Source organism: Olleya namhaensis, from assembly GCF_900114005.1.
In the GTDB taxonomy this organism is placed as follows: Bacteria; Bacteroidota; Bacteroidia; order Flavobacteriales; family Flavobacteriaceae; genus Olleya; species Olleya namhaensis.
In genome coordinates this window covers 57,672-173,014 of the sequence record NZ_FORM01000002.1, presented here as the reverse complement: position 1 = coordinate 173,014, position 115,343 = coordinate 57,672, and the positions used below count along the sequence as shown (strand labels likewise).

Sequence of the window (115,343 nt, the reverse complement as noted above, 5' to 3'; positions counted from 1 at the left end):
AATATAAATGAATTTTAATTTTCTATCTCCAGTTTCAGATACTGTTTTAGCGCATAATCAATTATTATCACCTTTATGTTTAGGTCAAAAAATTAAAATTCATTCTGAGCAACAGGGGATTCCAGATTTAAATAACGTTAAGATTGTTATTCTAGGAGTTTTAGAAAACAGAAATGATATTAATTACATCGGTGAGGATTTTAATTTAAACGAAATTAGAAAATCGCTGTACACATTGTATCCTGGTAATTGGGGTACAAATGTTGTAGATTTAGGTGATATTGAAAAGGGAGAGACAGCAGAAGATACTTATTTTGCATTAAAAGAGACATTGACGTTATTGGTTGAGAATAAAATTATTCCAATTATTATCGGAGGTAGTCAAGATCTTACATACTCTGCCTATCGTGCTTATGATAGTTTGATACCAATGGTAAACATTGTTAATGTCGATAAATCCTTTGATTTAGGCGATACGTCTAAGCCGATAAATAATACTAGTTTTGTAGGAAAAATTGTATTAGACGAGCCGTACAACCTATTTAATTATTCGATAGTCGGATATCAGACTTATTTTAATAGCCAAGAGGAAATAGATTTAATGGAACGCCTATATTTCGAATCTTATAGATTGGGAGAGGTGTCTAATGACATTACATTGGTAGAGCCAGTAATGCGAGATGCTAATATTGTTACCGTTGATTTGGGCGCTTTAAAGGCGTCCGAAGTTAGTTTAAGACAAAAGGTGTCTCCAAATGGATTGGATGGCAAAGAGATATGTGCAGTAGCGCGTTACGCAGGGATAAGTAATAAGGTTAGTTCATTCGGTATCTATGAATACAAACCATCTCAAGATGATGAGATAACAGCAATGTTAGTATCACAAATGATTTGGTATTTTATAGAAGGTGTTAATTGTAGAGTTAATGACGATGATTTTTCTAAGTCAGAAAATCATCAAAAATTTATTACATTAGCGGAGTCGCATGAATTAATATTTTATAAGAGTACAAAAACAGGACGTTGGTGGATAGAAATACCATTTTTAGCAAATGTTAATAATAAATTAAAAAAACATACGTTATTACCATGCACCCATCAAGATTATTTGGATGCTTGTAATGATATTATCCCAGAAAGATGGTATAAGGCGTATCAAAAAAACAGTGTATAATCGTTATAGACGAATAGATAAAGTACATTTTAAATCGTTAAAATGTTAAATTTTTACGATTAAATGGGTTTATTTTTGATTAAAAAGTTGTTTTTTAAAAAATATATAAATATGTTTACGCTCTTAAATAATTTAAGAGTTCAAATTAACCTCGAGTTTTCAATGAATATGAAGAAGTTTGTATTATTAACAGCGGTTTTCGCACTATTAGTAAGTTGTGGATCAAAAGACAAAGGTCAGCTAGTAGGTGCTAAAGGAAAAAAATGGCACCCAGAAAAACCTTACGGGATGACATTAGTCCCTGGTGGTGCATTTATCATGGGTAAAGCAGATGATGATTTAGCAGGAATCCAAGACGCTCCAGCAAAAACAGTTACTGTCGCATCTTTTTACATGGATGAAACGGAAATCACGAATAGTGAGTACCGTCAGTTTGTAGAATGGGTAAGAGATTCAACAATTCGTACTAAGTTAGCAATTTTAGCTGATGAGGTAGGGATGACACCTGCTGATGGTGGTGTTGGAGAGTTTGCATTTAAAGATGCAGATACTACCAATATGTCTGCTTACGAAAAGTATATGATTGATAACTATAGTGGTTTAGGTGAAACAGGTTACGAAGGTAGAAAGCTTAATTACGAAGCTGAGTTACTTTTTGATACCTCAGAATACCCAGATGAATACTATGTTGAGGTTATGGATACGATGTATTTACCTTTAGAAGAATCTTATAATGGACAACGTACTTGGGATGTAACTAAATTCAAGTTCCAGTATACTTACATGGATATTTCTAAAGCAGCAAAAAACAAAAACTTAAGACGTAAAGATGTTATAGTTAGAGAAGAAGTAGAGATTTATCCAGATACTACAGCTTGGATTAGAGATTTTGCTTATTCTTATAACGAGCCAATGCATAACGATTATTTCTGGCATGATGCTTACAGTGACTATCCAGTAGTTGGTGTGTCTTGGCAACAAGCTAAAGCGTTTTGTGAGTGGAGAACAAAATATCATAATGATTACAGAAGATCTAGAAAAATCCATAACGTAGGTCGTTATAGATTACCATCTGAAGCACAGTGGGAGTATGCTGCTAGAGGAGGTTTGCAAGCTGCAACTTTCCCTTGGGGTGGACCATATGCTAAAAACGACAGAGGATGTTTTATGGCTAACTTCAAACCTTTACGTGGAGATTATGCAGCAGATCAGTCTTTATATACTGTAGAAGCTGATGCTTACGAGCCAAACGATTTTAACTTATATAACATGGCAGGAAACGTATCAGAATGGGTAGACTCTTCTTACGATCCGGCATCTTATGAGTATGCATCAACAATTAACCCAAGTGTAAACGACCCTAGTAACAAACGTAAAGTTGTTCGTGGTGGTTCTTGGAAAGATGTTGCTTATTACTTACAAGTAAGTTCAAGAGATTACGAATATTCAGATTCTGCAAGAAGCTATATTGGTTTCAGAACAGTACAAGATTATATGGGAACAGATGTTACTGCTAACGCAAGACAATAATCCTAACAATACTATTAACCTAACTAACAAAAAAAACTTAACAACTAAAACTTAGAAATTATGGCACAAAAGAAATTTTCAACAATGAACATGGTGTATGGAATTGGAGCAGCAATTGTAATTATTGGAGCTTTATTTAAAATTCAACACTGGCCTTATGGTTCTGAAATTTTAACTCTTGGTATGATCGTAGAAGCAATTGTATTTATGATTTCAGCTTTCGAAAAGCAAGGCGGCGATTTAGATTGGTCATTAGTGTATCCTGAATTAGCAGGAGGTGCTTCTTTAGGAGCTAAAAAATCTAAAGAAGAGCCAAAAGATGCTGAAGGTTTATTATCTAAAAAATTAGACAACTTATTAAAAGACGCAAAAATAGATGGTGAATTAATGGCTAGCTTAGGCGAAAGCATTAAAAACTTCGAAGGAGCTGCAAAAGGAATTTCTCCAACTGTAGATTCTATGGCTGCAACTAAAAAATATGGTGAAGAAATGACATTAGCTGCTGCTCAAATGGAGTCTTTAAATAGTCTTTATAAAGTACAGATGGAAAGCGCTAGTCGTCAAGCATCAATTAACGAAGAAGCTGTTGAAAATGCAGGTAAATTAAAAGAGCAAATGCAATCTTTAGCGTCTAACTTATCTTCTTTAAATGGAGTATATGGTGGAATGTTATCTGCAATGAACAAAAACTAATTAGTGATTAATATCAACTAATATTAACAACTAAAACTAATTAGAAATGGCAGGAGGAAAACAGTCCGCAAGACAAAAAATGATTAACTTGATGTACTTAGTATTTATTGCAATGATTGCAATGAATATGTCAAAAGAAGTATTATCAGCATTCGGTTTAATGAATGCAAAGTTAATAGACAACAACCAATCAGCAGATGTGCGTAATGCACAATTTATGCAAGGTTTAGCAGATAAAGTGTCTGAACAACCAGCAAAGTATAAACCTTTAAAAGATCAAGCAGATCAAATTACTACTTTGGGATCTAATCTAAGTACTTACTTAGAAGGTTTAAAAGGTGAAATGATGTCTACTGTAAAAGATCCAAGTAACTATCAAACTATGGATGGTACAGCTTGGTTAGATCAAAAATTCTTTAATGGAGATAAAATTACTCCAGCAGGAAATGAGTTTGTAGCAAAAATTGCAGATTATAGAAATGGTGTTAAAGCGGTATTAGCAAATAATCCAGATCTTAAAGATATTGCAGCAGATGTTGAAAAGAAATTTGCTACAGATAAAGTAACTAACAATGATGGTAAAAATCTAGAATGGATAGATTACCACTATAAAGGTTATCCTTTAGTAGCTTCTATGACTAAAATGACGCAATTACAGTCTGATATTAAAACAACAGAAGCAGAGATGTTATCTTCTATGTTAGCTGGAAAGCTTAAAGTAGAAGCATCTTTAACAAACTTTGAAGCAATTGTAGTCGCTGATAAAACAGCTTTCTTTAACGGAGAGCAGTTTACGGGTAAGATTGTTTTAGGGAAAAAAGATGAAACATTACGTGCTGATAAAGTAATTGTAAATGGTAAGGAATTAGGTGCTGACGCAATGAAAGCTGGAGAAACACTTTTAAAGTTTCCTGCAGGTAGAGTTGGTGAGCAAAAAATTTCTGGAGAGTTTCAATTTAAAGAAGGAGATTCTATCATTACATTACCATTCTCAAGTTCTTATGCAGTAATTCCTAAGCCTAATGCAGCAACTATCTCTGCAGACAAAATGAATGTAGTATACAGAGGGGTTTCTAACCCAATGACTATTTCTTTTGCAGGTGTACCGGATAATAAAGTAAATGCATCAGGTTCTGGATTAACATCTAGAGGTGGTGGTAAGTATACAATGACACCTGGAACAGGTAAAGAAGTAACTATTAACGTTACAGGAACATTACCTGATGGTTCTAAAGTGTCAGACAATGCTAAGTTTAGAATTAAAGATATTCCAAAGCCTTCTGGTACTATTGCTGGAAAGTCTGAAGGATCTTTACCTAGAAATAACATTGAAATTGGAACAATTAAAGCAGAATTAGAAGATTTTGATTTTGATTTACCATTAACAGTAACATCATTTAAAATCAAGATACCTGGACAGGCAACTGTTAACGTATCTGGAAACAAATTAAATGGTCAAGCTAAAGCTGCTTTAAGAAAAGCAAGACGTGGAGATGCTGTTCAAATATTTGATATTAAATCGAAGTCTTCAGGAGGACCAAGAATTAAGCCAGCAAGTCCAATAGCTATTGAAGTAGCTAACTAATCAAATTATTTGATTAATAAAATATTAAAAAACAATTTTCAGATGAATTATAAATCTTTATTAGCAGTTGTATTCGGAGTGTGTTTTGCTTCTCAATCAGTTGCGCAATCTAATATTCTTAATGCTAAATCTCCATCAGAGATAGGTGTTAGAACAGCAGAACAAAAAGCGTTGGATAATGACAAACCTTTAGAATATGGTTATGTTGATGATAGAGATATTATGTTTGCTAAAATGACTTGGGAAAAAGTTATTTTGGACGAGCGTGTAAACTTTCCTTTATACTATCCTGTGGATACAAATAATATTGGAAGCGAAAGACGTTCTTTATTTGATGTATTGACTAAGGCTATTGATGAAGGTAAGATTGAAAACGTTTATAACGATTCTTATTTTACTGGAAGACGTACTAAAAGTGAATTAGCTCAAATTAGAACAGCTGTAGATACTATGGATATTGGATATGATCAGTTAAATGCTGATGGATATGTAGATCCAGAATATATTACAACTACAACTATTTCGTCTTACGATGTTTCTGCTTATTTAATTAAAGGTCTTTGGTATTTTGATAAGCGCCAAGGGGAATTAAAGTACAGGTTATTAGGTTTAGCTCCTGCTGCACCAGATGTTAACTATGTTAACTCTAATGATGAAGCAAATAAAGAGCCTATTCCTTTATTCTGGATTTTCTTTCCAGACGCAAGAGATGTATTGCATGAAGCAAAAGCGTTTAACGCTAAGAATAGTGCTATGCCATTCTCATTTGATCACATTTTAAACTCTAGACGTTTTAATAGTGTTATCTATAAAGAGGAAAATGTATTTGGAGATCGTAAGGTTGAAGAGTATGTGGCAGAAAATGCATTAATGCAGTTAATGGAATCTGAAAGAATTAAAGAAAAAATTAGAAACTTTGAGTTGGACATGTGGTCTTACTAAAAGAATCAAGTTTAAAATATTTAAAAAACGCTCACTATTATAGTGAGCGTTTTTTTTGTTTTATTACAGTAATGAAATATCCGTTTAGATAGTATATTTTTGTAATATGAATGTAGATTATATAATTGTAGGTTGTGGTTTAGCGGGTATTTCTTTTTGTGAAAAACTTAAAGAACAAGATAAAACATTTGTTGTTTTTGATGATAGTTCGCAGCAGTCGTCAATTGTTGCAGGTGGATTATATAACCCTGTAACGCTAAAACGTTTTACGCCAGTTTGGAAAAGTGAAGCACAATTAGAAGTTGCTTTACCAGTTTATAAAAAAATGGAAGATAAGTTAGGTGTTAGTCTTGATTATAAAATACCTGTCAAACGAAGATTTACCTCTTTAGAAGAACAGAATAATTGGTTTGCAGCTTCAGATAAAGTGGGGTTAAAACCATTTTTAAACACGTCTTTATTTGACAATGCTAATCCTAAAATTAATGCAGATTTTAAATTAGGTGAAGTTTTACAAACAGGAAGATTAGATACAAAACAATTAAGCGATAGCTATAAAGGTTACCTTTTAGAACATAATTTATTAGTAACAGATAGCTTTAATCATGCAGACTTAGTTATCGAAGATAGCGGTGTTATTTACAAAACTATTACTGCTAAACATATTGTTTTTGCAGAAGGATTTGGTATAAAACAAAACCCCTTTTTTAAAGATTTACCTTTAGGTGGTACTAAAGGGCAACTCTTAACTATCCATGCGCCAGATTTAAAACTAGACTACGTATTAAAATCAAGTGTATTTGTTATTCCTTTAGGTGATGATATGTATCGTGTAGGTTCTACTTACGAGCAAAAAGACAAAACAAATACAATTACTCAGGAGGCTAGGGATATGCTGTTAGACAAGCTAAAAACATTTGTAGATTGCGATTTCCAAGTGGTTAGTCAAGTAGCGGGTGTCAGACCAACAGTAAAAGATAGAAAACCTTTAGTAGGAAGACATCAAACCAATCAAAATGTGTATTTGTTTAATGGTTTAGGATCAAGAGGCGTTATGATTGCTCCGTTTGTGGCCAATCAGTTATTTGATTTTATAGAAAAAAATGTACCACTTGATCAAGAAATTGACTGTAGCCGTTTTTTCTAATTAGTAGTTTTCTTCTTCGCTTTTGCAGCCAATACTTTGTCATAGCTCATAAAAATATTAATCCAAATATTTCTAGAAAGTCTTACTATTATCGGATAGAATACAATTAATGTGACAACAATGGCAATAAATGCAATATTAGGTGTACTTCCCAAAAAGAAATAACTAATAATAAAAGCAGCAACTGCAAACGCAATACCTACGCCATAACTAACATACATAGAGCCGTAAAAGAAAGAGGGCTCAATCTTATATTTAGTATTACAATGGCTACAACGCTCGTGCATACTAAAAAGTTGACTAACGTGATATGGGTTGGTATCGGTATACATAGATTCCTCATGACACTTCGGACAAACGCCTGTAAAAATTGAGTATAATCTAGAGCCTTTTTTAAACATAATAAATGTGTACTTTTGCAATTCAAAAAAAATCAGTGTTGAAGTAAGTCACTTCAATAACAAAATTAAGTTTTATTCTTTCAATTTTAAGTAACATAAGTCACAATTCATGCTAAATATTCATAATTTATCAATTTCATTTCAAGGAGAATACCTTTTTGAAGATATCACATTTAAATTAGGAAATGGAGATAGAGTAGGGCTTATCGGTAAAAATGGTGCAGGTAAATCTACTATGCTTAAAATTTTATCTAAAGAGCTTGAGCCAGATTCGGGTCAAATTGCTGCAGATAAAACACTTAAAATAGGATTTTTAAAGCAGGATATTGATTTTGTATTAGGTAGAACTGTACTTGAGGAGTCATATCAAGCATTTACGGAGATAAAGGAGATTGAAGCTAAAATTGAATATATCAATACGCAGTTAACAGAACGTACGGATTACGAAAGTGAAGCCTATCATGATTTAATGGTGGAGGTTAGTGATATCCAACATCAATATGAGATCCTTGGTGGTTATAATTATCAAGGTGAAACTGAAAAAATACTACAAGGTTTAGGTTTTAAACGTGAAGATTTTGAGAAATTGACTGATACTTTTTCTGGTGGATGGCGTATGCGTATTGAATTAGCAAAATTGTTATTACAGAATAATGATGTATTGCTTCTGGATGAGCCGACCAATCACTTGGATATAGAATCTATTATTTGGTTAGAAGGTTTTTTAAGAAATTATGCTGGAGCGGTAGCAATTGTATCGCATGATAAGATGTTTTTGGATAACGTTACAAATCGTACTATCGAGATTAGTTTGGGTCGTATTTATGACTATCCAAAACCTTATACCCAATATTTAGTGTTAAGAGAAGAAATTAGAACACAACAATTAGCGTCTCAAAAAAATCAGCAAAAACAAATTGAGCAGACCGAAAAGTTAATCGAAAAGTTTAGAGCTAAAGCCAGTAAAGCAACAATGGCGCAGTCTTTAATGAAAAAATTAGACAAAATTGATCGTATTGAGGTTGATGAAGATGATAATAGCGTGATGACTTTAAATTTTCCGGTTTCAATTACGCCAGGAAAAATAGTAGTAGAGGCTAAAGATGTTTCTAAAAACTATGGAGAGAATCAAGTATTATCTGGTGTTGATTTATTAATTGAGCGTGATGTTAAAACAGCATTTGTTGGACAAAACGGACAAGGTAAGTCGACTTTAGCTAAAATATTGGTGGGAGACTTAAAGCATGATGGCCAATTAAAGCTAGGGCATAATGTACAGATTGGTTATTTCGCGCAGAATCAAGCCGAATATCTAGACGGTAGTAAAACCGTGTTAGATACAATGATTGATGCTGCAAATGAAACTAACAGAAGTAAAGTTAGAGACATATTAGGGTCGTTTTTATTTAGAGGTGAAGAAGCAGAGAAGTACGTTAGAGTATTATCTGGAGGAGAACGTAACCGTTTAGCGCTTGCTAAATTAATGTTACAACCTTTTAATGTTCTAATAATGGATGAGCCGACAAATCACTTAGATATTAAATCTAAAAACGTATTAAAAGATGCTTTAGAGCGTTTTGAAGGGACGTTAATATTGGTGTCGCATGATAGAGACTTTTTAAAAGGGTTAACTAATACTGTTTTTGAATTCAAAGATGGAAACATTAAAAAGTATTTAGGAGATGTGGATTATTACCTAGAGCAACGTAATGTTGAGAATTTACGTGAGGTAGAAAAACGTACTATAATAAAAAGCCAACCTAAAGAATCTCCTAAGCAATCATACGAAGACCAGAAAAAGCAAAAATCTTTAAATAACAGATTAAGTAATTGCGAATCTAAGATTGGTCAAATTGAAAAAGAGATTAAAACTATAGATGCAGAAATGGCAGCCAACTATGATGAAGTTGTAGCCAAACCCAACTTTTTTGAAAACTATCAAGCTAAAAAGGATCAATTAGTTAAGTTAATGGAAGATTGGGAAGACATAACGACACAGTTAGAGGCGTTTTAATCGGTTCTTTTAGGTTTTTTTTAACGTTTACCCTCTAAACTAAAGTCTAATTTTGCGGTCATACTATCAAAACCAAGTTCATGCGCAAAATTATACTATCTATTTTAGGTGTTTTATTTATTATTGCTTCCTTTTATATTGCTCAAAATTTAATAGCAAATAAAAAGAAACCTAAACCAGTAGCTTCTAAAGTTATAAAAACAGTGTTTACAGATACTGTTCAAAATACAACAGTTCCTATTGTTATAGCATCAAATGGTAATCTTACCGCAAAGCAACGTGTAGAGTTATATTCTGAAGTACAAGGGATATTTAGAAGTGGTAGTTACCTATTTAAACCTGGTCAAAATTATCGTCAAGGACAGACTTTAATTCGTGTGGATGCATCAGAGTATTATGCCAGTGTACAATCTTCAAAAAGTAATTTATATAATTCTATAGCAGCTATAATGCCTGATTTACGTTTGGATTTTCCAGATGTGTTTCAAAAATGGCAATCTTACTTAAGTGGTTTCGACTTAAATAAAACCACACCAAAGTTACCAGAAATGACTTCTGATAAAGAAAACTATTTTATTACTGGTCGTGGTATTGTTACCAATTATTACAATGTAAAAAATCTAGAACAACGTTTATCTAAGTACACTATTTCTGCTCCTTTTTCAGGGATCTTAACAGAAGCTTTGGTAACGGAAGGCTCTTTAATTAGAAGTGGACAAAAATTAGGAGAGTTTATTAATCCTTCTGTCTATGAGATGGAGGTTGCTATTAGTAAAAGTTTTGCTAATATTTTAAAAGCAGGCGAAAGTGTTAGTTTAACTAATTTAGATAAAACAGAAACTTATACGGGTAAAGTCTCACGTGTAAACGGAAGTATTGATGCAACTACGCAAACCATTACTGCTTTTATTGAAGTAAAGGATGCTAACCTAAAAGAAGGTATGTATTTAGAAGCTAGTTTAAATGCTAAAAGTATTGAAAATGCAATTGAGATTGACAGAAACCTATTAACGGATAATCAAGAAATATTTGTAGTTAGAGACAGCTTGTTAGATATGATTCCGGCAAAGGCGATTCATTTCTCAGATACTAAAGTAGTTTTAAAAGATATTCCAAACGGAACTGTTATTTTAAAAAGACCAGTGCCAGGTGCTTATTCAGGTATGTTAGTTCAGCCATTTGTAGAGCAATCTAAATCTAACAATAGCGCGGAATAATGAGAAAAGTAATAACTTATTTTATCAAGTACCATGTAGCAGTTAATGTATTTATTTTTGCATTTGCTGTGTTTGGTATTCTTGGATATTTGTCTTTAAAATCTTCGTATTTTCCATTAACAGAATCTAAGATAATCAATGTTAGTATTGCTTATCCTGGAGCTTCTCCTCAAGAAATTGAAGAAGGTATTGTACTTCAAATAGAAGAAAATTTAAAAGGATTAAAAGGTGTAGACCGTGTGACTTCAGTATCACGAGAAAATAGTGGAACCATTACAGTAGAGATTGAGAAAGATGAAAATCTAGATTTCATGCTATTGGAAGTAAAGAATGCAGTAGACAGAGTCCCAACGTTTCCGTCAGGAATGGAGCCTCTGGTTGTGTCCAAGCAGGAAGCGGTTAGGGAAACTATTTCTTTCGCTTTAAGCGGAAAAGACATCCCGTTAGCAACATTAAAACAATTAGGGCGTCAAGTTGAAAACGATTTACGTGCTATTGATGGTGTCTCTCAGATAGACGTTTCTGGTTATCCTCAAGAAGAAATTGAAATTGCAGTTAACGAAGGTAATTTACTAGCTTATAATTTGACTTTTGCAGATGTTGCAAATGCGGTTAGTGCTTCAAATATATTAGTGACTGGAGGAACTATTAAAACAGATGCTGAAGAGTATTTAATTAGAGCCAATAATAAGGAGTACTACGGAGACGAGATGTCTAATATTATTGTAAAAGCTTCGGCAGACGGAAAAGTGATTCGTTTGAAGGATGTTACTATTATTAGAGACCGTTTTTCTGAAACACCAAATGCGACCTACTTTAATCAGCAATTGGCAGTTAACATTTCTGTTACTAGTACAAATAATGAAGATTTAATTTCTTCAGCAGAAAAAGTAAAAGCCTACATAGAAACGTATAATCAAAAACATAATAATGCGCAGTTAAATGTTGTACGTGATTTATCAATAACCTTAAACCAACGTACCGATTTATTAACGGAGAATGCTATTGTTGGGATGATTTTAGTGTTGGTGTTTTTATCCCTTTTCCTTAACATGCGTTTAGCATTTTGGGTAGCTTTTGGATTGCCAATATCATTTTTAGGGATGTTTATTTTTGCAGGACAATTTGATGTTACCATTAATGTGTTGTCTTTATTCGGGATGATTATTGTTATTGGTATTTTGGTTGATGATGGTATTGTTATTGCCGAGAATATTTACCAACATTACGAAAAAGGAAAGTCGCCAAAGCAAGCAGCAATTGATGGAACAATGGAAGTTATTCCTCCTGTGGTTTCGGCTATTATAACAACCTTATTAGCCTTTTCTTTATTTTTATTTTTAGATAGTCGTATTGGAGAGTTTTTTAGTGAGGTCTCCGTCATTGTTATATTAACATTGGTAGTGTCTCTTGTAGAAGCATTAATTATATTACCTGCTCACTTAGCACATTCTAAAGCATTAAGACCTCCTGTAGAAGAAGAAAATCCTTCTAAAATAAAGCAGTTTTTTGCTAAGATGAGATTTATAAATAGAGCGGGAGATAGGTTAATGTCTTTTTTAAGAGACCGTATCTATTCTCCAACATTAGATTTTGTTCTACAATTTAAGATATTGTCTGTTGGGATTTTTGTTGCGCTTTTGGTTTTAACCTTTGGAGCAATGGGTGGTGGTGTTATTGGTGTTACTTTGTTCCCAAGTGTAGCTAGTGACCGTGTGTCTATTACATTAGAAATGCCTAATGGAACTAATGTAAAAGTAACGGATTCTATTATTTCTTTAATTGAAGAAAAATCATTTATTGTTAATGAAGAATTGAGTGATAAATATTTAAAAGGAACAGGAAAAAAATTATTCGAAAATACAATCCTAACAATTAATAGTAGTTCTAGTGCATCACTTAGATTAAATATGTTGCCAGGAGAAGAACGTCCTGATGCGATAAAGTCTTCTATGGTTGCCAATAGATTAAGAGAGTTGGTTGGTCCTGTGATTGGAACGGAGCGTTTAATTTTTGGTTCAGGAGGAAACTTTGGTGGTAGTCCTGTATCAGTGTCATTATTAGGAAATAATATTGACGAACTTAAAGCGTCCAAATTAGAATTAAAGCAATACTTAGAATCTAATCCGTTGCTAAAAGATATCGAGGATAATGATCCTGCAGGTATAAAAGAAATCCGATTACAGCTTAAAGAAAGCGCTTACCTTTTAGGGCTAGACTTACGTACTGTTATGGCTCAGGTGCGTTCTGGGTTTTTTGGTTCGCAAGCACAACGTTTTCAACGTGGACAAGATGAGATTAGAGTTTGGGTACGATATGATAGACCAAACCGTAACTCAATCAACGATTTAGATGATATGAGAATTTTAACACCCATCGGAGAGCGTGTTAATTTAAAGGATATTGCTAATTACTCTATTGTTAGAGGAGATGTTGCCATTAATCACTTAGAAGGACTAAGAGAAATTAGAGTGTCTGCAGATTTAAAAGATCCTAGTACAAGTAATACAGATATTTTAGATGATATTAAAACAACATTTCTGCCTAATTTACAAGCAAAATACCCGACTATCACGGCATCATTTGAAGGTCAAAACCGTGAAAAAGAGAAGTTAGTAAATTCTTTAAGCAAAGCAGGAATACCAATATTATTATTAATATACATCACGATAGCTTTTACTTTTAGAAGTTATAGTCAACCTATCTTATTATTATTGTTAGTACCTTTTAGTTTAACCGCAGTTGCATGGGGACATTGGTTATTAGGATTTCCTGTAAACATTTTATCATTATTAGGTATAATAGCATTAATTGGTATTATGGTTAATGACGGGTTGGTATTAATAGGTAAGTTTAATACTAATTTAAAGGAAGGTATGACCTTTGATTTGGCTTTGTCTGAAGCTGGTAAATCTAGATTTAGAGCTATATTTTTAACTTCTTTAACTACTATTGCCGGTTTAGCACCTTTATTATTAGAAAAGAGTAGACAAGCACAATTTTTAAAACCAATGGCTATTTCTATCTCTTTTGGTATTGCTTATGCCACTATTTTGACGCTATTAGTGTTGCCTTTATTTTTGTCTTTTAGTAATACTATAAAGCAGAAAGTAAAGTGGTTATTTACAGGTAAGGAAGTAACTAAAGAAGAAGTTGAACGTGCTATTAAAGAACAAAATGAAGAAAATGAACATTAAATATAGTGTAGTTATAGCAATATTTTGTTGTGCTTCAATTGTTAAGGCACAAACTGTTTTAACACAGGCAGAAGCTGTTAAATTAGCTTTAGAGAATAACTACGGTATTAAGATCGCTGCAAATGCAGTAGAAGTTGCCGATAATAATACTAGTATTTTAAATTCGGGATATTTACCAACACTTACAGGAAGTGCGGGTGCAACTTATAATTTAGATAATACGGAAGCTGAGTTTTCTAACGGAACATCAACTGTTTTAAATGGTGCAGAAAGTGATCGTTATAATGCATCTTTGAGTTTAAATTATACACTTTTTGATGGATTGGGTAGACGTTATAATTATAAAAGTCTTAAAGAACAATACCAATTGTCAGAATTGCAGGCTAGAGAAACTATCGAAAACACAGTAATTCAGCTGTTTTCTGTATATTATTCAGTAGCACAGTTATCGGAGAATTTAGAGGCGTTAAGAGAAACTTTAGAAGTGTCTAAAGATAGATTGGTACGCGCACAGTATCAATTTGATTACGGTCAAAACACAAAACTTGGAGTGTTGAATGCAGAAGTAGATATTAATAATGATAGTATAAATATTATTTCATCTTATCAGAGTTTAAAAAATGCTAAACGTGATTTAAATGTGGTATTAGGTAATGCGTTAAGTTATGACTTTTCAGTAAGCACAGCTGTTGATTTTACACTTCAATTTAAAAAGGATAGCTTGTTTGATAAAGCTAAAACACGAAATGTGGCATTGCTACAATCAGAGAAAAATATTGCTATAAGTCAATTAAGTATCAAATCTAGTAAGTCTGGTTATTTGCCAACAGTAGGATTAAATGGGACTTATGGTTGGAATAAAAACAATAACAATGCAGCGTCTTTTGTCGCAGTAAGTACAAACACAGGATTGTCTGGAGGTTTGAGTTTAAGTTGGAATTTGTTTGATGGTGGTAGTACAATAACTAGCGTTAAAAATGCTAAGGTTAATTTAGAGACTCAAAAACTTGAGAAAGAAAATATTTTAATTGGCATTACACGTGATTTTGAGAATGCATGGGAAGACTTTGAAAACAAGTTAAATATCTTTAATATTCAAGAACAGAATATAATAACGTCTCAAAGTAATTTTGAACGTACACAAGAAAAATTTAAAATTGGTCAAGTCAATTCAATCGAATTTAGACAGGCACAACTTAATTTACTAAATGCAGAATTAAGTAGAAATCAAGCCAAGTATCAAGCCAAGTTAGCAGAGCTTAGTTTATTACAATTAAGTGGAGAATTACTTAATGTAGAGTTCTAAATTGCTGTATATTAGCATAGTATTTTATCGACAACACTAGAATGATTTTATATTGTTTTAGTGTTTTTCGTTTAAATACATCATTAATTAAGTTAAATGTTAATTTTTATTGCACTTAATCGAATTATTTTGTTTTTAGTCTCCTTTCGTCCTATATTTGTTGCAGTTAATCTTAAAAACGTAACTATGAAAACGATAAAACTAACTTTACTGATGTTTCTTTTTGCTTGTGTATCTTTCGCAGGTGTATCTAATTCAGAAAAAGAAGCTTTGATCGCTTTATATAATAACACAAATGGAGCAGAGTGGAATACTACTTGGGATCTTGACGCGTCAATAGATACTTGGCATGGTGTAACGGTTTTAGATTCTAAAGTAATAGGATTAAATTTATCATTTAATAACTTACAAGGGGTAGTGCCAACAGAGATCGGTCAATTAAGTAACCTTGAAGTTTTAAACCTTAGCTTTAATAAGCTTAAAGGAGATTTACCAGAATCTATTTCTGCAATGCAAAACTTATTGTCTTTACAATTGTTTTTAAACCAATTTGAAGGTGAAATTCCAGCTTGGATAGGTAACTTATCTAACTTAGAGTTTTTAGCATTATATAGTAACAAGTTTACAGGAACAATTCCTGAGTCAATAACTAACTTAATTAAATTACAAAGCCTAGAATTAGGTAGTAATTATTTAACAGGAAATATCCCTTTTAATATTAACAGTTTAAAATCCCTTAAAAAATTAAGTCTTTTAGATAACCAGTTAGAAGGTCAGATTCCAGAAAGTATCGCAGATCTAGTAAATCTTGAAGAGTTAGTTTTATCTAGTAATAACTTATCTGGGACATTGCCATTTGAATTATCTCAATTAGCAAACCTTAAATTAGTTATGGTTAGTGATAACGAATTAAATAACGATTACGTTACCGTTGTAGGTGACGCTCCAAATAAAATGTCCTTATACTTAGAAGATACAGAAGTATTAGCTAGCAGTCAGCGTATCGAGGAATAATATATGTTAAAGATATATTTAAAATAGTCAGCCTTTGGTTGACTATTTTTATTTTTGGTAAAAAGTAAATTATGTACGAACATTATTTTCAATGCCCTTATTGCTGGGAAGAGGTTTCTATGCTACTTGATCCAAGCGTTACAAAACAGACTTATGTGGAAGATTGCGAGGTTTGTTGCAATCCAATACAGGTCACTCCAAATTTTTTAGAGTTAGAACTTGTTGGTTTTGAAGCTATTAATATAGAACAGTAAAAAAAGAAAAAAAAAGACTTGTTATATCTAAAATAGATTGTATATTTGCAGTCCGAAACAATTAGGTCGCCATTATGAAGCGAAAGTTTAAAGCTAAGTTAGTTGTTCCGAATTTAAAATCGCGGGATAGAGCAGTAGGTAGCTCGTCGGGCTCATAACCCGAAGGTCACTGGTTCGAGTCCAGTTCCCGCTACTAAGAAAAGCTTCACAGAAATGTGAAGCTTTTTTGTTTTATATAGTTTTGTGTTAACTTAGATTATTCTGACAGTGTAATTAAATAATCTCAGGCGCATCAGGATTGATTATCTGTCTCTGTATAACACACAATAGCTTAAAAATAAAAAACCGAAGCAAATGCTTCGGTTCTTGAATCCTCAATAGTCTATGATGATTAATTCTTAACTCTTTATTTAATGGCTTTAAAAAAGGAATCTATAAGGACTTTGGGTGATTTATCATGTTTTGTAATTTTAGGTATTTCCAGATCAATATTTAATAATTGATAGACCGCTGTTTGAGCAGCTCTTACAGAATATTCTACAGTAAATACAACATCATCAGCAAGTTCTACAAACTGGCTCACGAAGGCTAAGTTTTTGGAGCTTTCAGGCACAGGTTTTGGTCTGTCGTTGTAAGCACGTGGCATAAACATAGAGGTTATATAAGGCATTCTGCAGGGTACGCAAATAGCGTCTTCAAAAACATTGTCATCAAAATTAAAATGACCAGCCAACTCTTTAAGGATGTCTTGTCCGTTACTTTCTACCATTGTTTTTGGTATAAAATCACCAACACGGTTACCGTGTAACGCATATCCCCAAAGAATATAGATGTCTTCCGGTTGATCTATAAAATGCGGTTGGTTGTAAAGCACAACAGACATTAGCCAATTTGAATCTTTAAAGGTTACTAAGCCTCCGGTTCCTGCTTCGTTTCCTGTCATTTTTTCTATTTTATCAAAAAACTCAGATGATTTGAATGTTACTGTAAACGATTCCCAAAAAGATTCAGGAATACTACTATTAAAAGGAGCTGGATTTCCAAAATCAGGTCTTCCTTTTGCTAATTTTTCCCAAAGTGTCCATCCTTTACTTTCTAGTTTTGTTTTTTTAACTGGGGCTTGTGTCATAGAGCCTATACTTGAAGCATCAACCATAGATCCATTTTGAAAAATAACAATGTCATCAGGGTTAACACTAACTTGTTTGGGACCTTCTTTGTTAATAACTGTAAGTGAAGTAACGGTAACTTTTCCATTTATGTCTTCCACAATTATATCATCTACGGTAGTTGCTAGTTCAAAATTAACACCTTTGTCTTTAAGCCAAGCGATTAACGGAAGCACTAAAGAGTCATACTGATTATAAATGGTTCTTTTAACCCCACCAAGTGTATTAATTCTCGGAAACTCATTCATAAAACGATGTAGATAACGTTTAAATTCTACTGCACTATGCCAAGGTTCAAAAGCAAAGGTGGTCTGCCACATGTACCAAAAGTTAGTGTTAAAAAAGCCGGGAGATAACCAATCGGTGATTTTTGAGGTGCCTAATTTTTCTTCTGATGCTTCAAGAAGTTTTAAAAATTCTAATCTATCATGCATATCAAAACCCATAGTAGAGGTATCTACAATATGACAGTTTTTGTCTACTAAACGACCTTGTGAGTGTGCGATATGTTTTTTATTAAAAGCAATCGTTTCGTCTTTTACAGACATGCCTTTATTATTAATGGACGGGATGTCTTTAAATAAGCCCCAAAAGCATTCATAAGCATCTGTGGTTAGCATTCTACCACCACGAAGGGAATAACTCCCGTCATCAAGTCGTGCACCATCTAGGCAACCTCCTAATGTTGGTAGTTTTTCAAAAACAGTAATTTGATGTCCAGGAATACCGCCATCACGAATCATGAATACAGCTGCAGATAATGAGCCAAGTCCACCACCTAAACAGTACGCTTTAAAATTATTAGTTTTCATATTTTTAGTTTTTAAATTAAATCTTGTTGTGTCTTACAAAATTAAGGGGCGCTCTGGGGTTTGTAAATGATGTAGGTCAGTCCGCATTTTAATTTAAAAATTTAACAAGCTTTATTTATAAATAGTTGTTTTTCAGATATTAAAAGGGGTTAAACTGACCAAGGTCATTTTATAAGCATCTATTCTTGGTTACATTTACTTTTAAAACTTTATTGACATGAGCGATTTTAGAAACAGACCAAAAGATAACTTTATTCACGAAGCAACGTGGGAGCAGTTGTATGTGCTTACAGAGCATTGGAAATCTGATATTGAATTTTATAAACAAGATTTAAAATTTTTACATCATTTGATCGATAAATATTTCTTATACCTCACAAAAAAGGAAAATATTGATGTCATACTTGAAGTTGAAGTAAGCTTATTAGAGGTGGAAAAGCAATGCAGCATATTATTGCAAAGAATAGATAAACACTTACATCATTTAAGTGCGTTGGTAGAAGATCCTTTTACATACGTTTCAGATAAGTTTAGAGAAGAGCACGAGCAATTAGAAGACGATTTATCTCAGTTTTTAAAAGATTTTAGAAAAAACCGAAAAGAAGTTTTTTCAATAACAGAACATATGATGGGAGGAGAAGAATTAATAAAACAGCTTAATGTTTTACATAAATAAAGTATTTAATTTTTAACCATAAATAAAATTTTATGAAAGACCTACAAAAAGTATTAACAGACATAACACAGCTTACTATTGATATTGAAACCAATTACCCTGAGCTTTATCGTTCTTTAGATGAAAACCCTTTGACATTGCCAATAAGCAAACATCCACATATGGATAAAAAAGTATTGACGGACTATTTAGCAAGTTTAAAACAACTTTTAGACCGTTATGTGCAAGAAGAAAAAATTAATAAACAATAGGTTTTAATAATCAAATTATGGGAGAGATTGCGACATCAAATAGACAAATAACACTATACTATAATTCTAAATCAGCAAGAGCAAAACAAACGTTAGCTTATGCTTTAGCGGATGGGTTTAAGGTTGAAGAAATTGATATCTTAAAAACAAAATTGACGGGCACACAAATTGTAGAACTAGCCAAGCGGTTACATATTACAGTAGCAGATCTTATTAATCAAGATAGTCCAGCATATCAAGCTAGTTTTGAGCCCCATAACTTATCAACGGATGATTGGATAAAAATGATACAACACAATCCACAAATAATGAAACAGCCAATAGCGTTACGTGGTAATAAAACAATTTTGGTAGAGACACCAACAGATATTATTAAAATATAAGTTATGTATTAGTCTTACTGACCTAGGTCATTTCAAGCACGTAAGTAAAACACAATCTTTGTGATATAATTTAAATAATTAATTATCATGGAAAAAGAAATTATATACAACTCAAACATGCACTTTGAGCACGAGCAATGGAAAGGTGAATTAGCATTTTGGAAGCAAGAGTTATTGTTTTTTAATAATAAATTAAGCGAACTAGTAACGCGATGGACTAATAAAGATGTGTTGGCACAATTAGAGCATTATCAAAACCAATTTATACTTCATGGTGGTGTTATTGAAGACCTACAAGAAACTATAGAAAAACACGAAACACGTATCGCAGCACAAAGCATAGAAGGCGAAGATGCAATAGATGTTCGTCTAGCAGAACAGCATGTTGCATTTAGAGATAAAATGGAAACACAACGTGAGATTTATGCAGATCTTAAAAAAGAATTTTTCAGGTTTCTAGAAAAGTACATGTAATATTAAATGCAAATACAGGAAGAGATAAATCAGCTCGTAGGATCTTATATTCTAGGAGTATTGATAAGTTTAGGGATTGGTCTTATACTTGGTCTAGAACGGGAGTATGATAAACTCAAAGAAGACAATGGTATAGCAGGTATAAGAACATTTCCTATAGTGACTATTCTTGGATTTACACTAGGTAATCTTACTACAATTTATACCGTATGGCTCTTAATTATAAGTTTAGGAGCCTTTATTTTGTTTTTAGCATTCAATCAATATGCTCAAAATAAAGAACTCCGTAGTCAAGATTTAACAACTAATTTAGCCTTAATAACAACCTTTGTATTAGGGATAATGGTTTCGGCGGAATATTATAGAGATGCAGTCGCAACAGCAGTTATCATAGTTACATTACTATCATTAAAAACAAGGTTTCGCACAGTCATTCAAAACATTACTTCAATAGAGCTTTTTGCATTTATAAAATTCGCAATAATAGCTTTGTTAATACTTCCTTTTCTACCAAACAAAACGTACGGACCAGATAATTTATTAAACCCTTACGAGATTGGTTCGATAATAGTCATTGTGTCTTTCTTAAATTTTATCGGTTATTTTCTGGTTAAGTTTATTGGCTCAAAAAGAGGAATCATACTAACAGCCATACTTGGTGGACTTATTTCTAGCACAGCGGTAGCTTGGAATTACGCATCCAGTAGTAAGGCCTCTCCAGAACTCTCCAAAAAATATAGTGCAGGAATCATTGTAGCTTCAGCGATTATGTTTCCCAGATTAGCCTTTTTGGCCTATATTTTTAATAGCGCCATACTGGTTAATTTAATACTCCCATTTGGACTATTAACACTGGTTTGTATTGTAGCAACCTTATTATTAATGCGCAAGGACGACCCTAAACCAGATACCAATATAAAATTAGGTAATCCATTAAACATGTTAAATGCAATTGGATTTGGTGCCGTGTATGTCATTATCCTTTTTGCTGTTTATTATAGCAATCAATTTTTTGGAGAAAGTGGTCTATATTATTCGGCCTTAATTGCGGGACTAGCAGATACAGATGCCATTACAATAAGTATGTCCAAATTTGCTTTAGATCAAGACAAACTAACGCTAGCATCTTCCGTAATCATTGCTGCAACCATCAGTAATATGTTAGTCAAATTAGGTATAACCCTATTTAAAGGCTCCAAAACTACAGGTAAACTTGTTGGTTATGCGTTTGGAACCGTCATTTTAGTTGGTATTATTTACATTCTTATTATTAGAAGTTAATTATATTTTAATAATTAAAAGTTGGGCGTGACCATAAAGGTCAGGCTTTTCGCTGCAATTCCTCGCACCTCCTGCGTCGGGCTGTGGGATTTCCACTGCAATCCTTCACGCAAATTCACCCTTTTTAATAGCTTTTTTTTTGCATCAAGTTGACCTAGGTCAGTGCAAGTGGTCTTTTAGAAAAGTAATTTTATGCTATAAGTTTTGATAGCCATTTTATTGGGATTCTGTCAAATAAAGCACAATACAATGAAAAAAGTAAACACACAACAAGCAAAAGAGATTGGAGATAGTCTAGGTATCCAATGGAAGGATATTCAATTAGATGAATTTACAAAAGGAATAAATGTCGAGTTTGAACATGGAACAAGATATCCAGAAACCAATGTTACTAATAACGATAAAGCCTTAACAGGAAAAATAGCTTGGGCGCATTTAAAAGAGTTTCCTGATTACTATACCCGTTTAGAAAAAATGGAAAATGAAGCAGAAGCATATTGGAGTAAAAAGGAATAAACTGATTTAAGTCAGTTTACTCAGACTGACTCAGGTCAGTGCGTTAATCAACATAACATTCTAATTTTGAAGTATTAATAAATAGGATGAGTAAGAGGTTCTATTTGACACTTAACCAAATAAGCTTCTTAATTTAACAAGACAATATAGACTTATTATGAACACAAATAACAAAGACAAAAAAGCATATTTTATAGGGGGCGGAATTGGATCTTTATCTGGAGCAGCATTTTTAATTCGTGATGGTGGCTTCGCAGGTAACAATATCACGGTCTACGAAAGTTTACCAGTATTAGGAGGTAGTTTAGATGCCGGAGGTAATCCCGAAGACGGCTACACCTTGCGTGGCTCTCGTATGTTTACATTAAATATTTACGAGTGCACGTGGGAGTTGTTTAAATCCATTCCATCACTTTCAGATCCTAACACATCTGTAACCGAAGAGACCATAGCCTTTAATAACAAAGTAAAATCACATTCTAAAGCGCGTCTAATAGATAAAAACCGCGCAATTGTAGACTCATCTAAATTGGGGTTTTCAATGTCGGACCGCACAGAGCTTCTTAAATTAAGTGAAGCAAGCGAAGAAAAATTAGGTAATAGTGCGATTTACGATTGGTTTTCGCCTTCGTTTTTCGAAACTAATTTCTGGTTTATGTGGCGCACAAGTTTTGCGTTTTCACCTTGGCATAGTGCGGTAGAGTTTAAGCGATATTTACACCGTTTTATGCAAGAGTTTCCTAATGTAGAAACAATGACAGGTGTTAAACGTACCGTTTATAATCAGTACGACTCTATGATTTTACCATTAAAAGTTTGGTTAAAATCTCATGGTGTTAATTTCAAAACAGGAAGTACAGTTACAGATATAGACACAACGTATGCTTTGGATCCAAAAACAGAAACCGAAAAAGTAGTTGTAAAAAAACTAATGTATGATACGGCAGGTCATTCTGAAACTGTAATAATTAATGAGGACGATTTAGTTTTCTATCAAAATGGATCAATGACAGATGCTTCTAGTTATGGGTCGATGACAAGAGCTCCAAAACATTTCACAAAAAAAGACAGTCAAGGTTGGGTGTTATGGGAGAAATTAGCAAGTAGATATCCTGGATTTGGTAGACCAGAAGTGTTTAATACCAATATCGCAGAATCATTTTGGGAATCGTTTACTGTCACTTTAAAAGACACGGCGTTTTTTGATCAAATGGAACAATTTTCTGGTAACAAAGCTGGAACAGGAAGTCAAGTAACTCTTAAGGATTCTAATTGGTTTATGAGTTTTTCATTAAATGAACAGCCTCATTATAAAGACCAACCAGATCATGTGCAAGTCTTTTTTACCTATGGATTACATCCAGACCGCGTGGGTAACTTTGTAGGTAAGCCCATGACAGAATGTTCTGGAGAAGACATTCTGAGAGAGCTTTGTGGACACTTAAAATTTGATTACGATATTGTATTTGCAAATGCAATCTGTATTCCATGCAGGATGCCATACATCACTAGTATGTTTATGCCACGCTTAAAAACAGATAGACCACTTCCTGTACCTAAAAACTCTAAAAATTTAGCTTTTATCAGCCAGTTTGTAGAGATTCCTGATGATGTTGTTTTTACGGTAGAGTATTCGGTTAGAGCAGCACAAATGGCAGTATATCAATTGCTAGATATCGATCTTGAAATTCCGCCAATCACAAAATTTGATAAAACACTTAAAGTGGAACTTCAAACAGTTGCTAAAGCATTCCACTAAACAAATATTAATTTTAAAACCTATAAAAATGGCAAATATTATTGTTGTTCCGTTTAAGGAAGAAAGTAAAGCTATTGAAGCTTTACATAGAATTAAAGAATTGGATGCCTATGGAGATATCACGCTGTATGAGCATATGATGATTCGTAAAAAAGATAACAAGCAATTCGAGATCTTAAAAAATCAAACCGATGGAGAAGGTTGGAGGTTGTTTACCGGTATGGCTCTAGGTGGGCTTGCAGGTGCTTTAGTAGGGCCTTTAGGATTTGTCGTTGGATTATATACCGGAACTGCAGTAGGTGCAGTTTGGGATGCTAGTCGGTATGACTTTGAAGCGGAGTTTCTTAAAAAGGTAAGTAAAAAAATGGCTGTCGGTACTATTGCAATTGTTGCAGAAGTAGCAGAAGATAGCTCAGTGTTTATAGACCAAGCACTCAATGGACTATCCTCAGAAATTATTAGAAGCGAAGCTGGTATAGAGTTCGATGATTATGTAGATGAGCAAGTTGAAAATTTTGAAGATAGTATTGAAGACGAACGTCAAAAACTTAGAAAAGCAACAGCACATGAAAAAGACACGATTAAAGCTAAGATTGCCGATTTAAAGGCAAAACGAAAAGCGCATATCGTAGCGTTGGAAGCTAAAAGAAAAGCAACACTGAATAAGATTAAAAGTGACACTAAATCTAGAATTCACAAACTAGAAACACGCTTGGATGGTTTTGAACAATCTGTGAGCGATGCATACGCTCAGGCTAGAAAAAATAGACTCAGTAAAAAAATCAAAAAGGAAGAAGAAAAGTTATACCAATTGCATAGTGCATTAGGTGAGGATATTGTGGATTAATAACCAATAAAAAACTTAGTAATTAACTTAAATAATTTAGATATGAAAGCAAAAATTTTAGCCTTAGCTGTAATCGTTTTTATGGCAGGAAGTACATTAATTGGTTGCGGGCAAGCCTCTAAACAAGATGCTAAATCTGTTAAAGAGGATGCAAAAGTACTTGGTAACGATCTTAAAAAAGGAGCAGTAGATACCAGTAAGGAGATTAAAATGACTGTAAATGAGAATTGGAAAAAGTTTGAAAACAGATCTCAGTCTGCTATTACAGCAACAGATGCTCAAATTAAAACATTGAGAACTAAAATGGAGTCGGCAGGTAAAGCAGAAAAAGAAAAGCTAACGATAGCTTTAAATCAGTTAGAACAAAAAAACGAAGCACTTAAAAATAAATTAGCCGAAAGGGGTAAAGAATTTAAAGATGGTGTCATTTCTTTTAATGAAACGACCATGGCTAATGAACAGGAATTTGAACGCGAATTTACGCATGATATGGACGAGATTGGGGCTGCTTTAAAAGACCTTTTTAAAGATAATGTTGATTAATAAATTTAAATTATAACATTATGGCAACTACAATTTTAAGTTCTACACAATCCACAGTAAAAAATTGGTGGATAACGCTTTTAATAGGTGTTCTATACATTATCGCCGGGGTTTGGGTTTTTCAAACACCAGTAGCGAGTTATGTCTCTTTAAGTATAATTTTTAGTGTATTCATTTTTATATCAGGAGGCTCACAAATTGTGTTCTCTATTTCTAATAGACAGGAGATAAGTAGTTGGGGTTGGTATTTGGCAGGTGGTATTCTGGATCTTATTATAGGGCTACTATTAATAACGCATCCATTAATGACTATGGCAATTCTGCCTTTTTATATTGGTTTCTGGTTATTGTTTCAGGGGTTTATGGCTATTGGATTATCATTTCAGATTAAAACATTTGGAATCCTATCTTGGGGTTGGTTATTGTTTTTGGGATGTCTAATAATACTCTTTTCTTTTCTGCTATTAGCTAATCCAATAATTGCAGGGTTAAGTATTGTATACATGACCGCTCTGGCATTTATTTCTGCAGGTATTTTTAGAATCGCTTTAGCATTCAATTTAAAAAATCAAAATCACAATTAAAACATTGTAAAGCATTGCTGTAACTGTAAATGCGTGGTAGTTTTAGTATTTGTTAATAGGTCCGAATAGTATAACTAATTTGAAGACGACGACTAACAGTTACTGCTTTGCTTTTCAATTATTATAAATAAAGTTATGAGTAAAACAAAAAATAAAAATCCAGAAGATGCTAAAGTTTATCTTATTGGAAGCGGAATAGCATCTCTGGCAAGTGCAGTTTATCTAGTAAAAGATGCGGGTGTACAAGGTAAGAATATTCATATTTTAGAAAAAGATAATATCTTAGGAGGTGCTCTAGATGGTGCAGGAGATAAAGAAGAAGGTTTTGTTGTAAGAGGCGGTAGAATGCACGAAGCGCATTATACATGCTATTGGGATTTGTTATCTAATATTCCGTCTTATGAAGATCCCAATGTTTCTATTAAAGACGAATCGTTTGAATTTAATAAACGGTTTGTATCTAATGGGCAAGCAAGACTTTTAAAAGAAGGTAAAATTATGGATGTATCTTCTTATGGATTATCTATAAAACAACAAGCGGAATTTTTAAAGTTGATATTCGCTTCAGAGAAATCGTTAGGAAATAAAAGAATCGAAGATTGGTTTGAACAAGCCTTTTTTGAAACTAATTTTTGGTATATCTGGTCTACGATGTTTGCTTTTCAAAAATGGAGTAGTGTTGTAGAGATGAGACGTTACATGAAACGCTTTATTCATTTAATTGATGGTTTAAAAAAGTTAGGAGGAGTCATGCGCACCAAGTACAATCAATACCATTCTGTAGTTATTCCTTTAAAAAATTATTTAAAAGATTATGGTGTAAATTTTGATGTGGGTCACGAAGTTGTTGATATTGATTTCAATTTGTCTTCAGATAAAAAAACAGCAACCGTTATTCACTTAAAAGATAAAAATGAAATTGTTTTGGAAGCAAACGATTACGTCTTTATCACCAACGGTTCTATAACAGAAAGTACCGATAATGGTGCCTGGGAAAGACCTGCAAAACTAAAAGGAATTGAAGCATCTGGGTCTTGGAAATTATGGAAAACACTAGCAAAAAAAGATAAGGCTTTTGGTAATCCTGATCCCTTTTGTGATAACATCGATTTACAAAAATGGTACTCTTTTACAGCAACATTAAAGGATAGTACGTTCCATGATTATATGGAGAATTTTTCAGGAAATGTTGATGGTACGGGTGGTTTGGTAACTATGACAGATTCTAATTGGTTAATGTCTATTGTCATTGCGCGTCAACCTCATTTTCCAAACCAACCGGAAGATGTTAAAATCTTTTGGGGGTATGGCTTATATCCAGACCGAAAAGGAAACTACGTTAATAAGACAATGGCAGAATGTACTGGTAGAGAAATATTAGAAGAATTGTGGTACCATTTAAAAGTACAAGATATAATGAGTCCAATTGTAAAAGCAGGAAAGGTAAATTGTATCCCAACAGCAATGCCTTATATTGATAGTTTATTTATGCCAAGAAAAATTGGAGATAGACCAAAAGTCTTACCAAAAGGTGCTACTAACTTTGCTTTTTTAGGACAATTTGCTGAGGTGCCAAAAGATGTTGTGTTTACTGTAGAATATTCTGTGAGAACAGCACAAACTGCTGTTTTTGGTTTGTTTGAAACCGATAAAAAAGTACTGCCAGTTTATGACTCTATACACAGTCCAAAAGCATTATTAACTGCTGTAAAATCTATTAGCGGTTAACGGATAGTAACACTAAGAGGTGATAATTTTATTGGCGATTATTAAAATATTTTTTTTAAATGAAATTACAAAGCAGTGTTGTAACTGTCATCGGACATAAGTTTTTTTGGATTAGTTTATTCTTTGGTATCGTTTGGGCAAATGCACTCATAGGTACTACAGATCTTAAAAATTGGCTTATAGAAAATACGTTAACAGTTTTCGCGCTGCTTTTTTTAGTCTTTACATACACTAAGTATCGTTTTAGTAATACTAGTTATGTTTTAATTTGTGTTTTTCTATGCCTGCACGTCTATGGTTCTAAATATACTTATGCCCAAAACTTGTTTGGTTATTGGTTACAAGAACTATTTCATACTTCAAGAAATAATTATGACAGAATAGTACATTTTAGTTTTGGAGCATTACTCTATTATCCTTTGAAGGAATGTCTTTCTAATAGACTTAAAACATCAAAAAACTTAGCCTTAAGCTTACCTATTTTAATTATTTTATCGGCAAGTGCATTGTATGAGATTTTAGAATGGCTAGTTGCAGATGTTTTTTTTGTGGAACAAGGATTATCATATCTGGGAACGCAAGGCGATATCTGGGATTCTCAAAAAGATATGGGACTTGCCTTTTTAGGGGTTGTATTGGTGGCGGTCTGTTTTTATTTATATTCAATATTGAAAAATAGAAAAAAAAGACAAAACTGACCTAAGTCATTACCAGTGTTTAAGACATCCAATACCTTTACTTAATAATCAATTAAATTCTACAAAGATGAAAACACCAAACATAGGCATTTCAGCAGAAAACAGACAAGTTATAGCAGATCAACTATCTAAAATATTAGCAGATGAATTTGTATTGTATTCTAAAACTTTAAATTTTCATTGGAATGTTGAAGGACCAGATTTTCATTCTGTACACCTGTACCTTGAAACATTATATGAGGCACAACAGGAGGTTGTCGATACGGTAGCAGAAAAAATAAGAATGCTTGGTCATTATGTACCTGCAACATTAGAAAAGTACTCACAATTAACGCATCTTACTGAAAAAGTAAAAGGTAAAAATGATAGCCAAAGTATCTTCGCAGAATTGTTAGAAGATCATGAAAGTATTATTGTTTTTATTAGAGAAGAAATAAAACCTATTGCAGACAAATGGCAAGCCGATGGGATTAGTGATTACATTACAGGGCTTATGGAGCAGCACGAAAAAACAGCTTGGATGTTAAGATCGCATTTAAAATAAGTTAGTCAATTATTAGTTAAAGTGACCAATTTAAACCCAAATAGCTACACGGCTGTTTGGGTTTTTTTATGGGCAAACGTTTTTAAGGCATAAAATGATTTGTATTGTTAAATTTTTAAAAATAAAATCAAGACTGATACAGGTCAGTGTCAAAGGGTTATGGTCTTGGTATCTTTAAAGTATATTAATTGTTTAATTTAAATCATAGAAATTATGAGAACAGATTTAAGTATTAAAGAAGACATCTTAGACGAATTAGAATGGCAACCAAGTATTGACGAAACTCAAATTGGAGTTGTTGTAAAAGATGGTATTGTGACACTAACAGGAACGGTGGATAGCTATGTTAAAAAGCGTGAAGCAGAAAAGGCAGCTAAAAGCGTTGTAGGTGTTAAGGCTGTAGCCGAAGAGATTGAAGTAAAGTATAATACTACGTTTCAGAAATCAGATTCAGAAATTGCTGCTGCTGCAGTAAATGCATTAAAATGGAATATTTCTGTCCCTTCTAACAAAATTGAGGTTAAAGTTGAAGATGGCTGGGTGTATTTAGGAGGTGATGTCATGTGGGATTTTGAAAAAAACGCAGCTAAAAAAGCGGTTGAAAACTTGCAAAGTGTAAAATATGTAGTAAATAATATTGCATTAAAAAACGCAGTAAGAGCAGAAGACATAAAAGACAAAATTAAAAAAGCATTCGAGCGCTCTGCAGATATTGATGCTAAAGATATTACAGTAAAAGCGGAAGGTCACAACATTAAATTGACAGGTACAGTACATTCATTAAAAGAAAAAGATGATGCTAGACGAACCGCTTTTTACGCACCGGGAGTTTGGAGTGTCGATAATGAGTTAGTAGTAGAGTATTGATTTTTTTAAGTTTATAAGACAGAATAAATTTGCTGCCTTATAGAGAATCACCCTAACACATTGTATTGTGCTAGGGTGATTTTTTTTTAAGACTGACTTAGGTCATTATGTAATATAACTTAGTGCCGTAAATTTATACAGACTTAGGCATTATAGTATTTAATAGGGATAAATATGAAAACAGATTTTGAAATTAAAAAAGACGTTTTAGAGGAATTAGCATGGCTACCAAATATAGATAATACTCAAATAGGCGTTACTGTAGATGATGGCGTTGTTACACTTACTGGAGAGGTTAATGTGTTGCCGAAAAAAATAGCAATAGAAGATGCAGTTAAGTCTCTCTGTGGTGTCAAAGCTTTAGCAGAGGCAATTACAGTAAAGTATGGCAGTACAGATAAGCAATCTGATATAGAGATAGCAAAAGCAGCCATAAATACGTTAGAGTGGAATGCGTCTGTCCCTTCAGAAAATATTATTGTTGAGGTGGAAGACGGGAGGATTTATTTAACGGGAGAATTAGAATGGCCTTATCAAAAAAGTTTTGCAAAAAGAACTATCGAACATTTATATGGTGTAAAAGAAGTTGTTAATAATATCCATCTAAAGCCAAAACCAACACCGGGTAATGTCGAGCATCTAATTCAAAAAGCATTTACACGATCTGCAAATATTGATGCTAAAAATATTAAAGTAGCGGTCAATGATCATGAGTTAACATTAAGCGGGACAGTGCATTCTATTAAGGAAAAAGAAGATGCAGAAATTGCAGCGTATAATGCACCAGGTATAAATAATGTGATCAATCTATTAAAAGTAGACTATTACCCAATGTATTTATAAAAACAAATAAAAATTATTAAAATGAATTATAAAAATGTAACTGTAGCAGGAAGTGGTGTTTTGGGGTATCAAATAGCTTTTCAAACCGCCTTTCATGGGTTTAATGTCACTGTTTATGATATTAATGATGCTGTTTTGGAAAAAGCAAAAGCAAAATTTGATACCATGTGTGACGTGTTTAAAAGGGATTTAAATGCAACACAAGAGCAACTAGATGTAACACGTCAAAACTTAAGTTACACGTCCGATTTGGCAGAAGCGGTGAAAGCTGCAGATTTACTAATTGAAGCCGTACCAGAAAACCCAAAAATTAAAATAGAGTTTTACCATAAGTTAGCTAAGGTTGCACCAAAAAAAACGGTGTTTGTAACAAACTCTTCCACACTGTTACCCAGTCAATTTGCTGAGGCAACAGGACGTCCAACACAATTTTTAGCGTTGCATTTCGCGAATAATATTTGGGTTCATAACACTGCAGAAATTATGGGTCATGCCACTACAGATCCTGAAAATTTTAAAGATGTCGTAGCGTTTGCTAAAGCTATTGGGATGTTGGCTTTACCATTGCATAAGGAACAACCAGGATATATCCTTAATTCTTTACTTGTACCATTATTAACAGCAGCCACTAACTTATTAGTAAATGAGGTGGCGGATGTACAGACTATAGATAAAACATGGATTAAAGCAACGGGAGCACCTGTTGGACCTTTTGGTATCTTAGATGTTGTAGGGATTACTACTGCTTATAATATTAATAAAATAGCAGTAGAAAAAACAAATGATCCTTTAAAAATCAAAACCGTAAAATACTTAAAAGAGCATTTTATAGATAAAAATAAATTAGGAGTTGCCACAGGAGAAGGATTTTATAAGTATCCAAACCCAGCGTTTATGGAACCTGATTTTTTAAAATAGGAGTTTATTTAGCTAAGAAAAAATACGTGCAGTGCAAAACGAATTAAAAGTAACCGCTATTAATAATAACGATACCAGTTTATCAATGTTATAGGTGTCTGCATGAGCGATCCTTTATGCAAGTTAATATTTTAATTAACGTTATATTTCTTGGTTCTTGAAAGGGCTTTGTCCATATAAAATGGGAGGTGTGGGCGGTGTGCGATTAATTATATAACAGGATAATCTATTGTCGGTAAAATAAAAATAACACAAATATTATCAATTTATGATGGTTCTGATTAATGACTAATTAATCTATAAATCACTTTGTAAAGCTTTTTAATTAATTACTGTACATCATTAAGAAATTCTTTTAATATATCTACTTGAAAGCTACCAACAAGCGGTAAACTTTTATCGGCATTCATTATTACCAATCCATACCCCAAATGCGATAATTTACAATCTTGAACAATTTGTTCATTTAACCCACTATATACAGGCATAAAATGCTTGTTTGTCTCAATATTAGACGTTTTTGCAATTCTTATGGCTGCTGCTACTGCTTCTGAGATTTGGTCTGGAGATAATCCTTTTTTTAAAAGATCACTGGCTAAATGCGTCATATGTAAACTATGGTATAAATCCAGAAAATTATTAATTACATCAGCGTTATTGTATGTTGTAGTATATAGTGATAATTCCATAGTTATGGTGTTTAAGTGTTTTATGTTTAAAAATAACTACTGAAGATAATGTGTTTAAAAGACGACACTAATGTCCTCAGTAGTTGTGAAAATTATAAGCTTTTTGAGTAGTCAAAAACTACTTTTTTAAAGGTTTTGAAATCTTTATTAAAAGTGGTTATTCTCGATAAAAGATGGGCGTGCTTTTCTCTGTAATCATTATCAGATATTCCTTTTTCTGCTAGCTCTATTTTAGATAATAATTGTTCATGTACTTTCACGCTTTCTTCTAAATCATCAAACAAATCATCATGCACTTTATTTAAGTTTTTTAACATGTTTTCATAGTCTGAGTTGCTTTTTTCAGAAGCTTCTTTACGCTTTAATAAGTCATTAAAAAATCTAATTTCGTCTTTCCAAAAGGCAATAGTATTTAGCCATTCTCTACTTTCAAAGTGTAAAACATCTAGTCCTGCACCAAGTAAATAGTCTGTTTTTGGGTTTGAAGTTGCTGTATTCATAATAATATATTTTAAATTAGTATTCTATTTAGTAGTATATCTGTTTAATAAACTAAGTTGTAACGCTTTTTTTGCATCTTTTAAAAGGTGTTCTACATCTTTAATAGTGTTGTTTCTAATTTGTGCAATTTCTTCTAGACTTAGTTCTTGAGTAGTAAATAATTCAAAAACATTGCGCATTGCAGAAGGTAGGTTGTGTAACACCATGGAAATGTGTTTTTTTATATCTTCTTCACTTAAATCTTTATCAATTTTTTCAATCCATTTTTTTTTCTTTATTCTCAATAAATACGTGGTTTAAAGTATAGTCATTATGGTTGTAAGAGCGGTCTTCAAATTCTTCAATTAACTTTAAATGACCATCTCCATCTGCATCAGAACTATATTTTTCTTGCATAGCATCCCATTCTGGTTTAGAATAATCATCAATATTTTTAAAGAAAAAATCATCAAATTCTTCTGTTATACTAAGGTCTTCTAACAAAGCATTTGTTTTTTTATATATCCATTGATAAAAGTGTTCTTCTTTTTTCACCTCTTCTATATGGTCATAAATTTCAATAAATAGTTGATCTATAATATCGTCTGCTTTGTACTTGTTTTTTGAAAAATGGCCTTTTTTAATAGCGATGTTTAATTGTGTATTGACATACTGTCTAATTTGTGGCATCATTTGTAATACTAAGGCATTAAAAGAGGTTTGATTACCTTCTTTTTTTAGTTTAATTAAATCAGTAAACGATTTAGTAACTAATACACGGAACGCTTTTTTATTTTGGTAATAAGAAACATTTGTTTGCATGATATAGGTCTTAATAATTTATTTGTAAAGATGGATGCTTAACGTTTGGTATAAAATGACTTGGGTCAGTTAGTTAGGAAAAAAAGTAATTTTTTTGTATCATTTTTTATTATTAATTAATTGTTTCTTCTAATTGCTTTAAATCGTTTTCAAATCCTCTAAAAATCACTAAATATTCTCCTTGATGTAATGCTTTTAAATAAGTAAACGCTGGCTTTTTATCAATACCTAAACCTCTTAAAATACCATAAGGCCCTGTTAGCATAGTACCAATTTTTTTAAGTTCTATTTCTTGTAAAAAAAGAGATACAAGAAACCCTGTAATAAAAATTGTTCCAATGTCAGGGTTAGAAAGAATGCCAAAATCTATGGCGTTTTTAAATAAAGCTTTACATTTTTTTTCCATGTCCTCTTCTAAAGCAATTAGGGGGTTTGCATCATCCAAATGGTCTTCGTCAAACTTACCAATAATAGAAATTTGTAGGTTGCTATTATCCGTTGTTTTAATGGCTTTTATTGCTTGTTCTATTTGCTGAAATTTTGAGTATGATTTTAATAAAACGTGCTTTTGCTTTGTTTTGTTAATTTTCGATTTCATAGTAATTTCATATTATAGTTCTAATGTAATGTGCTTTATACAATAGAGTAATGACCTATGTCATTCTGATATTTTTAGTGTAGTGACTTAGGTCATTTTAAATAAGTGATAGTTGCTTTAATTTAGTGGTATAGAAATTAATTTATTAATCTTTTAAACACGAAATTATGTCAAGTACTAAGGAAAACACATTATTAGCTTTACTGGCTGGAGCTGCATTAGGTGCAGGGATAGGGGTGTTATATGCTCCAGATAAAGGGACGAAAACTAGAAAAAAAATTAAGCAAAAAGCAGAAGATACAAGACACGATATTTCTGAACGTGTATCTCACGCTAAAGCGGATTTGACAAGATCTGTAAATGAGAAAAAAGAAGAAATGAAAGAGAAGTTAGATGAAACTATTTCTCATATGAATGGTAAGGCAGAAGATATTATTTCTAGCTTAGAACGTAAGTTAGAGGAGCTAAAAAAAATGGAGCCGCAAAAATAATAATTATGGCTTTTGAAAAATTTAAAGAAAACGTTTTAGACACAGAAGTTAATATTCATGCTTATATAAAAAGTAATGAAGACTATTTTAAGCTTAAAATTTTTAAAGTATTACTGTTAGGGGTTACTTATATAACTAAAGTAATTGTTATTGGAGCTTTAGCGTGTATAATGTTACTAATCTTATCTTTTGCTGTAGCATTTAGGTTAGCACAAATTTTGGATGATACGTTTTATGGTTTTTTAATTGTAGGCTTGTTTTATTTACTAGTTATAATGGTTGTTTATTTATTAAGAGATAAATTTAATGGGCCATTATTAAGAAGATTTTCTAACTATTATTTTACAAAAGATGATGCCAAATAGCTACAACTCCTTTGAAGACATAGATAATCAGTTAAAAATTATAAGTCTTCAAAAACAGATTTATAAACAGCAGATAAAACTTAATTTAAAAAGCACCAAATCTAGTTTTAGTGCTACCAGTATTAAAAGTGAGGTTAAAAACACGTTGCAAGTCAAGTTGCTAGAATATATTACTACTAATTTGATTAAAAAATTTAGATAAAAAAAGGAGTTTTACTAAATAATTATAGTAAAACTCCTTTGTCTTTAATAACTGTTATCCAAATTCTGCAATTTGTTTTAGACTGACTTTGTTTAATAAAATAAGTTTTCTATTAGACTCTACCTCGATTAAGCCTTCGTGTTTAAATTCGGTTAACATGCGTATAGCAGTTTCTGTAGCAGTGCCAATTAAACCTGCAAAATCTTCTCTAGGGATGCTAATACCTTCATGACTGTTGTCTTTAATTAATCCTTTTTGATCCAATTCTAACAATGCTTTAGCTGTTCTTTGTCTAACGGTGGAGTAAGCCATGTCTACTAAATGCTCTTGCATGTCTATTAAATTATTTGAGATAAGATCTATAAATTTATTAGAGACCTCTTTATTACTGTAAAGTAGTTTAGTAAAGTCTGCTTTTGGAATGCCACAAATCTCAGCATCTTCCAATACACTTGCGGTTTCTATGTATAAGCCTTTATCCCCTAATAATGATAATTGACCTATAAAATCTCCTGGCCCATAAAACCCCGTTACAAATTCTTTTCCAGACTCTGTTGTTCTGTAGGTTTTAACGTTTCCTGTTTGTATAAAATATAATTGATGCGCAGCGTTACCTTCTGTAAAGATGCAATCTTTAGTCTTGTACTTTTTAAGTTTGCGATCTTGAGAGAGTTCTTCTAATTTTAAATACTCTGAGGCATCGTTAATAAAAGCGCTAAGACCTTCCATGTTTTTGGCGAATTCTTTCTTTAAAAAGGTGCTTTTTTTTATGCGACAAGTTATAGCATCTAAAAGTTCGTCTTCTTCAAAAGGTTTGGTTAAATAATCATCTACACCAATATTCATCCCTTTTCTTACGTCTGTTTTTTCAGATTTAGCAGACAGAAAAATAAAAGGAATACTTGCTGTTTTATGGTTTTTTCTTAAGCTTTCAAAAACACCGTAACCGTCTAAAACAGGCATCATAATATCGCAAATAATGATGTCAGGGTTATGCTCTATGGCCATATCAACACCTATTTTACCGTTTTCTGCTGTAATGACCGTGTAGTTTTCTATTTCAAGAATATCTGCTGTATTTTCTCTTACGTCTTGATTGTCTTCAATTAATAGTATTTTATTCATTTTGTTTTTGGTTTAAAGGAAATTCAATGTAAAAGATAGAGCCTTCATTTATTTTACTTTTAAAGTTAATAGTACCATCCATTAATTCGGTATATTGTTTTACAATATTTAAGCCTAACCCTGTACCTTGTATGTTTGAAGCATTATTAGCACGATAAAAACGTTGAAACATATTGTTTTGATCTTCGGTTGGAATACCGATACCTTTATCCTTGATTTCTATGCAGACCAACTGGTTTTTAATCGTTATGTTTATATTTATGTCTTGATGTTCTTCAGAATATTTTATAGCATTAGAGACTAAATTGTAAATGATGTGCTTTAATAATTTAACATCTAAAAACACCTTAATAGAGGTGAGTTTACATTGTAAATTAATAGTTTGACCTACTTTTTTTAGGTCTTCAAATTCCTCAATTAACGTTTCTGTAAAAGCAATTAAATTGAACGCTTCTGGATGTGCAATTACTTTTCCTTCTTGTAATTTGCCTAGAGAAAGGAAATCGTTTAGTATCACGACCAGGTTTTTTACATTAGATCTAATTTTAGAGACATATTTAATTCTCTTGTCCTCTTTTCCTGGCTCGTTTTGTTTTTCAATTAATATAGCTGAAGACAAAATGGCACTTAAAGGCGTCCTAAATTCATGTGAAGCCATAGATATAAAACGCGATTTTAATTCACTTAATTCTCGTTCCTTAGTTAACGTCTTTAAAATATCTAGTTCTATTTGCTTTTGCTGTGTGATGTTATTATTTACTAATAATATCTGTTCAATTTGATTCTCGTTATTTAGTAATGGAGTCGTGTTAACTAGGTAAGATCTATCCTGAATATTTATTTCAAAAGAACAATGCTCTCCTTTAAAAGTTTTTTTTATTTCTTTTATTAAGATGTCTCTAGTAACTTCCGTAATTCCGATGCCATCATATATTGTAGCATTTGTATGTGCTAGAGAGGTAAAACCTAATGCTTCTATTTCTTCACCGTCAATAAAAATAATTTTTAAATCAATGTCAACGACCACTACAAATCCTTTTGGAAAGTTTTTAGTAATGTTTGCAAGGACCTGTTTACTATTAAGAGCTATGTTTTCAGCTTCCTCGGTGATTAATATTTGGTCTTCAAGACTAAGGTTTGCTGCCACTAGTTTTTGCACAACAGAAGTTAGTTCTTTAGTGCGTTCTGTTACCTTAGTTTCTAACGCTATGGTATAGTTTCTTAGTTTTTCTTCGCTTTCTTTTAATTTTTCTTCTGCTAATTTCTGTTTTGTAATACTGTTGGTTACACCTATGACCCGTTCTGGTGTGCCATTAGAGTTTTTAAAAACCTTTCCTTTTTCGTGAAGCCAATGGACAGATAAATCCGGATGCGTTATTCTGTACTGTATAGTGTAATTACTGGTGTTTTTTATAGCTTTAGTTATTGTTGCTTGCACTTTATCCCTGTCTTCAGGATATATATTACTTAAAAAATCTTGATAAGTAGTCGTGTACTCTTCGGTGTTCATGCCAAATAAAGCATTTTGGTAAGTGTCTCTTACGATCTTGTCAGATAATAAATCCCAATGCCAAGAGCCAAACTCGCCGGCTTCTAATGTTAATCGTAGTCTTTGTTCGTTTTCTAGAATTTTTTTTTCTGCATTATCACTTTCGGTAATATCGCGGATAATGCATAAAAAATTATTGGTTTCTGTTTTAACTATTCGTGATTCAAAATGTATCAACTTCCCCATGATGTTAAGTGAGTATTCTACGATTTGATTTTTTTTAGTTTTTTCGCAATCAGCAAACCCTTGTCTTATTTTTTTACAGACTTTTTTTGGTAGAATCTTATCGATATTATGACCTATGTAATCGTGATAAGGCGCTACAAGTTGATAATTTTCTGGTGAATGAACTTCTAGGTGATTGCCATGCTTGTCATAAAGAATCATGACATCAGGTAATGCTTCAAGTATGGCCTGCGTTTTGTCTTTACTGTTTTTTAGTTTTAATTCATTTTCTTTATGTCTGGTAATATCTTGAATGGTACCATATAGTTCTTTTGGTTTTCCAATGGTATCATATAATACTTTTCCTTTTGTTAAAAGATGTCTTATTGTGCCATTTGGTCTTATAATTCTGTGTTTGTGTTTATATGGGGTTTTATTTTTTATAGCATTATTTATTGCTTGAATTGTCGATGATCTATCTTCTGGATGAATAAAATGTCTTACGGATTCTGAATTTAGTTTTTTGTCACCAGGAATAAGACCAAGGATTCTATAAAACTCGTCTGACCAACTTCTCTCATTAGTTTGGATATTCCAACTCCAATTGCCAACGTGCGCAAGACGTTGCGCTTCCGTCATTCGACTTTCACTAGTTAGTAGGGCTTGTTTTGCAGCGATGCGCTCTGTTATATCTATTATAAAAGCAATGACAATTTGTTGGTTTTCAATATTGGCGGGGCTTAAACTAATTTCTAAAGGAAACTCCGAGCCATCTTTTTTTAGGCCCCATAAATCTAAATTTTGTCCCATACGCCGTGATGTAGGGGTTTTAGAAAATTGAATGCGATGCGATTTATGATTGCTTTTAAATTTATTGGGAATAAGAATTTCTAACCTTTTTTGAATTAACTCGTCTTTGTTATAACCAAACATGAGTTGACTAGCAGGATTTGCTTTAACAATTACTCCAGCATCATCAATAACCAAAATACCTTCGACTGAAGATTGGAAAATGCTTTTAAAAAGAATGTTGTCTTTTAATTGACTACTCATTTTTATGGCTCTAAATTAGATGTTGAGTTAATTGTTATATAATAATTTTAATGCTTTATCTGAAAAATTATAGGTGTAATTACGGTGCTAATATGTTTTTATTTTCTTCTAGAGCTTTTTTTGTTGCTGTATAACCTAAATTAAAAATAGCATCTATACTATTCATGTCAAAAGTGCCGTAATTATTTAACTCTTGCGGGGAGATAATTAAAGCACAACTAGGAAATTTTAGCATAGACTCTGATGCAACTTTAATTTTATAAGCTCTTTCTACAACACTATAAGAATGTTTTAAATCGTTAATGCTTATTTTTTTTAACGGATTAACATAGATGCCTATAATTTTCTTGCAGTCTTTTTGTAAAGGTTCTACCGGAAAATTGTTTAAAGTACCTCCATCAATATAAAATTTACCATTAATCTCAGTTGGGGTAAAAACACCAGGGAAAGATGCTGACGCAATAATAGGTTTTATAAGTTGTCCTTTGTCAAATATTTTTAATGTACCATCGATTACATTGGCAGCTGTAATGTATAGGGGTTTTTTTAAAGCTTCAAAATTATCAATTGGAAAATAGGTTTTAAGGTCGTCATAAAATTTTTCAGAGTTTATAAAACCAGGTTTATTTCGGGCATATCTTGTCGTTTGAAATATGGATATGTTTTTAAAAAAGGCTAACATTTCTGACCAACTGACCTCTGCAGCATATAAAGCGCCAATAATTGCGCCTGCACTTGTTCCAGAAATATGTGTTGGTGTAATCCCATACTCCTCTAATGCTTTTATTGCACCTATATGTGCAGCACCACGAGCGCCTCCTCCAGAAAGAACTAAACCTGTATTCATTTTATAAGTTGTGTTAGTTAAAGTAAAGGTAGTGCGTTGGTTACATATAAATAATGATTATTATCAGTTGCTTATAGTACAGGACTAAATACTTTTGCTAACCCTTCCTTCAAGCGGTCTGTTTTGGGTCTTTTAAGATGTTGTTTATAGTTCATTGGACTACTTTTATTACAGTCTTTTAAAAAATCTTGTTTAAGGTCTATCGTTATTTTACTATCGTATATAAGTGTATTTACTTCGTAGTTTTGCTCAAAGCTTCTAATGTCTAAATTAGCAGTTCCTATGGAGGTTAAGGCATCGTCTGATATAATAACTTTGCTGTGTAAAAAACCATCAGGATATAAATAAATTTTAACACCCGCTTCTAATAGGTCTTCAAAATAGGCACGAACATTCCATTTGACTAAGAAGCTATCGGAATTAGTGGATAGCAAAAGCCTAATATCTACACCGCTCATGGCAGCGACTTGCATGGCCTCCAATATAGCTTCTCCGGGAATTATATACGGATTGGTTATATACACATAATCTTTAGCATTATTTATTATAGAAAAATAGAGTTGTTGTACCGAAGAAAAATCAGAATCAGGGCCACTAGCAACAATTTGTGCTATAGATTGTCCTGGTGCAGTGTGTTTTAATATGTATTTAGTGCTTAGTAAATTATCTGTGCCACTAGCAAAACTCCAGTCCATTGCAAATACCGCTTGTAAACTATTAACTATTGTCCCTTTTAATTGCAAGTGCATATCGTACCAGTTTCCTAAAACAGGATCTCCAATGACATATTTGTCAGAGACATTAATGCCACCAGTAAAACCTATACGACCGTCTACAATTACAATTTTACGATGGTTTCTATAATTAACAGAAGAGAGTAGATGCCCAAATGTCATGGGTAAAAAAACATAGACTTCTATACCTTCTTTCTTAAGACTATTAATGTAAGTTTTGCTTAGTGATCTGCTGCCTAGCGCATCATATAGAAAACGAATCTCGACACCAGTTCTCGCTTTTTGAATTAAAATGGATTTAAATTTTTCGGCTAAATCACCATCTTCAAAAATGTAATATTGAAGATGAATAAATTTTTCAGCATGCTCTAAAGCTTGGAAAATAGCTTTAAAAGTCGCTGCCCCATTTTTTAATGGAAGTAATGCGTTGCCTAATGTAGGTGTAAATTTAGAGCCTTTAGTTATTAGTTTAGCTAACTTAATGTGTGTTTTAATAGCTTTTGGGATGGTCGTGTTTTTATCGTTATCCAATGTGCTATAATAAGCTTCAACTTTTTCGTAATATTCAGCTATCGCCTTAGTTTTTTTAAGTGTATAAAATTTGTTTTTCCTTCTGTTTCTTCCTAACACAAAGTAAAACAGCATACCACCAATAGGGACTGTGAAAATAGCGAGTAACCAAGCTAGTGTTTTAGTGGGTCTGATGCCATAAATTAATAGTTTCCCCATTAAGAAAAAAGCTAAAAGAAAATATAGAATAATGGCTATTGTCATAGTCTAATGATTGCTTTTTCTTATTATTTCAAACTGAATAAGTCCTCCATCTATAGTGGCTTTGGTTAAAAGTCCGTTTTTGTAATAGTATAAATTTTCATTATTGCTTGCATTTACTTTCTTATATATATGGTTTCCCATGGCTATTATGGTATTAAAATCCCCATTTTGTTCAGAATAGCAAGTCGTGATGTTTTTGGGTTCTTCAAAATACAACTGGACAGTAGCATAGGAGATGGCGTTAGTAATTGTAGCTTCATTCTTCCCATTTTTAATGACTTGGTAGTTAGTGTCATCCCATTCTGTAATAGTCTTAGCATGTGATTTTTCATTTACTGTAATGTTTACATTGGATTGCTCTAACGATTCAGAATCAAAAATGACGTCGTATTTATAATTAACTCTAATTTCTTTTATGATTTTTGCATTAATACTAGTCGAGCTTTTATAATAAGTTTTAGAGTCCTTGATTATTTTAGTTGCTTTTAGGCTGCCAATTACTTTTTCGTTACGAATAACATCAAACAATATTTTTTCTTCAGAAGTGTACAAATCGCTTCCTAAGGTTATAAAACAGACAATAAGCACTAAGTTCTTGATCATAAAATGTTGATTCTAAATTTATTACTAAAGGTTTAAGTGGCAAATTAACAATTTTAAAAACAAGTAAAACTGACTTGCGTCATTTCAGGAGGCTTTTACTATGTCTACCTTTGTCATTGTTAACACTTAATAATAGGGTAAACGTGTTAAATACAATTCCTAAACATAATATTATATCTGTTTTATGAAACGACTATTTAAAAAAACAACTTATTTGGTTTTAATACTATTAATATCTTCTTGTAATACTTCAAAAAAAGAACAGAAAATTATTGATCAGAGTGAGGCGGTTAAAGAAGATAAATTATATACAATAGATACTGAAGGTGTTTTGGTATCATGGACTGCATATAAGTTTACCGATAAGCTAGGGGTAAGTGGTCAGTTTGATGATTTTAAGTTTTCTGGAACTAATAATGCAGCAGCTATTGAGTCGTTATTAAAACAGGCTAAAATAGAAATACAAACGGCTTCTGTTAATTCTAATTTAGAAATAAGAGATACCAAATTAGTCGACTCTTTTTTTAAAGTATTTAATACAGATACTATTTTAGGAGCTGTAGTTGAGGCAGATCAAGGTAAAGGCGTTTTTAATTTGAAGATGAATAATAGGACGCGCCCGTTAGAATGTGCCTATTTATTTAAAAATGACACCATAACATTGTCTGCAAAAATTGATTTAAATATATGGCAAGGAGAAAAGGCTATGCAGTCTTTAAATAAAGTGTGTTATGATTTACATACCGGAACAGACGGGATTTCAAAATTGTGGCCTGATGTAGATGTACAAATCAAATTACCTGTTAATACAAAATAAGGTTTTAATTGATCTTAAGTAAGTGGTATAGTTAACTCTAATTTTAATAGAAAAAACATGAAAACAGAAAAAAACTTAGGAATATGGATGGATCATTCCACCGCAAATCTGATTGATTTAGAAGTCCAAAATGCAAATAAAACTATAGATTCAAAATTTAATTTTAACACTAAAGAAGAAGCATTGAGTAGAAGCGAAAACTTGATGCATAATAAGCGACAGCAAATGAATGACGCTTATTATAAACAAATTGCAAATGCTATTTTAAACTATAATAATGTGGTGTTATTTGGACCAACAAATGCAAAAACAGAATTGTATAATGTCTTGAAAAAAGATTTGCATTTTAAGGATGTTAAAATTGATGTTGAACCAGCTGATAAGATGACAGACCACGAGAAAAGTGCTTTTGTGAAAAAACATTTTGAATAGAACGTTCTATTTTAAACGATCTATAACTTTAATTTTCGATAAAATAAAAAAAACCGATGAAGCTAACTTCATCGGTTTTTTAATATAAAATTGTGTCCCCTTGTATTGGGTGACTGATTTTGTTTAACTTATTTTAAAGTAATAGGAAACTCAGCAACTGTAGTATCCCATCCAATTTTTAAATGTACTGTGTTTTCTGAAGCTTTATAAAGTGAAACAGATAAATTTTCGATCTCTTTCTCACTTTTTGTAACAGGAACAGTTACACTAGCAACATCTTTGCTAGAATCGTATCCGTAGTTACCCCAACCATCTAATTCAGTATTTAATTTTAAAGTCCATTCTGTAGCAGTAGGAATAATAATTACTGTGTAACGTCCAGCTTTAATCTCTTTTCCACCAAAAGTAACGTCGTTGTTAAATAAAATTTCAGTAGACTCATTAGCTCCAACTCTCCAAGCTTCACCAAATTTTAGTAATTCACCAAAAACAACTCTTCCTTTTTTAGCAGGACGCGAGTATGTTACACGTATTTGTGGTTCTGCTGCTTTTTTCTCTGCATCGTCTTTTTTAAAGGTTCTGTGTGGTGCATCACTTGGGTAGTAAGCACGGTCCATTGGGCTTTTGTCCATTTTAGCAAACTCTTGTGCGTTTACAGTTGACCCTGTTAATACAATTGCGATAATAAATAGTAATTTTTTCATGTCTAGTTTTTGTTTAAATTAATTATGTTCTCAGTTTTTATTTTTGAAAGTTCTTTTAGTTGCCCAGCTTCAAAAAGGACTGGTAAGTCTTTTAATGGTGTGCCCACTTTTGCTTCGTAGTTTATGTAATCTTGAAACGTTATACCGTCAATAACTCTTGGGCTGTAAGCGCTTCTAAATCTTACACCACCATCATTTACATTATAGCTATACGCCAAATAGTCAATTTTTTTAGTGTCTATATTTATCCAATAGTAAAATTGGTCGTCATGGTCTTGCCCGCCACCAGCTTCATTAAATGTAACTTTTATAGCATCGTAATTTTGGTCTTTGATGGTAAGACTTTCCACGTAAGTGCTATTAACAGCTTTGTCATTTAACTTGTAAGGCAATGTTGCAAAATAAATTACAGAATTAATTGCACCAGTTCCAATTGCAATGTCCTTATCAGATAGTGCTACTGACTTATTGTTTATGGTGCGTGTAAAGACGTTATTTTTTAATACATCTTTGATACTGTCTGATTTTTTTTTGTAACTTTTAATGTATGTATAATCCGTTCCGTTGTTTTTAAACTGATACTCAATACCTCTAAAACTAAAAGCATAATGTGCTGTATTATAAAGGTCACCACCATGCGCTAAAATAGTTTGGTTTAAAAGTTTTTGTGCCTTGCTTAACGTTACAACTGGAGTTGTAGTAGTAGGTTTAGTGGTAATAGTTTCAGTTTTGTTTTTATCTTTTGTATTGCAAGAGGTGATCAAGACTAGAGATAAAAATAGTATAACTGATTTAAGTGTTGTCATTTATTAAATTTTGCATGAAACTACAATTTTTGTCGTTTTTATGTCAAGACCTTTCAGTTAATTAATAAAACTTTAAGACATTGTCATTAATTGATATAACCTTTGTGATTGTTTATATATTATATAAAAATTTTACTTTTGTAGCATGGTAGATAATTTTGAAAACGAATATTTTGGAATCGGCATCCAAAATGGTAAAACACCTGAGAATTTAGGTGTACTGTGGCGTACAGCACAAAATCTAGGCGCAAGTTATATTTTTACTATTGGTAATAGATATGCTAAACAGGCGTGTGACACACATAATGCGGTAAAGGCAATGCCCTATTTTCACTATGCCACGTTTGAGGAGTTTTATAACAACATCCCAAAAGGTGCTAGATTGGTTGGTGTGGAGCTAGATGATACTGCTGTAGATCTAGAAACCTTCCATCATCCTAGACGTTGTGTTTATTTATTAGGTGCTGAGGATCATGGATTATCTAAGCAAGCCATAGAGAAAAGTCACTTTTTAGTTAAATTTAAGTCCCCTTTAAGTTTAAATGTATCCGTTGCCGGAAGTATTGTGATGTACGATAGAGGAATAAACAAACCAAGGTCGTAACTTTGCGGTCTATTAAATAAGATTAAGATGGCACATAAAGCAGGTTTTGTAAATATTATTGGTAATCCAAATGTTGGTAAGTCAACACTTATGAATGCGTTTGTAGGCGAAAAACTGTCTATAATAACGTCTAAAGCACAAACAACAAGACACAGAATTCTTGGTATTGTAAATGGTGAGGATTTTCAGGTTATATTAAGTGATACGCCAGGGATTATCAAACCGGCTTACGAGCTGCAAGCCTCTATGATGGATTTTGTAAAGTCCGCTTTTGACGATGCTGATATCTTAATTTATATGGTAGAGATTGGTGAAAGAGAATTAAAAGACGAAGCGTTTTTTAATAAAATCACTAACGCTAAAATTCCAGTATTATTATTACTTAATAAAATTGATAAATCTAATCAAGAGCAGTTAGAAGAACAAGTGCAATCTTGGGCTACTAAAGTTCCAAATGCAGAGATTATTGCAATTTCTGCTTTAGAAGGGTTTAATGTGAAAGAAATTTTTGACAGAATTATTGAATTATTGCCAGAATCTCCAGCTTTTTATCCAAAGGATCAATTAACAGATAAGCCAGAACGTTTTTTTATAAACGAAACTATTCGCGAAAAAATCTTAATGCATTACAAAAAGGAAATCCCTTATGCGGTTGAGATTGATACTGAAGAGTTTTTTGAAGAGGATGAAATTATTCGTGTGCGTTCTGTAATAATGGTAGAGCGTGAGACTCAAAAAGGAATTATTATTGGGCACAAAGGAAGCGCATTAAAACGCGTAGGTGTAGAGGCTAGAAAAGATTTAGAGAAATTCTTTGGAAAACAAATTCACTTAGAACTTTACGTTAAAGTAAATAAAAATTGGAGAAGCAATCAACGTCAATTAAAACGTTTTGGTTACAATCAATAAAAAAATAAAACAGATATTTAAAAGGCTTTAGTTAATTACTAAAGCCTTTTTTTATGCGTCTAAAACACCACTCATAAAAGTATAGAGTGCTGTCATTTCGGTTTGGTTTGATGTTTTGCTCATGCGTCCGGCAAAATAAAGTATAAACCATAATAGTGTCGTCCCAACAATACCCCAAACCTGAAGTTGGTAATCTACTTTTAAGGCGTAGTTAGAATAAGCCCAAATACAAAAGGCGATAAAAAAACCTGCAACTATAAAATGTAAAAACATAAATAAAGTCCAAACGGTTGGGTTGGGACCAAACAATCCGTAGAGTTGACTTTTATTGTTTTCTAGATCATTTATCTCTAAATGTAGCTGTGGCGACCAAAAATGTTGCTGTGCTTTGGGTAATTTAATAAAAACATGATCGTCTATTCTAGAAACAATAAACTGACTTTGGTCATGTCTTTTAGCTTCAAAAGCATCTAAAACACTGGTATGTTGTTTGTTTAGCTCTATTTTAAATCGTGGACGAAGCACGACTTCATTTAAATTTTCGTTCATAATTATCTCATAATGAAAGTAAAATACTATTTTTTCTCGAACTAAACACTACCTTTGCACGCGCTTACAGGATATGTAATGCATAAAAATATAAATTATGAGTAGTATAGTAGCTATAGTAGGAAGACCAAATGTAGGTAAATCAACATTTTTTAATCGTTTAATCCAACGTCGTGAGGCTATTGTTGACGCTGTTAGTGGTGTAACAAGAGATAGGCATTACGGAAAAAGTGATTGGAATGGTAGAGAGTTTTCTCTAATTGATACAGGTGGTTATGTAAAGGGAAGTGATGATGTTTTTGAAGCAGAAATCGATAAACAAGTAGTTTTAGCAATTGAAGAAGCTGATGCTATTATTTTTATGGTTAATGTGGAAGACGGTGTTACTGGAATGGATGAAGATGTTGCTAGATTATTACGTAAAGTAACTAAGCCTGTCTTTTTAGTTGTAAATAAAGTAGATAACGGTAAGCGTGAAGAAGATGCTGTCGAGTTTTATAATTTAGGATTAGGAGAGTATCATACTATTGCAAGTATAAACGGTAGTGGTACAGGAGATTTATTAGACGATTTAGTAAAGGCTTTACCTGAAGAAGAGGAAGAAGAAGTAGAAGAAGATGCAATACCACGTTTTGCTGTAGTAGGACGTCCAAATGCAGGAAAATCTTCTTTTATTAATGCTTTAATTGGTGAAGAAAGATATATAGTAACAGATATTGCAGGTACTACAAGAGATGCAATTGATACTAAATACAACCGTTTTGGTTTCGAATTTAATTTAGTTGATACAGCCGGAATTAGAAAAAAATCAAAAGTTAAAGAAGATTTAGAATTTTATTCTGTAATGCGTAGTGTACGTGCTATAGAGCATGCAGATGTATGTTTATTAGTTGTAGATGCTACCAGGACGTTTGATGGGCAAATTCAAAATATTTTTTGGTTAGCACAACGTAACAGAAAAGGTATTGTAGTTTTAATTAATAAATGGGATTTAGTAGAAAAAGATCATAAGTCTACTAACGAATATGAGAAGCATATCAAAAAGCAATTAGAGCCTTTTACAGATGTGCCAATTATCTTTATTTCTGCATTAACAAAACAACGTATTTTTAAAGCTATTGAAACTGCTGTTGAAGTTTACAACAACAGAACAAAACGTATTAAGACTAGTGAGCTTAACGAAACTCTATTACCAATAATAGATAATTACCCACCACCAGCTTATAAAGGTAAATTTGTTAAGATTAAGTATATTATGCAATTGCCAACACCGCAACCTCAATTTGCTTTTTTCTGTAACTTACCACAATATGTACGTGAAGGTTATAAGCGTTATTTAGAAAATAAATTACGTGAACTTTATGATTTTAAAGGTGTTCCGATTAGTGTTTACATGCGTAAAAAATAATCGTTCTAAATTACTTTTAAGTTTTTCTTAAGACTAAGAATAAGATTACAAGTTTATTTTCGTTGAAAATCTAAGGGCTTTTTATTAAGCCCTTTAATATCAACCAAAACCAAAATGCGTTATCTAATCTTAATTTGCACTTTTTTGTGCACAGTATCCTCATTTAGTCAATCCAAACAATTTATTATAAGCGGTCAAGTATTTGACGACTTAGATCAAGCACCCCTTGAAGCAGCAACAGTCTATCTAGAGCGTATTAAGGATAATAGCTTGGTAACTTATACCATTACTGAAAAAGATGGCGTCTTTAGTATGGAGGACGAGACATCTTTAGATAGTTTAAACCTTCTAGTGTCTTATGTTGGTTATAAATCTTACAAGAAAAAAATAGCAATCACTTCAGGGCCTATTAATTTAGGAGCTATTAATTTACAAATTAGTAATGCCTTAGATGAGGTTGTTATTAAATCTTCTGCACCTGTTACAATCAAAAAAGATACTCTAGAGTTTAATGTTAATTCCTTTAAAACAAAAAAGGACGCAACAGTTGAGGATTTACTTAAGCAACTACCTGGTGTAGAAATTGATGAAGAAGGCAAAATTAAAGTTAACGGTAAAGAGGTTAATAAAATCTTAGTTAACGGGAAGCCTTTTTTTGGAAACGACCCGTCTATTACTATAAAAAATCTTACTAAAGAGATTATTGATAAAATCCAAGTAGTAGATACCAAAACCAAAAGTGAAGCATTTACTGGAGAAGAAGGCGATAAAGAAAACAAAACTATAAACTTAACGATTAAGGAAGAAAACAATAAAGGTGTTTTTGGACGTGTTGCAGCGGGAGTAGGGACTGATGATAGATATGAGTTTGCAGGAATGTTTAACCGCTTTGATAATGATCAACGTGTAAGTGTATTGGTTGGAGGTAATAATATAAACTCTCCAGGTTTTAGCTTTGGCGAAATCAAAAAAATGTTTGGTAGTGGCGGACGTAATACTAGCTTTAGTAGCAATGGATCTTTTAGTATTAATGGTCGCCAATTTGGAGGTGGAGAAGGGATTACAACTTCTAAATTAGGAGGTGTGAATTATGCAGATGCCATAGGTAAAAAAACAGAAGTAGCTGCAGATTACTTTTATTCTAATAGTAATTCTGAAAACAAATCAGCTTCTCAACGAGAAACTATTTTATCGGACTCTAGATATTTTTCTAATTCAAGTTCTCAATCTAGTAACGATACCCAAAGTCATTCTGTAAATTCTGATTTTGAGATAAAATTAGATTCTACATTTTTTATTAATATAAAACCATCATTTTCTAGATCTACAAGTACAACAGATTATACAAGTCAAGACGAAACCTTAGATCAGGATTTAATATTAACTAACCAATCAGCTTTGCGCTCTTTTGTAGAGAATAAGTCTAACAATTTTTCAAATCAAATTTCTGCTACTAAAAAGTTTGGAACCAAAGGTGCCTTTCTAAAATTTGGAGTAGATAATGGTTTTAGTAATAGTGAAAGTGATGATTTTATAAATTCAAATACTGAGGTTTTTGGAACTGATCCAGAAACAATAGACCGTAATCAATTTACAGATGGTGATAATGATAGTAATACGCTTAAAACAGATGTAAGCTTTAGGTTGCCAATTAAAACCAAAGTGTTTTTTGTGAATTTTAATTATGAATATCAATATAATAAAGATAAGAATAAGCAAAGCACATTCGATTTTAACGAGGTTTCAAATGGTTTTGACACCTTTAATACTGCGTTAAGTACAGATTTTGAATACACAGACACTAGAAGTTCTCCTGGAGTAAGTTTAAGCTACCGTAAGGAAAAATGGTCAGCACGATTTGGTGCAGATTATGTGATGCGCACCTTAAAAAATCAGGATGGTTTGAGACCTGAATTTAATGTAGAACGTGATTTTAATACAGTCGAATTAAACTCTAATTTTAATTACAGATTTAGTAAAAAGGCATCGTTTTATTTAGGGTACAGGTTAAGAAATAGACCACCTTCTGTAAGGCAGTTACAAACTTTTGAAGATGTTTCTAATCCTTTAAACACCATTGTAGGTAATCCAAATTTAGAGCCTACAAATCAACATAGTTTATATATGGGTTTTAATGCTTATAACTGGAAAGAACGCACTGGGTTTTATGTTTACGCCAATATGGAAAAAAGTCAAAATGCAGTAGTATCAAGAACAACAGTTGATGCAGAGACGTTAAAGCGTACAACAACTTATGACAATGTAGATGGTAATTACAATGGGTATTTTGGAGTTGATTTTAGTAAGAAATTTAAAATAGATTCTTTGCAAACAGTGAGGCTGAAAATAGGTAATTGGTCTAATTTTTCTAAAAACATTAATTATAATAATGATGTGCAATATGCTAGTAACGTGTTAGTATTTAATCCTAATGTAGGGGTTGATTATGTTTACAATGATGTGTTTGAGTTTAAGCCACGTTACCGAATTACATTAACAAATAATATGTATGATATTGATGCTTTTGAAGATAGAAACTTTACGTCTCATAATTTAGATTTAAATTCCGCTTTTTTCTTACCAAAAGGATTTGAATGGCGAAATGATATAACCTATAATTACAATGCTAATATTGCGGATGGCTTCCAAAAAGACGCTTGGTTCTGGAATGCTAGTGTGGCTTATTCTGTATTAAATGATAAAGGCTTGGTAACTTTAAAGGTTTATGACTTATTAAATCAAAATACTAATGCAAGACGCACGGCTACTAATGATTATATCCAAGATACACAAAGTACAGTATTGCGTCAATACTTCATGCTTAATTTTAGTTGGAAGTTTAATAGCTTAGGATCTAAAGGAGAAACTAAAGATAGCGGAATGTATTTTATGGATTAATTATTGTAATTTTATTTTATGAGAAAATATTTTATACTAGGAGTATCATTGTTATCCTTTGCAGTTCAAGCTCAAGACATGCCTTCTAATCCAAAAGCGGGGAAGTGTTATGTAAGATGTTTAAGTGAAGATAATAAAATAAGTGATTGGGAAGAGCTTAATTGTGACTTGATGAGCTTTCAGGAATTGAAATTAGAAAATATTAAATCTGGTGCTTTTAGCGAAAATGACAAAAAAAATATTAAAAGTGTTTTAAAATTATTAGATAGAAATTTAAACGTTGAAATCAGAAGTCATTTTGATTCTAACGGGACGGAAGATTATAATATTGAGCAATCTAAAAAGACAGCAAAATTGCTTTTAAATTATTTGTTTTCAAATAAAGAGACTATAGATTCAAAACAAATTAGAGTTTTAGCTGTTGGGAATACTATGCCTTTACAAGAGTGTGCTGAGACTGATAATTGTTCTTTGGTCTATAATAAAAATACTAGATTTGAATTTAGAGTCATTAATCGATTACCTGATCCTAAAGAGGGCTTTGAGTGGTTTTTTGAAGAAAAAACAAAAACTTGGGTTCAAATTGAGATTTAGTAAACTGTTAGTGTGATTAATTAATCCATTCTTTTTAAAAGAAACACCATTTCAATAATCAAATAAGCCATAGCAGAAATAATCTGTTATGGCTTTTGTGTTTTACAACTATTGATATAATTAGTAATGAGTTTTAAACTGATACTTGAGATTGTATTTTTGTTGTCTGTAGTTTTAGAGTTTATCTGTCTGAAGATATTTGTAATACGTTATAAATTGCTTGTTTAAAGTAATTGACTTCATAACGGGTTACCACCCACCTGAAGCACCGCCACCTCCAAAGCCTCCGCCTCCGAAGCCTCCACCAAATCCACCACCTCCAGAAGAACCGCCAAAACCGCCTCCTCCAAAGCCTCCAGAACCACTTCTGTAACCACCACGACCGGAGTTACTTAATATAATGGCTTCAAGGATACTTCGTGTTGAATTGCTACCGCCACCAAAATTATCAGTACCATTCCCGCCTCGTCTGTTTTTAGATATCGAAATTAAAATGATGATAAAAATAATGACTAAAAAGAAAATGATACCTATTGGAAACTCTTCTGATGTATCATTTTGACGAGAACCTTTATACTCACCAGTCATAACCTCAAAAATAGCATCGGAACCACGATTTAAGCCACCGTAATAGTCGTTTTGCTTAAAAAAAGGTATAATGTCTTGTTGGATAATACGACTAGCTAAGGCATCGGTTAATAAGTGTTCTACACCATAACCCGTACTGATATTTATTTTTCTATCGTTACGTGCTAGAAGTATAAATATACCGTTGTCTTCTTTTTCTTGACCAATACCCCATTCGTGAGCCCAATTAGTCGCTAAATAGTTAATGTATTCGCCTTGTGTAGACGGTATAATGGCCACCACTATTTGTGTAGATGTGGTGTCGGAATAACGTATTAGTTTGTTTTCTAAAGTGCTTTTTTGTGCAGGTGATAATAAATTAACGTAGTCATAAACACTAGTTTGTCCACCATTAGCTTTGTCTGGTTTTGGCGGAATTTTATATTGCGCAAAACCATTACTAACCCAAAGCAATAAACATAATGTAACAAGATGTCTGGCTATGTGTTTTAAAGTTTTTGGACTAACTGTTGACCACTGATTACTTAATATCATCCTTTAGAAATAGTGTTTGATAACTCATTTGTATTGTTATCCTCAACCGGAAAGTGTTTTTTTAATTGTTGACCAGCGTGCAAGATTCCGTCAACTAACCCTTGTTTAAAATTGGCGTTTTTAAAATGAGTTTCTATGACAGTTTTAGTGTCGTCCCAAAATGTTTTAGGAACCACTTTATTGATGCCTTCGTCGCCATAAATACTAAACTTATGGTCATCTACAGCAACATATATTAAAACACCATTGCGATGTTTTGTGTTATTCATTTTTAAAACCGAGAATACTTGTAATGCGCACGCCTCAACGTTATCATTACAAGTACGCTCGATATGTACTCTTATTTCGCCCGAGGTCTCATCTTCGGCTAACCTAATAGCTTCAACAATTTCCTGTTCTTCAATAGTCGTTAAAAATGATTCAACTTGATCTTGCATAAATTAAAATTGTACTTTAGGTGCATTTTCACTTCCTGGAGAAGATTTAAATAAACCAAGTGCGCCTTTGTTAATGTAGTCTGCAACATAGCTAGTTGGGAATTTTGCAATAAAGATATTGTAAGCTCCTGCTAAATTGTTAAATCTGTTACGCTCTACATTAATTCTGTTTTCTGTACCTTCTAATTGGCTTTGTAATTCTAAAAAGCTTTTGTCAGCCTTTAAATCAGGGTAACGCTCTACAGATACTAATAGTCTAGATAAAGCACCACTTAAACCTTGTTGTGCTTTTTGAAATTGTGCAATATTTTCTGGAGAAATAGCACTTGCATCTACATTAATTGTAGGTTTAGTAGCTTCTGCTCTTGCTTTTATTACAGCTTCAAGTGTTTCTTTTTCGTGATCTGCATATCCTTTTACAGTAGCAACAAGATTAGGTATTAAATCCGCTCTTCTTTGGTAAGAACTTTCTACGTTTGCCCATTGTGCGACAGCAACACCTTCTTTTTCTATAATTTCGTTGTTAACTCCAATTCCCCATCTAAATAATGCAAAAGCAAGGATTCCGATGATAATAATAGGGATAAGTAATTTTTTCATAGTCGAAGATTTTTTAGTTCCGTTTTCTGGCAGTTGTTTATAGTTCATTTTTTAATTTTATTAATTGTGCTTTAACACCTTCCAATTTAGTTATAATTTCAAAATTATCTAGTGTTTTCTTTTTTTCTTCTTTTAAATGTGTTTTTGCACCGTCTAACGTAAAGCCACGTTCTTTTACTAAATGATAAATTAGTTGCAAGTTTTTGACATCTTCGGGTGTAAATTTACGGTTTCCTTTTTCTGTTTTCTTTGGTTTTAAAGCATCAAATTCTTTTTCCCAGAATCTAAGTAACGATGTGTTGACATCAAATGCTTTGGCAACCTCACCTATGGTATAATACCGTTTTTCTGGAAGATTAATAATCATTAATCTAGAGATTGATTTTCTAAAGAAGCACGCTCCAATAGTTTATTAAATTCTTCAGGAGATAAACTTCCGTAGTAAAAGTTTATAGGGTTGATACGTTCTCCGTCTTTAAATATTTCGTAATGTAAGTGTGGTGCTTCAGAGCGACCAGTACTACCAACAAACCCAATTAAATCGCCACGTTTAACACGCTGGTTTTTTTGTACATTATATTTAAATAAATGCGCGTATAAAGAGACATAACCATAACCATGGTCAATTCTAATATGATTACCGTACCCTGCAGAGTTACTGTCTGCACGTTCTATTTTACCGTCTCCAGAAGCGTAAACAGGTGTTCCTCTTGGAGATGTAAAATCCATCCCCCAGTGCATTTTTCTTAATTTAGTAAAAGGATCAGATCGCATACCGTATCCAGAAGCCATACGTGTCAAGTCCTCGTTACTTACGGGTTGTATTGCTGGAATAGCTAGTAGTAATTTTTCTTTTTCTTCAGCTAAAACCGCTATTTCATCTAAAGATTTAGATTGCACAACAATACGTTTTAGTAATTTATCAATACGTTGGCTGCTACTTATAATTAATTCCGAATTATCGTAACCATCTAATTTTTTATAACGATTTACACCACCAAACCCAGCTTTACGTTGCTCTTCAGGTATTGGGTTAGCTTCAAAATATAAACGGTAAATAGCATTGTCGCGATCTTCAATATTGGCTAAGACTGTTTCTGCCTCTTCCATTTTTTTATTAAGTAAATCAAACTGTAACTCTAAGTTTGATAATTCTCGTTTTAACGCTTTTTCTTTGGGCGATTCAAAGTAGTGACCACCAATAAAAACAAACAAAAAACCGAATAAGGCAGCAGCAATTAAGAATAAAGATATAAACTTAAATGTGCGTCTTTTTCTACGCTCTATTTTTTTATAAGAGAGCGTTTCAGAATCATAATAATATTTTACCTTACTCATTATCTAATTTATACTATTTTTGTAGTTATTAAAACTGAATTTTTCAGTTGATTAAAATAGTAACGAATAACAAATATATAAATTGTTTTAATAAGCGTTAAGCTTATGCTAACAAGATTATCAACATTACAATATGAATTCTCAAGACATACGCGCAACTTTCCTTAAGTTTTTCGAAGATAAAAAGCACAGTATAGTGCCATCTGCACCAATGGTGTTAAAGGATGATCCAACTTTGATGTTTGTAAATGCCGGAATGGCACCTTTTAAAGAGTATTTTTTAGGAAATAGTGAGCCTAAAAATAATCGTATAACAGATAGTCAAAAATGTTTACGTGTTTCTGGTAAGCATAACGATTTAGAAGAAGTTGGTTATGATACTTACCACCATACATTATTTGAAATGTTAGGTAACTGGTCTTTTGGTGATTACTTTAAAAAAGAAGCTATTGCTTGGGCATGGGAGTTATTAACGGAAGTATATAAAATTGATAAGGATATTTTATATGTTACCGTTTTTGAAGGTAGTGATGATGACGATAACCTTAAAATGGATACGGAAGCTTATGATATTTGGAAACAATATATTAGTGAAGACCGTATTTTAAAAGGAAATAAAAAAGATAACTTTTGGGAAATGGGAGAACAAGGACCTTGCGGACCTTGTAGCGAAATCCACGTAGACATTAGATCTGCGGAAGAAAAAGCAAAAGTAGATGGTAAAACTTTAGTTAACGAGGACCATCCGCATGTTGTGGAGATTTGGAACTTAGTTTTCATGCAATACAACCGTAAAGCAAATGGAACGTTAGAAGGGTTACCAAACAAACATATTGATACAGGTATGGGGTTTGAACGTTTATGTATGGTGTTACAAAACGTACGATCTAACTACGATACTGATGTTTTTACACCTATTATTAGAGAAATAGAAGCTATAACAGGTAAAGATTATGATGTAGACGAGAAAGTGGATATTGCTATTCGTGTAATATCTGATCATGTACGTGCAGTCGCATTTTCTATTGCAGACGGGCAATTGCCAAGTAATACAGGAGCGGGGTATGTAATCCGTCGTATTTTGCGTCGTGCAGTACGTTATGGATTTACATTTTTAGATAAGAAAGAACCATTTATTTACCGTTTAGTTAATGTTTTAACGGAAAAAATGGGTGCTGCATTCCCTGAATTAAAAGCACAAAAACAATTAATAGAAAATGTAATTAAAGAAGAAGAAGCCTCTTTTTTAAGAACATTGGATCAAGGTTTAGCTATTTTAGATCGTATTGTAGATAATGCAACGGATAAGCAAGTGTCTGGTTCTAAGGTTTTTGAGCTTAAAGATACCTATGGTTTTCCTGAAGATTTAACTGATTTAATTTTAAGAGAAAAAGGATTCTCTTATAATAAAGGTGAATTTAATAAGCGATTAAAAGAACAGCAAGGAAGAGGTCGTGAGGCATCAGAATTAAAGTCTGATGATTGGACTGATTTAATTGAAGATGAAGATCAAGAATTTATCGGATACGATCAATTAGAAGCTAAAGTAAAAATCACAAAATACCGTAAAGTCGTTTCTAAAAAAGATGGCGAAATGTATCAACTAGTCTTTAATTTAACACCGTTTTATGCAGAAGGTGGAGGGCAAGTTGGAGATAAAGGTTATATTCAAGCAGGTAATGGTGATGTGTTTTATATCGTTGATACTAAAAAGGAGAATAACATTATTATTCACTTAACTAAAGAGTTGCCTCGTGATGTAAATCAAGTGTTTATTGCTAAAGTAGATGCTAAACAACGTTACAGAACAGAATGTAATCATACAGCAACACACTTATTGCACCAAGCATTAAGAGAAGTTTTAGGAGAGCATGTGGAGCAAAAAGGAAGTGCGGTACACTCTAAATATTTGCGTTTTGATTTTTCTCACTTTTCTAAGTTAACTGTAGAAGAATTACGTGATGTAGAAAACTTTGTAAACTCTAGAATAGAAAGTAAGTTGCCATTACAAGAAGGACGTAATGTGCCAATGGAAAAAGCTATTGAAGAAGGGGCTATGGCGTTATTTGGCGAAAAGTACGGCGATGCTGTACGTACCGTTAGATTTGGTCAATCTATAGAGTTGTGTGGTGGGACGCACGTGGATAACACTGCAGATATCTGGCATTTTAAAATAGTGTCTGAAGGCGCAGTTGCTTCTGGAATACGCCGTATTGAAGCAATTACAAACGATGCAGTTAAGTCTTATTATCACGAAAATAATAGATCATTCTTTGAAATGAAAGATATGCTTAACAATGCGCAAGAGCCTGTTAAAGCATTACAAAATTTGCAAGATGAAAATACAGGCTTAAAAAAGCAAATAGAACAATTACTTAAAGATAAAGCTAAGAATATAAAAGGCGAACTTAAAAACGAAATCACAGAAATAAATGGGGTTAACTTTTTAGCTAAGCAATTAGATTTAGATCCTTCAGGAATTAAAGATTTATGTTTTGAGTTAGGTAGCCAGTTTGATAACTTATACTTGTTATTTGGTGCAGAAAACGATGGAAAAGCAATCTTGTCATGTTACGTATCTAAAAGTTTGGTAGAAACTAAGTCGCTTAACGCAGGAACTATTGTAAGAGAATTAGGGAAACACATCCATGGTGGAGGTGGTGGGCAACCATTTTTTGCTACAGCAGGAGGTAAGCATCCAGAAGGTATTGTTAATGCTTTAGAGGCTGCTAAAGGGTATATTTCTTAATTAAGAATAGACTATCAGAATTAATAAACAAGTAAAGGAACTAAAAGAAATAATTTATGAAAAAGCGTTGGTTGTTACTTTTAGTTTTTTTTCCTTGTATGTTGTTTTGTCAAGTAAGCCAGTCGATTAGTTTTGATACGTTTGATAATGGTTATGTGTTTTGCGAATCTGTAGATTTAGAGGGCAATACAAAATGGGTGAAAACAGTTTTGTCACCTTCAAAAGCACAAGTTTTGCAAATCCAAAAACAATTAAATTACTTAGGTTATAACTTGAGTGAGACAGGTATTTTGGATGATGAAACTAAAAAGCAATTAGAACAGTTTAATTTTGATGTCGGTTTAGGTAAGTACCCTTATATTTTGTTTAAAACAGAAAAAAAGCTGAAAAGAAAATGTTTAAAAAAACAAAGATCTAATTGAATCTTCAAACCAAAATACCATTACAAAAGCAAGAAAGTAATCTAATAAGCTATAACTCGAAAGTGTTTTTATTGGGGTCTTGTTTTGCGGAAAACATTGGTGAAAAATTTGAGTATTTCAAGTTTCAGCATTATGTTAATCCGTTTGGTATTTTATTTCATCCTGTGGCTATTCATAATTTGGTTATTAATGCATTAAGTGGGAAGAAATATGCGGATACGGATGTATTTCTTAACAACGAGCAGTTTCATAGTTTTGATGCACATTCAAAATTAAGTCAACATACAAAAAGTTTATTATTACATCAGCTTAATGCGGCGTCTCAAAAAACGGGTCATTATTTAAAGCAAAGTTCTCATGTGGTTATCACTTTAGGTACAGCATGGATTTATCGTTATATAAAGACTAATAAAATAGTTGCCAATTGTCATAAAATTCCGCAGCAGCAATTTCAAAAACAAATATTAGGTGTGGATGTTATCGTGGCTGCACTTCAAGCTATTATAACGGAGGTTAAAAAAGTTAATCCTACGGTTAATTTTATTTTTACAGTATCTCCTGTAAGACACATTAAGGATGGTTTTGTGGAGAACACACAAAGTAAATCACATTTAATAACAGCTATTCATAAAGTTCTGGGCAGTCAATCGCATTATTTTCCATCTTATGAAATTATGATGGACGAGCTGAGGGATTACCGTTTTTATAATCAAGATTTTATTCATCCAAGTCCATTAGCAGTCGATTATATTTGGCAACGCTTTAATGATGTTTGGATTGCCGATTCTGCAGAAAAAATTATGACAGAAGTCGATGTTGTACAAAAAGGAATACAGCATAAACCATTTAATCCTAACTCTGAAGCACATCTAAAATTTAGAGAACAATTACAAAATAAACAAGAAAGTTTAGTTCGTCGATTACCTTATATTAAATTCGAATGATTCGCAACCTATTGATATGTAAGCGATTTAGTACAAATGATGTTTACAACAGATTAATATCCGGTTTAACGAATAAAAAATATTTTAACGTAAAGTAGCGCTACTTTTATCGAGCTATTAATCATATATTTCAATTAAACACCAAATCAATAATCTGCTTCTGTAGTTTTTGTTTTGGTGTTTTTTTCTTTTCTAAAATTTTTAACTTCACGTTGTAGATAAATTCAAAATCTAATAGTACTTTTATTATATGCGAAAAATAATTATTGGTATAGTAATAGCATTTGTTCTGTCGTTTGTTTTAAAAAAATGTACAGAAGGTAGTGCAGACAGAACTGTTATTAGAGAGCACTCTGCTTTAATACAAAAACAAATTAATAATGTTGGTAAGCTAATAGTGACTGAAGGCTATTTTAGTGATGCATACAGTTATAAAAGCTCCAAAGCATTATTTGCTAACTTAACATCAGATAAGCAAGCGTTAGTTATAGTAAATGCTGAGGTAACCGTTGGTTACGATTTAAGTAAGATCGAATACCAAATAGATAGTGTAAATAAGGTGTTGAAGATTACTAAAATCCCTAAGGAGGAATTAAAAATCTATCCTAAATTAGAATATTACGATGTAGAAAGTGGTTACCTTAATGCTTTTAATCATGACGACTATAATAAAATACAGGAAACGGTAACCGCACGAATCCGTAAAAAAGTAGAGGCGTCTAACTTGCGTATAAATGCTAAAAACAGGTTAGTAAGTGAGCTGTCTAAATTTTATATTTTAACCAATAGTTTAGGGTGGACGTTACAGTATAATGACAGTAAGATTGATAACGAAGACCGATTGGAAATATTAAAACTATAATTTTCCCGATAGGCTTTGCCAGCCACCACCATTCATAACCTCGACACCATTACTGCGTAAAATAGCTGCAGCACTACCAGAGCGCATACCACTTGCACAACAAGTAATAACAGGTTTGTCCCATTGTTTTATCTGATTAATTTTGGCTTGGACTTGCTGTAACGGAATATGTTTTGAGCCTGGAATAGCGCCAGAATCATATTCTGCTTTAGAGCGCACATCTAAAATAATAGCGCCTCTATCTGTAAATTCTTTTATTTTGTTGGTTTTATTCCCAAAAAGAAAACTGAAAAATCCCATAGTATAATGTTTCCTTCAAAGTTAATAAATTTAGAAGATTTAAAAGTCTTAAATTTGTCTATATTCAACTATAAAAAATAAGGATTACATGTCTCAAGCATACGTCAAACAAACCATAGAGAATAACGTAGGGTATATTACGTTTTTTACACCAGAACATAACGCAATGCCAAGCCCGATCTTAAAACAATTGGAATTAGCTATTAAAGACGCTGGTAAAAATGATGATATTAGGGTTGTTGTTTTAAAAAGTGGTGGAGCACGTACGTTTTGTGCTGGAGCAAGTTTTACAGAGTTGGTTGCTATTAATAATTTGGAAGAAGGGAAACGCTTTTTCTCTGGATTTGCTAATGTGATTAATGCTATGCGTAAATGCCCAAAACTAATTATTGGTCGTGTACAAGGTAAAGCTGTTGGAGGTGGTGTTGGATTGGCAAGTGCAACGGACTATTGTTTGGCAACAAAATTTGCAGCTATAAAATTATCAGAAATTAGTATAGGCATCGGCCCATTTGTAATAGAGCCGGCAGTAACCAGAAAAATTGGGCAAACTGCTTTTTCTCAAATGACAATTGACGCGGAAACATTTTACACAGCAGATTATGCAAAACAAAAAGGCTTGTACGCAGATGTGTTTGACACTGTAGAGGCTTTAGATGATGCAGTCTTAGCTTTAGCTACCAAATTAGCATCGTATAATCCTGAGGCGCTATTAGAACTTAAAAGAGTGCTTTGGCAAGACACTAACGAGTGGAGCGTCTTGCTTATTGAGCGTGCCGAAATTAGTGGTAAATTGGTCCTAAGCGACTTTACTAAACAAAAATTAAAGAGTTATAGTTAATCTATACCGCAATTTCTTGACTAGCAATCTTAACACCATCATCAATCAAATGTCCAACCTCTGGTCTGTTTTGCTTGATAGTTTCAAGATGCCCTAAAATACTATTGCAAAGCTCGTTTTCATTACCTTTTTTAGCCAGTTCAAATAACTCGATTGGTAATAACCAATCCATAGGAAAACGATTTACTAATTGTTCTAACACCTTAGTTCTAGAAATAGTTGGGTTTGTCCCTTCGCGATAATCACGGACTTGTTTGTAAAGGTCAATTAATTCTAACTTTTCAGCAGAATGCTTAACATGTATTGTCGTGCTGCTTACTTTATGTGTAATTAAATCAAAACTATGTAAGTCTGCAGGACCAGAATAACCAGAAAGTACTTCTTTACCAACAGCCATATCATAAAGTCCCCAAGTAGGGTCAAATAAGATCGTGTCTTTATGCGTTACCGTACAGTTTTTAAAGCTAATCAAGATAATTTTACCCTGTAGGTTTCTTGTACCAGTAATAATCTCTCCGGTAACAATAATGTCGTTTTCAAACTCTAAAGTAACGGTTTCACCTTCATAAATATCATAAGCACGTAAATCACGTGGCGACATGTCTTCAATAGCTAAATTAATACCTTTTAATTTCCCGATAGGAGATCCAAAACCATCCGCATGTTCTAAAGTGCTATGTCCAACCAATTCTTTATCACGGTTGGCTAAGGCTGTTTTTCCAGTGGTTTGGATGTAACTGACCTTACCATTATGTTCAATCATATTAGTAAACACACCAGATATTTGTAAACCTGTACTAAGCTCTATTGTTCCTAATGCCTGACTGTGTATTAATTTTTTAATAGCACTTGGTCCACCGGTACGCAGCGCCATAGTATTAGCAAAAGACTCTAACACCAAACTAAGGTGTGCAAAATCCGGAGTGACATATAATTGTGGCTGTGGTTTTGTAATGTCAAAATTCTGAAAAGTAGAGTCTATTGTGTAAGGCAATTTTTTAACCTTATCCGTCATACACCAAGCGCTCTCTCCAATAGACGATAATAAACCAGCACCATAAATTTTAGGGTTTTCAATGGTTCCAATCAAACCATATTCAACCGTCCACCAATGTAAGTTTCTTATTAAAGCCATCTCACTTGGTTCACCCATATTATTTTGTAAATCTTCAACCGCTTTTTCAGCTAAATCAATTTGATCTTGTGGTGTATTAGGCGCTTCCTTAATAATAGATAAGTGTCGCACAGCTTCGTATAATTCGTAATCTTTGGCAGAACTGATGGCTTTACAACCAATTTCACCAAAACGTCTTAAGTACTCAGCATACTCTGGATTTGCAATAATTGGAGCATGACCAGCACCTTCATGTATAATATCCGGAGCAGGTGTGTATTCAATATGTTCCAATTGTCTAATATCACTAGCAATTACCAATACATTATAAGCCTGAAACTCCATAAAAGCATTAGGAGGTATAAAACCATCCACAGCAACAGCAGCCCAGCCAATAGCCTTTAAAATACGATTCATCCCATACATATTTGGGATAGCATCTACGCTAATTCCTGTTTGCTGTAAACCTTCTATGTAAGTGCTATGGGCCACTTGACTAAGATAATCTACATTTTTACGCATAGCATAACGCCAAACCGCTTGGTCAATAGCAGAATAATCCTCATAATCCTGAGGTTTAATAAACTGTCTTAAATGCTTCGGTAAACGATCTAAAATTGGATTAGACTCAATATTTTTAAACTCCATAGCTTTGTGTTTCACTTGACGTAAAAATACAAAAATCGTACTAAAAGACTCTTAAAAAAAACAGTAGTTTATTCAAACAATCAAAACAACTTAGTATATTTGTAGCATGGTTAAATTAACAACATTTTTATTTATAAGCGGAGGAGAAATATTTTTCATCCTGCTAATCGTTGTTATGGTGTTTGGCGCTAAAAATGTTCCGGATATTGCCAAGGGATTAGGTAAAGGTATGCGTCAACTTAAAGATGCCACTAATGATATCAAAACCGAAATCACTAAATCTGCAGAACGTAACGGTTTGGATACAAGCATAACAGATGGTGTAAACGAAGAACTTAAAAAAGTTAAAGACGATCTAGAGGAGTTTACCGGATCTGTACGTCGCAAACTATAATCCAATTTCCGAATCAATTATAGGGGCGTTACCACAAGGGTCGCGTCATCCATTATATCTTTTTTTAGGATATTCTCAATAGTATTTTAAGTGTCCATTTAAATATAATTTACCACAGCTAGTGCTATTTAGTTTAAAAAAAAGGATGCCATTTCTACCGCTAACGCAAAATAAAAACAACTTGTCACTAAGATTTTACTACTTTAAAAGATGTTTAATAGGTAAATTGATAACCAAATTAACTTTTTTTTAAGAAAAATGTATATATTTAAGCATCAACCTTAAACCATATACAAAATGAAAAGACCATTACTAAAACTATCAGTCCTTCTGATAGCTTTGACAGTATTTAATGCGTGTCAAAAAGAAGACGCATTAGATGCTCCGGAAGACGCAACAATAGACTACAGTCAAAAATCCGCGTTAACCGTTCCTGAAATAAATGCCTTAATTAATCAAAGCCTTACAGAAACAGGTACTTTTGACTGGAAAGATGTCACACCACATACATTGTGGAGTGCAGTAGTTAGAGGTAATAATATTTTAACCATTGGTTACGGAGAAGAAAACGAAAGTTTTGCTGAGGTTAAATCAGAACGCTTAAAAGCAACATTATCTAATATTATACAATTGGTAGAGGATAATGAAGATTATAAAAAAGACGAAAAAACAATGTTTGAACACGATATTATAAATGTCGTAGATGTACAAGTTGCAAACTTTGAGACTATTAAACAATTATTACAAACTGATGGTGTTAGATATTTGGAGCCAAACGGATATAACCAATACGAAACCGTAAATAATGGGCGTTCAAGCTCTGGATGCGATAAAAATGCAGACACAATTAATGCTGCACATTACACGACTATAGCGCCAAATAATGCGCAAGTGCCTTGGCATTTTTACAAACACAATATCCCACAAGCTTGGAGTCAAAGTACAGGAGCAGGGATAACTATTGGTCTGATAGATACAGGAGTGTCTGCTTCTCAGCCTTTATTAAATTCGTCAGGAATTAATGATGGGTATTCAAATGGGCGTTTTGTTCAAAAATATGGAACATTTATCGACTCTAATTGGTGGTGGTCAAATAACTATGATGGTATACATGATAAATGTGGACATGGTACAGCTATGGCATCAACAATAGCAGCGCCACGTAACGATAACGGAATGCCTGTTGGTGTTGCTTATAATGCAAATTTAGTAGCGTACAGAGCAACAGAAGATGTATTACTTAATGACTATCATGAGCGTAAAGGAGTATCTAGCGCATTAACCCAGTTAGGAAATAGAAGTGATGTAAAAATTATATCAATGTCTATAGGGTATTTATGGTCTATCGGAAATATAAAAGATGCGGTTAGATATGCTTACAGTAAAGGTAAATTAATTTTTGCAGCAGGTGGGACGTCTACTAGTTTTACAAACGGTTACGGGGTTATTTTTCCTGCAACTATGAGTGAGACTGTTGCGGTAACAGGTGTAGATGATGGACCATATTACGATAGATGTGAGGTGTGTCATAGCGGAAGTAAAATAGATTTTACTATCATAATGGAAGGTGATAACAACACTAGTAAAGCACCTCCGGTATTAGGGTTTTACAACGGAGATAGAAGTTACACAGGAGGATCATCTGTAGCAACAGCAACAACAGCTGGTATTGCTGCATTAGTTTGGTCTAAGCACCCAACATGGTCTAGAGCTCAAGTGTTAACTAAATTAAAGCAGTCTTCAGAGTTTTATCCTAATAAAAATTCAAGTTTTGGATATGGTAATATTGATGCTTTACAAGCAGTACAATAAAAATTATAAGTGTTAATGTAAAAAGCCTCTCGTTTTATGAGAGGCTTTTTTTTATGTTGATTTTTATCAAGGTCTTTCTCTGACATCTTCTAATATGACATCGCTTAATTTTGTGTCACTTGCGTCAGATGACTTGTGTAATACAGATATATCCCCTGTAGATTCTAAAACAACTGCTTCAATTTGATTAAAATTTAAAACATTAGCTTCTCTGAGTTTGGCTATTAATTGCGATTTTTGAATTCTAGCATGTTTTAAATTGTCATGTAAAATTGTTTCACCTTTCATTAATAATAAAGGTTTGTTAGAAATTATAGAACTGAAACTAGGAAACTTTTTTTGTAATGTAGAAAAAATGTAGGTTAAAAATAGTAGGCCAGAAATTGCGACACTCCCATGAATAACGGATGTGCTTGATGTTAAAGTTGAAGAAATTATACTACCAATAGCAATAGTAAACGCAAAGTCATAAGCTGTAAATTTAGCAAACGATCTTAAGCCTATAATTCTAGTTAATATAATAATTACTACAAATAGTATAAGGCTACCTGCAACTGTTTCCCATAAAGGGTCATTTAAAGAGTATATCCAATCCATTATTTACTTTTTAATTAGTGTTATTTTACTAGCTTAAAATTCGGAAAAATTAATTGTAATAAGAAATTTTAGTTAAATGTTGTTAAAAGTCATCTGTGCATATAATAGCTTAATTTTAGTGAGATTATTTATAAATTTATTAAGGTTGGTGTGCTGTTTAATGCTTTAACCAATATATTGTTTTTACTTTCGCAAAGAATTAAAATACAGGATAAGATGTTGGATTATGTAGTCATTGGAGGTGCACAAGCAGGATTAGCTATGGCTTATCATTTAAAACAAATGAACGTCAATTTTATAGTTTTAGACGGTGAGGCAGAAGTTGGTGCGTCCTGGTTAAACCGTTGGGATTCTTTAAAATTATTCACTCCAACAGAATACAATCATTTACCAGGTTTAAAATTTGAGGCGCCTAAAGGGCATTATCCAACAAAGGTTGAGGTTGCTAATTATTTTAAGACTTACGTTACTGCATTTGAGATTCCTATGCAATTAAATACATTAGTGACTGCTGTTACTAAAACAGCAAAAGGGTTCCATGTACAGCATAAAGATGGCGAAATTGAGGCTAAAAATGTAGTGGTTGCTACAGGTCCATTTCATATTCCTTATACACCGCCTTGTCACACAAAAATATCCGATAGTACATTACAAATGCATAGCAACTACTATAAAGGTGTTAAGCAATTGCAACAAGGTGATGCTTTAGTTGTAGGAGGTGGGGATTCTGGTTATCAAATATTAAACGAGATTTCTAAAGACAGCTCTAGGACTGTTTATTTTTCTGGAGATACTAGTGTAAAATCATTACCTCAAAACTTTTTAGGTAAAACACTATGGTGGTGGTTTACTGTCGTTGGCTTTTTAAGTTATAGTAAATATAGTTGGGTTGGTAAAAAAATTAACTCTTCAACACAACCTGTTATTGGTACGGATGTAAAAGAAATTTTGTCTCGAGAAAATGTCATACCTGTAGGACGCACAAAAGATGCATTAAATGACGATATCTTTTTTGAAAAAGAAAAAAAATCGACTATTAAAAATGTGATTTGGGCAACAGGATATCGACCTAATTTTAAATGGATTCAAGGTTTAGAACTGGATGCTAATAGTTATCCTAAAAACTATAGAGGCGTTAGTAATATTGATGGCTTATACTTTATAGGTTTACCATGGATGTTTACACGTGGATCCGCAACGTTAGGTGGTGTATCTAAAGATGCTAGTTATTTGGCTGGTGTTATGAGTAATAAATAAGAGTAAAAATAGCTTTTAAAAAGGGAAGTCTTATTTATTATAAAGCTCTGGTGTTACAGAAATCTCCATAGTAAAAGCACCATTCTTATCGTAATACTTGTAATCTAAAGTGATGTTATTATCTCTGTATGTTTGTAATTCAGGGCTGTTTTTTACGCTTTCGATGATGTTGGGTCTTATGTACTTATTAGCTGTGTCCATGTTGACTTCAGATTTTGTCATATCTAAAAGCGTGTAATGATATATAAAATTGGTTTTTCCTTTAGATGATGCACTGTCTAATCTTGTATACTGATCAATTGCTATGGGTGTTGATTTATTCATTTCTATAGCTACATTTTTTAATTCAGTAGCTATATCTTTTTTAAAAAGTTGTTTAACAGCATAAAATGAAATAAGAAAGGCGATAACGCCTACTGTTATTCCAATAATATTACTTTTCTTTTTTGGCTTGTCTTCTGTCATTACAATGTTGTTTAATTAGATTAAAGCATCTGTCTCTTCACACAAAACATAAGATTTAAAAATAGATTCTAGTTCTTTTTCTGGATCTTCTGTTAATCCAGCATGTGTTTTAGAACTTTGTATAATAGTACTTCTTGCGGCTGCTAGCCATCTGAATCTATCAGATACTTCAAATTGACCAATAACCCCAGCAGAAGGATCTCCTTTACAAATTAGTTCCCATGATTTTAGATAGCTATTTAAAGCTTCTAAGTCTAAGTTGCAGGCAAAGGCTTTTAACTTAGCATCGCTGATTTTATATTTTACACCAACAAATTTTCTGCGTTTAGAGTATAAAATAACACCGATATTAAAAAACTCTTCACGTTCTACTTTAGGGACAAGCCTAATAATCGCGTATTCAAAAGTAACTTTATCTTGCATCTTGAGCTTCTTTAACTAGTGAGTCTATCATAGCCAGTTTGGCGTCTAGATAATCTGTATACGCGTCTCGTATTTCTGATGGTGTTAAGCTGTCACCTTCATTAATCAACCAATCCTCTGGAATAGTATTGATAATGTTTTTAATAGTGGTTTTATCTAAAGCTTTAATTATTTCTTTTGAAGCATTTTCCAAATCTGTAGCGCGACTTAAAAGCACGTGGTCTTTTATTAATGGAAATGTTCTTATTAAATGGTTTTTCCACGTGTCCCAATTATGATGAAAATAAAAACTAGCACCATTATCTATTACCCATAATTCCTTATTCCAATTTAGAATGTTCGGGTTTTTAGAAGTTCGATCTATATTACTAATGATACTGTCTAATAAAACGACTTTAGAAGCTGTTTTAGCATCTGCAACAGACGCCAATGGATCAAAGGTTATACTACCGCTTAAATAATGTAGTCCTAGGTTTAAACCGACGCTAAACTTAAGTAAGTCTTGTATTTCTTCATCGGGTTCCATTTTACTAAACGAATCATCTAAATTCATAAAGACCAATTCGGGTACTTTTAAGCCAATAGCGCGTGCTAATTCGCCACCAATAAATTCGGCAATCAATGCTTTTTTTCCTTGACCAGCACCTCTAAATTTTAGCACGTATAAAAAGTCGTCATCTGCTTTTACAATAGCAGGTAAAGAACCACCTTCTCTTAGAGGTGTGATGTATTGTGTAACATCAACGGTTCTTATATCTAATTTAGTCATTAGTAATATTATATTTTTCGGCTAATAGTTAAACCATCTCTAATAGGTAATAAAACGGTTTCGATTCTTGGATCTTTTTTTAAGAGTGTATTAAACTCTAAAACAACATTAGTAGAAACGTCTTTTGGATCTACAGATTCAATCACTTTTCCATGCCATAATACATTATCAGAAAGTATGATGCCTCCTGGATTTAGTTTGTCAATAATTAAATGAAAGTAATTAACGTAGTTAGGCTTATCTGCATCAATAAACACCAAATCAAAGGTTTTATCTAATGTTGGTAATATATCTATTGCACTTCCTAAGTGTTGATGTATTTGTGTTCCGTAACCAGATTTATCAAAATATTTACGCTGAAAATCTTCTAATTCTTCATTAACATCAATAGTATGTATTTCGCCTTCAGGATGTAAGCCTTCAGCTAAACACAGGGTTGCATATCCGGTAAAAGTACCTAATTCTAAAACAGATTTAGGTTTAATTAGTTTAGAAATCATGCTTAGTACGCGACCTTGGTAAGGTCCAGACAACATAATTGGCTGTAATATTTTTTGATACGTTTCTCTAGTTAATTGTTGTAATAGCTTGGGCTCATCTTGACTGTGAGCAACAACGTAGTCGTCTAATTTTTCTGGTAAAAAATACATTATCCTAAAATACGTTTAACAAGTTTATCTTTAGCTGCTTGGTCATCTCCACATAACCATTGGATCACGTTATCCTCCCAAATAGCATCACGTTCTGTTTCTGTAATAATTTTACGTTCGATAGCTAAATCTAAAATTTTTCCGGGGTAAGAACTTTGTTTTTCGCTTTCCATTTCCCCTAAAGGGTAAGGGTCATCTAGTCCCATTAAAACCTGTTTAGAACCTTGGTTTTTTAATAACAAATCTAATCCACCAGTATCGTGTACTAAAGTGTCAAAAAAGATATTTTTATGTCCAACCGCTTTTCTTGGGTGACTTTTACCTTCGAATAAATCGGGTCTACCATCAAAACCTTGAATACGTCGTCCTAAGTTTATTTGTGCTAATTGTCCACCATGCGCAAAACAAGTTCTCATATTTGGGTACTTATCTTGATAACCATTTAAAGTTAAAAAGTGGTAAGCATCGGCACATTGTGCTAACATCCATATTAAATGAAAACGCCAAGAGGTGTTTTCTAGTTTTATAAACTTTTCACCATCATACGGGTGTATTTCTACAGCTAGATTATACTTGTTAGCCATTTCAAAAATAGGCTCGTTTTCTTCATCAAAAATGCAACGCCAAGTTCCAATAGTATCCATGTAATGGGTTGGAAGGCATAATAAACGTAAGTCTAATTCTTCCACACAACGTTCTATTTCCCAACAGGCTCCTCTAACAAAACCAGGATGTACTACAAAACCGCAAGTAAATTTACTTGGGTTTTCACGTTGTACTTTGGCATTAAAATCGTTCTGAAATTTAAGCGCTTGCTTCATTTCTTCCACACGCAAACCGTTACCGTATAATTGCGATAAATTTAAAACAACTGCATGGTCAATTTTAAAACGTTCCATCCAAGCTAGTTTTTCATCTAAAAAGAAACTAGAATCTGTAATTGGTCTGTTCCAATCTTTTTGAAGCATAAATTTTCGGTCTTTATCGACCCAAAAAATTTCTTTGTCCTGCATAAACTGAGGGATTTCCTCAGGATATGGCAATAGGTGTGAGTGACCGTTAATTCTAAGTTTGCGTTTTTCCATATGTTTTGTCATTGCGAGTCTTAAGACGTGGCAATCTTTGTCTTAAATTATTTATTCTATTCATTTTTTGCTTGTCCAAAAAACGAACCAAAAAAAGACATCCAAGCCAAGGAATTTTTCAGTTTTAAACTGAAAACCGATACGAAAACTTCGCGTCGAACATCGTTCTCCTGATCTCGAAGCTTTTCTTTATCTATTCTTCGCCTTGGCGTTCAATTTTACAAATTGATTGGGGACTTTCAATTAAGCTAATGTTATTTTTAATCCCATCTTTGTTTTTTTTGCTAACTGCTAACTGCTAACTGCTAACTACTTTTTTAGCTTTACCTTTTGTGGTGGTTGCATGATAGCTGAGCAGTTTGGGCATGTACGCTTGTCTAAATCACCATAATATTTATCAAATATTTTTGGCATATCGGTTTCAATATTTTTTACTGTAAAATCTTCTTCATACAATTTAGTAGTACAATTTTCGCAGAACCAAAGTAAAGCATCTTGTACACCTTTTTCTCTTGGGTATTCAATGACTAAACCAACCGTATTTGCACCACGTTGTGGCGAGTGCGGTACTTTTGGAGGTAATAAAAATATTTCACCTTCTTTAATATGAATGTCTTTTGGCGTACCGTCTTCAATTACTTTTAAGATAATATCACCTTCAATTTGATGGAAAAATTCAGGTGTTTCGTTGTAATGGTAATCCTTTCTATTATTTGGTCCACCAACAACCATAACAATAAAATCACCATCCTTCCAAACCACTTTGTTACCAACTGGTGGCTTTAAAAGATGTCTGTTTTCTTCGATCCAAGCTTTAAAATTTATAGGTGGAAATAATTTACTCATATTATAATATTTTGGGCGTTTCCCTAAATAGGGTCAGGCTTTCAAGGCTCGCTCTCTGCGAGGAGCTCAAACAAACCTTTCAATCCTTAACGCGGATTCATCAATTCAATAAAATTAATGATAATTGAACAGATTGCCACGATTTTTTGAAAAGAAAAAATCTCGCAATGATAGATAGAATTATAATGACTTTGTTCTTCCGCCATCAACCGGAAGATTAATTCCGTTAATATAACTCGCACGTTCGCTTGCTAAAAATGTAATTGCATCAGCTAGTTCTTCAGGCTTGGCAAAACGTTTTGCAGGAACCGCACTTTTCATAGCATTTGCAGATTCTTCTTCGGTATTTCCTGTTTTGGCAGATTTGTTTTTAATAATTTCAGCCAAACGATCGGTTCCTGTCGCACCAGGTAAAACATTGTTTACCGTAATACCAAATTGACCAAGCTCATTAGCTAAGGTTTTACTCCAATTGGCGACAGCACCACGAATGGTATTACTCACGCCAAGTCCATCTAAAGGTTGTTTTACTGATGTAGAAATTACATTTATAATGCGACCAAAGCCTTCATTTTTCATAAACGGAACTACTGCTTGCGCTAACACGTGATTACATTTTAAATGCTGAGTAAAAGCAGCTTCAAATTCGTCTACATCTGCCGAAAATACTGGTCCTCCTTTTGGTCCTCCTGTGTTATTTACTAATACATGAAACCCATGATTCTCTTTTATGTAAGCCTCTACCTTTTCTTTTAATTCCTTCGGGTTAGAAAAATCGGCAACTATATAATCGTGATTTCTATGTTGAGGTAACTCAGTTAATGTTGCTTTTAACTTGTCTTCATTTCTAGCAATAAGTGTTACTTGTACACCTTCTTCAGCTAATGCTAAAGCTGTTGCTTTTCCTATTCCTGCTGTACTTCCGCAAACTAGCGCGTATTTATTGTTTAAGTTTAGATTCATTTCCTTCTTTTGATTTTATAAAATGACTTATTTTTTGAATTAAGATAACAAGAGTTAGCACAATCGCAATTGGTTTGTCTTTTAACCAAAAATAATATATTAAAGCACCCATAATAAATGGTGAAATAAAATCTATAATATTGCTTAATACCCTCAATAATGACTTAATTGAATCAGGTAATTTTGAAACTATTTTTTCTCTAAGTGAATCAATAAATATACCTAAAAAGTAGAATGAAATATAGATTGATAGAATTATAATAATTATCGTTCCAATAGTTAGAATATCATTAAAACTATTCTCTCTAAAGTTATTAATTAGAAAGTTACCGCAAAATAATATTATACAAATAAGTAATATAGGTCTTAAATATTTAGTCCAAATATAGAATGTAAACTCTCTTCTAGTCAATTTTATTTTTTTAATGAGTTAATATTTTATACAAACATTTTTAGCTTCAGTAAAAAAGCGTAACGCTTCAAAACCACCTTCACGACCAACTCCAGAAGCTTTTACACCACCAAAAGGTGTTCGTAAATCACGCATCATCCAAGTGTTAACCCAAACTATTCCAGCTTGTAGTTGGTTGCTCATTTGCATGGTGCGTTTTAAGTTGTTGGTCCATAATGTTGCAGATAAACCATACTTCACTTTGTTTGCCATTTGCAATACTTCGTCTTCTGTATTAAAAGGCATAATGGTAACTACAGGTCCAAAAATTTCTTCTTGGTTGACTCTGCAGTCGTCATTTGGTACTTCAATAACTGTTGGTTCTAAATAGTAACCGTTTTCATAACCTTGTACAGTCACTTCATTTCCGCCACAAAGTATTGTTCCGTTTTCCGCTTTAGCGATATTTATATATTCTTTTACTTTTTCTAAATGTGGTTTGGAGACTAATGCTCCAATATTGGTGGATGCTTCCGATGGATGACCAACTTTTAAAGCTTTTACTTTAGCAACAAAATCTTTCTTGAATTTCTCATAGATAGATGCTTCTACAAATATTCTACTTCCACATAAACAAATCTGACCTTGATTGGCAAAAGACGAACGTACTGTTGTTTCTAGCATATCGTCATAATCGCAATCTGCAAAAATGATATTTGGATTTTTTCCGCCTAATTCTAACGATAGCTTTTTAAACATTGGAGCTGCTACTTTTGCAATATGTGCTCCTGTTGCTGTTCCTCCTGTAAAACTAATAGCTTTTATGTCTTCATGTTCTATAATGGCTTGTCCAGTTGAACCACCTAAGCCATGTACAATATTTAAAACGCCTTTTGGAAGACCGGCTTCGTTACAAATTTCGCCCAATAAATAAGCGGTCATTGGAGTTATTTCACTTGGTTTGGCAACAACGCAGTTTCCTGCTACAATTGCTGGAGCAATTTTCCATGTAAATAAATAGAGTGGAAGGTTCCAAGGTGAAATACAACCGACGACTCCAATGGGTTGGCGTAAGGTGTAATTTATGGCTTGTCCGATGCTTTCGTGGCTTTCGCTAGCAAACTGGGTTATGGCATTTCCGAAAAAACGAAAGTTACTTGCTGCTCTTGGTATATCTACTGCTTTTGCTAAGCTAATTGGTTTTCCGTTGTCTTTACTTTCGGCTTCTGCGAAGCGTTGTAAGTTAGCTTCTAGTAACTCTGAAATCTTTATTAATATTCTACTACGCACTTCTATACTAGTTTGTGACCACTGCTTAAAAGCAGTTTTGGCACTTTGATATGCGTTTTCTACATCCTCTTTTGACGAGTTTGGTATTTGTCCGTAAACTTCTCCATTACTAGGATTGTAGTTGTCTATCCAATGGTTTTGAATTGGATTGTGGAATGCTCCGTTTATGTAGTTTTGAATATTCATTTATTGTTTCTTATAGGCCATAACTTTAATCTCAACAACCAAATCGGGATGCGGTAATTGATGTACGGCAACTGTAGTTCTGGTTGGCCCTGTTTCTTTATCAAAAAATTCAGCGTAAGCTTTATTATAATCTGCAAAGTCATTCATGTTTACTAAAAAGGAAGTCACATCTACAACGTCTTTTAAACTGGCGCCAACTTTTTTAAGATTGGTATCTATGTTTTTTAAAACTTCTTGCGTTTGTGTGTAGGCGTTTAATTTTTTAGTTCCCATTTCGTCAATAATATCGACTCCTGCAATGGTATTGTCTGCTCTCCGTGAACTTGTTCCTGAAACAAAAATGAAATCGCCAACTTGTTTTACGTGTGGATAGGCTCCTCTTGGTGTTACTTTAGTTCCTTCGTTCATTTATTTTATTTTTTTTGCGTCATCCTGAGCTTGATTCACGATCACATTATTTTTCTTCTTCTAATTTAAAATGTCACACTGAGCGCAGTCGAAGTGCTTTTTTTTATCCAGTATCTCGTCATTCTGAACTTGTTTCAGGATCTCATTATTCTTTCTTTCTGTTCATTTTGCCTTGATGCAAAACCCTTCGACTACGCTCAGGATAAATCAAGCCAAAAAGCTATGTTTATTATAATTATTTTAGCCAATATTCCGTCATTCTGAACTTGATTCAGGATCTCATTATTCTTTTTTATTTCTCTTTGTTCATTTTGCCTTGATGCAAAACGAACCAAAAAATCAAATCAATCTGAGGAAATTCCTGCGGAACATTCACTTTCAAAACTTCATGCTTGAAGCTTCGCTTCGCAATTCCGTTTTTTCGTTCTTTATTTCTGCAGATTGATGGTTTCGATTATATCGAAATTTGGGACTTTTAATTTATATAATTATTGTTTCTCCCAATGTTATTTTCAATTTTGCTAATTGCCAACTATTTTAATCCTGCAACCATATCATTTTTCAATATTGCTTCCGTTTCTTGTTGTACTTTTTTAAATATACTACTTAAATCTTCGTTGGTATCTATTTTTTTATCTGCAATTAGGTTTAGTATTGCTTTGTCTTGCGCTCTTCCTTTTGTCATTGCTGTATGATACGGGATGTCTTCTTTGAAAGTTACCATTGAGTATTTTGAGAAATAATCATTTGGAAATTCTTTTTCTAAAGCCATTTCAATCGCGCGTTTTTCTTTAAAAATAGGATTCGCAACATGATCACGCATTTCGTAATAATTGTCTATTGCTAAATCAGCAATAGCGTCTGTATCTGCTTTTCTTGTTTTTTCGTAAACCTTAAAAATGGTTTCCCAATCACCTTCGTATTGTTCTATAATACTATCAAAAACAGTGACATCCTCAAAAGAAGCGTTCATACCTTGTCCATAAAAAGGAACAATAGCATGTGCTGAATCTCCTAATAACACATTCTTGTTTTGGTAATGCCAAGGAGAACATTTTATGGTTCCTAAGGCACCTGTTGGATTGTTAAAAAACTCGTCTGCTATATTTGGTATTAATGCTAATGCATCTGGAAATTGTGTTGCAAAGAATTCTTTTATGGTGTCTTCTGTAGTAAGATTGTTGAAATTGTATTTGCCTTCTTCATAACTCAAAAATAGTGTAACCGTAAAGCTTCCGTCTAAATTAGGAAGTGCAATTAACATGTAGTCACCTCTTGGCCAGATATGAAGATAGTCTTTACTTATTTGATGTTTTTTTTCAGCGGAAGCGGGAATCTCTAACTCTTTATAACCATGCGTTAAGTAGTTTTGCGAGTAACTAAATAAAAACTTACGTTCTAGATAATAGCTTTTTCTTAATGAAGACCCTGCGCCATCTGTACCAAAAAGAACATCGCCTTTAACTTCTGTTTCTATTTTGGTTTCATAATCGTATAACCTGGCAGTATTATTTTCGATATCAATACCGTTACATTTTTTGTTGAAATGAATAGTCAGATTATCGTAAGAGTCGGCTTCAGTTAATAGTAAACCATTAAGTTCTCCACGAGAAATAGAGTTTATGTATTCGTTATCTCTTCCTGAATAATTGGAAGGGAATGTATTGCCTTCTATATCGTGTATTAAACGACCAAACATAGGGATGCATAACGGTTTTACTTTGTCTTCAACACCCGCTAATCGCATAGCTTTTAGTCCGCGGTCAGAAAGCGCTAGGTTTATAGATCGTCCTGCAGAAATATCTGTGGTACGTAAATCAGGTCTGCTTTCGTAGACGTTTACTGTGTAACCTCTTTGCGCTAAACGTAAGGCTAGGAGAGAGCCGCAAAGCCCTGCTCCAATAATTAGTATGTTGTCTTTTTTGCTCATATCAGTAGTGTTGTCTTTGACTTGGTATTAGTCTTCGTTATCCTAATCTTGATTCAGGATTTTATTATTTGTTGTTCTTTTTCTATTGCAAAATGTCACACTGAGCGCAGTCGAAGTGTTTATTTTACAATTAATTTGTCTTGATACACTATTTAGGATGCAATGTCTGGTAGACATTTTATTCTAAATACAAAGCCAAAAAGCATAGCGAAAATAGGGAATTCCTGCGGAACATTTTCTTTCGGTATTATGTGCTTAAAGTTTCGCTTTGCAGCACCATTCCTTTGCTCATTATTTCTGCATTTCAATGTTCAAATCTGTGAATTGATTTAGGATTTGAATATTAACTATGTTTAGTATATCTGAAATCTTAATGTTTTTTTATTTAATTCAATATCTCTTTCAACTTCTCCACCATTCTATACACATCTTCAAATGTGTTGTATAATGGCACCGGAGCGCAGCGTATTACATCTGGTTCTCTCCAGTCTGTAATAATATGTGCTTCGGTTAATTTTGTATGTAAATTTTTGTCAGCATCTTTTACTTGAATGGATAGTTGGCAACCACGTTCTTTGGGATTAGAAGGTGTGATAATTTTTATTTTATTGTTATTCAGTTCGTTAATTAAAAACTCGAAATAACCAGTAAGTTTTTCTGCTTTTCTGCGGATGGCATCCATACCAACGTCGTTAAACATATCTAAAGATGCTTTTATAGCAGCCATGGATAAAATTGGCGGATTACTTAGTTGCCAGCCTTCTGCTCCCGGAATAACATCTAACGGTTGACGCATATTAAATCGGGTTGATTTATTATGGCTCCACCAACCAGCAAAACGTTTTAAATCTTTATTATGTGCATGTTTTTCATGGACAAAAACCCCGCCTAAACTTCCTGGTCCAGAATTTAAATATTTATAGGTACACCAAGCAGCGAAGTCTACACCAGAATCATGTAACTCGGGTTTTATGTTTCCTGCTCCATGTGCTAAATCGATACCTACCTTGCAGTCTTTTGCATGACCAAGTGCTGCTATTTTTTTTAAATCTAAGTATTGTCCGGTGTAATAGTTTACGCCTCCAATTAGTAATAACGCAATGTCATTCCCGTGCTCTTCAAGAATAGTTTCTAAATCTTCAATATTTAAAAGCTCTTCTCCAGGTCTTGGTTTCCATTCTATTACGCCTTCACTAGCATCAAAACCATGAAACTCTAATTGGGTTTGTACCGCATATCTATCACTTGGGAAGGCGTCACTTTCTATAACAATCTTGTATTTTGTTTTTGTTGGTTGGTAAAAACTTACCATTAATAGGTGCAAGTTGGTCGTTAAGGTATTCATTATAACAACTTCAATTGGTTTTGCTCCAACAATTTTCGCCATAGATTCTGTTAAGAATTCATGATAAGGCATCCAAGGATTTTTTGCTTCAAAATGACCTTCTACACCTAGATTTGCCCAATCTTCAAGCTCTTGATTAATATAATCTTTAGTAGCTTTTGGTTGCAAACCAAGCGAGTTTCCTGTAAAGTATAACCAATCGTTTCCTTGTTTGTCTTTTGGGATATGAAATTGAGTTCTGTACTGCGACAACGGATCGTTTTTATCTTCTTGCTTAGCGTAATCTAGACCTTGTTTGTAGTTGGACACGATGAGTGGTTTTTCGGGTTTACACAAAAATAAGAATTATTAATTTAGAAATGAAGCCCAATATTACGGCATAAAAAAGGGCTTCATAAAACTAGTTTATGAAACCCAACAAAGTTATAGTGTCGCGTAAAGCGGAATTATTTTATATACGTTTGTAACCTGTTATTTAGATGTTTACTTTTCTGTTTTTATAGAAATATCAGTAAAATAAAGGTTCCAGTTGCCTTCTGATTTTTTATGATCTTTAGCTATTTTAATACCATTAAAATCTTCGTAATTCTCAAAAGACGTTATCATTGATGGTGCTGCAGCATTCCCTTTTCTAAAAATCCATTCTTTGATCATGTAATTATCATCATAATAAAAATCGTAAGCATCACCAGGAGTATAGCCACCAGCATTACCATAAGCTAAGGTTAATTTGTTTAATGCAACTTTACTAATAGGTGCAATTTTGTTAACAGAATCGGTTATTTTGGTATCTGTATCCCAAACCAATTGGTAAGGTGCTAAAAGCCAATATTTGTCATTAATAAATCCTTGATCTGTTTGTATAGATAAGCTGTCTATTTTACCTCTATTATAATTAATGGTGTCTTGTCCAACAATTAAAGAAACTTCATTTTTTTTAGGTTTCCAAGACCAAGAGCGTTGAAAATGACTACTGTCTTTATCTACATTAAATGTAAAGTCAATTTGAGTTACTTTATCCCAATTGCTAAGCCCATGTGCATTTGCTATTTTATCAGCGGTAGTTAAGGTTGTAGTTTCTTTTGCTGTTTTTGTATCTGTTTTACACGAAAAACAAACCATTGTAATAAGTATAAGTAGTAATTTTTTCATCTTTTAATTTTTTGCAAATATAAGGAAGCGTTTCTGTTTAAAATAGAAATATTACATTAGTGGTATAATTAATTAACAATGAAAACAAATTACTTCGAAATAAATAAAGCTACTTGGAATACAAAAGTTAAGGTGCATGCTACAAGTGAATTTTATAACATGGATGCTTTTAAAAAAGGAGAAACCTCTTTGAAGTCATACGAATTAGATGCTTTAGGTGATGTAAATGGGAAATCACTTTTACATTTACAATGTCATTTTGGGCAGGACACATTAAGCTGGAGTAGGCTAGGAGCAAAGTGCCTAGGCGTGGATTTAAGTGATGCTGGTATCGTGTTAGCAAAGCAGCTAAATCAAGAGCTGGATTTAGATGCAAACTTTATATGTTGTAATGTGTTAGATACCTCTAAGTATGTAAAAGCAACTTTTGATATTGTTTATACAAGTTATGGTGTTATTGGCTGGTTGCCTGATTTGAAACCCTGGGGTCAAATGATTGCAGATCGTTTAAATGTTGGTGGTAGTTTTTATATGGTCGAGTTTCATCCAATAATTTGGATGTTTGATTATCTAAAAAGTAAGCCTGTAATAACTTATGGTTATATGCAAGACGATGCTATTTATGAAGAATACGAAGGGACATACGCTGATACAACTTCAAAAATGATTAGTAAAGAGTATGGTTGGAATCATGGTTTAAGCGAAGTAATAAATGCTTTGACTACTGCAGGATTACACATAGAATTTTTAAACGAACATAACGAAAGTCCGTATAATATTTTGCCAGATTTAGTCGAAACTGAATCTGGCAAATATGTTACAAAAGATAAATTGTATCCTTTAGTTTTTGAAATAAAAGCAACTAAACTTTAGTTTTTTATAATATATTTTGTGTCTACTTTTTTACCTTCTACATAAAATGAAAGTAAATACGAACCACTAGAATAGGTTGATAAATCTATTGATGACTGTCTATCGTTTATGTCTTTTGCTAATATCTCTTGACCAATTAAATTGTATAATTTAATATTGGAGATAGTAGTGTTAGACTTAAAATTGATAGTATTGTTAGCGGGGTTAGGGTAAACGCTAAACGCTAATTTATCAAATTCTGAAGTGCTTAAAGTACTTGTTGTGATTTCTATATTTTGTGTTGTAGAAAAATACTTTACAGGCGCATCCGTTAAAGATGTTGGTCCAAAAGAGTAGGTCACAACGTAGTTTCCATTATCTGAAGCTGCTAAGTCAATTTCTCCTGTTGTTTGATCTATAACTAATCCTGCGGTACTAGTATAAATTCCATTAGCTACACCTGTTGTTAACGTTGGAGTAGGGTCGCTATCCGTTGTGCTATCATACAAGGTGTTGTCGTAGTTAAACCCTGTAAAATCATCATAATGTGCAGTAACATAATCTACCAATACAGAGGCGTAGTCTTGAGCAAAATAAAATAATGTTGGACTTTTTGTATCAGTTCTGTTATAACTACCGCTACCCGCGTAAACAGATCCTAAATGGCGTACATCTCTGTTAACTTCTGTCATCATTCCGTCAACAGTTCCGCCACCACCGTTTAGTGTTCCTCCACCAGAAAGTGCAGTAGATGTGCTTGAATCTCCAGATCCATGACGTACATTACTGTAATAATCTCCTGAAAAGTATGCAGATCCATTTGGGGTTGTGTCATCACAACCTCCAGAATTGTAATTACTTGGTACAGCTCTATAGCCTACTGTTCTTCCGCACTGTTGGTAAGTACCACTACTTGTTGTATTGTAAAAATCACCACCCGTTATTTGAAAAAGTTGGCCTAAACTTTGGCTACCTCTAACTAATTGGTCTAATGTTAAGTTTTGTAGGTTATCGTTTTTTAAGTTTTCAATTGTAGAATATGCAATACTATTGCTTAATGTTCCATTATCTAAGGTAGAAGTTGATATGTTGTATCCAACATCAATTCTTTTTGGAGTATGACTTTGCCCATGTAAATCAATATAAAAGCCTTTTCCATAATCGGTCATGACTTGCATTGCAGCAGTGTCTATAAAATCATGATATGCATTAAAATAAGGCACAGTTGCAGCGTTGTTACACGTCGCAACAGACTCAATTCTATTTGGGTCTAATTTAGAACGACTTAAATTATTGATTATAATGTGAGGATATCCTCCCATTAGTGCATAACATTGTTTTTGTATTTCACGAATTAAGATGTCCGTGTTGTTGTCTTCCTCGTTAGTACCGCAACCTGATCTAGTAGGTAAATCGCTGGCAACTAGTTTTCCGCCATGTGGTGCAGATATTACTATTGGTAAATTACCAGGGATGTATTCGATGTATTGTTTGCTGTTATCTAAATATTGTGGCGTTTCAGGGACAGCGTCAGGTACAGTTTGGGCTAAAGCCGAAAGATTAAGTAATACAACAATACTAAAAAGTAAAGATTTCTTCATAGGTATAATAGTGAAATAGAGTTAGTCAGTAAATATAATTGGCTTGTAAGCTATATAAATTACTGACTAGCTATAGGTTTGTTTAATCGCTAAAATACAAAATTTGACCGATGAAGTGTTGGTTTTTAATGTTTATCTTTTAAAAGCTCAGGCATTTTAGCTTTAAATTTATTCAATCTAGGGATAGATACATTTTGAATATAAGGATTTTCTGGGTGCAGTTTTTCGTAATTTTGATGATAATCTTCACCTATCCAAAACTTTTGAAACGGGTATACTTCTGCAGCAACTGTAGCATTCAGTTTTTCGGCTAAAGCCTTTTTCTTCTGTGTTATTATTTTCTTTTGGTCGTCATTTTGAAAGAATAGTATAGAACGGTATTGACTTCCTCTGTCTGGACCTTGTCCATTGGCTTGAGTTGGGTTTTGAGATGCAAAATAAACATCTACTAATGTTTCAAAACTAACTATTTCAGGATTGTAAATTACTTCTACAGCTTCTGCATGACCTGTTCGTCCTGTATTGCTTTGCTCGTATGTTGGGTTTTTTGTAAAACCTCCAGCGTAACCGTTTATAACTTCATCTACTCCTTTTACACTTTCGTAAATAGCTTCTACGCACCAAAAACAGCCACTTGCAAAGTATGCTTTTGCCATACCGTCTTCTAAAGGTACGCTAACAGGTGTTGCTGTTTTTAGAGCTTCTTGCTTTGGATTAGTCTGTGCTTGATTGTTGCAGCTAAACAGTATTGTTAATATTAGTAATGGGATTAATTTTTTCATTTTATTTTTCTTTTTTCAATTAGACGTTTAAAATACTCAAACCTAAATTTTAAATGTGATAAATATTTCTTAATTGTTTTAAATTTAGGGTATAAAAAAAGCCTTTACATTGTAAAGGCTTTTTTTATATGTTAGGAAATGTTTACGATAATTTTGAAAACAATTTTTCCATTTTAATTTTTTGTTCATCAGCTAAAGCTGCATCAACAAGTATACGTCCACTATGCTCATCCGTAATAATTTTTTTACGTGCAGCAATTTCCATTTGTACTTGTGGTGGAATTGTAAAGTATGATCCTCCTGAAGCTCCTCTCTCGATTGGTACAACAGCTAAACCATTTTTTACGTTTACTCTAATGCGGTTATAAGCTTTTACTAAACGCGCTTCGATTTTTTTCTTGTAATCGTCAGCTTTTTCAATAAGTGCTTTTTCTTCTTTTTCAGTTTCTTTTAAGATAGCATCTAATTCACTCTTCTTATGTTTTAAGTGAGTTTCACGTTGCTTGTTATGCTCTTTTGTTTTAGCAATAACATCTTTTTTCTGATCTATTTGAGCTTTAAACTCTCTGATATGCTTTTCAGCTAATTCAATTTCTAACTCTTGAAATTCAACTTCTTTAGTTAAAGAGTTAAATTCTCTGTTATTTCTAACATTTTTTTGTTGCTCAGAGTATTTTTTAATTAAAGCTTTAGCTTCTTCAATTAAGTTTTTCTTAGAAGTAATATCTGCATCAACAGAACTTAAACTATCTTCTAATTTTTCTAATCTAGTTTTTAATCCTGCAACTTCGTCTTCTAAATCGCTAACCTCTAGAGGTAATTCTCCACGAACGTTTCTTATTTCGTCAATTCTAGAGTCTATTAATTGTAGATCGTATAACGCTCTTAAACGTTCTTCTACTGTTGCTTCTTTTGTCTTTGCCATATATTAAAAATACTTAACAGGATTGGTATTTGTGTTTGATAAAATAAATGCAAAATTAGGAATTTTTTTCGTAAGTATTGCTACTAAACCAGATTTTGTGTATTGTTCGCTTTCATAATGACCTATATCTGCTAATAAAATAGCGTTTTCGGCTTGAAAAAAGTCGTGATATTTTAAATCTGATGTTACAAAAGCATCCGCTCCTGCTGCTTTGGCTGCATTTATTGCGAAACTTCCTGATCCTCCAAGAACTGCAACTTTTTTTACTGGTCTATCGGATAATTTTGAGTGTCTTATTAGAGAAATGTCCATTTTTTCTTTCAAATAATGTAAAAACTCAGTTTCTGTTTGTGTTGTTTTTAGCTCTGCAATCATGCCCATACCGATATTTTGGTTGGTGTTTTCTATAGTTGTAACCTCGTACGCCACTTCGTCGTAGCTATGTGTTTCAAATAGTGCTTTTAATACAGATTTCTCGACGTGTTTAGCGTAAGTAATGTTTAGTTGCGTTTCGGCTTCGCTATGATTTTTACCAATAACTCCAATTACAGGATTCGCTTTTTCTGTGGCATTGTAAGTTCCAATACCATTGACATTAAAACTGCAATTTTTATAGTTACCAATTTGTCCTGCGCCAGCGTTAAATAATGCTGTTCTTAATGTTTCAGCTTCAGCAACGGGAACATAAGTTGTTAGTTTTTTTATAGTTTGCTTTTGCGGAATTAAAATACGTTGATTTATCAAGTTTAATTGATTACACATCATGGCGTTTACACCATTGTTATCATTATCCAAAGCAGTATGTATGGCATAAATAGCTATGTTATTTTTTATAGCCTTTAGAACGGTGCGTTCCACATAGTTTTTTCCTGTTAAGCTTTTTAGTCCTTTAAATATTATTGGATGAAAGCTTAAAATAAAGTTGCATTTTTTAGCAATAGCTTCATCTACAACCTCTTCTAAGGTATCCAAAGCGACAAGAACATTGGTTACTGTCGTGTTTTTATCGCCAACAAGAAGCCCTACATTGTCAAAATCTTCGGCATAGTTAAGTGGTGCTATTTCTTCAAGATGATTTATCAGGTCTTTAACTAACATACTTTTTTGTCTTTATTATTTAAAACAAATATAAAATATTTACTTTCGTTACTATTAATGTTGCTTGCATTTCATTTTTAAATTAAATGTAGCTGTTTTGTTTAATAGACTATACATTGTTTTAATGAAATTTTTACGTGTTATCTTAATACCCATTGTACCTATTTACTATGTTATAACTTGGTTTAGAAACCTAATGTTTGACAAAGGATATAAGGCGTCTAAAAGCTACGATTTTCCTATTATTTGTGTTGGTAATTTAAGTACTGGAGGTACAGGAAAAACACCTATGGTGGAGTATTTAATCCGCTTGTTAAAGGATAATACTAAGTTAGCAACGCTTAGCAGAGGATATGGTAGATCAAGTAAAGGCTTTGTATTAGGTAACGAGACGTCTGATGCTTTAAGTTTAGGGGACGAACCGTTTCAGTTTTACAACAAATTTAATAAAGATATTTTGGTGGCTGTTGATAGTAATAGGCAAGAAGGGATTGCTAAATTATTAGAGCAAAAGCCCATGCCTGATGTTGTTATTTTGGATGATGCTTTTCAGCATAGAAAAGTACAAGCAGGATTTAATGTGTTATTATCTACTTATGACAATTTATATACCGATGATTTTGTTTTACCAACGGGTAATTTAAGAGAGCCTAAAAGTGGGGCTAAACGCGCTAATATAATTGTTGTTACTAAATGTCCTAGCGATTTAAGTGATCAGATTAAACAAAATATTATATCTAAAATTAAACCTCTAAAACATCAAGAGGTGTTTTTTAGTGTAATTAGATATAGTGCCGATGTAATTTTAGGGGATAAAAAACCTGTTAGTCTAAAACAATTACCTGCATTTAAATTAGTTACTGGTATTGCTAATGCAACGCCATTAGTAGATTATTTAAATACCATTGGTTCAGAATTTGAACATATAGCTTTTAAAGACCATCATAGTTTTAGTCGTGGTGAAATTGATGAGATGTCTAAATATGCCTGTATTGTTACAACGGAAAAAGATTATATGCGCTTAAAAAGCGAGCCATCTTTACAAGGTAAGTTGTATTATCTACCAATAGAAGTTCAAATTGATAGACCAGAGCAGTTTAATAAGCTAATTAAAGACTTTGCAATTAATAACTAGGAAACCCTAAGCTTACTCTTTTTCAGTTAGCATTAATGCGTTAAATAGCTTCTTCTCAAATTCTTCTTGCTTAAATGGTTTTGGAATGATATCCGTGAAACCGGCTTCGTCAAATTCTTGCATTTTATCTTCTATAGTTACAGCGGTAAGTGCAAAAATTGTAAGCTCTTTATCAAACGATCTAATGATTTTAGTGGCTTCCATACCACTAATCCCTGGCATATGAATATCCATTAAGACAACATCATATTTTGTTGTTTTAACTTGTTCTACAGCGTCTTCACCATTATCCACAACATCACAATATAGTTTCATTTTATTAAGGATCTTTTTTGTAATCATTTGATTAATCTTATTATCCTCAACAACTAATATTTTAATATTACTTAGTTCAATTTCATCAACTTCATTAAAGTAATTGGCTTTCTTTTCAACAATAACCTCATTACTCTTTTTCATAGGTATTTCAAAGAAGAAGGTTGTTCCTTTTCCTAACTCACTCTTCATATAAATCTTTCCTTTTAAAATATCTATTAATCCTTTTACAATAGAAAGACCAAGACCTGTACCACCATATTTTCTGTTAATTTGGATAGATCCTTGAGAAAAACTTTCAAACATATTTTGTTGTTTTTCTTCACTTATCCCAATACCATTATCTTCGACTTCATATCTAACTTCATAGTTATTGTCGTTTTGACTCTGCTTGATAATTCTAATCCAAATGTCTCCATCTTTGGTGAATTTAATAGAGTTTCCGATTAAGTTAATTAGTATTTGTGAGATTTTTAATTGGTCTGCATTAAAATTAGTTGGAAGCTCTCTATCGTATTCTAAGTGTAATTTTATATTGTTGTCTAAAGCCGAATTGTTTAATGCTGAAATAACATTTTCTGCTTTCTTTTTTAAGTTGAACACTTCTGGTTCTATATCAACTTTATTAGCTTCAATTTTGTTAATCTGAAGGATGTCATTAATAAACGTCAATAAATAATCTCCTGAGAATTTTAACGATTTTAAGTGTTGTATTTGAGCAGGTTTCGGGTCTTCTTCCAATAGCATATTGGTTAATCCTGTTACGGCATATAAAGGCGTTCTAAGCTCGTGCGTTACTGTAGATAAGAAGTTAGCTTTGGTTTTTGTTGCTAATTCAGCTTTTTCCATTGCTATTGTTAATTCTGCATTTTTCTTGTGCAAAATGTTATTAGATTTTAATCTAATATTATTGTTTTTATATAGTGATAATGTCAGTAATGATAAAATAGTAATTAATGCAATACTTAAAATTGTAGTCAGTTTTTCTAACCATGTAGAACTCGCTTCTTTTTCTAAATCTGCTTCTTTTTCTAATTGGTATTCTATTGGGTTATTGTAAAGCTTGTCTAATCTTTTTTCTGGCGAAAGATAGCTGCGTTTTACTGCTAAGATAGAGTCGTTAAGGACTAAGTGTTTTTGTAAATAAGAATTAGCTTGTTTGTAGTCTTCTTTTTTAGTGTATAAATCACTTAAAACTTTATATGCATTATTAACAATACCTCTGTGTTTTTCTTTTATAGCTAATGTTAGTCCTTGATTTATTGTGTTTTCAGCGTCCGTTAAGTCTCCTAACTCAGCTTTTGTTTTACCAAGATTAAGATAAATGCTACTTAGTATTTTATTGTTTTGGTAACGTTTTGCTAAGCTTATAGCTTCTTCATATTGCTCTATAGCATTATCAAATTGCTTTAGATTGTAGTAAGCGTCACCTTTGTACATTTTGGTTTCTGCTATATAATCATATAGATTTTCTTGTTCAAAAGCACCTTGAGCAGAATTGTAATAATCTAAAGCTCTACTATATTCATTACGACTCATAAAAACATTACCTATTGTTTTATAAGTTTCGGCTATGTTAAGGTTGTCTTCAGCAAAGCGTTGTTTTTCTACAGCTTTAAATAGTGTTTTTAAAGCTTCAACAGGCTCTTCTGATATAAATTGAATTTTACCTATTTTAGAATAGATTAATCCAATGCTCCTGTGGTCTTTTATTTGATAGGCTAGGTCAAGCGCTTGATCTAAGTCGCTTTGAGCTTTGTAGAATTCGTTATTGTCTATGTTTTTTTGAGCAATACTAATGTTGTAATTAATAGTGCTTTGTATAACCTCTTCTTCTTTTTGGGTAATATCTTGTGCTTGCAGATTTAGTCCTGCAAAAAAGAAGATAATGAAAGCGAAAGTTTTAATTATTTGGGACTTCATTTATTTCATTTATGAAAACAAATATAAATATTTATCCGACAAAAGTTATTTTTTTGCCGACAAATTGAATATCAAGTCTATAATTCGACTAGAATATCCTGTTTCGTTATCGTACCAACCAATTATCTTGACCATATTGCCAATAACAGAAGTCATTTGCGAATCAAAAATACATGAGTGCGGATTTCCTACAATGTCAATAGATACAATGGGATCTTCAGTATATTCTAATATGCCTTTATATTTTTGTTCCGAAGCCTTTTTAAAAGCATCATTTATCATAGGTATAGTAACCGCTTTTTTGACATTAAAAGTAATGTCTGTAAGTGATCCGTTAGCAACAGGTACTCTAATTCCGCAACCACCAATTACATCTGATAGTTCTGGGAATATTTTAGTTAATGCCTTTGCTGCACCAGTTGTTGTAGGTACAATACTTTGTCCTGCAGCTCTGGCACGTCTTAAATCGCGGTGCGGTTGATCATGTAAGCTTTGGTCTGTGGTGTAAGAGTGTATTGTTGTTATGTAAGCTTGGTTAATGCCGCAAAGTTCATTAATGACATCAATCATTGGTGCGGCATTGTTTGTGGTACATGACGCATTGGATATTATAGTTTCCGTACCGTCCAATTCTGTTTGATTTACACCTAACACAATTGTTTTTATGTCATCTTCCGTTGCCGGAACACTTAGGATAACACGTTTTGCACCATTATTAATATGATGTTGTAAATCTGCAGTGGTTTTAAATTTTCCAGTAGACTCTATAACAAAATCAGGAGCAAAAGGTGCCCAATTAATATGTTCAGGATGTTTTTGATTTAAAAGCGGAACGCTAAAACCGTCAACAACTATATCTGTTTCTGTTGATTTAATTACAGCAGGAAATACACCATGAATACTGTCGTATTTTAGTAAATGGCTAAGTGTTTTAGCATCAGCTAAATCATTAATAGCAACAATTTTAATGTTTTTGTTATTATGAAGTAATCTAAAAACACGTCGTCCTATGCGTCCAAAACCATTAATGGCAACAGTAATCATATTAATTAATGTGTTTTTGAGCTTTGTAAGAAGAGCGCACTAAAGCACTACTTTCGACATGTCTAAATCCTAATTTTAGACCAATTTCTTCATATTCTTTAAACTCATCAGGTAGGATAAAACGCTTCACTGGTAAGTGTTTTTTACTTGGTTGTAAGTATTGTCCAATAGTAACAACATCTACATCGTTATCACGCAAGTCATGTAATGTTTGTATCACTTCTTCGCGCTCTTCTCCAAGACCTAGCATTATACCAGATTTTGTTCTACGTTGTCCTTGTTGTTTTAAGTATTTTAAAACACCTAAACTTTTTTCGTATTTAGCTTGTATACGGACTTCTCTTGTTAGTCTTTTTACAGTTTCGATATTGTGAGAAACAACTTCTGGAGCTACATCAATAATTCTATCAATATGCATCTCTACACCTTGAAAATCCGGAATTAGAGTTTCAAGTGTTGTTTCAGGGTTCATTCTTCGGACAGCCTTTACAGTTTCTGCCCACATAATACTTCCCATATCTTTTAAATCATCTCTATCCACACTTGTTAAAACAGCGTGTTTAATACCCATGATTTTTATAGATCGTGCTACTTTTTCTGGCTCGTCCCAATCCACATCTTCTGGACGTCCTGTTTTAACACCGCAAAAGCCACAAGATCGTGTGCATACATTACCTAAAATCATAAATGTAGCAGTCCCTTCTCCCCAACATTCTCCCATGTTTGGACAGCTTCCTGACGCACAAATTGTATTTAGGTTGTATTTATCTACTAGACCTCTTAATTCCGTGTATTTTTTACCCGTAGGTAATTTTACGCGTAACCATTTTGGTTTAGGTTGTCTTTTTGGTAAAATATTAGATGCAGTTTCTGTGTTCATAATTGCAGTTTTCTATACGCAAAGATACGAAGTATTTTGTTTAAAATTTAAGTAGAAGTCTTAAAGTCAATACGCGTTAGACTTACTTTTTTTGAATAATTTCTGCTAACAATTTTTTAGCACGAAGTAATTTAACTTTAATATTATTTATAGGTTCTTTTAATTCTTCCGAAATTTCTTTATAACTTAATTCTTGAAAGTATCTAAGATTTATAACTGCTTGATAATGCGGTTTTAATTTTTTAATATCGCGTAATAATTTGGCTAAGTTTTGTTCTGTAATAAGTTTGTCTTCAACAGATGGAGACTCATCTGCCACTAAATAAACTTCGTTTTCTTCTGTTTGAGACAGGGCTTGTTTAATACTGTTTTTTTCCTTTCTTATAATATCAATGTGAATATTTTTAGAAATAGTAATCAACCAAGTGTTAAAAGCGTAGGTATTGTCGTAAGATTCAATTTTATCAAAAGCTTTAGAGAACGTTTGAATGGTGATGTCTTCTGCATCATTTTCATTCTGAATACGTTTTAACTGAAACCCGTAAACTTTATCCCAATAATTATGTAGTAGATAGTTAAACGCTTTTTGGTCGTTTTTTTTAGCTCTTATTATTGCTTCGTCTATTTCCAATAATTTGGTTTTGATATTTTGTTAGTTATAAAGATACTAAATTGAAGTATAATCAGGGTTATTTCTAAAAAAGGTAATAGTAGAATTGTGTCTAATTCGTTTAGTTTTTTTGCTGAAAATCCTAAGGATAAATATTGCGTTATAAATCTAATTATAATAAGTCCTGCTACAAAAGGCCATAAGTAAGTTGTAATGGCTAACGAAATTCCTAATGTCCAAAATAAAATCTGCGTTATATAAAAAAGTGCTAATAAAAATTGATGCTTAACTTTATAGTGTTTGGCAGTAGATACGTGTCTTCGTTTCTGCTTAAACCAATCTTTTAAACTCATTTTAGGAATAGACGTTGTAAAACTTTCCCGGGTTGTACTTATACTTGTGTTTTTAGAGTTAGCAACTTCATTTATAAATAAATCGTCATCACCAGATCTAATTTTCATATGTTTAATAAATCCGTTAGATTTAAAAAACTCGTCGCGGTGATACGCTAAGTTTCTTCCAACACCCATGTATGGAATTCCAATTTTGGCAAACGAAAAATACTGTGTTGCTGTTATTAGGGTTTCAAATCGGATGATTTTATTTAATAAAGAGTTTTTAATTTTATTATAGGCACCATAACCTAAGACAATTGTGCTTTGATCTGAGAAGTTTGCACTCATCTGTGTTATCCATTTATTGGATAACGGTTTGCAATCTGCATCTGTGAATAATAAGTGGTCGTATTTAGCAGCTTTAATACCCAGAGACAGGGCGTATTTTTTATTTCCCCAGAAAGCTTCTATATTTTTAACATTGACAATCTTTATGTTATCGTGTCTAGATTTAAAATCTTCAAAAATATCAAGCGTATCGTCATGTGACGAGTCGTTAATTAATACAATTTCAAAAACAGGATAATCTTGCTCTAAAATAGTAGGGAGAAAATTTTTAATGTTTTCAGCTTCGTTTTTAGCGCAAATAATGACGGAAACAGGAGTGCTTTTGACAGGTTTAGAATCGCTTTTAGAAAAAGCAAAACTACCAAAAAGTACGGCGTAATATAATACTTGAATAACCACTACAGTTACAAAACTGTAGAATAACACCTCAAGTATTAGCATGCTTTATGAGTGTTGAGTGTCGGTACAATTCTCAAATTGATCTGGAGTTTTTCCGCAAAACCCACAAGATTCTCCTTCTGTATTTAACATAGGATTTTGACTTGCACAAGTACCTGCAAATTTACCGTCTTTTTTAGCCCAAATTTTAATTGCAATTCCTGCAAAACCTAAACCTAATAGGCCTATAGTAAGTAATAAAAGTTTCAAAATAGTTGCTTTTTTAGAGGTACAAAGATACGGTTTTTTAGAAAAACAAGATCACTTTTAACGTTTCAATAGTCTTTGTCACATTATTTTGAACATTAAAATCAGTTTTTTAACGAAAATCTCATTTAGATGGATGTAAAGTGTCTGAATTCTTATTTTTTTTATAATTTACTGCTCTAACTTTTTAACAATTTAAATTATGAAAAAATTATTTGCAGAATTTTTTGGAACCTTTTGGTTGGTCTTTGGAGGATGTGGTAGTGCTATTTTTGCTGCTGGCTTTCCTGAATTAGGTATTGGGTTTGTAGGTGTGGCTTTGGCGTTTGGTTTAACAGTTTTAACCATGGCTTATGCTGTTGGTCATGTTTCTGGAGCGCATTTTAACCCTGCAGTATCCATAGGTCTTTGGGCTGGAGGAAAGTTTCCTGCTAAAGAATTACCAGGTTATATAATTGCTCAATTAGTTGGTGCAATAGTGGCAGCAGTTGCATTGATGTATATTGTATCTGGTAAAGCTGGTTTTACAGATGTGGGTGGTTTTGCAGCTAATGGTTATGGAGATTTGTCCCCAGACGGGTATTCTATGATGTCTGCTTTGGTTACAGAGTTTTTATTAACCATGTTTTTTCTTTTAATTATATTGGGTAGTACATATCCTAAAGCGCCTAAAGGTTTTGCAGGTATTGCAATTGGATTAGCGTTAACATTAATACATTTAATTAGTATTCCAATTACAAATACATCTGTTAATCCTGCTAGATCTACAAGTCAAGCATTATTTGCAGAAGGTGGAGATTACCTTGGACAACTATGGTTGTTTTGGTTAGCTCCAATTGCAGGAGCAATTGTTGCGGGATTGATACACAAAGCCTTTTTTAGTAAAGACTAACTTATATTAGTTTAAACAAAAAAGCCTCACTTAATAAGTGAGGCTTTTTTTATGCTGTTATGCGTTGTCTTTAATCGTTAAGCTTTAAAGATATTTCGGCAACGGGCGTGTCGTTTGATCTTACCTGACTACCGCCTTTAGGTTCTATAGAGATACTTAGACCTAAAGCATCTTCCGTATAAGGGATTTCTTGAAGACGTCTGTCAGCTTGGCTTAAAACACCTAAGTTAACCATCTTATCCTGTAGTTCTGCCCAAATTTGATATACTTTATTGTCTGGTAATTGAGGTAATGATACTACATCAATCATTGATTTTTTTTCTTCAGGATTAATGTAAGCTACTGTTTTTAAATTTTTAGCTCTTGTATTTCCTTTTAAGATATATTTTTCTGTTTCAGGATTGTTTAATTGCTTAAACTGCTCTAATAATTGTGTTAATGTGCTGTTGTTGTTTGCAATGTCACTTCTTAGATCAAATATTTCGTCTGCAATTGTCTGATTTTCGCTTGATAATTGCTTGTTTTGGTTATAAAGATACACAGAGCTTACACCTAGCATTAGAGCTGTAAGACTAGCAGCAATAGCTAGACTGTACCATTTTCTTGTGCGTTTAGGTTTTAATGCAATTACGGGCTTGTCATCTAATGCATCTAACACATTACTTAAAACTAACTTAGGTGCTTTAACGGCATTTAATTGCGAGCTAAATTCTAATTTATCCTGTAGTGTATTGTATGCTTTTTTTACTTCTGGAAATTCAGAAATATAATGCTCAACCTCTAAGGTTTCAGAAGCATTAGTTTGACCTATTAAATACTTGTTTAATAAGTCAGAGTTTAAAAATGTAATTATTTTGTCATTCATCACTTTACAATTAAGGGTTGTAAATTTTCTTCAATTCACGTAACGCAATTTTTAATCTTGATTTTATAGTACCTAAAGGTATTTCCAATTCTTCGCTCGCTTCTTGTTGCGTCATTCCTTCAAAAAAGAGCGCGTTAACAACAACCTGATACTTTAAATCTAGAGTGTTTAAATGCTTTTTAATATCTAAAACATCCTCGTTTAAACTATTAGTTGTCAGTTTATATACGTTGGAATCTTCTATTTGGACTTCTTTTTTAGATTTATTATTTACGGATCTAATTTTATCTATTGCAGAGTTGTAAGCAATACGATATAACCAAGTAAATAATTTAGCTTTATCAGGATTGTAGCTTTTTCCTTTTTTCCAAACCTTTATAAGTGTTTCTTGAAGTACGTCTTGTGCTAAATCGTCATCAGAGATTACTTTCTTAATAACACCAAATAGGGCATCAGCATAGTTTTCATACAACAAGTTTATGGCTTGTTTATCACCATTTTTAAGGTGAGCTATAATATGTTCTTCTAATGAAAAATTCAAGCTTAGTAATTAAGGGTTGTTAGTTTAATTATTTTGAATTGAAGGTGTTGTGTGTCATTAAAAAATATTGACTTCGGCTTCAATAGAAATATTAAAGATACGATAAATAGTATTTTGTATCAATTTTGAGAGCTTTAATATGTCATCTCCTTTAGCATCACTATAGTTAACTAAGACTAACGCTTGTTTTTTATGAACCCCATAATTGCCAAATGTTTTGCCTTTAAAGCCCGCAGTTTCGATTAACCAACCGGCAGGAACTTTAACTTCTGTATCAGAAATTATATAATGCGGTGCATTTGGAAAGTTTTCTTGAAGTTTAGAAAAAGCAGTGTTTGAAATGACTGGATTTTTAAAAAAACTACCAGAATTACCAATCTCTTTAGGGTTAGGTAGTTTGCTTTCGCGAATAGCAATAACAGCATTAGACACTTCTTGTATTGTAGGCTGCGTAATATTGTTTTGTTCTAATTGGGCTGTGATAGCGCCATAATTAGTATGTAAAGTGTGGTTTTTAACACTAAGTTTAAAAACCACACTTGTTATAATATAGTGTCCTTTTGCTTCTTGTTTAAAAATAGAGTTACGGTATCCAAATTTACAGTCTGCATTACTAAATTCTTCTAACTCTAAAGTTTTTAGATTTAGTGCGGAGCAAGCGTAAAAGTTGTCTTTTAACTCAATACCATAAGCGCCTATATTTTGTATAGGACTTGTGCCAACATTACCTGGGATTAAGGATAGGTTTTCTAATCCTCCAAAATCTTGATTTAAAGTCCATAATACAAACTCGTGCCAGTTTTCGCCAGCTTGAGATTCGATAAAAACTTCAGTCTCTGTTTTTGAGATAATAGTTTTACCTTTTAGATCTAGATGTATTACAAGCTTATCCACATCTTTGGTTAGTAGCATATTGCTACCACCACCAAGGATAAAGGTGTCTTCAATTTTGTTAGTAGAAAATACAGCTTTTAAATCGGCTATGTTTTTAACGGAGACAAATTGCTTTGCATTAACATCAATACCAAAAGTATTGTATGGTTTTAGAGATATGTTGTTTAAAATTTGCACTAATCTTTGTATACTTTAAGAGCTTCTTTTAAAATATTTACTGCTTTTTTTAAGCTTTCAGTATTTAACACATAAGCAATTCTGATTTGATTTAAACCTACGCCTGGCGTACTATAAAAACCTGCAGCAGGAGCAACCATAACAGTTTCGCCATCTACATCAAAATCTTCTAAAAGCCATTGCGCAAAAACATCACTATTTTTTACAGGCAATTGTGCTATACAGTAAAAAGCTCCTTTAGGATTAGCAACTTGCACACCTTCAATCTTATTTAATTCTTCAATTAAAACGTTTCTTCTTTCTACATATTCTTCAATAACATCATCAAAATAACTTTGTGGTGTTTCTAAAGCGGCTTCACTAGCAATTTGTGCTAATGTAGGAGGACTTAAACGTGCTTGTGCAAATTTTAAAGCAGTTGCAATTACGTCTTTGTTTTTAGAGACTAAACATCCAATACGTGCGCCACACATACTGTAACGTTTAGAAACAGAATCTATCACAATAGCATTGTCTTCTAATCCATCAACTTGCAAGATAGAGTAGTGCGTTGCACCATCATAAGCAAACTCACGGTAAACCTCGTCAGCAATTAAAAATAAATCATGTTTTTTAACAATTGCAGCTAGTTTTTCTATTTCCTCTTTAGAGTATAAATAACCTGTAGGGTTACCTGGGTTACAAATTAAGATAGCTTTAGTCTTAGGTGTAATTAATTTTTCAAACTCTTCAATTGGAGGTAAAGCAAAATTGTCTTCAATTTTAGAAATTACAGGAACAACCTTTACGCCAGAAGCAGTAGAAAATCCATTGTAGTTAGCATAAAATGGTTCTGGTATAATAACCTCGTCATCTACATCCATAATACTTCCAAAAGCAAAAAGCAAGGCTTCACTACCACCAGTAGTTACAATAATGTCATCGTGTTTTACGTGGATGTCATTATTTTTGTAGTAGTTGGCTATTTTTGTACGGTATTGTTCTGATCCTTCAGATCTTGAGTAAGACAACACCTCTATATCAGCATCTTTTACAGCTTGCATTGCTATAGTTGGTGTTTTAATATCTGGTTGGCCTATGTTTAGGTAGTAGATACTTTTACCGGCTTTTGCAGCTTTTTCTGCAAATGGCACTAATTTTCTTATTGGTGACTGTGGCATGGATAGCCCTTTGTTAGAAATCTTTGGCATTACAAATTATTTAGATTACAAATTTGCGAAAATAATTGATAAGTTTCCTAATAAAAAAGGTCTTTTAAAAAAGCTATATTGTTAAACTTTTTTTAACCTGGAAAAACAATTAGTTAATTGTAAAACAATAACAAAAAAAAGCCGAAACATTATGTTTCGGCTTTTTTGTATAAATGTTAATAAAGATTATTTCTCCATTACGCTTTTTCCTTTTTTCTCTAAAACACTTGTTTTAGATGGGTCAATAACTTCCCCTTTTATTTTAAGAGATACTGTTGGCGTTTCAGCATTAGATAAAACAGTTATCGTTTTTCTAATTGGCATAACTCTTTGTGTATCGTATTTTACTTCAATTTCTCCAGTTTGTCCTGGCATTACTGGTGCTTCTGGTTTTTTAGGCACAGTACAACCACAGCTAGAACTAACTTTAGATACTATTAAAGGCGCATCTCCAGTATTAGTAAATTCAAAAGTTCTAATTCCGTTATCACCTTTGTTAATTGTTCCGTAGTCAATAGTAGTGTCCTTAAACTCTATTTTGGCCATTTTTTCTTGAGCATTCATCGATAAACTAATCAGTCCGATAAATAATATTGTAAATAATTTTTTCATTGTATTTTGATTTTATTGGTTTGTAAATCTAATTACTTTTTATTCCTTTTGCAAAGTTATTAGATGTAATGCATACTTGCAAATACTTATAACATATTTAACTATACATTATTCATCGTTATAATTTCACAAAAACAGAAATATAAGTACTTTTGTAATCTATATTTCAAAAACTATTCCAAAGTATGCAAATTCCATCAAAATATAATGCTATTCAAGCAGAAAACAAATGGTATGACTACTGGATGAAGAATAATTATTTTCATTCTACGCCAGATGACAGAGAACCATATACCATTGTAATCCCTCCACCAAACGTAACAGGAGTCTTGCATATGGGACATATGCTTAACAATACTATTCAGGATGTTTTGATACGTCGTGCACGTCTGCAAGGTAAAAATGCATGTTGGGTACCTGGTACAGATCACGCATCAATTGCTACTGAAGCTAAAGTTGTTGCCAAATTAAAAGAGCAAGGTATTGACAAAAATGACCTGACAAGGGACGAGTTTTTGGCACATGCTTGGGAATGGACAGAAGAATATGGAGGCGTAATCCTTGAACAACTTAAAAAATTAGGATGTTCTTGTGATTGGGAACGCACAAAATTTACAATGGACGACGACATGTCTGAAGCTGTAATTAAAGTATTTGTGGACCTACATGACAAAGGATTAATATATAGAGGTTACCGCATGGTAAACTGGGATCCGGAAGCAAAGACAACGTTGTCTGATGAGGAGGTTATCCATGAAGAGCGTCAAGGAAACTTATACTACATAAATTATAAAATTGAAGGAAGTGACGATACATTAACTATCGCTACAACACGTCCTGAAACAATATTTGGAGATACAGCAATTTGTATTAATCCAGAAGACGAAAGGTTTGCACACTTACGTGGAAAAAAAGCCATTGTGCCAATTTCTAATCGTGTTATTCCTATAATCGAAGATGACTATGTTGATATCGAATTTGGAACAGGGTGTTTAAAAGTAACGCCTGCTCATGACGAAAACGATAAGAATCTTGGAGACAAACACAAATTAGAAGTTATTGATATCTTTCATGAAGATGCCACATTAAATAGCTTTGGATTACAATTTGAAGGTCAAGATCGTTTTGTTGCTAGAAAAAATGTAGCAAAAGAATTAGAAACAATTGGTGTTTTAGTGAAGACTGAAACGCACATGAATAAAGTCGGGACCTCAGAACGTACAAAAGCAGTTATAGAGCCAAGATTAAGTGACCAATGGTTCTTAAAAATGGAAGAGTTGGTAAAGCCAGCAATTGAAGCCGTTTTAGGAGAAGATGCTGAGATTAAATTATTTCCGAAGAAATTTGAAAACACATACCGTCACTGGTTAGAAAATATTCGTGATTGGAATATCTCACGTCAATTACTTTGGGGACAACAAATTCCTGCTTATTTCTATGGCGATGGAAAAGAAGATTTTGTAGTTGCAGAAACATTAGAAGACGCTGTTTTAAAAGCACAAAAGGTAACAGGAAGAGCAGATTTAAAGGCAACAGATTTAAAGCAAGATACAGATGCTTTAGATACATGGTTTAGCTCTTGGTTATGGCCAATGTCTGTTTTTGATGGTATCCGTAATCCAGAAAACGAAGAAATTAAATATTACTATCCTACTAACGATTTAGTTACCGGTCCAGATATTTTATTCTTTTGGGTAGCGCGTATGATAATTGCAGGTTATGAGTATAAAGACCAAAAGCCATTTAACAATGTATACTTAACAGGTCTAGTACGTGATAAACAACGTCGTAAGATGAGTAAGTCTCTTGGGAACTCACCAGACGCTTTAAAATTAATTGAAGAGTATAGTGCAGATGGTGTTAGAGTTGGGTTACTATTAAGTAGCGCAGCAGGAAACGATTTAATGTTTGATGAGACTTTATGCCAACAAGGTAAAGGTTTTGGTAATAAAGTATGGAACGCCTTTAACTTAACTAATCTATGGGAGGTTAATGATACAATAGCGCAACCCGACTCAAGTAAAATTGCTTTAGATTGGTACGAAGCTAAATTTAGCGAAGTCCTTTTAGAGATTGAAGATCATTTTAGTAAATACCGTTTAAGCGATGCTTTAATGTCTATTTACAAACTGATTTATGACGATTTCTGTGGATGGTTGTTAGAGATTGTAAAACCGGCATATCAACAACCCATTGATGCTGCAACGTATAATAAAGTGATGGCTATTTTTGAGGAAAACTTAAAAATATTACATCCATTTATGCCTTTCTTAACGGAAGAAATTTGGCAATATATTGCTGAAAGGACTCCAGAGGAAGCATTAATAGTTTCAAAATGGCCGGTAGCTAAACCTGTAAATAAAGAATTGATTTCTCAGTTCGAATTTGCTTCGGAAGTTATTTCTGGAATAAGAACGGTAAGAAAAGAAAAGAATATTGCTTTTAAAGATGCTATTGGTTTTTCTGTAATAAATAATGAAAATTCAAATACAGCGTTTGACACCGTTATTGCTAAATTAGGAAATCTAGAGGCTATCCAGTACGTTAAAGAACCTGTAGAGGGTGCATTAACTTTTAGAGTAAAATCTAACGAGTACTTTATACCAATGGATGGTGCAATAGATGTAGAGGCTGAAATTGTAAAGTTAACAGAAGAGTTAAACTATACTGAAGGTTTTCTTAAATCAGTACAAAAGAAGCTGTCTAACGAGCGCTTTGTTGCTGGAGCTCCAGAACAAGTTGTCGCTTCTGAGAAGAAGAAAGAAGCAGATGCTTTAGCGAAGATCGAAACTTTAAAATCTAGTTTAGCTAGTTTGAAGTAGTTAAAATAGACTAAGCGTAGTCGATATGCTTTATAAAATTAAAAAGCCTTTCCAATTGGAAAGGCTTTTTTGTTATTCAGGTCATTGGTTAATTGCTATTGATTATTTCCCTTAAATAACTAACTACATATTAGTTACCTAATCATTAAAAATGTTACCCTTTTTTTTAATTTTTTTAAATTAAACTTCATAAAGAGTTGTAGATTAGTGACTTGTATTTTTATTTTTAAGCATATAACATGTTAGTTATAACATATTTTGTTGTTTTAATCTAATAAATTTATAATCTCATTACAAATCAATTCTGATAATTCATTTTTATCTAAATGGCATTCTTCTACTAGTTTAGAAGTCGCACATTCAGTATTTATAACGTTTACGCTTTTTTTAAGCGTATCATTTTGAGTATTTATACCTGAAATTGTAATATATAGTAGAAAAACAAATGCCATTTTTTGTGTTAATTTAAAAAGCCTTTCCGTTAGGAAAGGCTTTTATGGTTATTGGTTGATTTTGACTAGTCCCCTTAATAAATAACTAACTACATATTAGTTACCTAATCATTAAAAATGTTACCCAGGTTTTTGTTTTTTTTAATTTGAATTAATTTTCTGACCTTCTTTTTGTTTTTTTGTAGATGAATGCCACAAATAATATAATAGGTATTACTATAAATAAGTAGTTAGTCTTATTTCTTGTAATTGCAGAATCATCACCAATTAATATTAAGGAAGACCAATAGTAAGGAGATGCTTCGCTTAGTTGGTGTGTTTTTAAATAATCTAGTTTGGCTTGTCTTAAAGCGGCACTTTTTGATTTACCCTTTTTTATGTATTTATAAAAAGATAATGTTATTTCTGCGTTTGATTTATCATTAACATTCCAAAGGGAAGAAATAACGCTTTTGGCACCTGAATAGAAAAATCCACGTGCTAAACTAAACACGCCTTCCCCGTTATTCAGTTCTCCCATAGAACTATTACAAGCATTCAGAACTACTAATTCGGCTTGATTTTTTGTCGTGTATAATTCGTTTAAATATAGTTTTTGGTTTTTAAATGCAATCCAAGGTGAAATTGAATCACTAGCATTTGCATGCGTTGATAAATGAATAATTTTATATTTATTCATTTCGGATAAAAAAGCTTGTTTTGTTGCGTTATTGTTTAGAAAATTCTTCCCATTTATTATTCTTTCTGTAGCCTTAATTTCGTTTTTGCTTTCTGGTAAGTTTTGTAAATTATCGTAATTAAAAATAGTTGGAGCAAAACCTAAAAAATCTTTTTTCGCACTTCTTTCAAGACGATTGTTTTCGGTAAGAAAAGATAGTGAATAAGCATAGCTTATTTCGTGACTTTTTATTAAAAAACTATCAGCATTTAAATCTGTGATTAAGGCTTCAAATGGTATTTTAGATAAGTCACTGTCAGGAATTATTATTAGTTTTTCGTGTTTGTTTATTAACGTTTTAATTGATTGGGTTGGGAATAGTTTGTCGTAAAGTTTAAAAGCGTTTAGTTTAAATTGTTTAAGTTCTTCTTTGTTGCTAAATGGTTTAGAAATAGATTTTTGAAATTGTTTTACCAGTTGATTAAAAGTAGTCAGGTTATTTATTTTGAAAATTTCAGAAGAATGCTTTGTAATAGCTAGCCCATAAAGTGCATCAAATTGATTTTCTGTTTTATCCCATATAAAAGTTATATATAATGTGCTGTCCGTAATTTGGTTTTGAATTTCATTTAACGTAAGGACTTTAGAGATTTTTTGGTAATTATCATATTCTGGGAAATTAAATTGAAGCGAGTCTTTTAGTTTTTTTAACTGTTCTTTCTTGTTTACTAGTAGTAACCTGATACTGTCATTAGCTTTATTTTTTATTAGTCTCTTTAAAGCATAGCTTTCTTTTTTAATATTATTTTCTGTATCTAATATTATTTTAGGAAGACTTAGGTTGTTTTGAATTCTTATTCTTGTAGCATTATTTAATAAAAGTAAAGCTTTGTTTTTTTCAGTATAGTAAAATGCTTTTGTAGTATTGTTGGTTAGGTGTGATAAGTGCGCTCCTAAATAGTAAAAATAGGAGGCTTCTTGTCTCCAATGTATTTGAGAGTCTTCATCTTTTATTTCTGTAAAAATATCATCTAAAATAAGGTCTGATAACTCAAGTGTTTCGGAAGCGTGATTTAAATGTTTTTTGTCTTTTGTATGAATGAAATATTTTATCCAAGCATAATATTTTTCGTATAAAATAGATAGTAATTTCTTTTTATTTTCGTTGCTAATTTTATCTATATGCGGTAGTTGTTTTGGTGTTTTTAAATTGGTGTTTAATAATTCGTCTATGGCTTTATTATGATAAATTAGTGCGCTTTCTGGGTTATCCTGAAGATAGCTATTGATTCCAAGAAGTTTGTAAAGGACACTAAAATGTGTTGTGATATTAATGTCTAGAGCTCTTTGGTAATATTTTTTTGAAAGTTCTAATTCTTGTTGTGTTGATGTTACACCGTTAGAACTTAACATACCTAAGTTTATTAAGTTTATTTGAAGTCTTCTTAGGTCTCCCTTACTTTTTATGTATTCTAATGCTTTATTATAGTGTTTTAAGGCTTCTTTTTTACGATTAGATAACATGTAATAACCTCCAAGATTATTATTTATACTATAAAGGGTGTCAAAGTCTAGTGTTTTTGAATTGGAGTGTGACTCTGCTAATTTTAAGTAGAAAATAGCCTTGTCTAAATTGTTTTGATCTTCTAATTTCCGGTGTATATGTGCAATCTCAATATAGTTTTTAATATTAGATTCTGGGTTTTTTTTGTGAGTTCTATATATTAATTTTTCATAATAATATATACTGTTGTAGTAATCGTTTAAAGCATTATAGCTATTAGCAATTAATTTTAAATATTCAATCTCGTTTTTTGAGTTACTTGTGGTTTCTATTTTTGATAAACAAAAATCAATACATTTTTTATATGTTTTGTTGTCAAATAAAGATTGTGCTATTTCTAAATTATTATTATTATTATTATTATTAATTTTTATGTAAGTATAAGTTTCAGCTCTTTTGGCCTTAGTTTTAAAACATGCCAAATTAGAGCTGAGACTGATAATCAGTAAAAAAAATGTGATTAATAAATTCAATTATAAGTTATTCCGTTATAAGTTTAGCTCTTTTTATTTTAACATCAAAAAGAGCAGCGATTCTATCTCTAATAGGGTCATTTTTGCAGCATCCTCTAAATATCCACAATTCAGTGTTTATAAATGTATTTTGATGTTGTATTAATTCGGTGTCAAGATTGCCTAAGTCTAATTCAAAATCGCCTCTAATTAATGTTTTTGCTGCATCCGTAACAAAAGCTTCGAATTCAATTTCAAAGACAGTAAGATATTCCACATGAGTAACTGGGCAAACAATACAAGTATCAATACCTGTAAATAATCCATCAACAGTAGCTTGGTCTATTTCATCAAAAATCCATATATCCGTATTTGTATCTAGATTTTCTATACTGTGGCTTGTAGTTGTTGAAGCGTGAAAACTATTTCTCATTAACTGTTTGTAAGATGGAGAGCTGTAATCTACTTTCAAATATTTGTAAGTTGCAACTATCATTCGGTTATTTTGTGCATCTGATACGGTTGTGTTTTTGTCAATTGTTTCACTTATAGTCTCTTCAATAGTAATGTCATTTTTCGAGCAGCTATTAAAAATACAAATACTAAATATTAGTAATATTAGGTTAGTAGTGTAATAGTTGCTTTTGGTCGTATTCATGATATTTAGTTTTATATGTTAATACAAAACCGTTTCTAAATATATATATATGTTACCCAAGTTCAATGTTTTTATTTTGAAATCATTTTTAATTGTTTTTTGGGTATCATTTTTGACTTTTTAAGTTAATCTAACTAACTATTCTTTTTAATGAATAATACTAATTACTATATTAACGGTTTAAAAACCCAAAACGAAAAAATAATACTAGAGATTTACACTAATTATTTTCCCAGCGTGAGGCATTTTTTGCTTCAGAATTCAGGTCAGGAGATGGATACGCAAGATGTGTTTCAAAAAGCAATAATTCAAATTATGACTAGAGTACAGGTTTAAAACGCAGTTATTAAATCAACTTTTGATGGGTGTTTGTTTTCTGCTTGTAAACCTGTTGATAAGATAGTTAAATAAACCAAAACGAATGGTAATATTTGACTAACCTATTGAACATAAGATTGAAACGAATGATATGGCATAGTCCGTTTTAGAGCAAGAACGTTGGTGGTTTTTTTAAGAAAAGCTAGAGTTAATTTCCGGAAATATAAAAGCACTCAAAAAAATGAAGTTTAGCGCGAATTAATATTTGTTTTTAGTTGAGTTAAATTTTGATTTTTATTTTATAATATTTTAATGTCTTTAGAATAATAAATATTAAGCACATTAATAACACTATTATAATGATGTAAAATTGGGTGTTTTTTTGTATTTCAATAGCAGAATCATCACCTATTAGTGTTAATGAAGACCAATAATATGGAGAAACTTCACTTAAACTATAAGTCTTTATGTAATCTAGTTTGGCTTGTCTTAAAGCTGTACTTTTTGATTTACCCTTTTTTATGTATTTATAGAAAGATAATGTTATTTCTGCGTTTGATTTATCATTAACATTCCAAAGGGAAGAAATAACGCTATTAGCACCCGAAGAGAAAAAACCTCTTGCAAGGCTAAAAATGCCTTCTCCTTGGTTTGATTGTCCCAAAGAGCTCTTACAAGAACTTAAGAATACTAATTCGGCTTGGTTTGTAGTTGTGTATAATTCGTTAAGTTGTAGTTTTTTGTTTTTGAATGCTATCCAAGGGGTTATTGAGTCGTTTGTATCTGAATGGGTAGATAAGTGTATTATTTTATAATCATTTAAATTTTTTAGAAAAATATTTTTTGTGGCATTTTGATTAATTTTTGATTTCCCAGAAAATAAATTTGCTATAGTTTTAGCTTCAGCTTTACTCTGTGGTAAATTTTTAAGATTATCGTAATTAAAAGTGATAGGAGCAAAACTTATAAAAGTATTTTTTGGGTCTCTTTTTATTGTATTGTTCTTTAGTAAGTGAGTAACTGAATAGGCATAACTTATTTCATGATTTTTTATTAAGTAGTCGTTGTTTTTAGTTCGTAAGGCTTCAAATGGAATACTTTGTAAGTCACTGTCTGGAATAATTAATAATTTATTATTGGCTATAAGAGGAGCTATTTCTTCTGGGAATAAATCATTATATAATGATTTAGCTATATTTTCAAATTCAGTTTTTTGTCTTACGTTTGAAATTGGAGATGTTATATGTTTTTTAAAGTCAGTTACTTTTTTATCAAATAGGTTAAGATTATTTATTTTAAATAAAATAGCTTGGTCTTGTGTAATTGCAATACCGTATAAAGCATTAAATTGATTTTCTGTTTTGTCCCATAAGTAAGAGATTATACAGGTGTTTTTTGTTTTTATTGAATTTTGTAATTCTCTTAATAAGATGGTTTTATCTAGATTGTTTTTTGAGTTTTTATATATAGGATAGCTTGCTTCTAATGAGTCAGTTAATAATTTTAATGAGACTTGCGTTTCAAATAAGTCATTTTTTGCTTTAAGAAGAGCTTCGTTAGTTAAGATGTTTATTTGATTCTCTAGTGAGTAGATTGTTTTTTTTAGATTAATTTCTCTTGTGTTAATACTATCTGGTAGTATTGGTTTACTGTTATATGTTATTTCATTTAATAAAAGCAAGGTTTTGCTTTTTTCTGAAAAATAAAAAGCAGATTCAATGTCATTTAATTCATGGCTAATATGAATGCCTAAATAATAAAAATGATATGCTCGTTTTCTCCAATGTAATTTTGTTTTTTCCGTTTTTGTTTCTATCAATAATAAATCAAAAACTTTGTCTGCTAATTTTATAATGTTTAATCCTTCAGTTAAATATTTTTTGTCTTTTAGTTTTATTAAAGCATAGATTTTTTCAAACAAAGTGTTCAAAAGTAGTTTTTTGTTCTTGCAGTTTTTGACATCATTTAAATTTAGAATATCACCATTTTGGGCTTCTGTTAAAATTTCAATAGCTCTATTGTGATTTTTTATAGCTGTTTTATAATCTTTTAATAGATAGTTTACTATACCTAAATTTGCGTAAATATCAGGGAATGAAATAGAGTCGTAACTGAGTGCTTTGTTAATATTGCTCTGTGCTATTTTTAGTTGTTTTGAAGATGCCTTTACGTTTATGTTTATTGTGGAAAGATTTGAATAAGTTCTTGATGTTTTTTTTGAATCATTTAACTTTCTCGCAATAATAATAGCTTTTTTATAATATTGTATAGCATAATCAAAATTAGATAGGGCTTTATAATAATTGCCAATATTGTTATAAATTGAATACTTTATTTTATTAGTAAGAATGAAATTTTTATCTATATGTAAAGCTTCTTTTAAAAAATCAATACTCTTAGTTATATTTTTTTTGGTGTTTAATTTTCTGTGTGCTTTCGCTATATCTAGATAGTTTAAAACAAGGTTTTCATGTTTTTTATTCCTCTTGTTTATGTAAATAACTCTTTCTAAATAGTCAATTTCTTTGTAGTAGTCATTTAAATTGTTGTAACATTTGGCTATAAAATTTAGGTTATCAATTTGTGATAAATCACAAGCTTGTAAAGTATTATTTATAGCTTCTTGATACTGTTTTTTATGCGCTAGTAACCTCGATTTATTACAATCTTCATTGTTTTTTTTTATTTCAATGCTAGTGAATGAAAAGTAAAGTAGAATTAACGAAAGAAGCAATTTCACAGATGACTGTTTGTTTTATTGAATTGTATTGTTTTGTAGCACTGAATTGTAAAATAGACCTATTTTAATGTCAATTTCGTTGGAAACACAACAGCCTCTTGCAAACCATAATTCAGTATCATTATCAGGAGGTGTGGTTCCTGGAGCATATTCAAAACCTGTGTATTCAAAATTTTTGATTTCTACTAAAAATTTAGTAATCCCGTTGTCAAAATCATTTCTTATAACTGTTTTTTGCAATTCAGTTTTTTCTATCAAATAGTTTATTTTAACAACAGTAATATGATCTTCTATTTGATCAGGTGTTTCAGTTATTGTTTGAAAATTATTGTTAATATAACTTATTATTGTAGTTAAATCTGAGTTCACATATTTAATAATGAAATAGTCCGCTTTGTTAACCATTATTTCAATATCAGTAAATGTAAGCGCTATATTGGCTTTAATGTCTTCTTTTTGGCTTTTGGTGGTGTTTGGTTTAAATCTTATCCTAAAAAAATGGTCAGATGGGTTAACAATGTATTTAGTGTTAGTATATGAGGTGCTATTGGTTCTGTTCTCGATAGATGTTCTATCTGTAGTAGTTTTAGATTCTAATGCGTTATCTGTTTGAATGTCTTCGAGTTGCTCTTCTTTTACAGAGCATCCATTTAAAAAAAGGATACTAATTAGCACCGAAGCTAAAATTTTTATTGTCTTTATCATTTTAATTGAGTTTGTGTCTTAATACAAAACCGTTTCTAAATATATATATTTGTTACCCAAGTTCAATGTTTTTATTTTGAAATCATTTTTAATTGTTTTTTGGGTATCATTTTTGATGTTTTAAGTTAATCTAACCAACTATTCTTTTTAATGAACAATACTAATTACTTTATTAACGGTTTAAAAACCCAAAACGAAAAAGTAATACTAGAGATTTACACTAATTCTTATCCCAGCGTGAGGCGTTTTGTGCTTCAAAATTCAGGACAGGAAGTGGATGCACAAGATGTGTTTCAAAAAGCAATAATCCAAATTATGGCTAGAGTGCAGGTTCAAAATGTAGTTATTAAATCAACTTTTGATGGGTATTTATTTACTGCTTGTAAAAACCTATGGCGCAGAGAGTTAAATAAATCAAAACGGATGGTAACATTTGATCAACCAATTGAACTTAAGGTTGAAGCTAATGATATGGCACAGTCTGTTTTAGAGCAAGAACGATGGGAGTTTTTTCAAGAAAAGTTAGAGTTAATCTCCGGAAATTGTAAAGAAATTTTAAAACGTTTTTTTAAAAAAATGCCTTATAAAGATATTGCCAAGGAGTTAGATTATAGTGACGACAATGTGGTTAGACAACGTGTGTTTAAGTGCAAGAATAAATTAACCCAAATGATTAAAGAAGACAATCGTTATAATCAATTAAAGACATTATGATTTTATCTGATAACCTACTATTACAAGCAGATAAGTACTTGGTCAATAAGTTGACCGAACCCGAATTAAGTGCTTTTTTACTTGAACTGAATAGTAATGCGAAATTGGCAGATTACGTAGCAATTAACAAAGAAATGAGTATTCAGTTTAGTGATACGGACTGGCAATTTATTGAGACTACGGATGCAAACCAAACCAAAGACTTACAGACGTATTTTAAAAGTGATAAGGCAATAGCATTAAAGTCCGCGCTAAATGATGCAGCAAAAAAACATAAAACAATTAGTGAATCTAGTAAGGCAAATAATAGTAGGGTGTTCTCGTTTTTGGCAATAGCAGCATCTGTAATTTTACTTGTTGGTTTATTCTTTTTAAATAGAACTTCTGATATTTATGATAGTTACAATTCTTGGACTGAGTTACCTTCTATGATAGAGCGAGGTGAGGCTAAAAGTGCAATATTAGAAAATGCTGAAATTAAGTTTGTCGCTAAAGATTTTGCTGGAGCTAACAAATTATATACAACGTATTTGACGGAAACTAAATCAAATAATACTAACGTATTTTTATATTTAGGAATTACACAATTAGAATTAAATCAAAACAAGAATGCGTTAGCTACCTTTGATAAGGTAATAGACAGTGATAGTATCGATTTTTCTAAAGGCTATTGGTATAAAGCGTTGGTGTATTTAAAAGTAAAAGATAATTCTAATGCGATAGCGCAATTAAAATTAATAACAAAAGACAACAGTAATTACAAGTATAACGAAGCTCTGAAATTATTGTCGCAGTTGGAGTAGTATTTTTTAAGTCGAAGTCAAATCTGGTATTTCGACTGATATTATATATGATTTAAAAAGCCTTTTCAATTGGAAAGGCTTTTTTTATTTCAAAACTGTATATTGTGACAAATAGTTAGATATGTCAAATAAAACAAAATATTCTTTATTAACAGCGCTGGTTGTAATATTAACTTATGGTGCTAAGGAGTATATTAATGTTCAGGAACAAACGGAAGTTGTAGCACAAGGTAAAACGGTTAAATCAGGCACTAACGAATACTTTTTACCAACAAGCACTACTGGACAAATTGTGCATCATGATGGTTATAGTTTGAGTTATAGCGAGCCACATGAGCAAGCAGAGTGGGTAGCTTATGAGCTTAAAAAGTCTCACTTATCAAAAAGTGATTTTAAAAGACCTTATTTTGAAGTAGACAATGCTGTAAAAACAGGTGCTGCACATTGGCGTAATTATAAAAAATCAGGTTATGATCGTGGTCATTTGTGTCCTGCTGGAGATAGAAAATATAGTAAATCTGCGCATGACGAAACTTTTTTGACTAGTAATATTTCTCCTCAACGACATGATTTTAATGCAGGTGTTTGGAATCGATTAGAACAAAAGACTAGGTATTGGGCTAGTAAATATGATGGTGTTTTTGTGGTTTCTGGAGGTGTTTTAAAAGGAAAAATGAAAACTATTGGAACAGAAAAAGTGGCTGTGCCTAATCAGTTTTATAAAGTATTGATAGATAATAATTCTGGTAAGACTAAAGTTATCGCATTTTTGATGCCTCATCAAGAGTCTGATCAGCCATTATATAAATTTGTAACTTCAGTTGATACTATTGAAAATTTAACCGGAATTGATTTCTTTTCAGAATTAGAAGATGCTACAGAGAATAGATTAGAAGCCTCTAGTGATTATAAAGGTTGGAGCTTTTAGATTGAGACTTATGTTGAAATTTTAAGGCAAAAGTTAGAAGCTGAAAAGTAATATTTGACGAAAATGATTCTTTTACTGTTTAAGTGATTTTCTGTAATTTCTAATCAGTATTTTCTAAACTAATTTTTTCTTTACTCCGGTCCATCGCAAGTTTCTAATAAATTGACCTTCTTCAATAGATACTAGTTGTTCTGGTTTGTTTTTTACAGCTTTTAAGTAACCAATAATATAATCTTTAAAGTAGCGGAAGCTTTTCTTTTTTAAGCCCATTTTTAAGGCTGTTATGAGTGTAAGTGTAAAACCGTAGCGCATTTTGTACATCGCTTCTCCTTGCAGGTATTTTGCACCTTTATTATAGCTTACGCCTGTAGGTTTTAAATGTTTAACGTGTAATGTTTCGTCTAATACAATATCGTAGTTATTGTATTTAGCTAGCAACTCGTCAATAGTATCCCAACCCATTGCTCTTTTAAGTTGTCCGATAGCTTCAAAACAATCTTTGCGGTAGGCTTTAAGTGCGCCTCTAATATGGTCTTTTCCAGTTATCGACTCTAAAACCCAATCATTATTTTTTTGAATATAACAATAACCAGCAACCATCCCAATGGTTTTGCTTTTATTAAAATGAAGCGCTAATGTTTCTAAATAATTTAAAGGAAAAATAAGATCGGCATCAAATTTACAAAGTACATCGTAATTGGTGTCTAAAACCTCATGTCCTTTGTAAAAGGCGTTGATTATTTTAGTTCCTGGTAAGTGTTTGTTTGATGACGTAACGTTAACTAAAGTGATGTAGTCATGGTGCTTCTGAAAGTCTTCTACAATACTTCTTGTGTTATCCGTAGAGTTATCATTAACCACCACAATTTGTTTAGGAAGTAACGTTTGGTCTGCTAAAGACTGTAGTGTTAATCCAATAGAAGATTCTTCGTTGTGTGCTGGAATAATAATGCTGAAATTCAAAATAGAAAATATTAGAATTTAAAGTTAGATGTATTTAAGCGCGTTCAGCATAAATAATATAATATCTAGGGGTAAACCATCTTAAAATTGGTCTAATTCCTAATTTTTTTGTTGGATTGGTCCATTTTTGTCTGTCTATAATTTTCCATCCCGTTTTTTCTAATAACCAATCTAATTGCCAATCTTCAAACTCGTGATAATGTCTATCCCATGTATCTGTTTTACTTCTGTAAGCAGAAGAAAACCATAATCTAAGAGGTACACTTATTACTAATTTGTCTGCTTTTATACTCTGTAAAACAGTAAAAGGATTTAATAGATGTTCAAATATCTCAAAAGCAGTTACTACTGTTGCGTCTGAGTTTTTAATTGCTGATGTGTCAAAATCTAGATCTTCACCTGTCGTATTTTCTACTACAAATGCGTGGTCCTTTAAAATTTTGGTAAACGGGTTTTCTACACCTAAATCTAACACTGTTTCAGATTTAGAAATATGCTTTTCTAAAAATTGATAGGTTAGTTTAAAGCGTTTATGCGGAAAGGTTTGTTCGTACACAAAAATAGATTTTAGTCAGAAATAGATTCAGACTTTTTATTGTTTATAAACTATAGCATTAATATTCATACCTGCACCAACACTAGCAAAAAGGATAACATCTCCTTTGTTAATTTCTTGGTTTTCTAATTGACCGTTCAAAATCAAATCGTACAAAGTAGGTACTGTTGCAACACTAGAATTACCAAGAGTGTTAATACTCATAGGCATAATTCCTTCAGGCATTTTCATGTTGTGCAATTTGTAAAAACGTTTTACAATAGCTTCATCCATTTTTTCGTTAGCTTGATGAATCAAAATCTTTTTAACATCCGTTATATCGTAACCACTTTTCTCTAAACATGATTTTAAAGCTAATGGTACGTTTGTTAAAGCAAATTCGTAAATCTTACGACCATACATTTTAATGTAACGACGTTTACTATCAGACTCAGGCTTGTTAGTTTCTCCGAAGAAAATATAATGTGCTTCGTCATAAGCAAAAGTTGCAGATTCGTGAGCTAAAATACCACCTTCTTCAGTAGTCTCTTCAACTATAACAGCACCAGCACCATCACTATAAATCATAGAGTCACGGTCATGTGCATCTATCACTCTAGATAAGGTTTCGCTACCAATAACTAAACAACGTTTAGCGATGCCTGCTTTAATAAAAGCATTAGCTTGTATAACGCCCTCTATCCAGCCTGGACAACCAAAAAGTAAATCGTATCCAACGCATTTAGGGTTTTTAATTTTTAAAAGGTGCTTTACACGAGAGGCTAAACTAGGGACAGTATCACTTTGTTCCGAGTCTATTTTTACATCACCATAATTATGTGCTACGATAATATAATCTAAAGTTTCTTTATCGATTTTTGCATTTGCAATAGCCTTTTCGGCTGCAAAAAAAGCAATGTCAGAGTTTGATAATTCAGGTTTAGCATAGCGCCTTTCCTCTATACCTGTTATCGCTTTAAACTTTTCTACGATAACCTCATTTGGGCTGTTTATTTTAGAACCATCAGCATTCAAAAATTCGTGATTGTAAAAATCTTCATTTTTTTCTATCGTACTCGGGATGAAGCTTCCTGTGCCTGTAATCTTAATATTCATATAAAAAGAAATTGCCTTTAATTATTTAACTACAAAGATAAGCAGTAAATATTAAAGGCAATTTTAAATGATTATTTTTTTACGATGTTCAACGCTTAATTTGCCTCTACATATGCTTCAATAGGTGCACAAGTACAAAATAAGTTACGGTCTCCGTAAGCATCGTCAACACGACGTACAGAAGGCCAGAACTTGTTGTCTATCACGTAGTCCAATGGGTATGCAGCCTTTTCTCTAGAGTAAGGTAGTAACCATTCGTCACTTGTTAACATCGCTAATGTGTGTGGCGCATTTTTTAACGGATTATTATCGTCATCCTTTGATGCAGCATCAATTTCTTTTCTAATAGAAATCATAGCATCACAAAAACGATCCATTTCTGCTTTGCTTTCGCTTTCCGTTGGCTCAATCATCATCGTTCCGGCAACCGGAAAAGATACTGTTGGTGCATGAAAACCATAATCCATTAGTCGTTTTGCAATATCTACAACTTCGATACCATTTTCTTTAAACGGACGACAGTCGATAATCATTTCGTGGGCTGCACGACCTTGCTCTCCAGAATACAACGTTTCATAAGCACCTTGTAACCTGTGCTTGATGTAATTTGCATTTAAAATGGCAATTTCAGTTGATTTTTTTAAACCTTCTGTAGCTAACATTTTAATGTAACCATAAGATATTAGACAGACTAAAGCTGATCCAAAAGGTGCAGCAGAAATAGCAGTAATAGCTTGATCTCCTCCAGTTTTGATTACTGGGTTACTTGGTAAAAATGGCACTAGTTGTTTAGCAACACATATTGGTCCAACACCAGGTCCACCACCACCGTGAGGTATAGCAAACGTTTTGTGTAAGTTTAAGTGACAAACATCTGCACCAATATTACCTGGATTAGTTAAGCCTACTTGCGCATTCATGTTGGCACCGTCCATGTAGACTTGACCACCATTATCGTGTATTATTTGTGTTATATTTTTAATTCCTGACTCATAAACACCATGTGTTGACGGGTAGGTTACCATTAAGGCAGCTAAATTATCTTTATGTAATTCTGCTTTTTCACGTAAATCGTCAATATCGATATTACCGTTTTCATCTGCTTTAGTAACAACCACTTTCATTCCGGCCATGACTGCACTTGCAGGATTGGTTCCGTGAGCAGAACTTGGTATTAAACAGATGTTTCTGTGATGATCCTCTCTAGATTCGTGATACGCTCTAATAACCATTAATCCCGCATACTCACCTTGAGCACCAGAGTTTGGTTGTAAAGAGGTTCCTGCAAAACCTGTGATTTCCGTTAGTTGGTCTTCTAATGCTTTTAACATTTGTTGGTAACCTTCGGCTTGATCTATTGGCACAAATGGGTGAATACTTCCCCAGTTTGGATTACTTAAAGGTAGCATTTCTGAGGCTGCATTAAGCTTCATTGTACAAGATCCAAGTGCAATCATAGAGTGATTTAAAGCTAAATCTTTACGCTCTAATCCTTTTACGTAACGCATTAATTCTGTTTCAGAATGGTGCGTATTAAAAACATCTAAAGTTAAAAATGACGTTTGACGTTGTATTGAATTTTGAATATTGTTTGCGTCAGTAAAACCATCTATTGTTACTGCCGGCTTTGTTTCCGCTTCAGCGAAAATTGAAATAATCTCGTTTAAATCTTTTACAGAAGTCGTTTCGTTTAATGAAACCGTTACTGTAGTATCATTAGGGTAATAAAAATTAACCTCACGTTGTTCTGCAATTGTTTTTACTACTGATGCATTAGCTTTAAGCTGGATGGTATCAAAAAAGGCAGTGTTTACTTGCTCGATTCCCATTTTAGTTAAGGCGTCGGCTAAAGTAGAGGCTGCATTATGTACTTTATTAGCTATAAACGTTAAACCTTTTGGTCCATGATACACGGCGTACATACCAGCCATAACTGCTAATAGTACTTGTGCAGTACAGATGTTAGAGGTTGCTTTGTCACGTTTAATGTGCTGCTCTCTAGTTTGTAAAGCCATACGTAAAGCTCTGTTGCCATTAGCGTCTTTTGTAACACCAATAATACGACCAGGTATATCACGTTTGTAAGCTTCTTTAGTAGCAAAATAAGCGGCGTGTGGACCTCCGTAACCCATTGGGATACCAAAGCGTTGTGTAGTACCAACTACCACATCTGCACCAAATTTACCTGGCGCTTCTAATTTTACTAAACTTAAAATGTCTGCAGCTACTGCTACTTTTATGTTATTAGCATTTGCCTTTTCTATAAAAGTTTTGATATCTGTAATTTGACCATCTTTTCCTGGGTATTGTAAAATAGCTCCAAAAAAGTCTGACGAAAAATCAAATGTTGCTTCTGTACCAATAACTAGCTCAATTCCAATTGGAGTTGCTCTGGTTTGCAATAATGAAAGTGTTTGCGGTAAAATAGCATCACTTACAAAAAACTTGCAAATCCCTGCTTTTTTCTGGTCGCGTGCTCTAACCGAGAATAACAAACTCATAGCTTCTGCAGCAGCAGTACTCTCGTCTAATAAAGAGGCGTTTGCTAATTCCATTCCTGTTAAATCAGTAATCATGGTTTGGAAGTTAAGCAATGCTTCTAAACGCCCTTGCGCAATTTCTGCTTGATAAGGTGTGTAAGCTGTGTACCAACCCGGGTTTTCTAAAACGTTACGTTGTATAACAGCCGGAAGGATTGTAGGATGGTACCCTAATCCAATGTAGGTTTTATAAGTTTTGTTAAGTTTTGACAGGGTGTTAATATGATTTGAGTATTCATATTCTGTCATTGCTTCGTCTAATTGTAATTCTTTTTTAAGACGAATTGGTGCAGGTACGGTTTCAGAAATTAGTTGTTCTATAGAATCTGCATTAACTGTTTGAAGCATTAGTTTTTGATCATTTTCTCTAGGACCAATGTGACGTAATGCGAAAGCGTTTGTATTCATTTGTGTTGTGTTGTTAATGTCCTATTTTGGAGGACTGACAATAAATTTTAGTTGCTTTTTTAATGATTGCAAAATTAACAAAAACTAATAGAAAGTTTTGTTAAAAATTGAAAGTTTTCAACTATTAGGCTGCTTTATTAACAGATTAATTATTTTTGCCTAATGAAGGTGTTAAAACAACTTTTAGATTTTTACATAAATAGCAGCGTGCATGTTGCCTTAGCAGTGTATGCACTAAGTTGGGTAACTCTAAAAAAGTTTGATATAAATTATGATAGCAGTGTGTTGTGGTTTAATTTTTATGCCACAATAACGGGTTATAATTTTGTAAAATATTTTGGGATCGCCAAGTGGCATCATAGAAGCTTGGCTAGTTGG

114 protein-coding genes, 1 tRNA gene and 1 pseudogene (2 of these 116 cut by a window edge) are annotated in these 115,343 nt (G+C 32.5%); 56 read left to right on the top strand and 60 right to left on the bottom strand.

The annotated features are described in order from the left end of the window. From topA to BMZ09_RS03845, 7 genes are all read left to right on the top strand, one after another. Positions 1 to 2, top strand: a 2-nt sliver of a protein-coding gene (gene topA / locus BMZ09_RS03875) for a type I DNA topoisomerase (RefSeq protein ID WP_090837677.1). 2,557 nt of this gene lie to the left of the window's left edge; just 2 of its 2,559 coding nucleotides fall inside the window; its start codon lies beyond the left edge, outside the window; the stop codon is cut by the window's left edge — 2 of its three bases fall inside, at positions 1 to 2. A 5-nt stretch (positions 3 to 7) separates the two neighbouring features. Next, a complete protein-coding gene (locus tag BMZ09_RS03870) occupies positions 8 to 1,174 on the top strand; it encodes a formimidoylglutamase (protein WP_090837675.1) in 1,167 nt (388 codons plus the stop codon). 168 nt (positions 1,175 to 1,342) lie between these two features. Beyond that, positions 1,343 to 2,704 carry a T9SS ring complex lipoprotein PorK/GldK gene (gene porK, locus BMZ09_RS03865; RefSeq protein WP_177183507.1) on the top strand — a complete coding sequence of 454 codons (1,362 nt, stop codon included), beginning with the start codon at positions 1,343 to 1,345 and terminating at the stop codon, positions 2,702 to 2,704. Between the two features lie 60 nt (positions 2,705 to 2,764). Continuing rightward, complete coding sequence (gene porL, locus BMZ09_RS03860; RefSeq protein WP_090837674.1) at positions 2,765 to 3,397, top strand: type IX secretion system motor protein PorL/GldL; 633 nt, start codon at positions 2,765 to 2,767, stop codon at positions 3,395 to 3,397. Between the two features lie 46 nt (positions 3,398 to 3,443). Beyond that, positions 3,444 to 4,982 carry a type IX secretion system motor protein PorM/GldM gene (porM, locus tag BMZ09_RS03855; protein WP_090837671.1) on the top strand — a complete coding sequence of 513 codons (1,539 nt, stop codon included), beginning with the start codon at positions 3,444 to 3,446 and terminating at the stop codon, positions 4,980 to 4,982. 42 nt (positions 4,983 to 5,024) lie between these two features. Then, complete coding sequence (porN, locus tag BMZ09_RS03850) at positions 5,025 to 5,924, top strand: type IX secretion system ring subunit PorN/GldN (protein ID WP_090837668.1); 900 nt, start codon at positions 5,025 to 5,027, stop codon at positions 5,922 to 5,924. Between the two features lie 106 nt (positions 5,925 to 6,030). Further along, on the top strand, positions 6,031 to 7,071 hold the full coding sequence (locus BMZ09_RS03845; protein ID WP_090837666.1) for an NAD(P)/FAD-dependent oxidoreductase: 1,041 nt from the start codon (positions 6,031 to 6,033) through the stop codon (positions 7,069 to 7,071). Here BMZ09_RS03845 and BMZ09_RS03840 read toward each other — a convergent pair. Next, positions 7,068 to 7,472: a DUF983 domain-containing protein gene (locus tag BMZ09_RS03840; protein ID WP_090837664.1), complete on the bottom strand. Its 405-nt coding sequence runs from the start codon at positions 7,470 to 7,472 to the stop codon at positions 7,068 to 7,070. The genes BMZ09_RS03845 and BMZ09_RS03840 overlap by 4 nt on opposite strands. Before the next feature lie 109 nt (positions 7,473 to 7,581). Between BMZ09_RS03840 and abc-f the strand changes: the two genes are divergently transcribed. From abc-f to BMZ09_RS03805, 7 genes are all read left to right on the top strand, one after another. Then, positions 7,582 to 9,486, top strand: coding sequence for a ribosomal protection-like ABC-F family protein (abc-f, locus tag BMZ09_RS03835; protein WP_090837663.1), 1,905 nt, complete (start codon positions 7,582 to 7,584; stop codon positions 9,484 to 9,486). An 80-nt stretch (positions 9,487 to 9,566) separates the two neighbouring features. Then, the gene (locus BMZ09_RS03830) at positions 9,567 to 10,703 is read left to right on the top strand and encodes an efflux RND transporter periplasmic adaptor subunit (protein ID WP_090837661.1); all 1,137 of its coding nucleotides are present in this window, start codon (positions 9,567 to 9,569) and stop codon (positions 10,701 to 10,703) included. Further along, complete coding sequence (locus BMZ09_RS03825) at positions 10,703 to 13,900, top strand: efflux RND transporter permease subunit (protein WP_090837659.1); 3,198 nt, start codon at positions 10,703 to 10,705, stop codon at positions 13,898 to 13,900. Before BMZ09_RS03830 ends, BMZ09_RS03825 begins: the two co-directional genes overlap by 1 nt. Beyond that, positions 13,890 to 15,206 (top strand): TolC family protein, encoded by a 1,317-nt coding sequence (locus BMZ09_RS03820; protein ID WP_090837657.1) that lies wholly within the window; start codon positions 13,890 to 13,892, stop codon positions 15,204 to 15,206. The genes BMZ09_RS03825 and BMZ09_RS03820 overlap by 11 nt, the downstream gene beginning before the upstream one ends. 186 nt (positions 15,207 to 15,392) lie before the next feature. Further along, positions 15,393 to 16,220 carry a Two component regulator three Y domain protein gene (locus BMZ09_RS03815; RefSeq protein ID WP_090838325.1) on the top strand — a complete coding sequence of 276 codons (828 nt, stop codon included), beginning with the start codon at positions 15,393 to 15,395 and terminating at the stop codon, positions 16,218 to 16,220. 71 nt (positions 16,221 to 16,291) lie between these two features. Further along, complete coding sequence (locus tag BMZ09_RS03810; protein WP_090837655.1) at positions 16,292 to 16,474, top strand: CPXCG motif-containing cysteine-rich protein; 183 nt, start codon at positions 16,292 to 16,294, stop codon at positions 16,472 to 16,474. A 120-nt stretch (positions 16,475 to 16,594) separates the two neighbouring features. Continuing rightward, positions 16,595 to 16,667 (top strand) — tRNA-Met (locus tag BMZ09_RS03805). Positions 16,668 to 16,880: 213 nt separating this feature from the next. Here the strand turns inward: BMZ09_RS03805 and BMZ09_RS03800 are convergent. Continuing rightward, positions 16,881 to 18,464 (bottom strand): annotated as a pseudogene (locus tag BMZ09_RS03800) (oleate hydratase); the annotation flags it as partial. 208 nt (positions 18,465 to 18,672) lie between these two features. Between BMZ09_RS03800 and BMZ09_RS03795 the strand changes: the two are divergent. The 16 genes from BMZ09_RS03795 (at position 18,673) to BMZ09_RS03720 (ending at position 31,367) form a co-directional block, all read left to right on the top strand. Continuing rightward, positions 18,673 to 19,131 carry a hypothetical protein gene (locus BMZ09_RS03795; protein WP_090837651.1) on the top strand — a complete coding sequence of 153 codons (459 nt, stop codon included), beginning with the start codon at positions 18,673 to 18,675 and terminating at the stop codon, positions 19,129 to 19,131. A 32-nt stretch (positions 19,132 to 19,163) separates the two neighbouring features. Continuing rightward, positions 19,164 to 19,382: a hypothetical protein gene (locus BMZ09_RS03790; protein WP_090837650.1), complete on the top strand. Its 219-nt coding sequence runs from the start codon at positions 19,164 to 19,166 to the stop codon at positions 19,380 to 19,382. Positions 19,383 to 19,399: 17 nt separating this feature from the next. Next, entirely contained in the window at positions 19,400 to 19,765 is a 366-nt protein-coding gene (locus BMZ09_RS03785; RefSeq protein WP_090837648.1) for an arsenate reductase family protein, read from the top strand. 87 nt (positions 19,766 to 19,852) lie between these two features. Next, positions 19,853 to 20,239 (top strand): hypothetical protein, encoded by a 387-nt coding sequence (locus BMZ09_RS03780; protein ID WP_090837646.1) that lies wholly within the window; start codon positions 19,853 to 19,855, stop codon positions 20,237 to 20,239. A 6-nt stretch (positions 20,240 to 20,245) separates the two neighbouring features. Beyond that, positions 20,246 to 21,520, top strand: coding sequence for an MgtC/SapB family protein (locus tag BMZ09_RS03775; RefSeq protein WP_090837645.1), 1,275 nt, complete (start codon positions 20,246 to 20,248; stop codon positions 21,518 to 21,520). A 249-nt stretch (positions 21,521 to 21,769) separates the two neighbouring features. Next, on the top strand, positions 21,770 to 22,036 hold the full coding sequence (locus BMZ09_RS03770) for a DUF5661 family protein (protein WP_090837643.1): 267 nt from the start codon (positions 21,770 to 21,772) through the stop codon (positions 22,034 to 22,036). Positions 22,037 to 22,193: 157 nt separating this feature from the next. After that, positions 22,194 to 23,795: an oleate hydratase gene (locus tag BMZ09_RS03765; protein ID WP_090837641.1), complete on the top strand. Its 1,602-nt coding sequence runs from the start codon at positions 22,194 to 22,196 to the stop codon at positions 23,793 to 23,795. A 28-nt stretch (positions 23,796 to 23,823) separates the two neighbouring features. Then, positions 23,824 to 24,642 (top strand): DUF1269 domain-containing protein, encoded by an 819-nt coding sequence (locus tag BMZ09_RS03760; protein ID WP_143067783.1) that lies wholly within the window; start codon positions 23,824 to 23,826, stop codon positions 24,640 to 24,642. Positions 24,643 to 24,684: 42 nt separating this feature from the next. Further along, positions 24,685 to 25,185 carry a hypothetical protein gene (locus tag BMZ09_RS03755; protein ID WP_090837637.1) on the top strand — a complete coding sequence of 167 codons (501 nt, stop codon included), beginning with the start codon at positions 24,685 to 24,687 and terminating at the stop codon, positions 25,183 to 25,185. A gap of 20 nt (positions 25,186 to 25,205) precedes the next feature. Beyond that, positions 25,206 to 25,769, top strand: coding sequence for an HdeD family acid-resistance protein (locus tag BMZ09_RS03750; protein ID WP_090837635.1), 564 nt, complete (start codon positions 25,206 to 25,208; stop codon positions 25,767 to 25,769). 135 nt (positions 25,770 to 25,904) lie between these two features. Next, positions 25,905 to 27,497 (top strand): oleate hydratase, encoded by a 1,593-nt coding sequence (locus BMZ09_RS03745; protein ID WP_090837633.1) that lies wholly within the window; start codon positions 25,905 to 25,907, stop codon positions 27,495 to 27,497. A 59-nt stretch (positions 27,498 to 27,556) separates the two neighbouring features. Further along, a complete protein-coding gene (locus BMZ09_RS03740) occupies positions 27,557 to 28,195 on the top strand; it encodes a DUF2238 domain-containing protein (RefSeq protein WP_090837631.1) in 639 nt (212 codons plus the stop codon). Between the two features lie 67 nt (positions 28,196 to 28,262). Then, the gene (locus tag BMZ09_RS03735) at positions 28,263 to 28,739 is read left to right on the top strand and encodes a Dps family protein (protein ID WP_090837629.1); all 477 of its coding nucleotides are present in this window, start codon (positions 28,263 to 28,265) and stop codon (positions 28,737 to 28,739) included. Positions 28,740 to 28,952: 213 nt separating this feature from the next. Beyond that, entirely contained in the window at positions 28,953 to 29,606 is a 654-nt protein-coding gene (locus tag BMZ09_RS03730) for a BON domain-containing protein (protein WP_090837628.1), read from the top strand. Between the two features lie 174 nt (positions 29,607 to 29,780). Continuing rightward, on the top strand, positions 29,781 to 30,449 hold the full coding sequence (locus tag BMZ09_RS03725) for a BON domain-containing protein (RefSeq protein ID WP_090837626.1): 669 nt from the start codon (positions 29,781 to 29,783) through the stop codon (positions 30,447 to 30,449). Positions 30,450 to 30,470: 21 nt separating this feature from the next. Continuing rightward, positions 30,471 to 31,367, top strand: coding sequence for a 3-hydroxyacyl-CoA dehydrogenase (locus tag BMZ09_RS03720; RefSeq protein ID WP_090837624.1), 897 nt, complete (start codon positions 30,471 to 30,473; stop codon positions 31,365 to 31,367). Between the two features lie 329 nt (positions 31,368 to 31,696). On the opposite strand, the gene BMZ09_RS03715 is transcribed toward BMZ09_RS03720, so the two are convergent. The 5 genes from BMZ09_RS03715 to BMZ09_RS03695 all read right to left on the bottom strand — a co-directional run bounded on the left by BMZ09_RS03715 (position 31,697) and on the right by BMZ09_RS03695 (position 33,956). Further along, positions 31,697 to 32,056, bottom strand: a complete 360-nt coding sequence (locus BMZ09_RS03715; protein ID WP_090837623.1) for a hypothetical protein — start codon at positions 32,054 to 32,056, stop codon at positions 31,697 to 31,699. Between the two features lie 92 nt (positions 32,057 to 32,148). After that, positions 32,149 to 32,556, bottom strand: coding sequence for a hypothetical protein (locus BMZ09_RS03710; RefSeq protein WP_090837621.1), 408 nt, complete (start codon positions 32,554 to 32,556; stop codon positions 32,149 to 32,151). Positions 32,557 to 32,580: 24 nt separating this feature from the next. After that, positions 32,581 to 32,841: an RNA polymerase sigma factor gene (locus BMZ09_RS03705; RefSeq protein WP_090837620.1), complete on the bottom strand. Its 261-nt coding sequence runs from the start codon at positions 32,839 to 32,841 to the stop codon at positions 32,581 to 32,583. Next, positions 32,813 to 33,358, bottom strand: coding sequence for an RNA polymerase sigma factor (locus BMZ09_RS03700; protein ID WP_090837618.1), 546 nt, complete (start codon positions 33,356 to 33,358; stop codon positions 32,813 to 32,815). Before BMZ09_RS03700 ends, BMZ09_RS03705 begins: the two co-directional genes overlap by 29 nt. Positions 33,359 to 33,470: 112 nt before the next feature. Then, a complete protein-coding gene (locus BMZ09_RS03695) occupies positions 33,471 to 33,956 on the bottom strand; it encodes a hypothetical protein (RefSeq protein WP_090837617.1) in 486 nt (161 codons plus the stop codon). A gap of 167 nt (positions 33,957 to 34,123) precedes the next feature. On the opposite strand from BMZ09_RS03695, the gene BMZ09_RS03690 reads away from it, so the two are divergent. Genes BMZ09_RS03690 through BMZ09_RS16400 form a run of 3 tightly spaced genes read left to right on the top strand, consistent with a single transcriptional unit; the run spans position 34,124 to position 35,014 of the window. Then, on the top strand, positions 34,124 to 34,447 hold the full coding sequence (locus BMZ09_RS03690; protein ID WP_090837615.1) for a YtxH domain-containing protein: 324 nt from the start codon (positions 34,124 to 34,126) through the stop codon (positions 34,445 to 34,447). A gap of 5 nt (positions 34,448 to 34,452) precedes the next feature. Further along, positions 34,453 to 34,812 carry a hypothetical protein gene (locus BMZ09_RS03685; RefSeq protein WP_090837613.1) on the top strand — a complete coding sequence of 120 codons (360 nt, stop codon included), beginning with the start codon at positions 34,453 to 34,455 and terminating at the stop codon, positions 34,810 to 34,812. Continuing rightward, positions 34,799 to 35,014: a DUF6327 family protein gene (locus BMZ09_RS16400; protein WP_090837611.1), complete on the top strand. Its 216-nt coding sequence runs from the start codon at positions 34,799 to 34,801 to the stop codon at positions 35,012 to 35,014. The genes BMZ09_RS03685 and BMZ09_RS16400 overlap by 14 nt, the downstream gene beginning before the upstream one ends. A 54-nt stretch (positions 35,015 to 35,068) precedes the next feature. Here the strand turns inward: BMZ09_RS16400 and BMZ09_RS03675 are convergent, their stop codons facing one another. From BMZ09_RS03675 to BMZ09_RS03655, 5 genes are all read right to left on the bottom strand, one after another. Next, entirely contained in the window at positions 35,069 to 36,139 is a 1,071-nt protein-coding gene (locus BMZ09_RS03675; RefSeq protein ID WP_090837610.1) for a response regulator, read from the bottom strand. Then, complete coding sequence (locus BMZ09_RS03670) at positions 36,132 to 38,906, bottom strand: PAS domain S-box protein (protein WP_090837608.1); 2,775 nt, start codon at positions 38,904 to 38,906, stop codon at positions 36,132 to 36,134. The genes BMZ09_RS03675 and BMZ09_RS03670 overlap by 8 nt, the downstream gene beginning before the upstream one ends. A 79-nt stretch (positions 38,907 to 38,985) precedes the next feature. After that, positions 38,986 to 39,753 (bottom strand): patatin-like phospholipase family protein, encoded by a 768-nt coding sequence (locus BMZ09_RS03665; protein WP_090837606.1) that lies wholly within the window; start codon positions 39,751 to 39,753, stop codon positions 38,986 to 38,988. A 71-nt stretch (positions 39,754 to 39,824) separates the two neighbouring features. Continuing rightward, positions 39,825 to 41,261, bottom strand: coding sequence for a cardiolipin synthase (gene cls, locus BMZ09_RS03660; RefSeq protein ID WP_090837605.1), 1,437 nt, complete (start codon positions 41,259 to 41,261; stop codon positions 39,825 to 39,827). Between the two features lie 3 nt (positions 41,262 to 41,264). After that, complete coding sequence (locus tag BMZ09_RS03655; protein WP_090837603.1) at positions 41,265 to 41,864, bottom strand: DUF6134 family protein; 600 nt, start codon at positions 41,862 to 41,864, stop codon at positions 41,265 to 41,267. A 184-nt stretch (positions 41,865 to 42,048) separates the two neighbouring features. On the opposite strand from BMZ09_RS03655, the gene BMZ09_RS03650 reads away from it, so the two are divergent. Together BMZ09_RS03650 and BMZ09_RS03645 are read left to right on the top strand one after the other, a co-directional pair. Then, complete coding sequence (locus BMZ09_RS03650) at positions 42,049 to 42,681, top strand: YceI family protein (RefSeq protein WP_090837602.1); 633 nt, start codon at positions 42,049 to 42,051, stop codon at positions 42,679 to 42,681. 57 nt (positions 42,682 to 42,738) lie between these two features. Beyond that, the gene (locus tag BMZ09_RS03645) at positions 42,739 to 43,113 is read left to right on the top strand and encodes a hypothetical protein (RefSeq protein ID WP_090837600.1); all 375 of its coding nucleotides are present in this window, start codon (positions 42,739 to 42,741) and stop codon (positions 43,111 to 43,113) included. Between the two features lie 128 nt (positions 43,114 to 43,241). Here BMZ09_RS03645 and BMZ09_RS03640 read toward each other — a convergent pair whose 3' ends face one another. Together BMZ09_RS03640 and BMZ09_RS03635 are read right to left on the bottom strand one after the other, a co-directional pair. Continuing rightward, the gene (locus tag BMZ09_RS03640) at positions 43,242 to 43,817 is read right to left on the bottom strand and encodes a DUF2911 domain-containing protein (protein WP_090837598.1); all 576 of its coding nucleotides are present in this window, start codon (positions 43,815 to 43,817) and stop codon (positions 43,242 to 43,244) included. 2 nt (positions 43,818 to 43,819) lie between these two features. After that, positions 43,820 to 44,623 carry a DUF6503 family protein gene (locus tag BMZ09_RS03635; protein ID WP_090837596.1) on the bottom strand — a complete coding sequence of 268 codons (804 nt, stop codon included), beginning with the start codon at positions 44,621 to 44,623 and terminating at the stop codon, positions 43,820 to 43,822. A gap of 145 nt (positions 44,624 to 44,768) precedes the next feature. Here BMZ09_RS03635 and BMZ09_RS03630 point away from each other — a divergent pair, with 145 nt between their 5' ends. Beyond that, entirely contained in the window at positions 44,769 to 45,227 is a 459-nt protein-coding gene (locus BMZ09_RS03630; protein ID WP_090837593.1) for an RNA methyltransferase, read from the top strand. A gap of 27 nt (positions 45,228 to 45,254) precedes the next feature. Continuing rightward, positions 45,255 to 46,136: a GTPase Era gene (gene era, locus BMZ09_RS03625; protein ID WP_090837591.1), complete on the top strand. Its 882-nt coding sequence runs from the start codon at positions 45,255 to 45,257 to the stop codon at positions 46,134 to 46,136. Positions 46,137 to 46,187: 51 nt separating this feature from the next. On the opposite strand, the gene BMZ09_RS03620 is transcribed toward era, so the two are convergent. Continuing rightward, positions 46,188 to 46,685, bottom strand: a complete 498-nt coding sequence (locus BMZ09_RS03620; protein WP_090837588.1) for a GTP-binding protein — start codon at positions 46,683 to 46,685, stop codon at positions 46,188 to 46,190. A 97-nt stretch (positions 46,686 to 46,782) separates the two neighbouring features. Here BMZ09_RS03620 and der point away from each other — a divergent pair, with 97 nt between their 5' ends. The 3 genes from der (at position 46,783) to BMZ09_RS03605 (ending at position 51,585) form a co-directional block, all read left to right on the top strand. After that, a complete protein-coding gene (der, locus tag BMZ09_RS03615) occupies positions 46,783 to 48,093 on the top strand; it encodes a ribosome biogenesis GTPase Der (protein ID WP_090837586.1) in 1,311 nt (436 codons plus the stop codon). 114 nt (positions 48,094 to 48,207) lie between these two features. Then, on the top strand, positions 48,208 to 50,991 hold the full coding sequence (locus BMZ09_RS03610) for an outer membrane beta-barrel protein (RefSeq protein WP_090837584.1): 2,784 nt from the start codon (positions 48,208 to 48,210) through the stop codon (positions 50,989 to 50,991). 18 nt (positions 50,992 to 51,009) lie between these two features. Then, positions 51,010 to 51,585 (top strand): OmpA family protein, encoded by a 576-nt coding sequence (locus BMZ09_RS03605; protein ID WP_090837583.1) that lies wholly within the window; start codon positions 51,010 to 51,012, stop codon positions 51,583 to 51,585. Positions 51,586 to 51,834: 249 nt separating this feature from the next. Here BMZ09_RS03605 and BMZ09_RS03600 read toward each other — a convergent pair whose 3' ends face one another. Genes BMZ09_RS03600 through BMZ09_RS03580 form a run of 5 tightly spaced genes read right to left on the bottom strand, consistent with a single transcriptional unit; the run spans position 51,835 to position 55,082 of the window. Then, entirely contained in the window at positions 51,835 to 52,707 is an 873-nt protein-coding gene (locus BMZ09_RS03600) for a TPM domain-containing protein (protein ID WP_090837581.1), read from the bottom strand. Next, on the bottom strand, positions 52,704 to 53,144 hold the full coding sequence (locus tag BMZ09_RS03595; RefSeq protein ID WP_090837579.1) for a TPM domain-containing protein: 441 nt from the start codon (positions 53,142 to 53,144) through the stop codon (positions 52,704 to 52,706). The genes BMZ09_RS03600 and BMZ09_RS03595 overlap by 4 nt, the downstream gene beginning before the upstream one ends. Before the next feature lie 3 nt (positions 53,145 to 53,147). After that, positions 53,148 to 53,792: a LemA family protein gene (locus BMZ09_RS03590; RefSeq protein ID WP_317042592.1), complete on the bottom strand. Its 645-nt coding sequence runs from the start codon at positions 53,790 to 53,792 to the stop codon at positions 53,148 to 53,150. Further along, on the bottom strand, positions 53,782 to 54,111 hold the full coding sequence (locus BMZ09_RS03585) for a MerR family transcriptional regulator (RefSeq protein WP_090837577.1): 330 nt from the start codon (positions 54,109 to 54,111) through the stop codon (positions 53,782 to 53,784). Before BMZ09_RS03585 ends, BMZ09_RS03590 begins: the two co-directional genes overlap by 11 nt. After that, the gene (locus BMZ09_RS03580; protein WP_090837575.1) at positions 54,111 to 55,082 is read right to left on the bottom strand and encodes a M23 family metallopeptidase; all 972 of its coding nucleotides are present in this window, start codon (positions 55,080 to 55,082) and stop codon (positions 54,111 to 54,113) included. Before BMZ09_RS03580 ends, BMZ09_RS03585 begins: the two co-directional genes overlap by 1 nt. Positions 55,083 to 55,215: 133 nt before the next feature. On the opposite strand from BMZ09_RS03580, the gene alaS reads away from it, so the two are divergent. The 4 genes from alaS (at position 55,216) to BMZ09_RS03560 (ending at position 60,059) form a co-directional block, all read left to right on the top strand. Beyond that, positions 55,216 to 57,831, top strand: coding sequence for an alanine--tRNA ligase (gene alaS / locus BMZ09_RS03575; protein ID WP_090837573.1), 2,616 nt, complete (start codon positions 55,216 to 55,218; stop codon positions 57,829 to 57,831). Positions 57,832 to 57,887: 56 nt separating this feature from the next. Beyond that, the gene (locus BMZ09_RS03570; protein ID WP_090837571.1) at positions 57,888 to 58,253 is read left to right on the top strand and encodes a peptidoglycan-binding domain-containing protein; all 366 of its coding nucleotides are present in this window, start codon (positions 57,888 to 57,890) and stop codon (positions 58,251 to 58,253) included. Further along, a complete protein-coding gene (locus tag BMZ09_RS03565; RefSeq protein WP_090837569.1) occupies positions 58,250 to 59,197 on the top strand; it encodes a GSCFA domain-containing protein in 948 nt (315 codons plus the stop codon). The genes BMZ09_RS03570 and BMZ09_RS03565 overlap by 4 nt, the downstream gene beginning before the upstream one ends. 250 nt (positions 59,198 to 59,447) lie before the next feature. Next, positions 59,448 to 60,059, top strand: a complete 612-nt coding sequence (locus tag BMZ09_RS03560; protein WP_090837567.1) for a DUF4230 domain-containing protein — start codon at positions 59,448 to 59,450, stop codon at positions 60,057 to 60,059. Here BMZ09_RS03560 and BMZ09_RS03555 read toward each other — a convergent pair. Beyond that, a complete protein-coding gene (locus BMZ09_RS03555; RefSeq protein WP_090837565.1) occupies positions 60,054 to 60,359 on the bottom strand; it encodes a rhodanese-like domain-containing protein in 306 nt (101 codons plus the stop codon). The two genes, BMZ09_RS03560 and BMZ09_RS03555, sit on opposite strands and share 6 nt — an antisense overlap. An 88-nt stretch (positions 60,360 to 60,447) precedes the next feature. On the opposite strand from BMZ09_RS03555, the gene BMZ09_RS03550 reads away from it, so the two are divergent. Then, positions 60,448 to 61,200 carry an enoyl-CoA hydratase/isomerase family protein gene (locus BMZ09_RS03550; RefSeq protein ID WP_090837563.1) on the top strand — a complete coding sequence of 251 codons (753 nt, stop codon included), beginning with the start codon at positions 60,448 to 60,450 and terminating at the stop codon, positions 61,198 to 61,200. Position 61,201: 1 nt separating this feature from the next. Here BMZ09_RS03550 and BMZ09_RS03545 read toward each other — a convergent pair whose 3' ends face one another. After that, the gene (locus tag BMZ09_RS03545) at positions 61,202 to 62,962 is read right to left on the bottom strand and encodes an aromatic amino acid hydroxylase (RefSeq protein WP_090837561.1); all 1,761 of its coding nucleotides are present in this window, start codon (positions 62,960 to 62,962) and stop codon (positions 61,202 to 61,204) included. 106 nt (positions 62,963 to 63,068) lie between these two features. Between BMZ09_RS03545 and BMZ09_RS03540 the strand changes: the two genes are divergently transcribed. Further along, positions 63,069 to 63,356: a Sec-independent protein translocase subunit TatA/TatB gene (locus tag BMZ09_RS03540; RefSeq protein ID WP_090837559.1), complete on the top strand. Its 288-nt coding sequence runs from the start codon at positions 63,069 to 63,071 to the stop codon at positions 63,354 to 63,356. A 297-nt stretch (positions 63,357 to 63,653) separates the two neighbouring features. Continuing rightward, positions 63,654 to 65,168, top strand: a complete 1,515-nt coding sequence (locus BMZ09_RS03535; protein ID WP_090837557.1) for a S8 family peptidase — start codon at positions 63,654 to 63,656, stop codon at positions 65,166 to 65,168. 66 nt (positions 65,169 to 65,234) lie between these two features. Here the strand turns inward: BMZ09_RS03535 and BMZ09_RS03530 are convergent, their stop codons facing one another. Continuing rightward, positions 65,235 to 65,765: a DUF421 domain-containing protein gene (locus tag BMZ09_RS03530; protein WP_090837554.1), complete on the bottom strand. Its 531-nt coding sequence runs from the start codon at positions 65,763 to 65,765 to the stop codon at positions 65,235 to 65,237. 216 nt (positions 65,766 to 65,981) lie between these two features. Here BMZ09_RS03530 and BMZ09_RS03525 point away from each other — a divergent pair, with 216 nt between their 5' ends. Beyond that, positions 65,982 to 67,022: a flavin-containing monooxygenase gene (locus BMZ09_RS03525; RefSeq protein WP_090837553.1), complete on the top strand. Its 1,041-nt coding sequence runs from the start codon at positions 65,982 to 65,984 to the stop codon at positions 67,020 to 67,022. 30 nt (positions 67,023 to 67,052) lie between these two features. On the opposite strand, the gene BMZ09_RS03520 is transcribed toward BMZ09_RS03525, so the two are convergent. The 13 genes from BMZ09_RS03520 to BMZ09_RS03460 form a co-directional block, all read right to left on the bottom strand. Next, positions 67,053 to 67,487: a hypothetical protein gene (locus tag BMZ09_RS03520; RefSeq protein ID WP_090837551.1), complete on the bottom strand. Its 435-nt coding sequence runs from the start codon at positions 67,485 to 67,487 to the stop codon at positions 67,053 to 67,055. Positions 67,488 to 67,502: 15 nt separating this feature from the next. Further along, a complete protein-coding gene (locus BMZ09_RS03515) occupies positions 67,503 to 67,910 on the bottom strand; it encodes a DUF3037 domain-containing protein (protein ID WP_090837549.1) in 408 nt (135 codons plus the stop codon). Next, positions 67,900 to 68,679, bottom strand: a complete 780-nt coding sequence (locus BMZ09_RS03510) for a HipA family kinase (RefSeq protein ID WP_090837547.1) — start codon at positions 68,677 to 68,679, stop codon at positions 67,900 to 67,902. Before BMZ09_RS03510 ends, BMZ09_RS03515 begins: the two co-directional genes overlap by 11 nt. Positions 68,680 to 68,687: 8 nt before the next feature. Then, positions 68,688 to 69,329 (bottom strand): O-methyltransferase, encoded by a 642-nt coding sequence (locus tag BMZ09_RS03505; protein WP_090837545.1) that lies wholly within the window; start codon positions 69,327 to 69,329, stop codon positions 68,688 to 68,690. Then, positions 69,329 to 70,414, bottom strand: a complete 1,086-nt coding sequence (locus BMZ09_RS03500; RefSeq protein WP_090838321.1) for an amidohydrolase family protein — start codon at positions 70,412 to 70,414, stop codon at positions 69,329 to 69,331. The genes BMZ09_RS03505 and BMZ09_RS03500 overlap by 1 nt, the downstream gene beginning before the upstream one ends. 309 nt (positions 70,415 to 70,723) lie before the next feature. Further along, positions 70,724 to 71,260, bottom strand: coding sequence for a 3-hydroxyanthranilate 3,4-dioxygenase (locus BMZ09_RS03495; protein ID WP_090837543.1), 537 nt, complete (start codon positions 71,258 to 71,260; stop codon positions 70,724 to 70,726). Positions 71,261 to 71,440: 180 nt separating this feature from the next. After that, positions 71,441 to 72,223 (bottom strand): SDR family oxidoreductase, encoded by a 783-nt coding sequence (locus BMZ09_RS03490; protein WP_090837541.1) that lies wholly within the window; start codon positions 72,221 to 72,223, stop codon positions 71,441 to 71,443. Then, positions 72,201 to 72,635: a hypothetical protein gene (locus BMZ09_RS03485; protein WP_090837539.1), complete on the bottom strand. Its 435-nt coding sequence runs from the start codon at positions 72,633 to 72,635 to the stop codon at positions 72,201 to 72,203. The genes BMZ09_RS03490 and BMZ09_RS03485 overlap by 23 nt, the downstream gene beginning before the upstream one ends. Positions 72,636 to 72,653: 18 nt before the next feature. After that, positions 72,654 to 74,090, bottom strand: a complete 1,437-nt coding sequence (locus tag BMZ09_RS03480) for an aldehyde dehydrogenase (protein ID WP_090837537.1) — start codon at positions 74,088 to 74,090, stop codon at positions 72,654 to 72,656. After that, a complete protein-coding gene (locus BMZ09_RS03475; RefSeq protein WP_090837535.1) occupies positions 74,091 to 74,498 on the bottom strand; it encodes a RidA family protein in 408 nt (135 codons plus the stop codon). A gap of 532 nt (positions 74,499 to 75,030) precedes the next feature. Then, positions 75,031 to 76,428: an FAD-dependent oxidoreductase gene (locus BMZ09_RS03470; protein ID WP_090837533.1), complete on the bottom strand. Its 1,398-nt coding sequence runs from the start codon at positions 76,426 to 76,428 to the stop codon at positions 75,031 to 75,033. Positions 76,429 to 76,813: 385 nt separating this feature from the next. Then, the gene (gene kynU / locus BMZ09_RS03465; RefSeq protein WP_090837531.1) at positions 76,814 to 78,082 is read right to left on the bottom strand and encodes a kynureninase; all 1,269 of its coding nucleotides are present in this window, start codon (positions 78,080 to 78,082) and stop codon (positions 76,814 to 76,816) included. 174 nt (positions 78,083 to 78,256) lie between these two features. After that, entirely contained in the window at positions 78,257 to 78,925 is a 669-nt protein-coding gene (locus BMZ09_RS03460; RefSeq protein ID WP_090837529.1) for a hypothetical protein, read from the bottom strand. 78 nt (positions 78,926 to 79,003) lie between these two features. Here BMZ09_RS03460 and BMZ09_RS03455 point away from each other — a divergent pair, with 78 nt between their 5' ends. After that, entirely contained in the window at positions 79,004 to 79,798 is a 795-nt protein-coding gene (locus BMZ09_RS03455; protein WP_090837527.1) for a class I SAM-dependent methyltransferase, read from the top strand. Here BMZ09_RS03455 and BMZ09_RS03450 read toward each other — a convergent pair. The 4 genes from BMZ09_RS03450 to BMZ09_RS03435 all read right to left on the bottom strand — a co-directional run bounded on the left by BMZ09_RS03450 (position 79,795) and on the right by BMZ09_RS03435 (position 84,183). Then, the gene (locus tag BMZ09_RS03450) at positions 79,795 to 81,378 is read right to left on the bottom strand and encodes a T9SS type A sorting domain-containing protein (RefSeq protein ID WP_090837526.1); all 1,584 of its coding nucleotides are present in this window, start codon (positions 81,376 to 81,378) and stop codon (positions 79,795 to 79,797) included. The genes BMZ09_RS03455 and BMZ09_RS03450 overlap by 4 nt on opposite strands. Before the next feature lie 125 nt (positions 81,379 to 81,503). Next, positions 81,504 to 82,160, bottom strand: coding sequence for a peptide-methionine (S)-S-oxide reductase MsrA (gene msrA, locus BMZ09_RS03445; RefSeq protein WP_090837524.1), 657 nt, complete (start codon positions 82,158 to 82,160; stop codon positions 81,504 to 81,506). Between the two features lie 142 nt (positions 82,161 to 82,302). Then, entirely contained in the window at positions 82,303 to 83,085 is a 783-nt protein-coding gene (locus tag BMZ09_RS03440) for a zinc ribbon domain-containing protein (protein ID WP_090837522.1), read from the bottom strand. Positions 83,086 to 83,088: 3 nt separating this feature from the next. Then, entirely contained in the window at positions 83,089 to 84,183 is a 1,095-nt protein-coding gene (locus BMZ09_RS03435) for a Nif3-like dinuclear metal center hexameric protein (RefSeq protein ID WP_090837520.1), read from the bottom strand. A 124-nt stretch (positions 84,184 to 84,307) separates the two neighbouring features. Between BMZ09_RS03435 and lpxK the strand changes: the two genes are divergently transcribed. Further along, the gene (gene lpxK / locus BMZ09_RS03430) at positions 84,308 to 85,318 is read left to right on the top strand and encodes a tetraacyldisaccharide 4'-kinase (RefSeq protein WP_090837518.1); all 1,011 of its coding nucleotides are present in this window, start codon (positions 84,308 to 84,310) and stop codon (positions 85,316 to 85,318) included. Between the two features lie 12 nt (positions 85,319 to 85,330). Here lpxK and BMZ09_RS03425 read toward each other — a convergent pair whose 3' ends face one another. The 6 genes from BMZ09_RS03425 to BMZ09_RS03400 all read right to left on the bottom strand — a co-directional run bounded on the left by BMZ09_RS03425 (position 85,331) and on the right by BMZ09_RS03400 (position 91,421). Next, on the bottom strand, positions 85,331 to 87,556 hold the full coding sequence (locus BMZ09_RS03425) for a tetratricopeptide repeat-containing hybrid sensor histidine kinase/response regulator (RefSeq protein ID WP_090837516.1): 2,226 nt from the start codon (positions 87,554 to 87,556) through the stop codon (positions 85,331 to 85,333). 45 nt (positions 87,557 to 87,601) lie between these two features. Then, a complete protein-coding gene (gene gap, locus BMZ09_RS03420; protein WP_090837515.1) occupies positions 87,602 to 88,600 on the bottom strand; it encodes a type I glyceraldehyde-3-phosphate dehydrogenase in 999 nt (332 codons plus the stop codon). A gap of 1 nt (position 88,601) precedes the next feature. Further along, a complete protein-coding gene (gene lipA / locus BMZ09_RS03415; RefSeq protein WP_090837513.1) occupies positions 88,602 to 89,480 on the bottom strand; it encodes a lipoyl synthase in 879 nt (292 codons plus the stop codon). Between the two features lie 82 nt (positions 89,481 to 89,562). Next, positions 89,563 to 90,111 (bottom strand): RNA polymerase sigma factor, encoded by a 549-nt coding sequence (locus tag BMZ09_RS03410; protein ID WP_090837512.1) that lies wholly within the window; start codon positions 90,109 to 90,111, stop codon positions 89,563 to 89,565. Beyond that, positions 90,102 to 91,214, bottom strand: coding sequence for a glycosyltransferase (locus tag BMZ09_RS03405; protein ID WP_177183504.1), 1,113 nt, complete (start codon positions 91,212 to 91,214; stop codon positions 90,102 to 90,104). Before BMZ09_RS03405 ends, BMZ09_RS03410 begins: the two co-directional genes overlap by 10 nt. 3 nt (positions 91,215 to 91,217) lie before the next feature. Continuing rightward, the gene (locus BMZ09_RS03400; RefSeq protein ID WP_090837510.1) at positions 91,218 to 91,421 is read right to left on the bottom strand and encodes a membrane or secreted protein; all 204 of its coding nucleotides are present in this window, start codon (positions 91,419 to 91,421) and stop codon (positions 91,218 to 91,220) included. A gap of 199 nt (positions 91,422 to 91,620) precedes the next feature. On the opposite strand from BMZ09_RS03400, the gene aqpZ reads away from it, so the two are divergent. Continuing rightward, positions 91,621 to 92,310, top strand: a complete 690-nt coding sequence (gene aqpZ / locus BMZ09_RS03395) for an aquaporin Z (protein ID WP_090837508.1) — start codon at positions 91,621 to 91,623, stop codon at positions 92,308 to 92,310. A 70-nt stretch (positions 92,311 to 92,380) separates the two neighbouring features. On the opposite strand, the gene BMZ09_RS03390 is transcribed toward aqpZ, so the two are convergent. The 5 genes from BMZ09_RS03390 to BMZ09_RS03370 all read right to left on the bottom strand — a co-directional run bounded on the left by BMZ09_RS03390 (position 92,381) and on the right by BMZ09_RS03370 (position 96,589). Then, positions 92,381 to 93,175 carry an anti-sigma factor gene (locus BMZ09_RS03390; protein ID WP_090837507.1) on the bottom strand — a complete coding sequence of 265 codons (795 nt, stop codon included), beginning with the start codon at positions 93,173 to 93,175 and terminating at the stop codon, positions 92,381 to 92,383. 10 nt (positions 93,176 to 93,185) lie between these two features. Continuing rightward, positions 93,186 to 93,716 (bottom strand): RNA polymerase sigma factor, encoded by a 531-nt coding sequence (locus tag BMZ09_RS03385; protein WP_090837505.1) that lies wholly within the window; start codon positions 93,714 to 93,716, stop codon positions 93,186 to 93,188. A 57-nt stretch (positions 93,717 to 93,773) separates the two neighbouring features. Continuing rightward, positions 93,774 to 94,787, bottom strand: coding sequence for a UDP-N-acetylmuramate dehydrogenase (gene murB, locus BMZ09_RS03380; RefSeq protein WP_090837503.1), 1,014 nt, complete (start codon positions 94,785 to 94,787; stop codon positions 93,774 to 93,776). Further along, on the bottom strand, positions 94,787 to 95,977 hold the full coding sequence (locus BMZ09_RS03375; protein ID WP_090837501.1) for a pyridoxal phosphate-dependent aminotransferase: 1,191 nt from the start codon (positions 95,975 to 95,977) through the stop codon (positions 94,787 to 94,789). Before BMZ09_RS03375 ends, murB begins: the two co-directional genes overlap by 1 nt. Positions 95,978 to 96,163: 186 nt before the next feature. Then, entirely contained in the window at positions 96,164 to 96,589 is a 426-nt protein-coding gene (locus tag BMZ09_RS03370; protein ID WP_090837498.1) for a DUF1573 domain-containing protein, read from the bottom strand. 185 nt (positions 96,590 to 96,774) lie between these two features. Here BMZ09_RS03370 and BMZ09_RS03365 point away from each other — a divergent pair, with 185 nt between their 5' ends. After that, the gene (locus tag BMZ09_RS03365; protein ID WP_090837497.1) at positions 96,775 to 99,411 is read left to right on the top strand and encodes a valine--tRNA ligase; all 2,637 of its coding nucleotides are present in this window, start codon (positions 96,775 to 96,777) and stop codon (positions 99,409 to 99,411) included. A 266-nt stretch (positions 99,412 to 99,677) separates the two neighbouring features. Here BMZ09_RS03365 and BMZ09_RS03360 read toward each other — a convergent pair whose 3' ends face one another. From BMZ09_RS03360 to BMZ09_RS03335, 5 genes are all read right to left on the bottom strand, one after another. Next, positions 99,678 to 99,863 carry a hypothetical protein gene (locus BMZ09_RS03360; protein WP_090837495.1) on the bottom strand — a complete coding sequence of 62 codons (186 nt, stop codon included), beginning with the start codon at positions 99,861 to 99,863 and terminating at the stop codon, positions 99,678 to 99,680. Between the two features lie 151 nt (positions 99,864 to 100,014). Further along, positions 100,015 to 102,507 carry a CHAT domain-containing protein gene (locus tag BMZ09_RS03355; protein WP_090837494.1) on the bottom strand — a complete coding sequence of 831 codons (2,493 nt, stop codon included), beginning with the start codon at positions 102,505 to 102,507 and terminating at the stop codon, positions 100,015 to 100,017. A gap of 58 nt (positions 102,508 to 102,565) precedes the next feature. Further along, positions 102,566 to 103,195, bottom strand: coding sequence for a hypothetical protein (locus BMZ09_RS03350; protein ID WP_090837493.1), 630 nt, complete (start codon positions 103,193 to 103,195; stop codon positions 102,566 to 102,568). 598 nt (positions 103,196 to 103,793) lie between these two features. Continuing rightward, positions 103,794 to 106,253, bottom strand: a complete 2,460-nt coding sequence (locus BMZ09_RS03340; RefSeq protein ID WP_090837489.1) for a CHAT domain-containing protein — start codon at positions 106,251 to 106,253, stop codon at positions 103,794 to 103,796. 15 nt (positions 106,254 to 106,268) lie between these two features. Continuing rightward, the gene (locus tag BMZ09_RS03335) at positions 106,269 to 106,958 is read right to left on the bottom strand and encodes a hypothetical protein (protein WP_090837487.1); all 690 of its coding nucleotides are present in this window, start codon (positions 106,956 to 106,958) and stop codon (positions 106,269 to 106,271) included. A gap of 150 nt (positions 106,959 to 107,108) precedes the next feature. Between BMZ09_RS03335 and BMZ09_RS03330 the strand changes: the two genes are divergently transcribed. The 3 genes from BMZ09_RS03330 to BMZ09_RS03320 all read left to right on the top strand — a co-directional run bounded on the left by BMZ09_RS03330 (position 107,109) and on the right by BMZ09_RS03320 (position 109,403). Beyond that, positions 107,109 to 107,672 (top strand): RNA polymerase sigma factor, encoded by a 564-nt coding sequence (locus tag BMZ09_RS03330; protein ID WP_090837486.1) that lies wholly within the window; start codon positions 107,109 to 107,111, stop codon positions 107,670 to 107,672. Then, the gene (locus tag BMZ09_RS03325; protein WP_090837484.1) at positions 107,669 to 108,475 is read left to right on the top strand and encodes a tetratricopeptide repeat protein; all 807 of its coding nucleotides are present in this window, start codon (positions 107,669 to 107,671) and stop codon (positions 108,473 to 108,475) included. The genes BMZ09_RS03330 and BMZ09_RS03325 overlap by 4 nt, the downstream gene beginning before the upstream one ends. Positions 108,476 to 108,596: 121 nt before the next feature. Continuing rightward, complete coding sequence (locus BMZ09_RS03320) at positions 108,597 to 109,403, top strand: DNA/RNA non-specific endonuclease (protein ID WP_090837483.1); 807 nt, start codon at positions 108,597 to 108,599, stop codon at positions 109,401 to 109,403. 114 nt (positions 109,404 to 109,517) lie between these two features. On the opposite strand, the gene BMZ09_RS03315 is transcribed toward BMZ09_RS03320, so the two are convergent. From BMZ09_RS03315 to gcvP, 4 genes are all read right to left on the bottom strand, one after another. Beyond that, entirely contained in the window at positions 109,518 to 110,366 is an 849-nt protein-coding gene (locus BMZ09_RS03315; RefSeq protein WP_090837481.1) for a glycosyltransferase family 2 protein, read from the bottom strand. A gap of 34 nt (positions 110,367 to 110,400) precedes the next feature. Further along, positions 110,401 to 110,922 (bottom strand): class I SAM-dependent methyltransferase, encoded by a 522-nt coding sequence (locus tag BMZ09_RS03310; RefSeq protein WP_090837479.1) that lies wholly within the window; start codon positions 110,920 to 110,922, stop codon positions 110,401 to 110,403. A 36-nt stretch (positions 110,923 to 110,958) separates the two neighbouring features. Further along, positions 110,959 to 112,017: a 3-oxoacyl-ACP synthase III family protein gene (locus BMZ09_RS03305; RefSeq protein WP_090837477.1), complete on the bottom strand. Its 1,059-nt coding sequence runs from the start codon at positions 112,015 to 112,017 to the stop codon at positions 110,959 to 110,961. Between the two features lie 95 nt (positions 112,018 to 112,112). Then, a complete protein-coding gene (gcvP, locus tag BMZ09_RS03300) occupies positions 112,113 to 114,965 on the bottom strand; it encodes an aminomethyl-transferring glycine dehydrogenase (protein WP_090837476.1) in 2,853 nt (950 codons plus the stop codon). A gap of 162 nt (positions 114,966 to 115,127) precedes the next feature. On the opposite strand from gcvP, the gene BMZ09_RS03295 reads away from it, so the two are divergent. Continuing rightward, positions 115,128 to 115,343, top strand: the 5' end (the start) of a protein-coding gene (locus tag BMZ09_RS03295) for a UbiA prenyltransferase family protein (protein ID WP_090837474.1). 612 nt of this gene lie beyond the right edge of the window; 216 of the gene's 828 nt are visible here — the first part of the coding sequence; its start codon is at positions 115,128 to 115,130; the stop codon falls past the right edge of the window.

What these genes read in the sequence shown, in the direction of transcription:
- BMZ09_RS03530 (WP_090837554.1), bottom strand. Translation starts at nt 65,765, where the DNA reads ATGGATTGGATATACTCTTTAAATGACCCTTTATGGGAAACAGTTGCA.
- BMZ09_RS03685 (WP_090837613.1), top strand. Translation starts at nt 34,453, where the DNA reads ATGGCTTTTGAAAAATTTAAAGAAAACGTTTTAGACACAGAAGTTAAT.
- BMZ09_RS03390 (WP_090837507.1), bottom strand. Translation starts at nt 93,175, where the DNA reads ATGAATGACAAAATAATTACATTTTTAAACTCTGACTTATTAAACAAG.
- BMZ09_RS03700 (WP_090837618.1), bottom strand. Translation starts at nt 33,358, where the DNA reads ATGCAAACAAATGTTTCTTATTACCAAAATAAAAAAGCGTTCCGTGTA.
- BMZ09_RS03760 (WP_143067783.1), top strand. Translation starts at nt 23,824, where the DNA reads ATGGCAAATATTATTGTTGTTCCGTTTAAGGAAGAAAGTAAAGCTATT.
- lipA (WP_090837513.1), bottom strand. Translation starts at nt 89,480, where the DNA reads ATGAACACAGAAACTGCATCTAATATTTTACCAAAAAGACAACCTAAA.
- BMZ09_RS03780 (WP_090837646.1), top strand. Translation starts at nt 19,853, where the DNA reads ATGGAAAAAGAAATTATATACAACTCAAACATGCACTTTGAGCACGAG.
- era (WP_090837591.1), top strand. Translation starts at nt 45,255, where the DNA reads ATGGCACATAAAGCAGGTTTTGTAAATATTATTGGTAATCCAAATGTT.
- BMZ09_RS03305 (WP_090837477.1), bottom strand. Translation starts at nt 112,017, where the DNA reads ATGAATATTAAGATTACAGGCACAGGAAGCTTCATCCCGAGTACGATA.
- BMZ09_RS03500 (WP_090838321.1), bottom strand. Translation starts at nt 70,414, where the DNA reads ATGGAAAAACGCAAACTTAGAATTAACGGTCACTCACACCTATTGCCA.
- BMZ09_RS03330 (WP_090837486.1), top strand. Translation starts at nt 107,109, where the DNA reads ATGAACAATACTAATTACTTTATTAACGGTTTAAAAACCCAAAACGAA.
- BMZ09_RS03745 (WP_090837633.1), top strand. Translation starts at nt 25,905, where the DNA reads ATGAGTAAAACAAAAAATAAAAATCCAGAAGATGCTAAAGTTTATCTT.
- BMZ09_RS03735 (WP_090837629.1), top strand. Translation starts at nt 28,263, where the DNA reads ATGAAAACACCAAACATAGGCATTTCAGCAGAAAACAGACAAGTTATA.
- BMZ09_RS03755 (WP_090837637.1), top strand. Translation starts at nt 24,685, where the DNA reads ATGAAAGCAAAAATTTTAGCCTTAGCTGTAATCGTTTTTATGGCAGGA.
- BMZ09_RS03455 (WP_090837527.1), top strand. Translation starts at nt 79,004, where the DNA reads ATGAAAACAAATTACTTCGAAATAAATAAAGCTACTTGGAATACAAAA.
- BMZ09_RS03580 (WP_090837575.1), bottom strand. Translation starts at nt 55,082, where the DNA reads ATGAGTAAGGTAAAATATTATTATGATTCTGAAACGCTCTCTTATAAA.
- BMZ09_RS03620 (WP_090837588.1), bottom strand. Translation starts at nt 46,685, where the DNA reads ATGAACGAAAATTTAAATGAAGTCGTGCTTCGTCCACGATTTAAAATA.
- BMZ09_RS03555 (WP_090837565.1), bottom strand. Translation starts at nt 60,359, where the DNA reads ATGGGATTTTTCAGTTTTCTTTTTGGGAATAAAACCAACAAAATAAAA.
- BMZ09_RS03695 (WP_090837617.1), bottom strand. Translation starts at nt 33,956, where the DNA reads ATGAAATCGAAAATTAACAAAACAAAGCAAAAGCACGTTTTATTAAAA.
- BMZ09_RS03435 (WP_090837520.1), bottom strand. Translation starts at nt 84,183, where the DNA reads ATGTTAGTTAAAGACCTGATAAATCATCTTGAAGAAATAGCACCACTT.
- BMZ09_RS03650 (WP_090837602.1), top strand. Translation starts at nt 42,049, where the DNA reads ATGAAACGACTATTTAAAAAAACAACTTATTTGGTTTTAATACTATTA.
- msrA (WP_090837524.1), bottom strand. Translation starts at nt 82,160, where the DNA reads ATGAAAAAATTAATCCCATTACTAATATTAACAATACTGTTTAGCTGC.
- BMZ09_RS03645 (WP_090837600.1), top strand. Translation starts at nt 42,739, where the DNA reads ATGAAAACAGAAAAAAACTTAGGAATATGGATGGATCATTCCACCGCA.
- porM (WP_090837671.1), top strand. Translation starts at nt 3,444, where the DNA reads ATGGCAGGAGGAAAACAGTCCGCAAGACAAAAAATGATTAACTTGATG.
- gap (WP_090837515.1), bottom strand. Translation starts at nt 88,600, where the DNA reads ATGATTACTGTTGCCATTAATGGTTTTGGACGCATAGGACGACGTGTT.
- BMZ09_RS03740 (WP_090837631.1), top strand. Translation starts at nt 27,557, where the DNA reads ATGAAATTACAAAGCAGTGTTGTAACTGTCATCGGACATAAGTTTTTT.
- BMZ09_RS03480 (WP_090837537.1), bottom strand. Translation starts at nt 74,090, where the DNA reads ATGAATATTCAAAACTACATAAACGGAGCATTCCACAATCCAATTCAA.
- BMZ09_RS03610 (WP_090837584.1), top strand. Translation starts at nt 48,208, where the DNA reads ATGCGTTATCTAATCTTAATTTGCACTTTTTTGTGCACAGTATCCTCA.
- BMZ09_RS03765 (WP_090837641.1), top strand. Translation starts at nt 22,194, where the DNA reads ATGAACACAAATAACAAAGACAAAAAAGCATATTTTATAGGGGGCGGA.
- BMZ09_RS03335 (WP_090837487.1), bottom strand. Translation starts at nt 106,958, where the DNA reads ATGATAAAGACAATAAAAATTTTAGCTTCGGTGCTAATTAGTATCCTT.
- BMZ09_RS03810 (WP_090837655.1), top strand. Translation starts at nt 16,292, where the DNA reads ATGTACGAACATTATTTTCAATGCCCTTATTGCTGGGAAGAGGTTTCT.
- BMZ09_RS03495 (WP_090837543.1), bottom strand. Translation starts at nt 71,260, where the DNA reads ATGAGTAAATTATTTCCACCTATAAATTTTAAAGCTTGGATCGAAGAA.
- BMZ09_RS03450 (WP_090837526.1), bottom strand. Translation starts at nt 81,378, where the DNA reads ATGAAGAAATCTTTACTTTTTAGTATTGTTGTATTACTTAATCTTTCG.
- BMZ09_RS03825 (WP_090837659.1), top strand. Translation starts at nt 10,703, where the DNA reads ATGAGAAAAGTAATAACTTATTTTATCAAGTACCATGTAGCAGTTAAT.
- BMZ09_RS03670 (WP_090837608.1), bottom strand. Translation starts at nt 38,906, where the DNA reads ATGAGTAGTCAATTAAAAGACAACATTCTTTTTAAAAGCATTTTCCAA.
- BMZ09_RS03365 (WP_090837497.1), top strand. Translation starts at nt 96,775, where the DNA reads ATGCAAATTCCATCAAAATATAATGCTATTCAAGCAGAAAACAAATGG.
- BMZ09_RS03665 (WP_090837606.1), bottom strand. Translation starts at nt 39,753, where the DNA reads ATGAATACAGGTTTAGTTCTTTCTGGAGGAGGCGCTCGTGGTGCTGCA.
- BMZ09_RS16400 (WP_090837611.1), top strand. Translation starts at nt 34,799, where the DNA reads ATGATGCCAAATAGCTACAACTCCTTTGAAGACATAGATAATCAGTTA.
- BMZ09_RS03490 (WP_090837541.1), bottom strand. Translation starts at nt 72,223, where the DNA reads ATGAATCTAAACTTAAACAATAAATACGCGCTAGTTTGCGGAAGTACA.
- BMZ09_RS03675 (WP_090837610.1), bottom strand. Translation starts at nt 36,139, where the DNA reads ATGAATAAAATACTATTAATTGAAGACAATCAAGACGTAAGAGAAAAT.
- BMZ09_RS03785 (WP_090837648.1), top strand. Translation starts at nt 19,400, where the DNA reads ATGGGAGAGATTGCGACATCAAATAGACAAATAACACTATACTATAAT.
- BMZ09_RS03595 (WP_090837579.1), bottom strand. Translation starts at nt 53,144, where the DNA reads ATGCAAGATCAAGTTGAATCATTTTTAACGACTATTGAAGAACAGGAA.
- BMZ09_RS03470 (WP_090837533.1), bottom strand. Translation starts at nt 76,428, where the DNA reads ATGAGCAAAAAAGACAACATACTAATTATTGGAGCAGGGCTTTGCGGC.
- BMZ09_RS03515 (WP_090837549.1), bottom strand. Translation starts at nt 67,910, where the DNA reads ATGCAAGATAAAGTTACTTTTGAATACGCGATTATTAGGCTTGTCCCT.
- BMZ09_RS03360 (WP_090837495.1), bottom strand. Translation starts at nt 99,863, where the DNA reads ATGGCATTTGTTTTTCTACTATATATTACAATTTCAGGTATAAATACT.
- BMZ09_RS03405 (WP_177183504.1), bottom strand. Translation starts at nt 91,214, where the DNA reads ATGCTAATACTTGAGGTGTTATTCTACAGTTTTGTAACTGTAGTGGTT.
- BMZ09_RS03690 (WP_090837615.1), top strand. Translation starts at nt 34,124, where the DNA reads ATGTCAAGTACTAAGGAAAACACATTATTAGCTTTACTGGCTGGAGCT.
- BMZ09_RS03770 (WP_090837643.1), top strand. Translation starts at nt 21,770, where the DNA reads ATGAAAAAAGTAAACACACAACAAGCAAAAGAGATTGGAGATAGTCTA.
- BMZ09_RS03425 (WP_090837516.1), bottom strand. Translation starts at nt 87,556, where the DNA reads ATGAAGTCCCAAATAATTAAAACTTTCGCTTTCATTATCTTCTTTTTT.
- gcvP (WP_090837476.1), bottom strand. Translation starts at nt 114,965, where the DNA reads ATGAATACAAACGCTTTCGCATTACGTCACATTGGTCCTAGAGAAAAT.
- BMZ09_RS03635 (WP_090837596.1), bottom strand. Translation starts at nt 44,623, where the DNA reads ATGACAACACTTAAATCAGTTATACTATTTTTATCTCTAGTCTTGATC.
- BMZ09_RS03790 (WP_090837650.1), top strand. Translation starts at nt 19,164, where the DNA reads ATGAAAGACCTACAAAAAGTATTAACAGACATAACACAGCTTACTATT.
- porK (WP_177183507.1), top strand. Translation starts at nt 1,343, where the DNA reads ATGAAGAAGTTTGTATTATTAACAGCGGTTTTCGCACTATTAGTAAGT.
- alaS (WP_090837573.1), top strand. Translation starts at nt 55,216, where the DNA reads ATGAATTCTCAAGACATACGCGCAACTTTCCTTAAGTTTTTCGAAGAT.
- BMZ09_RS03590 (WP_317042592.1), bottom strand. Translation starts at nt 53,792, where the DNA reads ATGAACTATAAACAACTGCCAGAAAACGGAACTAAAAAATCTTCGACT.
- BMZ09_RS03535 (WP_090837557.1), top strand. Translation starts at nt 63,654, where the DNA reads ATGAAAAGACCATTACTAAAACTATCAGTCCTTCTGATAGCTTTGACA.
- BMZ09_RS03730 (WP_090837628.1), top strand. Translation starts at nt 28,953, where the DNA reads ATGAGAACAGATTTAAGTATTAAAGAAGACATCTTAGACGAATTAGAA.
- BMZ09_RS03475 (WP_090837535.1), bottom strand. Translation starts at nt 74,498, where the DNA reads ATGAACGAAGGAACTAAAGTAACACCAAGAGGAGCCTATCCACACGTA.
- aqpZ (WP_090837508.1), top strand. Translation starts at nt 91,621, where the DNA reads ATGAAAAAATTATTTGCAGAATTTTTTGGAACCTTTTGGTTGGTCTTT.
- BMZ09_RS03375 (WP_090837501.1), bottom strand. Translation starts at nt 95,977, where the DNA reads ATGCCAAAGATTTCTAACAAAGGGCTATCCATGCCACAGTCACCAATA.
- BMZ09_RS03655 (WP_090837603.1), bottom strand. Translation starts at nt 41,864, where the DNA reads ATGATCAAGAACTTAGTGCTTATTGTCTGTTTTATAACCTTAGGAAGC.
- der (WP_090837586.1), top strand. Translation starts at nt 46,783, where the DNA reads ATGAGTAGTATAGTAGCTATAGTAGGAAGACCAAATGTAGGTAAATCA.
- BMZ09_RS03440 (WP_090837522.1), bottom strand. Translation starts at nt 83,085, where the DNA reads ATGGCAAAGACAAAAGAAGCAACAGTAGAAGAACGTTTAAGAGCGTTA.
- BMZ09_RS03510 (WP_090837547.1), bottom strand. Translation starts at nt 68,679, where the DNA reads ATGACTAAATTAGATATAAGAACCGTTGATGTTACACAATACATCACA.
- BMZ09_RS03540 (WP_090837559.1), top strand. Translation starts at nt 63,069, where the DNA reads ATGGTTAAATTAACAACATTTTTATTTATAAGCGGAGGAGAAATATTT.
- BMZ09_RS03845 (WP_090837666.1), top strand. Translation starts at nt 6,031, where the DNA reads ATGAATGTAGATTATATAATTGTAGGTTGTGGTTTAGCGGGTATTTCT.
- BMZ09_RS03815 (WP_090838325.1), top strand. Translation starts at nt 15,393, where the DNA reads ATGAAAACGATAAAACTAACTTTACTGATGTTTCTTTTTGCTTGTGTA.
- BMZ09_RS03370 (WP_090837498.1), bottom strand. Translation starts at nt 96,589, where the DNA reads ATGAAAAAATTATTTACAATATTATTTATCGGACTGATTAGTTTATCG.
- BMZ09_RS03775 (WP_090837645.1), top strand. Translation starts at nt 20,246, where the DNA reads ATGCAAATACAGGAAGAGATAAATCAGCTCGTAGGATCTTATATTCTA.
- BMZ09_RS03585 (WP_090837577.1), bottom strand. Translation starts at nt 54,111, where the DNA reads ATGATTATTAATCTTCCAGAAAAACGGTATTATACCATAGGTGAGGTT.
- BMZ09_RS03460 (WP_090837529.1), bottom strand. Translation starts at nt 78,925, where the DNA reads ATGAAAAAATTACTACTTATACTTATTACAATGGTTTGTTTTTCGTGT.
- BMZ09_RS03795 (WP_090837651.1), top strand. Translation starts at nt 18,673, where the DNA reads ATGAGCGATTTTAGAAACAGACCAAAAGATAACTTTATTCACGAAGCA.
- lpxK (WP_090837518.1), top strand. Translation starts at nt 84,308, where the DNA reads ATGAAATTTTTACGTGTTATCTTAATACCCATTGTACCTATTTACTAT.
- BMZ09_RS03545 (WP_090837561.1), bottom strand. Translation starts at nt 62,962, where the DNA reads ATGGAGTTTAAAAATATTGAGTCTAATCCAATTTTAGATCGTTTACCG.
- BMZ09_RS03630 (WP_090837593.1), top strand. Translation starts at nt 44,769, where the DNA reads ATGGTAGATAATTTTGAAAACGAATATTTTGGAATCGGCATCCAAAAT.
- BMZ09_RS03820 (WP_090837657.1), top strand. Translation starts at nt 13,890, where the DNA reads ATGAACATTAAATATAGTGTAGTTATAGCAATATTTTGTTGTGCTTCA.
- BMZ09_RS03710 (WP_090837621.1), bottom strand. Translation starts at nt 32,556, where the DNA reads ATGAATACAGCAACTTCAAACCCAAAAACAGACTATTTACTTGGTGCA.
- BMZ09_RS03750 (WP_090837635.1), top strand. Translation starts at nt 25,206, where the DNA reads ATGGCAACTACAATTTTAAGTTCTACACAATCCACAGTAAAAAATTGG.
- BMZ09_RS03830 (WP_090837661.1), top strand. Translation starts at nt 9,567, where the DNA reads ATGCGCAAAATTATACTATCTATTTTAGGTGTTTTATTTATTATTGCT.
- BMZ09_RS03505 (WP_090837545.1), bottom strand. Translation starts at nt 69,329, where the DNA reads ATGTATTTTTTACCAGAAAAATTAGACGACTACGTTGTTGCTCACAGT.
- BMZ09_RS03350 (WP_090837493.1), bottom strand. Translation starts at nt 103,195, where the DNA reads ATGAATACGACCAAAAGCAACTATTACACTACTAACCTAATATTACTA.
- BMZ09_RS03725 (WP_090837626.1), top strand. Translation starts at nt 29,781, where the DNA reads ATGAAAACAGATTTTGAAATTAAAAAAGACGTTTTAGAGGAATTAGCA.
- BMZ09_RS03525 (WP_090837553.1), top strand. Translation starts at nt 65,982, where the DNA reads ATGTTGGATTATGTAGTCATTGGAGGTGCACAAGCAGGATTAGCTATG.
- BMZ09_RS03605 (WP_090837583.1), top strand. Translation starts at nt 51,010, where the DNA reads ATGAGAAAATATTTTATACTAGGAGTATCATTGTTATCCTTTGCAGTT.
- cls (WP_090837605.1), bottom strand. Translation starts at nt 41,261, where the DNA reads ATGACAATAGCCATTATTCTATATTTTCTTTTAGCTTTTTTCTTAATG.
- BMZ09_RS03720 (WP_090837624.1), top strand. Translation starts at nt 30,471, where the DNA reads ATGAATTATAAAAATGTAACTGTAGCAGGAAGTGGTGTTTTGGGGTAT.
- BMZ09_RS03520 (WP_090837551.1), bottom strand. Translation starts at nt 67,487, where the DNA reads ATGACAGAAGACAAGCCAAAAAAGAAAAGTAATATTATTGGAATAACA.
- BMZ09_RS03715 (WP_090837623.1), bottom strand. Translation starts at nt 32,056, where the DNA reads ATGGAATTATCACTATATACTACAACATACAATAACGCTGATGTAATT.
- BMZ09_RS03840 (WP_090837664.1), bottom strand. Translation starts at nt 7,472, where the DNA reads ATGTTTAAAAAAGGCTCTAGATTATACTCAATTTTTACAGGCGTTTGT.
- BMZ09_RS03640 (WP_090837598.1), bottom strand. Translation starts at nt 43,817, where the DNA reads ATGAAAAAATTACTATTTATTATCGCAATTGTATTAACAGGGTCAACT.
- BMZ09_RS03570 (WP_090837571.1), top strand. Translation starts at nt 57,888, where the DNA reads ATGAAAAAGCGTTGGTTGTTACTTTTAGTTTTTTTTCCTTGTATGTTG.
- BMZ09_RS03560 (WP_090837567.1), top strand. Translation starts at nt 59,448, where the DNA reads ATGCGAAAAATAATTATTGGTATAGTAATAGCATTTGTTCTGTCGTTT.
- BMZ09_RS03325 (WP_090837484.1), top strand. Translation starts at nt 107,669, where the DNA reads ATGATTTTATCTGATAACCTACTATTACAAGCAGATAAGTACTTGGTC.
- abc-f (WP_090837663.1), top strand. Translation starts at nt 7,582, where the DNA reads ATGCTAAATATTCATAATTTATCAATTTCATTTCAAGGAGAATACCTT.
- BMZ09_RS03600 (WP_090837581.1), bottom strand. Translation starts at nt 52,707, where the DNA reads ATGATATTAAGTAATCAGTGGTCAACAGTTAGTCCAAAAACTTTAAAA.
- BMZ09_RS03870 (WP_090837675.1), top strand. Translation starts at nt 8, where the DNA reads ATGAATTTTAATTTTCTATCTCCAGTTTCAGATACTGTTTTAGCGCAT.
- BMZ09_RS03320 (WP_090837483.1), top strand. Translation starts at nt 108,597, where the DNA reads ATGTCAAATAAAACAAAATATTCTTTATTAACAGCGCTGGTTGTAATA.
- BMZ09_RS03550 (WP_090837563.1), top strand. Translation starts at nt 60,448, where the DNA reads ATGTCTCAAGCATACGTCAAACAAACCATAGAGAATAACGTAGGGTAT.
- porN (WP_090837668.1), top strand. Translation starts at nt 5,025, where the DNA reads ATGAATTATAAATCTTTATTAGCAGTTGTATTCGGAGTGTGTTTTGCT.
- porL (WP_090837674.1), top strand. Translation starts at nt 2,765, where the DNA reads ATGGCACAAAAGAAATTTTCAACAATGAACATGGTGTATGGAATTGGA.